The organism is Lactobacillus sp. 23-2 (genome assembly GCF_044902225.1).
GTDB lineage: Bacteria > Bacillota > Bacilli > Lactobacillales > Lactobacillaceae > Lactobacillus > Lactobacillus absianus.
The window spans coordinates 1-115343 of the sequence record NZ_JAOQBX010000003.1; the positions used below are offsets into that span (position 1 = coordinate 1).

At 51.7% G+C, this 115343-nt stretch carries 96 protein-coding genes, 4 tRNA genes, 1 other RNA gene, 1 pseudogene and 1 other annotated feature (1 of these 103 running past the window's edge); of the genes and pseudogenes, 64 read left to right on the forward strand and 38 right to left on the reverse strand.

The features are described from left to right. The first annotated feature begins 58 nt into the window (after positions 1–58). From OCH80_RS01710 to OCH80_RS01735, 6 genes are all read left to right on the forward strand, one after another. Positions 59–129: transfer RNA gene (locus OCH80_RS01710), tRNA-Trp, on the forward strand. 14 nt (positions 130–143) lie between these two features. After that, a tRNA-His gene (locus OCH80_RS01715) sits at positions 144–216 on the forward strand. Positions 217–248: 32 nt separating this feature from the next. Beyond that, positions 249–319: transfer RNA gene (locus OCH80_RS01720), tRNA-Cys, on the forward strand. A gap of 37 nt (positions 320–356) precedes the next feature. Beyond that, positions 357–441, forward strand: a tRNA-Leu gene (locus tag OCH80_RS01725). 357 nt (positions 442–798) lie between these two features. Continuing rightward, positions 799–2418 carry a peptide ABC transporter substrate-binding protein gene (locus OCH80_RS01730; RefSeq protein ID WP_404537400.1) on the forward strand — a complete coding sequence of 540 codons (1620 nt, stop codon included), beginning with the start codon at positions 799–801 and terminating at the stop codon, positions 2416–2418. Between the two features lie 90 nt (positions 2419–2508). Further along, on the forward strand, positions 2509–2751 hold the full coding sequence (locus OCH80_RS01735; protein ID WP_404537402.1) for a hypothetical protein: 243 nt from the start codon (positions 2509–2511) through the stop codon (positions 2749–2751). A 50-nt stretch (positions 2752–2801) separates the two neighbouring features. Here the strand turns inward: OCH80_RS01735 and OCH80_RS01740 are convergent, their stop codons facing one another. Continuing rightward, on the reverse strand, positions 2802–4763 hold the full coding sequence (locus OCH80_RS01740; RefSeq protein ID WP_404537404.1) for an EAL domain-containing protein: 1962 nt from the start codon (positions 4761–4763) through the stop codon (positions 2802–2804). Positions 4764–5033: 270 nt separating this feature from the next. Between OCH80_RS01740 and OCH80_RS01745 the strand changes: the two genes are divergently transcribed. From OCH80_RS01745 to OCH80_RS01775, 7 genes are all read left to right on the forward strand, one after another. Continuing rightward, positions 5034–5918: a phosphate ABC transporter substrate-binding protein gene (locus OCH80_RS01745; RefSeq protein WP_404537406.1), complete on the forward strand. Its 885-nt coding sequence runs from the start codon at positions 5034–5036 to the stop codon at positions 5916–5918. 19 nt (positions 5919–5937) lie between these two features. Beyond that, complete coding sequence (gene pstC, locus OCH80_RS01750; protein WP_404537408.1) at positions 5938–6846, forward strand: phosphate ABC transporter permease subunit PstC; 909 nt, start codon at positions 5938–5940, stop codon at positions 6844–6846. Between the two features lie 2 nt (positions 6847–6848). Next, the gene (gene pstA / locus OCH80_RS01755; RefSeq protein WP_404537410.1) at positions 6849–7724 is read left to right on the forward strand and encodes a phosphate ABC transporter permease PstA; all 876 of its coding nucleotides are present in this window, start codon (positions 6849–6851) and stop codon (positions 7722–7724) included. Positions 7725–7727: 3 nt separating this feature from the next. Beyond that, complete coding sequence (gene pstB, locus OCH80_RS01760; protein WP_404537412.1) at positions 7728–8495, forward strand: phosphate ABC transporter ATP-binding protein PstB; 768 nt, start codon at positions 7728–7730, stop codon at positions 8493–8495. Continuing rightward, positions 8495–9133, forward strand: coding sequence for a phosphate signaling complex protein PhoU (gene phoU, locus OCH80_RS01765; protein ID WP_404537414.1), 639 nt, complete (start codon positions 8495–8497; stop codon positions 9131–9133). The genes pstB and phoU overlap by 1 nt, the downstream gene beginning before the upstream one ends. A 121-nt stretch (positions 9134–9254) precedes the next feature. Continuing rightward, entirely contained in the window at positions 9255–9935 is a 681-nt protein-coding gene (locus OCH80_RS01770; RefSeq protein ID WP_302188142.1) for a response regulator transcription factor, read from the forward strand. Then, a complete protein-coding gene (locus tag OCH80_RS01775) occupies positions 9935–11572 on the forward strand; it encodes an ATP-binding protein (protein ID WP_404537417.1) in 1638 nt (545 codons plus the stop codon). The genes OCH80_RS01770 and OCH80_RS01775 overlap by 1 nt, the downstream gene beginning before the upstream one ends. Positions 11573–11726: 154 nt before the next feature. Here the strand turns inward: OCH80_RS01775 and bsh are convergent, their stop codons facing one another. Further along, positions 11727–12701 carry a choloylglycine hydrolase gene (bsh, locus tag OCH80_RS01780; protein WP_404537419.1) on the reverse strand — a complete coding sequence of 325 codons (975 nt, stop codon included), beginning with the start codon at positions 12699–12701 and terminating at the stop codon, positions 11727–11729. A 387-nt stretch (positions 12702–13088) separates the two neighbouring features. Between bsh and abc-f the strand changes: the two genes are divergently transcribed. The 3 genes from abc-f to OCH80_RS01795 all read left to right on the forward strand — a co-directional run bounded on the left by abc-f (position 13089) and on the right by OCH80_RS01795 (position 18010). Further along, complete coding sequence (abc-f, locus tag OCH80_RS01785) at positions 13089–14597, forward strand: ribosomal protection-like ABC-F family protein (RefSeq protein ID WP_404537421.1); 1509 nt, start codon at positions 13089–13091, stop codon at positions 14595–14597. Positions 14598–14692: 95 nt separating this feature from the next. After that, positions 14693–15394 carry an ABC transporter ATP-binding protein gene (locus OCH80_RS01790; RefSeq protein WP_404537423.1) on the forward strand — a complete coding sequence of 234 codons (702 nt, stop codon included), beginning with the start codon at positions 14693–14695 and terminating at the stop codon, positions 15392–15394. 15 nt (positions 15395–15409) lie between these two features. Then, positions 15410–18010, forward strand: a complete 2601-nt coding sequence (locus tag OCH80_RS01795; RefSeq protein ID WP_404537425.1) for an ABC transporter permease — start codon at positions 15410–15412, stop codon at positions 18008–18010. Positions 18011–18289: 279 nt separating this feature from the next. After that, positions 18290–18527 (forward strand) — a binding site (T-box leader). A 419-nt stretch (positions 18528–18946) separates the two neighbouring features. Here the strand turns inward: OCH80_RS01795 and OCH80_RS01800 are convergent. Beyond that, on the reverse strand, positions 18947–19606 hold the full coding sequence (locus OCH80_RS01800) for an NUDIX domain-containing protein (RefSeq protein ID WP_404537427.1): 660 nt from the start codon (positions 19604–19606) through the stop codon (positions 18947–18949). A gap of 180 nt (positions 19607–19786) precedes the next feature. Here OCH80_RS01800 and OCH80_RS01805 point away from each other — a divergent pair, with 180 nt between their 5' ends. From OCH80_RS01805 to OCH80_RS01815, 3 genes are all read left to right on the forward strand, one after another. Next, the gene (locus OCH80_RS01805) at positions 19787–20842 is read left to right on the forward strand and encodes a hypothetical protein (protein WP_404537429.1); all 1056 of its coding nucleotides are present in this window, start codon (positions 19787–19789) and stop codon (positions 20840–20842) included. 119 nt (positions 20843–20961) lie between these two features. Beyond that, a complete protein-coding gene (locus OCH80_RS01810; RefSeq protein WP_404537431.1) occupies positions 20962–21588 on the forward strand; it encodes a DsbA family oxidoreductase in 627 nt (208 codons plus the stop codon). Next, on the forward strand, positions 21578–21736 hold the full coding sequence (locus tag OCH80_RS01815; protein WP_404537433.1) for a hypothetical protein: 159 nt from the start codon (positions 21578–21580) through the stop codon (positions 21734–21736). Before OCH80_RS01810 ends, OCH80_RS01815 begins: the two co-directional genes overlap by 11 nt. A 42-nt stretch (positions 21737–21778) precedes the next feature. Here OCH80_RS01815 and OCH80_RS01820 read toward each other — a convergent pair whose 3' ends face one another. Then, positions 21779–22336, reverse strand: a complete 558-nt coding sequence (locus tag OCH80_RS01820; protein WP_404537435.1) for an NUDIX domain-containing protein — start codon at positions 22334–22336, stop codon at positions 21779–21781. Positions 22337–22820: 484 nt separating this feature from the next. Between OCH80_RS01820 and OCH80_RS01825 the strand changes: the two genes are divergently transcribed. Continuing rightward, on the forward strand, positions 22821–23009 hold the full coding sequence (locus tag OCH80_RS01825) for a hypothetical protein (protein ID WP_206988912.1): 189 nt from the start codon (positions 22821–22823) through the stop codon (positions 23007–23009). Positions 23010–23070: 61 nt separating this feature from the next. Here OCH80_RS01825 and OCH80_RS01830 read toward each other — a convergent pair whose 3' ends face one another. From OCH80_RS01830 to OCH80_RS01850, 5 genes are all read right to left on the reverse strand, one after another. Beyond that, entirely contained in the window at positions 23071–24615 is a 1545-nt protein-coding gene (locus OCH80_RS01830; RefSeq protein WP_404537437.1) for a YfcC family protein, read from the reverse strand. Between the two features lie 217 nt (positions 24616–24832). Further along, positions 24833–25618: an energy-coupling factor ABC transporter ATP-binding protein gene (locus OCH80_RS01835; RefSeq protein WP_404537439.1), complete on the reverse strand. Its 786-nt coding sequence runs from the start codon at positions 25616–25618 to the stop codon at positions 24833–24835. Beyond that, positions 25615–26442, reverse strand: a complete 828-nt coding sequence (locus OCH80_RS01840) for an energy-coupling factor ABC transporter ATP-binding protein (protein ID WP_404537441.1) — start codon at positions 26440–26442, stop codon at positions 25615–25617. Before OCH80_RS01840 ends, OCH80_RS01835 begins: the two co-directional genes overlap by 4 nt. Further along, complete coding sequence (locus OCH80_RS01845; RefSeq protein WP_404537443.1) at positions 26424–27194, reverse strand: energy-coupling factor transporter transmembrane component T; 771 nt, start codon at positions 27192–27194, stop codon at positions 26424–26426. Before OCH80_RS01845 ends, OCH80_RS01840 begins: the two co-directional genes overlap by 19 nt. Continuing rightward, complete coding sequence (locus OCH80_RS01850; protein WP_206988914.1) at positions 27194–27796, reverse strand: ECF transporter S component; 603 nt, start codon at positions 27794–27796, stop codon at positions 27194–27196. The genes OCH80_RS01845 and OCH80_RS01850 overlap by 1 nt, the downstream gene beginning before the upstream one ends. 407 nt (positions 27797–28203) lie before the next feature. On the opposite strand from OCH80_RS01850, the gene OCH80_RS01855 reads away from it, so the two are divergent. The 5 genes from OCH80_RS01855 (at position 28204) to OCH80_RS01875 (ending at position 34490) form a co-directional block, all read left to right on the forward strand. After that, positions 28204–29928 carry an ABC transporter ATP-binding protein gene (locus tag OCH80_RS01855; RefSeq protein WP_404537445.1) on the forward strand — a complete coding sequence of 575 codons (1725 nt, stop codon included), beginning with the start codon at positions 28204–28206 and terminating at the stop codon, positions 29926–29928. Continuing rightward, a complete protein-coding gene (locus OCH80_RS01860; protein WP_404537447.1) occupies positions 29918–31561 on the forward strand; it encodes an ABC transporter ATP-binding protein in 1644 nt (547 codons plus the stop codon). The genes OCH80_RS01855 and OCH80_RS01860 overlap by 11 nt, the downstream gene beginning before the upstream one ends. A gap of 147 nt (positions 31562–31708) precedes the next feature. Further along, positions 31709–32884 (forward strand): GGDEF domain-containing protein, encoded by a 1176-nt coding sequence (locus OCH80_RS01865; RefSeq protein WP_404537449.1) that lies wholly within the window; start codon positions 31709–31711, stop codon positions 32882–32884. Between the two features lie 22 nt (positions 32885–32906). Next, the gene (locus OCH80_RS01870; RefSeq protein WP_154548714.1) at positions 32907–33515 is read left to right on the forward strand and encodes a hypothetical protein; all 609 of its coding nucleotides are present in this window, start codon (positions 32907–32909) and stop codon (positions 33513–33515) included. Between the two features lie 165 nt (positions 33516–33680). Beyond that, complete coding sequence (locus tag OCH80_RS01875; RefSeq protein ID WP_404537451.1) at positions 33681–34490, forward strand: HAD family hydrolase; 810 nt, start codon at positions 33681–33683, stop codon at positions 34488–34490. 210 nt (positions 34491–34700) lie between these two features. Here the strand turns inward: OCH80_RS01875 and OCH80_RS01880 are convergent, their stop codons facing one another. The 5 genes from OCH80_RS01880 to OCH80_RS01900 all read right to left on the reverse strand — a co-directional run bounded on the left by OCH80_RS01880 (position 34701) and on the right by OCH80_RS01900 (position 38134). After that, on the reverse strand, positions 34701–36257 hold the full coding sequence (locus tag OCH80_RS01880) for a family 43 glycosylhydrolase (protein ID WP_404537453.1): 1557 nt from the start codon (positions 36255–36257) through the stop codon (positions 34701–34703). A 200-nt stretch (positions 36258–36457) separates the two neighbouring features. Next, positions 36458–36673, reverse strand: coding sequence for a hypothetical protein (locus OCH80_RS01885; RefSeq protein ID WP_404537588.1), 216 nt, complete (start codon positions 36671–36673; stop codon positions 36458–36460). Between the two features lie 40 nt (positions 36674–36713). Continuing rightward, the gene (locus OCH80_RS01890; protein WP_404537455.1) at positions 36714–36866 is read right to left on the reverse strand and encodes a hypothetical protein; all 153 of its coding nucleotides are present in this window, start codon (positions 36864–36866) and stop codon (positions 36714–36716) included. Beyond that, positions 36866–38002 (reverse strand): alpha-L-rhamnosidase C-terminal domain-containing protein, encoded by a 1137-nt coding sequence (locus OCH80_RS01895; protein ID WP_404537590.1) that lies wholly within the window; start codon positions 38000–38002, stop codon positions 36866–36868. Before OCH80_RS01895 ends, OCH80_RS01890 begins: the two co-directional genes overlap by 1 nt. Next, positions 38003–38134: a hypothetical protein gene (locus OCH80_RS01900; RefSeq protein ID WP_404537457.1), complete on the reverse strand. Its 132-nt coding sequence runs from the start codon at positions 38132–38134 to the stop codon at positions 38003–38005. It abuts the gene before it with no gap. Here OCH80_RS01900 and OCH80_RS01905 point away from each other — a divergent pair. Then, positions 38103–38189 (forward strand): annotated as a pseudogene (locus OCH80_RS01905) (lipid A export ATP-binding/permease MsbA); the annotation flags it as partial. The gene OCH80_RS01900 and the pseudogene OCH80_RS01905 overlap by 32 nt on opposite strands. Before the next feature lie 164 nt (positions 38190–38353). Here the strand turns inward: OCH80_RS01905 and plsY are convergent. Continuing rightward, complete coding sequence (plsY, locus tag OCH80_RS01910) at positions 38354–38998, reverse strand: glycerol-3-phosphate 1-O-acyltransferase PlsY (protein WP_404537459.1); 645 nt, start codon at positions 38996–38998, stop codon at positions 38354–38356. A gap of 93 nt (positions 38999–39091) precedes the next feature. On the opposite strand from plsY, the gene parE reads away from it, so the two are divergent. The 3 genes from parE (at position 39092) to OCH80_RS01925 (ending at position 44571) form a co-directional block, all read left to right on the forward strand. Further along, a complete protein-coding gene (gene parE / locus OCH80_RS01915) occupies positions 39092–41026 on the forward strand; it encodes a DNA topoisomerase IV subunit B (protein WP_302187573.1) in 1935 nt (644 codons plus the stop codon). Positions 41027–41044: 18 nt separating this feature from the next. Further along, positions 41045–43528, forward strand: coding sequence for a DNA topoisomerase IV subunit A (gene parC / locus OCH80_RS01920; RefSeq protein ID WP_302187558.1), 2484 nt, complete (start codon positions 41045–41047; stop codon positions 43526–43528). Between the two features lie 107 nt (positions 43529–43635). Then, entirely contained in the window at positions 43636–44571 is a 936-nt protein-coding gene (locus OCH80_RS01925) for a manganese-dependent inorganic pyrophosphatase (protein ID WP_154548701.1), read from the forward strand. A gap of 201 nt (positions 44572–44772) precedes the next feature. On the opposite strand, the gene fni is transcribed toward OCH80_RS01925, so the two are convergent. The 4 genes from fni to mvk form a co-directional block, all read right to left on the reverse strand. Next, a complete protein-coding gene (gene fni / locus OCH80_RS01930; RefSeq protein ID WP_302187556.1) occupies positions 44773–45792 on the reverse strand; it encodes a type 2 isopentenyl-diphosphate Delta-isomerase in 1020 nt (339 codons plus the stop codon). 10 nt (positions 45793–45802) lie between these two features. Next, positions 45803–46885 (reverse strand): phosphomevalonate kinase, encoded by a 1083-nt coding sequence (locus OCH80_RS01935; RefSeq protein ID WP_302187555.1) that lies wholly within the window; start codon positions 46883–46885, stop codon positions 45803–45805. A 35-nt stretch (positions 46886–46920) separates the two neighbouring features. Next, positions 46921–47880 (reverse strand): diphosphomevalonate decarboxylase, encoded by a 960-nt coding sequence (mvaD, locus tag OCH80_RS01940; RefSeq protein ID WP_302187554.1) that lies wholly within the window; start codon positions 47878–47880, stop codon positions 46921–46923. 144 nt (positions 47881–48024) lie between these two features. After that, positions 48025–48936 (reverse strand): mevalonate kinase, encoded by a 912-nt coding sequence (mvk, locus tag OCH80_RS01945; protein WP_404537463.1) that lies wholly within the window; start codon positions 48934–48936, stop codon positions 48025–48027. A gap of 125 nt (positions 48937–49061) precedes the next feature. Here mvk and OCH80_RS01950 point away from each other — a divergent pair, with 125 nt between their 5' ends. From OCH80_RS01950 to nth, 7 genes are all read left to right on the forward strand, one after another. Further along, complete coding sequence (locus OCH80_RS01950) at positions 49062–52715, forward strand: PD-(D/E)XK nuclease family protein (RefSeq protein WP_404537464.1); 3654 nt, start codon at positions 49062–49064, stop codon at positions 52713–52715. A 1-nt stretch (position 52716) separates the two neighbouring features. After that, positions 52717–56448, forward strand: coding sequence for a helicase-exonuclease AddAB subunit AddA (addA, locus tag OCH80_RS01955; protein ID WP_404537466.1), 3732 nt, complete (start codon positions 52717–52719; stop codon positions 56446–56448). A 69-nt stretch (positions 56449–56517) separates the two neighbouring features. Then, positions 56518–59304, forward strand: coding sequence for a helicase C-terminal domain-containing protein (locus tag OCH80_RS01960; protein WP_404537468.1), 2787 nt, complete (start codon positions 56518–56520; stop codon positions 59302–59304). A 9-nt stretch (positions 59305–59313) separates the two neighbouring features. Then, a complete protein-coding gene (locus OCH80_RS01965; protein WP_302187549.1) occupies positions 59314–59808 on the forward strand; it encodes a hypothetical protein in 495 nt (164 codons plus the stop codon). 54 nt (positions 59809–59862) lie between these two features. Next, a complete protein-coding gene (gene asnS, locus OCH80_RS01970; protein WP_404537470.1) occupies positions 59863–61161 on the forward strand; it encodes an asparagine--tRNA ligase in 1299 nt (432 codons plus the stop codon). An 87-nt stretch (positions 61162–61248) separates the two neighbouring features. Beyond that, positions 61249–61896 carry a DnaD domain protein gene (locus OCH80_RS01975; protein ID WP_404537472.1) on the forward strand — a complete coding sequence of 216 codons (648 nt, stop codon included), beginning with the start codon at positions 61249–61251 and terminating at the stop codon, positions 61894–61896. Position 61897: 1 nt separating this feature from the next. Then, a complete protein-coding gene (nth, locus tag OCH80_RS01980) occupies positions 61898–62542 on the forward strand; it encodes an endonuclease III (protein ID WP_404537474.1) in 645 nt (214 codons plus the stop codon). Positions 62543–62616: 74 nt separating this feature from the next. On the opposite strand, the gene OCH80_RS01985 is transcribed toward nth, so the two are convergent. The 3 genes from OCH80_RS01985 to recU form a co-directional block, all read right to left on the reverse strand. Continuing rightward, complete coding sequence (locus tag OCH80_RS01985) at positions 62617–63618, reverse strand: D-2-hydroxyacid dehydrogenase (protein ID WP_404537476.1); 1002 nt, start codon at positions 63616–63618, stop codon at positions 62617–62619. Between the two features lie 165 nt (positions 63619–63783). After that, a complete protein-coding gene (locus OCH80_RS01990) occupies positions 63784–66099 on the reverse strand; it encodes a transglycosylase domain-containing protein (protein WP_404537478.1) in 2316 nt (771 codons plus the stop codon). Then, positions 66099–66728, reverse strand: a complete 630-nt coding sequence (gene recU / locus OCH80_RS01995) for a Holliday junction resolvase RecU (RefSeq protein ID WP_206988939.1) — start codon at positions 66726–66728, stop codon at positions 66099–66101. The genes OCH80_RS01990 and recU overlap by 1 nt, the downstream gene beginning before the upstream one ends. A 191-nt stretch (positions 66729–66919) precedes the next feature. Here recU and OCH80_RS02000 point away from each other — a divergent pair, with 191 nt between their 5' ends. The 13 genes from OCH80_RS02000 (at position 66920) to OCH80_RS02060 (ending at position 80638) form a co-directional block, all read left to right on the forward strand. Further along, positions 66920–67483, forward strand: coding sequence for a DUF1273 domain-containing protein (locus OCH80_RS02000; protein WP_404537480.1), 564 nt, complete (start codon positions 66920–66922; stop codon positions 67481–67483). Positions 67484–67568: 85 nt separating this feature from the next. Beyond that, on the forward strand, positions 67569–68075 hold the full coding sequence (locus OCH80_RS02005) for a DivIVA domain-containing protein (protein ID WP_154548673.1): 507 nt from the start codon (positions 67569–67571) through the stop codon (positions 68073–68075). A gap of 28 nt (positions 68076–68103) precedes the next feature. After that, an RNA gene (gene rnpB, locus OCH80_RS02010) (RNase P RNA component class B) lies at positions 68104–68471 on the forward strand. Positions 68472–68676: 205 nt separating this feature from the next. Beyond that, on the forward strand, positions 68677–69804 hold the full coding sequence (locus OCH80_RS02015; protein WP_302187541.1) for a class I SAM-dependent RNA methyltransferase: 1128 nt from the start codon (positions 68677–68679) through the stop codon (positions 69802–69804). Between the two features lie 13 nt (positions 69805–69817). After that, positions 69818–71071, forward strand: coding sequence for a metallophosphoesterase (locus tag OCH80_RS02020; protein WP_404537482.1), 1254 nt, complete (start codon positions 69818–69820; stop codon positions 71069–71071). Positions 71072–71240: 169 nt separating this feature from the next. Next, positions 71241–71594, forward strand: coding sequence for a hypothetical protein (locus tag OCH80_RS02025; RefSeq protein WP_404537484.1), 354 nt, complete (start codon positions 71241–71243; stop codon positions 71592–71594). After that, the gene (locus tag OCH80_RS02030; protein ID WP_404537592.1) at positions 71591–73276 is read left to right on the forward strand and encodes a formate--tetrahydrofolate ligase; all 1686 of its coding nucleotides are present in this window, start codon (positions 71591–71593) and stop codon (positions 73274–73276) included. The genes OCH80_RS02025 and OCH80_RS02030 overlap by 4 nt, the downstream gene beginning before the upstream one ends. A gap of 12 nt (positions 73277–73288) precedes the next feature. Further along, the gene (lspA, locus tag OCH80_RS02035; RefSeq protein WP_154548665.1) at positions 73289–73744 is read left to right on the forward strand and encodes a signal peptidase II; all 456 of its coding nucleotides are present in this window, start codon (positions 73289–73291) and stop codon (positions 73742–73744) included. Further along, on the forward strand, positions 73744–74664 hold the full coding sequence (locus tag OCH80_RS02040; RefSeq protein WP_404537485.1) for an RluA family pseudouridine synthase: 921 nt from the start codon (positions 73744–73746) through the stop codon (positions 74662–74664). The genes lspA and OCH80_RS02040 overlap by 1 nt, the downstream gene beginning before the upstream one ends. Continuing rightward, positions 74661–75716: a carbamoyl phosphate synthase small subunit gene (locus OCH80_RS02045; protein ID WP_206988945.1), complete on the forward strand. Its 1056-nt coding sequence runs from the start codon at positions 74661–74663 to the stop codon at positions 75714–75716. The genes OCH80_RS02040 and OCH80_RS02045 overlap by 4 nt, the downstream gene beginning before the upstream one ends. Continuing rightward, positions 75716–78907 (forward strand): carbamoyl phosphate synthase large subunit, encoded by a 3192-nt coding sequence (locus OCH80_RS02050; protein WP_404537487.1) that lies wholly within the window; start codon positions 75716–75718, stop codon positions 78905–78907. The genes OCH80_RS02045 and OCH80_RS02050 overlap by 1 nt, the downstream gene beginning before the upstream one ends. Before the next feature lie 106 nt (positions 78908–79013). Continuing rightward, the gene (locus OCH80_RS02055; protein WP_154548657.1) at positions 79014–79295 is read left to right on the forward strand and encodes an ACT domain-containing protein; all 282 of its coding nucleotides are present in this window, start codon (positions 79014–79016) and stop codon (positions 79293–79295) included. Next, positions 79295–80638, forward strand: coding sequence for a PFL family protein (locus OCH80_RS02060; RefSeq protein WP_154548655.1), 1344 nt, complete (start codon positions 79295–79297; stop codon positions 80636–80638). The genes OCH80_RS02055 and OCH80_RS02060 overlap by 1 nt, the downstream gene beginning before the upstream one ends. A gap of 83 nt (positions 80639–80721) precedes the next feature. Here the strand turns inward: OCH80_RS02060 and OCH80_RS02065 are convergent, their stop codons facing one another. Further along, positions 80722–82416 carry an NFACT family protein gene (locus tag OCH80_RS02065; RefSeq protein WP_404537490.1) on the reverse strand — a complete coding sequence of 565 codons (1695 nt, stop codon included), beginning with the start codon at positions 82414–82416 and terminating at the stop codon, positions 80722–80724. 275 nt (positions 82417–82691) lie between these two features. On the opposite strand from OCH80_RS02065, the gene OCH80_RS02070 reads away from it, so the two are divergent. Continuing rightward, entirely contained in the window at positions 82692–83573 is an 882-nt protein-coding gene (locus OCH80_RS02070; protein ID WP_404537492.1) for a DegV family protein, read from the forward strand. A gap of 78 nt (positions 83574–83651) precedes the next feature. Here the strand turns inward: OCH80_RS02070 and OCH80_RS02075 are convergent, their stop codons facing one another. Both OCH80_RS02075 and serC read right to left on the reverse strand, forming a co-directional pair. Continuing rightward, on the reverse strand, positions 83652–84827 hold the full coding sequence (locus tag OCH80_RS02075; RefSeq protein WP_404537494.1) for a phosphoglycerate dehydrogenase: 1176 nt from the start codon (positions 84825–84827) through the stop codon (positions 83652–83654). Between the two features lie 52 nt (positions 84828–84879). After that, positions 84880–85965 carry a 3-phosphoserine/phosphohydroxythreonine transaminase gene (gene serC / locus OCH80_RS02080; RefSeq protein WP_404537496.1) on the reverse strand — a complete coding sequence of 362 codons (1086 nt, stop codon included), beginning with the start codon at positions 85963–85965 and terminating at the stop codon, positions 84880–84882. A gap of 402 nt (positions 85966–86367) precedes the next feature. On the opposite strand from serC, the gene OCH80_RS02085 reads away from it, so the two are divergent. Then, the gene (locus OCH80_RS02085; RefSeq protein WP_404537498.1) at positions 86368–86994 is read left to right on the forward strand and encodes a histidine phosphatase family protein; all 627 of its coding nucleotides are present in this window, start codon (positions 86368–86370) and stop codon (positions 86992–86994) included. A gap of 79 nt (positions 86995–87073) precedes the next feature. Here OCH80_RS02085 and OCH80_RS02090 read toward each other — a convergent pair whose 3' ends face one another. The 4 genes from OCH80_RS02090 to OCH80_RS02105 form a co-directional block, all read right to left on the reverse strand. Further along, a complete protein-coding gene (locus OCH80_RS02090) occupies positions 87074–87667 on the reverse strand; it encodes an ATP-binding cassette domain-containing protein (protein ID WP_404537500.1) in 594 nt (197 codons plus the stop codon). A 20-nt stretch (positions 87668–87687) separates the two neighbouring features. After that, on the reverse strand, positions 87688–88281 hold the full coding sequence (locus OCH80_RS02095) for a hypothetical protein (RefSeq protein ID WP_404537502.1): 594 nt from the start codon (positions 88279–88281) through the stop codon (positions 87688–87690). Beyond that, positions 88274–89089 carry a hypothetical protein gene (locus OCH80_RS02100; RefSeq protein ID WP_404537504.1) on the reverse strand — a complete coding sequence of 272 codons (816 nt, stop codon included), beginning with the start codon at positions 89087–89089 and terminating at the stop codon, positions 88274–88276. Before OCH80_RS02100 ends, OCH80_RS02095 begins: the two co-directional genes overlap by 8 nt. Positions 89090–89479: 390 nt before the next feature. Then, entirely contained in the window at positions 89480–90001 is a 522-nt protein-coding gene (locus tag OCH80_RS02105) for a nitroreductase family protein (RefSeq protein ID WP_404537506.1), read from the reverse strand. A gap of 427 nt (positions 90002–90428) precedes the next feature. Between OCH80_RS02105 and OCH80_RS02110 the strand changes: the two genes are divergently transcribed. Next, positions 90429–91436 carry an aspartate carbamoyltransferase catalytic subunit gene (locus OCH80_RS02110; RefSeq protein ID WP_404537508.1) on the forward strand — a complete coding sequence of 336 codons (1008 nt, stop codon included), beginning with the start codon at positions 90429–90431 and terminating at the stop codon, positions 91434–91436. Continuing rightward, positions 91436–92722 carry a dihydroorotase gene (locus OCH80_RS02115; protein ID WP_404537510.1) on the forward strand — a complete coding sequence of 429 codons (1287 nt, stop codon included), beginning with the start codon at positions 91436–91438 and terminating at the stop codon, positions 92720–92722. Before OCH80_RS02110 ends, OCH80_RS02115 begins: the two co-directional genes overlap by 1 nt. 53 nt (positions 92723–92775) lie before the next feature. Here OCH80_RS02115 and xerS read toward each other — a convergent pair whose 3' ends face one another. Further along, complete coding sequence (gene xerS / locus OCH80_RS02120) at positions 92776–93855, reverse strand: tyrosine recombinase XerS (RefSeq protein ID WP_404537512.1); 1080 nt, start codon at positions 93853–93855, stop codon at positions 92776–92778. A 157-nt stretch (positions 93856–94012) separates the two neighbouring features. On the opposite strand from xerS, the gene OCH80_RS02125 reads away from it, so the two are divergent. Continuing rightward, positions 94013–94729: a hypothetical protein gene (locus OCH80_RS02125; protein WP_404537515.1), complete on the forward strand. Its 717-nt coding sequence runs from the start codon at positions 94013–94015 to the stop codon at positions 94727–94729. Positions 94730–94783: 54 nt separating this feature from the next. On the opposite strand, the gene OCH80_RS02130 is transcribed toward OCH80_RS02125, so the two are convergent. Next, positions 94784–95824, reverse strand: coding sequence for a CdaR family transcriptional regulator (locus OCH80_RS02130; RefSeq protein ID WP_404537517.1), 1041 nt, complete (start codon positions 95822–95824; stop codon positions 94784–94786). Positions 95825–96030: 206 nt separating this feature from the next. Between OCH80_RS02130 and OCH80_RS02135 the strand changes: the two genes are divergently transcribed. Both OCH80_RS02135 and OCH80_RS02140 read left to right on the forward strand, forming a co-directional pair. Next, positions 96031–97173 carry a glycerate kinase gene (locus tag OCH80_RS02135; protein WP_404537519.1) on the forward strand — a complete coding sequence of 381 codons (1143 nt, stop codon included), beginning with the start codon at positions 96031–96033 and terminating at the stop codon, positions 97171–97173. A 707-nt stretch (positions 97174–97880) separates the two neighbouring features. Beyond that, positions 97881–99065 carry a GGDEF domain-containing protein gene (locus OCH80_RS02140; RefSeq protein ID WP_404537521.1) on the forward strand — a complete coding sequence of 395 codons (1185 nt, stop codon included), beginning with the start codon at positions 97881–97883 and terminating at the stop codon, positions 99063–99065. A 61-nt stretch (positions 99066–99126) separates the two neighbouring features. Here the strand turns inward: OCH80_RS02140 and OCH80_RS02145 are convergent, their stop codons facing one another. Both OCH80_RS02145 and OCH80_RS02150 read right to left on the reverse strand, forming a co-directional pair. Continuing rightward, entirely contained in the window at positions 99127–101925 is a 2799-nt protein-coding gene (locus tag OCH80_RS02145) for a family 78 glycoside hydrolase catalytic domain (RefSeq protein ID WP_404537523.1), read from the reverse strand. A gap of 30 nt (positions 101926–101955) precedes the next feature. After that, positions 101956–103659, reverse strand: coding sequence for a glycoside hydrolase family 3 protein (locus OCH80_RS02150; protein ID WP_404537525.1), 1704 nt, complete (start codon positions 103657–103659; stop codon positions 101956–101958). 130 nt (positions 103660–103789) lie between these two features. Between OCH80_RS02150 and OCH80_RS02155 the strand changes: the two genes are divergently transcribed. The 6 genes from OCH80_RS02155 (at position 103790) to OCH80_RS02180 (ending at position 111219) form a co-directional block, all read left to right on the forward strand. Beyond that, complete coding sequence (locus OCH80_RS02155) at positions 103790–104788, forward strand: AraC family transcriptional regulator (RefSeq protein WP_404537527.1); 999 nt, start codon at positions 103790–103792, stop codon at positions 104786–104788. Between the two features lie 440 nt (positions 104789–105228). Then, positions 105229–106431 carry an MFS transporter gene (locus tag OCH80_RS02160; RefSeq protein ID WP_404537529.1) on the forward strand — a complete coding sequence of 401 codons (1203 nt, stop codon included), beginning with the start codon at positions 105229–105231 and terminating at the stop codon, positions 106429–106431. 278 nt (positions 106432–106709) lie between these two features. Next, positions 106710–108062: a DUF2325 domain-containing protein gene (locus OCH80_RS02165; protein ID WP_404537531.1), complete on the forward strand. Its 1353-nt coding sequence runs from the start codon at positions 106710–106712 to the stop codon at positions 108060–108062. Between the two features lie 76 nt (positions 108063–108138). After that, on the forward strand, positions 108139–109446 hold the full coding sequence (locus OCH80_RS02170; protein ID WP_404537533.1) for a hypothetical protein: 1308 nt from the start codon (positions 108139–108141) through the stop codon (positions 109444–109446). A 229-nt stretch (positions 109447–109675) separates the two neighbouring features. Further along, a complete protein-coding gene (locus OCH80_RS02175; protein ID WP_206988969.1) occupies positions 109676–110353 on the forward strand; it encodes a tyrosine-type recombinase/integrase in 678 nt (225 codons plus the stop codon). Positions 110354–110586: 233 nt separating this feature from the next. Then, positions 110587–111219 carry an SLAP domain-containing protein gene (locus tag OCH80_RS02180; RefSeq protein WP_404537535.1) on the forward strand — a complete coding sequence of 211 codons (633 nt, stop codon included), beginning with the start codon at positions 110587–110589 and terminating at the stop codon, positions 111217–111219. A gap of 121 nt (positions 111220–111340) precedes the next feature. Here OCH80_RS02180 and OCH80_RS02185 read toward each other — a convergent pair whose 3' ends face one another. Beyond that, positions 111341–111685 (reverse strand): carboxymuconolactone decarboxylase family protein, encoded by a 345-nt coding sequence (locus tag OCH80_RS02185; protein ID WP_206988973.1) that lies wholly within the window; start codon positions 111683–111685, stop codon positions 111341–111343. 293 nt (positions 111686–111978) lie between these two features. Here OCH80_RS02185 and OCH80_RS02190 point away from each other — a divergent pair, with 293 nt between their 5' ends. Then, the gene (locus tag OCH80_RS02190; RefSeq protein ID WP_404537537.1) at positions 111979–112713 is read left to right on the forward strand and encodes a MerR family transcriptional regulator; all 735 of its coding nucleotides are present in this window, start codon (positions 111979–111981) and stop codon (positions 112711–112713) included. A 526-nt stretch (positions 112714–113239) separates the two neighbouring features. Here OCH80_RS02190 and OCH80_RS02195 read toward each other — a convergent pair. Then, entirely contained in the window at positions 113240–113794 is a 555-nt protein-coding gene (locus OCH80_RS02195) for a GNAT family N-acetyltransferase (RefSeq protein WP_404537539.1), read from the reverse strand. 193 nt (positions 113795–113987) lie between these two features. Here OCH80_RS02195 and OCH80_RS02200 point away from each other — a divergent pair, with 193 nt between their 5' ends. Beyond that, the gene (locus OCH80_RS02200; RefSeq protein WP_404537541.1) at positions 113988–114275 is read left to right on the forward strand and encodes a hypothetical protein; all 288 of its coding nucleotides are present in this window, start codon (positions 113988–113990) and stop codon (positions 114273–114275) included. 94 nt (positions 114276–114369) lie between these two features. Here the strand turns inward: OCH80_RS02200 and OCH80_RS02205 are convergent, their stop codons facing one another. The 3 genes in view from OCH80_RS02205 to OCH80_RS02215 are tightly spaced (at most 12 nt apart) and all read right to left on the reverse strand, a layout consistent with a single transcriptional unit that may run on beyond the window. Next, entirely contained in the window at positions 114370–114768 is a 399-nt protein-coding gene (locus tag OCH80_RS02205) for a DUF3021 family protein (RefSeq protein WP_404537543.1), read from the reverse strand. After that, the gene (locus OCH80_RS02210; RefSeq protein WP_404537545.1) at positions 114765–115217 is read right to left on the reverse strand and encodes a LytTR family DNA-binding domain-containing protein; all 453 of its coding nucleotides are present in this window, start codon (positions 115215–115217) and stop codon (positions 114765–114767) included. Before OCH80_RS02210 ends, OCH80_RS02205 begins: the two co-directional genes overlap by 4 nt. Before the next feature lie 12 nt (positions 115218–115229). Next, positions 115230–115343, reverse strand: the final stretch of a protein-coding gene (locus tag OCH80_RS02215) for an ABC transporter permease (RefSeq protein ID WP_404537547.1). It continues 753 nt past the right edge of the window; the window shows 114 of its 867 coding nt (coding positions 754–867); the start codon falls outside the window, past its right edge; its stop codon occupies positions 115230–115232.

The window sequence follows — 115343 nt, forward strand, 5'->3', positions numbered from 1 at the left end:
CGGTCTGTAAAACCGCTCTCTCTGAGTTCGGTGGTTCGAATCCACTTTCCTCCATAATAGGGATATAGTATAAAGGTAGTACATCGGTCTCCAAAACCGCTAGTGTGGGTTCAATTCCTACTATCCCTGTTAAACTGAATATGGCGGAATTGGTGAAGTGGTTAACACACTGGTTTGTGGATCCAGCATACGTGGGTTCGATTCCCACATTCCGCCCTAGTGCATCAGCACAACAAAAGAATATTCGTGGCGGTGTAGCCAAGTGGTAAGGCAGAGGTCTGCAAAACCTTAATCGTCGGTTCGACTCCGATCCCCGCCTTGAGCTTGGTAAGCCAAGCGAGCTGAAAAGTAAATATGGCGGTGTGGCGGAATTGGCAGACGCGTCAGACTCAAAATCTGGTGTCCATTACGGACGTATCGGTTCGACCCCGATCACCGCTATAATTTAGAGCGACTCTGAGGAGCCGCTCTTTTTTTGCGTTCATTTGCAGAAAAGTAATGAAAAAAGCCTCTTTTTATCCTCTTTTTGTCCAAAAGGCTTGCATAAAAGTGAAAGCGTGCTAGTATAGTAAGCATATTAGGAAGAACGATTTAATTAGAAAGGAGCAAGAGCATGACTCAAGCTAGAGTAAATACTTGCAGGCTTGGCGGTGTCGTTGGTAAGGCGAGCCGATATTTGTCATGCTTTTGCTCTTAAGCAAAATTCTTGAATAATCTGTAAGCAGCACGGCTGTAAGATTTTTCTGTTCGCGCCAATGGCATCGTTAACTGGAAACTGTTAATTGTTTATGCGAGGTATTGGAATTGAACAAGGGAAAATCTTTATTGGCTGGTGCTGCTGTTTTGTTTTCTGGGGCACTTTTGACGGCTTGCGGGCAAAGCAAGGGGGCAAGTGAGAAGCAGGTATTGAACTGGATGACATCGGCAGAAATCATCACTATGGATCCGTCGAAGGCGACGGACGCGACTTCTTTCACCCAGATGGAAAACACCATGGAAGGCCTGTATCAATTAGACAAGGACAACCAGGCCAAGGAATCCCTGGCGACTAAGGCTGCCCAAAGCAAGGACGGTCTGACCTGGACTTTTGATTTACGGAAAGACGGCAAGTGGTCCAACGGGCAGGCAGTTACTGCTAAAGACTTCGTCTACTCCTGGCAGCGGACGGTTAATCCCAAGACCGCGTCTCAATACAGCTATATCTTCTCCGGCATTAAGAACGCGGACGCGATCGTGGCAGGCAAAAAAGCCCCGGCCAGCCTGGGCGTCAAAGCTCTTGGTAAGTACAAGCTGCAGGTTAAATTAGACCACAAGCTGCCTTATTTCAAGCTCTTGCTGGCCTTCCCGGTCTTTTTCCCGGAAAATCAAACTGTAGTTGAAAAATATGGCAGCAAGTACGGTACTTCTTCTAAGACCACGGTCTTTAACGGCCCCTTTGTCCAAAAAGGCTGGACCGGAGCCAACCTGTCCTGGAAGATGGTCAAGAACAAGAACTACTGGAACAAATCAGCCGTCAAACTCTCCCAGATTAACTTCATGGTTGAAAAGTCACCGTCAACGGCCTACAACCTTTACCAGGACGGCAAGCTGGATACGGCAATTTTGAGCGCCCAGGCAGCCAAGAACCTGCAAAAGCAGGCCGGCTACGTGATCAGAAAGAACAACGGCACGACTTACATGCAGTTCAACACCAAGCTGGCTAAATTTAAGAGTACTAAGCTTCGTCAAGCAGTTTCCATGGCTTTGGACCGGAAGGCCCTGGCCAAGACTCTGGGCGGCGGCTTTACCGGCGCGACGACCTTTACCGCGGCTGATATGACCAAGGTGGACGGGCAGGACTTCACCCAGCTGGCCCAGGACAAGACGACCAAACAAATCACCAGCTACCACAAGAAATTGGCTCAGAAGACCTTTAAGGAGGCCCTCAAGGACTTGCAGCTGAAGAAATTATCCTTTACTTTGCTGACGGCTGATGACGACAGCTCAAAGGCGATTGGTGAATACATCCAGAGTGCCTTGGAAACAGCTTTTGGCAAGCAAGTCTCCGTCAAGGTGCAGAGCCTGCCGACCAAGTCCCAGTTTGCCAAGATGGACAGCAGCAATTTTGAAGCCTGCGTCAGCGGCTGGAATGCTGACTTCGCTGACCCGATTTCATTCTTAGACTGCATGACCTCAACTAACGGCTACAACTCCGGTAAGTGGTCAAACAAGCAGTATGACCAGCTGATCGCCAAATCTAAGACCGTTACTTCATCTAGCCAGCGGATGCAGCTTTTGGCCAAGGCAGAAAACATCTTGATGACCGACCAGGGGGTAACGCCGCTGGTTCAGTCCGGCAGTGCCTGGATGCTGAACGCAAAGGTCAAGGGCTTGATCTACAACGGCAGCTACTACTTCGAATATGCCTACTTACAGTAAAAGAACAAGTAGAACGATTGTCAAAAGGGTTCGCTTTTGCTAAACTGAAGGCAGATTTAAGAGCTTTTTGCAAAGAGGGGGGAGCAAAAAATGAAGGACTCAAATTCTTTTGTCTACAATGTCTGGCTGATCATTCTGCTGGTTGCTGCCTACATTTGGCCAATCTTCGGTCTGGTGCCGGCAATTTACCTTTTTATCAAGCGAAAAGATGAACAGTTAGAGAAGATGCAAGGCTGGATTACCCTGGCCCTGATCTGGCAGATCGTGCTCTGGCTCCTAATGATCATTGCCTTAATCTGCTTTGTAGCGATTGCTGGCTCGGCTGGCAAGTAAAAATTGACAAACTAAAACCGCTAGTCACGCGACTAGCGGTTTTCTTCTGCCTATAAATATGGCGCCATTTTTTTGTAAAGGTCAGCTAAAGGAACAGGCGGGCTGAAGAGGAAGCCCTGGGCCAGGTTGCAGCCGGCTTCTTTGAGGAAGTCAAACTGTTCTTGAGTCTCAACCCCTTCACAGACGGTTCTGATCCCTAATTCCTTGGCCATCTGGCAGATATTGCGGACAATCGTCTTGGACCGGTCATCAAATCTTCTGAGGAAGACCATGTCAATCTTGATCACGTCGAAGTGATAGTCCTTCAAAACATTCAAGCTGGAATAGCCACTGCCAAAGTCGTCCATCCAAACCTGGTAGCCCAGGTCATGGAAGTGCTGAACGGCTTCAACCATAGCCTGGCTGCTGTCATTAAGGGCACTTTCGGTAATTTCGATGTGTACTTGATCGCGGCTGAGCCCGTAACGAGCAACTGTGTCTTCGATCTTTTGGTAAATATTGCAGGCTTCCAGGTCTGTTCTGGAAATGTTGAAGCTGATGGGGAAGATTTCTTTTCCCTTTTCCCGTAAAAACTCAGCGTCTTGCCCATAGCCCTCTAAAACGTGGCAGTCAACCTTGTAGACTTCCCGGTTGGCCTCCAGGGCAGGGATAAACTTGTCTGGAGACAGGAAGCCGTATTTGGGGTCAATCCAGCGCGACAGGGCCTCACATTCAGCCAGCTTCATGTTTTGGATGTCGATCAAGGGCTGGTAGTAGATCTTGAGCCAGTTGTCGCGGCAGGCCTGGTCGATCTCGCTCAGAACATGGACCCGGATTTCATCCGCCTTGGCCAGCTGGTCATCATAGTAGCCGATAGAGGCATTTTTCAGCTTGATTGAGTGAAGGGCGCTGGCTGCCTGGTCGAGTCCATGCAGCAGCTCAGTATTGCGCTGGCGGCGCAAAAGATGCCGGCTGGGCTTGAAGGGAGCTAAGCCAACCTTGAAGAGTAAAGTTTCGCCAGTGCTGCGGGCCGCAACTGCTTTAATGATCTTGGAAAAATTGTCTTCGTCTTGCTTTTCAATAATGCCGATGAAGTGGGCGCCATTGCGGGAAATTATTGACTTCGGAAACTGCTCTTGCAGCTGCTGGCAGATAAATTTTAAGAGATTGCTGCCGTCCTGGTAACCGTTAGTTAAGTTGTAGTCATGCAGGTTGACCAGGGAGCTGTAAAAAATGGTCAGCTCCTGTTTTTGGTCAAACTGCTTGAGGCTTTCCTCGTAATGCTCCATGAAATAGTGGAGGCTTTTGGCCCCAGTCAGCTGATCATCATCATATTTCTTCAAGTAGCTTTCATAGCGGGTAACGCTGAAGATGTTGAATTTCATGAAGACAACATACATGATGCAGGAAATAATCGCTAAAAAGCTGACCACGTAGGCGATTGGCGTTGGGACCGCCGAGTTGCTGCCATTAAGGAACATGCGGGGAAATTCCGCCTGGGCGACGACCAGGATTATGCAGAGGACAGTGGACCAGAAGAAGCGGCTGTCTTCCGTGATGACGGTCTGCTCCTGGCTGATGTAGCGGATTTCTTTTTTAAAAAGAAAGTAGAGACAGAGAGTTAAGATAATGGTGAAAAAGTCCCATTGCCAGTTTTGATTGGCCAAGAGGGATGAAATTTCAGCGGCGATGACAAATTGACAGTAAGTGAAGACAGCTATGGACAGTTTCTTGTTAATTAGCCGCTGATAAAGGAAAATGACTGGGATCAGGGTCAAGAGGATCAATCCAGTTGCCAGAAGAAAGTCGCTTAAGGCATTAAGGCTGAGCAGGGGGCTTAGCTTCTGGTAAAGGAAGACGGTCATGATCATGGATGTGTTTAAAGAGAGCAGGAAGGCTCCCAGGCTTTTGACAATCCGTTTGGGGATGCTTTCCTCTTTAAAGAATAACTGATCAGTAATTAATGCGATAAAAAATGCCTGCAGGAGAAAAGTGTGGTTGCGGGCATAAAAGGTTGTAAACCAGGCTAGCATGTGTCCATCCTAGGAATAATATCTTTAATTAATAAAACTGCTTACACATAGATTTTAGCATATATTTCTGGCCATAGCGGATGTTAAATCGGTATTTAAAATAAACTGAAAAAGTAAAGGGGAGCCTTGCGAAAACTTTGTAATTCTGTTAGGAAAGCGGCTTGGCTTAAACAAAATTTAGCATTTTACATTGATTTAACAATCATCACTGAATGCATTTAACTTGCCTCCATTAAGATTGAATCAGTAAGAATTCAAGGAGGAATTAACATGTCACGCAAAAAAAACAAAGTCGCCATCGTTGCGCTTGTTTTGCTGGCAATCGTCACCGGCTGCGTCATCGGCAGCTCCGAAGCCGATACCAAGGGAGTTTCCGGGACAGTTAACATCGCCGGGTCATCTGCCCTTCTGCCTTTAGCGCAGACCGCGGCCAAGACTTTCATGGACAAGAACCCGGACAGTGTCATCAACACTAACGGGGGTGGGTCAGGCCAAGGCCTGCAGCAGGTTTCTGACGGCACCATCGACATCGGGGACTCAGACTTGCTCGCGGAAGAAAAGCTGGACAAGAAGTCAGCCAGCAAGCTGGTTGACCACCAAGTGGCCATTACCGCCATCGCCCCGATCATTAACAAGGATGCCGGGGTCAAGAACCTGACCACTGAACAGTTGATCAAAGTTTTTACCGGCAAGGTGACCAACTGGAAGCAGGTTGGCGGCAATGACTGTCAGATCGTCCTGGTTTCCAGACCATCTTCATCAGGTACCCGGGCAACTTTTGAGCAATACGCTTTGAAGAAGCACGCTAGCCAGTCAAACCAGTCTCTGGAAACTGACGACTCAGGTACTTTGATCCAAATGATCCAAAGTGTTTCCGGCTCAATCGGCTACGTTTCCCTGTCCTACTTGACTGGTGACCCGCAAGTCGGCATCGTGTCAATCAACGGTGTTAAGCCAAGCCTGAAGAATGTCTACAATGGCAAGTATACGGTTTGGAGCTATGAGCACATGTACACTAAAGGCCAGCCAAAGGGTGCGGCCAAGGCATTCTTGCAGCAGATGCTCAGCGAGGAATATGGCAAGAAGATCGAAGCCATGGGTTACGGCGTAGCCTCCAAGCTGACGGCTGCCGCTAAAGCCACCCATACTAAGTAAGAAGGAGAAATAAGGCATTATGGACAAAGTAGTTCAAAAAGCAATTGCCAAAGACAAACGCTGGCGCGCGGTCTACGTCGCCTGCGGCCTCTTGATCGTTGCTTTGACCCTTTTGATGGGGGCCTTCCTGCTCTACCAAGGCAGCCAGACCTTCCTTAAGGCGCACCACAGCGTTTGGGAGTTCCTGTTTACCAGTGACTGGGCACCGCTTGACAAGACCGGCATGTTCGGGGGAAAAGTCGGGGCTGCCATTTACATCGTTGGTTCCCTGGAAACCTGCTTGCTGGGTTTGCTCATCTGCCTGCCGTTCGCGATCGGCTCAGCCGTTTTCATGACGGAAATTTCACCAAAAATCGGTGAAAAGTTCTTCCGGCCGGCAACCGAAATCTACGTCAGCATCCCATCCGTTGTTTACGGCTGGTTTGGCTTGACCAAGCTGGTTCCTTTAATCAGAAACGCCTTCCACCCAAAGATGGGCGGTTTCTCAGTCCTGGCCGCCTCAATTGTTCTGGCCATCATGATTTTCCCAACGATTACCACGGTTTCAGCTGACGCGATCAAGTCCGTGCCTAAGAGCTACCGGGAAGGGGCTTACGGTTTGGGCGCGACGCGCTGGCAAACGATCGGCAAGGTCGTTCTTCCAGCCGCTTCCGGCGGTATCTTGACCGGGGTGGTCTTGGGGCTGGCCCGGGCCATCGGTGAAGCTTTAGCCGTAGCCATGGTTATCGGTAAGACCCGGTCCTTCGCGACCAGTCTCTTGTCACCAACCAGCAACCTGACCAGTGCAATTGCCGCTGACATGGGTAACACGGCCCAGGGCGGGGAATACAACCTGGCTTTGTGGTCAATGGCCCTCTTGCTCTTCATCATCTCAATTGTTTTGATCGTCTTGATTCACAAACTTGGCAATGGAAAGAAGGAAAAATAAATATGAGCCGTGCTAAAAGAAAAGACCGGCTGATGACGGGAATCTTCTACGCCATCGGCTGGATTATGCTGGCCTTCCTGCTCTACTTAACGCTGACCATCATCTTTGACGGCTTGAAAGGCTTCCAGTGGGACTTCTTGGGAGCAGCCGGCAACGGGATTTTCAACCAGTTTTTCAACACTATTTACTTAGTTTTCCTCTCACTGCTGGTCTCAGTGCCAATCGGCATCGGGGCCGGGGTTTACCTGGCCGAATACGCCAAGGAAGGCAAGTTCCTAACGATCTTTGAAATCAGTATCGAATCATTATCATCCCTGCCATCTATCGTTATCGGCTTGTTTGGCTACTTGGCCTTCATCATGTGGACCGGGATGTCCTGGAATATCCTGGCCGGTGCCTTGACGATTTCAATTCTTTCTATTCCTCTGATCACTACTGAAACCAACAACGCCATCCGGGCCTTGCCGGTGGAATACAAGGAAGGTTCCCTGGGCCTGGGCGCGACTAAGTCAGAAACCATCAGAAAAGTGCTGATTCCAGCAGCCATGCCGCAGATCCTGACTGGGGTCATCATGGCCGCCGGGCGTGGCTTTGGTGAAGCCGCTGCTCTGCTGTACACTTCTGGGCAGTCAACTTACGTCAACTGGCAAAACTTCTGGAAGGTTACCTCACCAACTTCACCGCTGAACCCATTCAGAGCTGGTGAAACTCTCTCACTGCACATCTGGGTAATGAGAACCGAAGGGGCCTTGAACAAAGATGCCACGCAAATTGCCAACTTTACTTCAGCAGTCCTGGTTCTGCTCGCCCTGCTCTTTACTTTGGCAACTCGCCACATCTCAGACAAAATGCGCAAGCGCAATAATGGAGGAAACTAAAAAATGGCTGAACAAGAAAAAGACAAGTTTACGATTGAAAAGCTCAATCTTTACTACGGTGACTTTCATGCTTTGCATGACGTCAACATGCACATCAAGAAGAATAAGATTACGGCTTTCATCGGACCTTCAGGGTGTGGTAAGTCAACCTTGCTTCGCTGCTTGAACAGAATGAACGACCTGGTCGAAGGCTGCCGCATTGAAGGCGGGGTCAAGCTTGACGGTGAAGACATCTACAAGGGCAGCATGGACGTGACTGTATTGCGGCAAAGAGTCGGCATGGTCTTCCAGCGGCCAAACCCATTCCCAATGAGCGTCTACGACAATGTCGCTTATGGACCGCGGATTCATGGGATTACCGACAAGAAGGAACTGGATGAAATCGTTGAAACTTCCTTAAAGCAAGCAGCTATTTGGGATGACTTGAAGGACCGGCTGAAGAAGTCAGCCTTGGGTCTGTCAGGCGGTCAGCAGCAAAGACTCTGCATCGCCCGGGCTTTGGCCGTGAAGCCAGAAGTCTTGCTGATGGACGAACCAACCTCAGCCTTAGACCCAATTTCTACCTCTAAGATTGAAGAACTGGCCATGCAGTTGAAGGAAAAGTACACGATTGTCATCGTTACCCACAACATGCAGCAAGCCGTACGTATTTCCGACCAAACCGGCTTCTTCCTTTTAGGGGATCTGGTTGAATTTGGCGACACTGACCAAATCTTCTCTATGCCTAAGGATGAACGCACTGAAAAGTACATTACGGGGAGGTTCGGATAATGAGAACTAGATTTGATGACGAGTTGGATGAATTGCACAAGGCGATGGTCGAAATTGGCCAATTGTGCAAGGACACCATCACGGAAACGACGGATACTTTGTTTACTGGGGATGCCCATGAAGCTAAGGATTCCATTAACTTGTACCACCGGATTCACAAAAATGAGCGGGAGATTGAGGACAGCTGCCTGCGCCTGTTGATGCAGCAGCAGCCAGTCGCGACCGACCTGCGGGTGATTTCCGCTTCATTGAAGGCTGTCTATGACTTGGAAAGAATTGGGGAAATCGCGGCTGACATCTCGGAAATGGTTATTAATGACCACATGTCAGTTGCCAATGACATGATCAACCTCAAGGAAATGTCGCAGATCGCGGCAGAGATGGTCAATGACTCCATTACGTCTTTGGTAAAGACCGACAAGGACTTGGCGGACACGGTCATTCGCCGCGATGACCAGGTTGACGGTCTGTTTGACCAAGCCAAGGAAACGCTGATCAAGAGCTTCAAAGAAGATGGCAATCCAGAATACTTGCTGAATCTCTTGATGGTTGCCAAATACTTTGAAAAGATTGGCGACCACGCGGTCAACATTGCCCGCTGGGCCAAGTTCGTGGAGACTGGCAAGTCTGGCAGATAGATTAGGTCTGAGCCGCCAAATTTAACCTAGATTTTACAAACCTCTTAATTATCCGTCATAGTCAAAGGATAGGGACTAAACTATAATTAAACGTGACAGATAGATTAAGGGGTTTTTATTTATGTTAGAAATTTGGTGTGTCGAAGACGATGAGAGCATCCGTGAAATTGAAATGTATACTCTCCAGACGATGAATTTTAAGACACGGGGCTTTGAGGATGGGGAATCCTTCTTCAAGGCATTGAAAGAAAAGAAGCCGGACTTGGTAATCTTGGACTTGATGCTGCCCGATGAAGACGGCAGCGACATTTTGCGCCGGATCCGCGGCAATTCCGCGACTAAGGAACTGCCAGTGATTATCGCCAGCGCGAAAACGGCGGAATATGACAAGGTCAAGAACCTGGATTCCGGTGCCGACGACTATCTGACCAAGCCTTTCGGGATGATGGAAATGGTCTCACGGGTCAAGGCGGTTCTGAGAAGAACCCAGCGCCGCGAGGAAAAGGACAGAATCGAGAGAGATGGGATCAAGATCCTGCTCAAGCGCCATGAAGTTTTTGTTGATGGCGAGGAAATTGAGCTGACCTTGAAGGAATACGGCTTGCTAAAGCTCTTGATCACCCATCCAGAGACTGTCTTTTCCCGGGAGGAGATCATGGATCAGATCTGGGAAACTGGTTTTTACGGTGAAACCCGCACGGTCGACGTTCACGTAAGAACCTTGAGACAGAAATTGGGTGAGGCTGGCAAGCATATCGAGACGGTGCGGGGTGTCGGTTATCGCTACCATGAAGGGAATTAATGTTTAAAAGAATTTTTCGGGCAATCTTCGCATCAACGACTCTGGTTCTGCTGGTGTCCGTTGCCTTAAGCGTATTATCCTTGAGCATTGATTTTGACAATACTGAGGTTGGCACCTTGACTTCACAGGCTGACCTGGCCGCGGCTGGGGTCAGTGCCGGCGGAGTCAAGTACTTGAAGGAATTGAAGGGAGAAAACTACCGGGTCACGTGGATTGCCAAGGATGGGAAAGTCCTCTTTGATAATGAAGAGAACCCCAAGAAGATGGGCAATCACTCCCATCGCAAGGAAGTGGCGGAGGCCATGAAGAAGGGGAAGGGCGAGAGCGAGCGCTTCAGCACCACGCTGTCGACCGTGACCCATTATTATGCCGAGCGCCTTAAGGATGGCAGCGTCATCCGCGTGGCAATGACGCGGAATACGATGCTGCTGGCCTTGCTGCACCTGATTTCTCCACTCTTGATCATCTTGCTTGGGGCCACGGGCATCTCCTGGCTCTTGGGCAAGAAGATCTCTAAGACGATCGTGGAGCCATTGAACAGCCTGGATCTGGACCACCCGCTGGAAAGCTCCAATTACGAGGAAATCAAGCCTTTGCTCACGCGCCTTGACAGTCAGAACAAGCAGATCTCCGACCAGATGGAGCAGCTCCACCACCGTGAGAAGGAGTTCAAGACGGTCACTGATGCCATGCAGGAAGGGCTGATCCTGATTGACTTGGATGACAAGATTCTGCTGTCAAATCCTGCCGTAATGACCTTGCTGGACTTGGATGACAACTCCAAGCTGCCTGAAGACGTGAAAAAGATCGTCAACAAGAACAACCGGACTGAGCATGCTGAAGGGATTATTAAGCGTCATGGCCGCAGCATCCAGGTCAGCGCCAGTCCAATTACCAGCCGGAAAGTCCTTAAGGGGACTTCAATCCTGGTCGTGGACGTGACTGAAGAATACCATGAAGCTCAGATCCGCCGTGAATTTACGGCGAACGTCTCCCACGAGCTGAAGACGCCGCTGCAGTCAATCATGGGCTCGGCGGAGCTGCTGGAAAATCACCTGGTTAAAGAGGAAGACAAGGACAAGTTCTACCAGAAGATCCATGCTTCATCTTCGCAGCTGCTGACCTTGATTGATGATATCATCCGCTTGTCCCACCTTGATGAAATGCAACAGGTTGAAGAACGGCGGATCGACTTGAAAGGGCCGGCTCAAGAGGCAATTGATGCCTTGCAGAGCTCCTTTGAACGCCACAACGTGACGCTGGTGGCTAAGCTGAATTCGGTTTACGTCACAGCCAACTTCCGCCTGCTGTATGAGATCGCCTATAACCTGATTGACAATGCCATTCGCTACAACAAGCCAGGCGGCCATGTCAAAGTGACGGTTGGCGAGCGGGACGGACACGCGGTTTTAGAGGTTGCGGACAACGGGATTGGCGTGCCCGCCGAAGCCCAGCAGCGGATCTTTGAGCGCTTCTACCGGGTTGACAAGAGCCACAGCCGCAAGACTGGCGGGACCGGTCTGGGCTTGTCGATCGTCAAGCACGCGACTGAGCAGTGCCATGGCTCAATCAAGCTGTTCAGCGAGTTGGGCAAGGGCTCGGTCTTTACGGCCACCTTCCCAATCACGCGCCAGTAGGCATAAGAAAAGCCAAGCAAAATTGTTTTGCTTGGCTTTTTTGTTGCTGATTTTCTGCTGTTATGCCGTTTTCAATAACGCTACTTATATTTGCTCGACTAATCTGCTTGGCTGATCATGATTGTCGTTTGCTACTGAAAGCGGTTCGCGTACATTAGTTGTCGTAGGAGACAGACAGCTTTTTGTTCAACTTATAGATTGACAGCTTGTCGCCATCCAAGTCAACCTTGTGCATGTCGATGGCGTGAATGTCTGAATTGCCGTAGGTCGTGTAGTAGAAGATGCCCTTGTCCTGGTTCATGCAGGATGAGTAGATCGTGTATTCGTACTTGCCTGGGGTGACTTCGCACAAGCCCTTGACTTGCTCGACTGAGCCCAGGATCTTGAAGAACTGGTTGATTGAGCTGAGCTCATCGTCATCGCACATGCTGTTGTACTTAGTAAAGACGGCGCGGACGAAGCGGGACTTGCTGGACAAGTCGCCTGGCAGGCCTAAGCCAGCCATCCCGCGGGAGTACTCGTGCAGGCTGACCCCATTGCCAAACTTGTGCTCAAGCGGGTGGGCTGAGATGGCGTAGTAGTCATTCAAGTCGTACATTTGAATTGGGAATGGCGGGTTGTTGGTCATGACGCCAACCGGGTTGTCGTAGACGTTCAAGCCTTCCTTGGTTGACTCAACGACGATGCTCTTTTCCTTGTCAGCGATGATCCAGTGCAGGGTAGCAGTTGGAAAATCAGCTGAGAAGACTTCAGCGGAAACGCTCATGTTTTCCAAAAGCTTCTTGGCTTCGTCAACGGTCTTGGCTTGCCCCAAGATGTAAGGAATCATCTCAAATGAAGCAATGTTGTTCTTGCCGTCAATGTCGGCGAAGTAGTGGGCGTTGTCTGGGAAGTTCAAGCCAGCCATGCCCAAGCCTGCCTCATTGATGGCGTCATAGTAAAGCGGATAGTCTTCAACGACGGTTGCCATCCCGATCATAGCGTAGTGGCTGCTTAAATCGTCCACCTTGCGCATTGGAAACTTGAAGTTCCGCGGGGTGATGGTCACCGTTTCGTTGTATGAGAAGTCCAGGTCCAAATTGCGGCCAAAATAGTGGTCTTTAGTAGCAAAAGTGATTGCAGTACACATCTTATCAATAACCTCCCTAAAAGTAATACATTTGATGAATTCCTTTTCACTGACTATTGTAGTTCCTCAATATTGACTTGTTAAGCATAGTTTTTCTAAATTTTTCCTACGATCCATAAAAGATAATTAATAATTTCCCAAGGGATTGACGCGGCTGGCGAAAACTGCTACATTGACAGCAGATAAATCAGGAAAGAAGGGGTTCCATTGCGTTTCTAATCTTGCTATTTCATAGTCGTTGCTTGAATTAAATAGGCACTGCCATTTTGACAGAACTGTTTTTTCAAGGGGGTACTATGCACTTATGCAAGATTGGACCTGTGGGACTGTTCCAGCAGAAGTCTGTACTTGGATAAGTGCGGACTTTTTTCTTTGCTGGAGGTTTATATGCCAACAGTTTCAATCAATCAGCTGACTTTTGCATATCCAGACCAAGCTGAAAATCTGTTCGCCGGTTTAACCGTTAATCTTGATACATCCTGGAAGCTGGCCTTAGTTGGCCGCAATGGCCGGGGGAAGACCACCCTGCTGAAAATCATTGCTGGCTGCTTGGGCGATTTGCCGGCGGTCAGGACCAGCGTGGCTTGCAGCTATTATCCATTGACCGTGCGGCATCCGGATGATTTGGCTTGGAATGCCCTGCGGGAGGGGCGGAATCTGACCCAGTGGCGCGTGGAAAAAGAGCTGGGCAAGCTGGGCCTGGATGCCGGCCTGCTCTGGCAGCCATTTGCCAGCTTGAGCGGGGGCGAGCGCAGCAAGCTTTTGCTGGCGGCTTGCTTCAGCGAGCCCGATGCCTTCGTGCTCTTGGATGAGCCCAACAACCACCTGGACCTGGCCAGCCGCCAGCAGGTGGCCCAGTATCTGCGCGCGGCCAAGCAGGGCTACATCGTCGTCAGCCATGACCGTGCCTTTTTGAATCAGGTCAGCGACCACGTGCTGGCCCTTGAGAACCAGCAGGTGCACCTCTACCGGGATGACTTTGCCGGATACGAGCAGACCAAGAAGGACCGGGACGGCTTCAACCAGGCCAAGGACCGCAAGCTGCGCCGGGAGATCAAGGAACTGGACCGCAGCCAAAAGCGGCTGGCAGCCTTTGCCAATCAGGCTGAGCGGGGAGTCAGGGTCAAGAAAGGGGCTACGGCGGCGGAGAAGGCCGAGCTGAGGGACAAGGGCTTTTTGTCCAAGCGGGCGGCCAAAGTCATGAAGCGGTCAAGGAACGTGGCCCGCCGCAAAGAGGACCAGCTGGCGGAAAAACAGGGCCTGCTGGCCAACATTGAAAAGACCCCGGCCTTGGACCTGAATTTCGTGCCGGACTATCATCAAAAGCTGCTGGAGATTGAGCACCTAAGCTTGCGGATCGCGGGCAAGGACCTGTTCACGGATTTGTCCCTGCAGGTCAAAAAGCAGGGGGTCATCGCCCTGGTTGGTCCAAATGGCTCTGGCAAGTCAACCCTGTTCAAGGAAATCCTCGCTGAACAGCCGCTGGTTGACCGGACTGGCCGCCTGGAACTGGCCAGCGGGCTCAAGATCAGCTATTTGAGCCAGGACAGCCTGGACTTTACTGGCAGCTTGCCCGCTTTTGCCAAGAAGATGCATCTGAGCTACTCGGCCCTGTTAAACCAGCTCAGGAAGCTGGGCTTTGCCAGAGAAAGCTTTAATCTGCCCTTGCAAGAGCTGAGCCAAGGGCAAAAAAAGCGGGTGGCCTTGGCCAAGTCACTGGTTGAAGAGGCCAACCTCTACCTGTGGGATGAGCCGGCAAATTACCTGGATTTGTTCAACCAAGACCAGCTGGTCAAGCTATTGCAGGAGCAGCAGCCAGCCATGCTGCTGGTCGACCACGACCAGGCTTTGCTTCAAGCGGTTGCCAGCCAGATCGTGCATTTGCCTGAAGCTTAATCTTTTTGCTGAAAGCGCTTGTATTCTATAATTGAGTTAGCAGACAAAATGCTCGTTTGCTTTTTGGCATAATCTATTCAAAGCAGGTGAGGAAAATGGCATACATCGAAGTCAAGCGGCTCTACAAGCGCTACCGGATGGGAGAAAACGTGATTGAGGCCAACCGGGACATCAATTTTTCCATCAACAAGGGCGAACTGGTCATCATCCTGGGCTCTTCTGGGGCGGGCAAGTCGACTCTGCTCAACGTTCTGGGCGGAATGGACACTTTTGATGAAGGCCAGGTCGTGATCGACGGCACGGATCTGGCAAATTTTAACGACTACCAACGGACCGAATTCCGCCGCCGGGACATTGGCTTCGTCTTTCAGTTCTACAACCTGATTGCCAACCTGACCGCCAGGGAGAACGTGGAGCTGGCCGTGGAAATCAGCGAGCAGCCCTTGGACCCTGGCCAGATTTTGGCTGACGTTGGCTTGAAAGAGCGGATGGACAACTTCCCTGCCCAATTGTCGGGCGGGGAGCAGCAGCGGGTGGCGATTGCCCGGGCAGTGGCCAAGCAGCCCAAGCTCCTCCTGTGCGATGAGCCGACCGGGGCCCTGGATTATGAAACAGGCAAGCAGGTCTTGCAGCTGCTCCAGGACATGTCCCGCAAGAAAGGCGCCACGGTCATCATCGTGACCCACAACGGCGCTTTAGCGCCAATCGCTGACCGGGTCATTCACTTGCGGGACGCGACCGTGGACAAGATCACGGTCAATCCAAAGCCCCAGGACATCAAGACTTTGGAGTACTAAAGGCAGGTGGCAAAGATGCGCAAGAAGAAGTATTGGAAGAACGTTTTCCTGGCTTTTGCCAAGTCGAAGGGCCGCTTCTTGTCGATTGCGTGCCTTTTGATGATCGGCGCCATGGCCTTGGTTGGCCTTAAGGCTACCGCGCCAAACATGGAGCAGGCCGGGCAGGAGTACGTGCGGCAAAGCCGGCTGGCTGACCTGTTCGTGATCAGCGACTATGGCTTTTCCAAAGAAGACGAGGCGGAACTGCGCGCGGTCAAAGGGGCCAAAAGCGAATTTGCCTGTTTTGCCGATGCAGCGATCAAGAACAGCAGCCAGGCGGTGCGCCTGTTTTCCATGCCGGCTGCCAGCAGCCAGTTTCAGCTGGTGCAAGGGAAAAAGCCGCTTAAAAAGAGCGAGCTTGCCCTGTCAAGCAACCTGAAGGGCAAATACCGCCTGGGGCAGACGCTTGAACTGGCAAAGGCGAATGGCAGTCAGCTCAAGCGGACCAAGTTCAAGATCGTGGCCTTTGTCAAGTCTGGGGAGATCTGGAGCCAGGAGACCATGGGCACGGCCAGTTCCGGGACTGGCCAGCTGGAGGCCTATGCTTACGTGGCAAAAAGCAATTTCGCCGGCCCAGCCAACCTGGCCCGCCTGCGCTATTCATCTTTAAGGCAAGACTCTTTTGCCAGCAAGGCTTACGCAAAAGCGGTCAGCCAGAAGCAGGCCGGTTTGACCAAGCTCTTGGCGGACAATGGGGATCAGCGCTTGCAGTCTATGAAGAAGCAGACCGGGCAAAAGCTGGACCGGCAGGAAAGCAGCCTCAAGAAGCAGCAGGCCCAGCTGGCGCTTTACCAGCAGCAGGGCGGACAAGTGACCAAAAAGCAACTGAAGCAGCTGCAGGCCGGCCTGGCCAAGATTCAGGCCGCCAGAAAGCAAATGGCCAAATGGCCCAAGCCCAGCTATCAAGTCTATACCAGAGCCAGCTTGCCAGGCGGGGAAGGGTATCAGAACTTTGTCAGTGAAATCAGCTCCGTCGCGGCCGTCTCCAACGTCTTCCCAGTCGTGCTTTACCTGGTCGCAGCCCTGGTCGTCTTGACCACGATGACCCGCTTTGTCGATGAAGAACGGCAGAATGCCGGCATCTTTCGGGCTCTGGGCTACAACAAGCGCGACGTGATCCAGAAGTTCATCATCTATGGCTTGGTGGCCAGCACCACTGGGTCAGTCCTGGGAATTCTGCTGGGCAACTACTTTATCTCGCCGATCATTTTAAGGATCGTCTGCATGGGCAGCGTCATTGACCAGGTGCCCTTGAAGCTGCACTTGTCCCTCGTGCTCTTTACCTTGGCCGCCGGGCTGGCGACTGCCGTCCTGCCCAGCTTGTGGGTGGCCCGGCGGGAATTGGCCGAGCAGCCGGCCAGCCTGCTTTTGCCAAAAGCACCAGTGGCCGGGTCCAAGATCCTGCTGGAGCGGATTAAGCCGCTCTGGCGCCGCCTGTCCTTTAACGGCAAGGTGACGGCCAGAAACATTTTTCGCTACAAGCAGCGAATGCTGATGACCATCTTTGGCGTGGCCGGATCGGTAGCTCTCTTGTTCACCGGCCTGGGCATCCGCTCGTCGATCTCCGGCATCGCGGACCGCCAGTTTGGCCAATTGCTCCGCTATGACCTGCTGGTGGTGAAGAATCCCCAGGCCAGCCAGAAAGCGCAAAAAGAGCTGAAGGCCAAGCTGGCGTCAAATGATGTTGAGCGCAAGCTCCCGGTTGCTTTTTACCAATTGCAGGAAAAGGTGCAGGGGAGCGATGAAGCGCAGGCAGTCTCCTTGATCGTCAGCCAGGACAAGCAGCTGGGCGGCTTGGTCAAGCTGGATGAGCGGACCAGCGGCAAGCAGCTCCAGCTGACCAAGAACGGCGCCGTTGTTTCTGAGAAGCTGGCCAGCCTGGCCCAAGTCAAGCCAGGCGACGCGATGCGGGTCAAGATCAATGGGCAAGCAGCAAAAATCAAGGTCGCGGCTGTCTGTGAAATGTACGCTGGCCATGCAATCTACATGTCGGCTGATTATTATGAAAAAGCAACTGGGAAGAAGTATCAGAGCAATGCCAGCCTGGTGGATTTGAAGACCAGGTCCGGCCAAAAGATCAGCCAGTTCGCGGCCAGTTGCCTGAAGCTGGCGGCTTGCGGGGCAGTTTTGCAAAACCAGTCCCAAGTCAAGACGCTAAAGCAGGTGGTCAATTCCCTGCAGACGGTGATGATCGTGCTCAGCCTCTTGTCAGTCATGCTGGCGGTCGTCATCTTGTACAACCTGACCAATATCAATGTCGCTGAACGGATCCGGGAATTGTCGACCATCAAGGTCTTGGGCTTCCACAATCACGAGGTGACGATGTACATCTACCGGGAAACGATCGCATTGTCTCTGGCCGGCATCATCGCGGGAATTATCCTGGGCAGGGGGATGCACCGCTTGATCTTGCAGGTCATTGGCTCAAGCCAGATTATGTTCAACCCGCGGGTGGACCTCTTTGTCTACCTGGCCCCAATTGGGGCGATCATCCTGATCCTTTGCCTGCTCTGTCTCTGGGTCGATCGGACTTTGCAGAAGGTGGACATGCTTGAGGCCTTGAAGTCGGTTGACTAGGCAGAACTTTACATTGATTTAATCTGAAGCTTCCTTTGCATTTAACGTGCAAGTCTTAACATAAGAAATGCAATAGGAGGCGGGAAAAATGACGCGAATCAAATTACAAAAGCCTGAAAATCCGGATTTGGTCTACTGGACCATTATCATTGCCATTATTGCCGGGATGATTCTGACTGCTTGGCTGGGCTTGCACTCTTAAAAAAATCTAACTTTTTCTTAATTTAGCCTTGACGTCAGCTGATTTTGCACTAGAATATTAAACATACAGCTGAAGATGACTTAACTTTGAGAAGGAAAGTAGCTTGGGCGAAGGGCCTGCAGAGAGTTCCCGGTTGGTGCGAGGGAATGGCCTGACACAAGTGAAGATCACCTTTGAGTTGAAGCCGCGAGCTTGAGCGGCTTCAGGGACCGCCCTTTACAGCGGCAGCGTATCGCGGGAGCTTGTCCCGCCGCACGCGCAGGCTGGATTTTTTCCAGCGAAAATAGGTGGTACCGCGTTAATGACGCCCTATTGGATCAGTCGATCCAATGGGGCGCTTTTTCTTTTCAGTTAAGGAAGAACGGCTGCAGCTGCGTGAGCAGAATCAGTCTTTTGTAGCAAGAATTTAGTGTGTATGTGATTTAAGGAAAAAGAAAAAGACTTAGCTGGCTTTTGCCTGAAAAAATATCTCTGTCAACCGTTTTGCAACAAATCATGTTGATTGTCCATAATATCTTACCAATCTATTTATCTTTTATACTTTAATTTAATATTCTAACTTTTCATTTCAAATCATTAAGCTTTTACTTTAAGCTTTGTGTCCTTTTATAAAATCTCTTAATCAACTAATTTCGAAACAGATGTCAAGCATCAGTCAATCAACTCCATAATTCAAAAATGCAGCCGCGCCGCGGCTGCATTTCTTGTTTAATATGCTTTAAATTCTTTTGCTCCTATATTTCCTGCCATAAGCCGCTGACGAAGTAGGTCAGGGCAGCCCAAGTGATCAGGGGCAGGTAGTGGCCAGTCTCATCCCGTCCGGCTTTAAGCAAGTCCATGGCTGCTTTTCGGGCGACCAGGCGGAAGTCGCCAAAGACTTCCGTCCCTTCAGCCCCCTTGTGGTTAAGTGAGGACAGGTCATCCAGGTGGATGATGGCTTTGACAAGGGCGTTGCTTTCGTCGCTGAAGCCAGGGGTCGTGAAGACGCAAGGGCTGATGACCTCAACCGTGTCCTTGCTCGTAACCGTAATGCCGGTTTCTTCTTTGATTTCGCGGATCATCGCGCGTTTGACCGGGTCTGGTCCCTGAAAGTCGGCGGGATCGATCAGGCCAGCTGGGACGCCCAGCATGTATGAGCCAGTTGGGTAGCGGAATTCGTAAAAAAGCAGCAGCTTGGGTGCTTCATTGGGCAATTCAATGATCACGAAGGCGCTGGCCGCGTCCGGCGGGGCCGTGGTCAGTTCTGCAGCCGGCTTGTAGGCAAAGAGTTCTTCCGGCCCGCGCCGTGAAGCGTCATAGTAGTGGGTGCCGTCTTGGTATTCCAGATCGTAGAGCTTGATAAACTTGGTATCGGCCAGCAGGCGGCTTTTGTCGCGATTGATTTGTGGTTCCATAATTTCCCTCCTAGTTGATAAGTTAATTGTAGCGCAGGATGGCCGCCCATAGTCTGCCAAATTAAAGTTCGGTTACAGTCTTTCTACTTGCCTTGACCGGTCAAAATTTGGATGATAGCTTAAACTTGTGCGATGAAAATCATAATATAAGAAAAACTAATTCAGGAACGGATGTGAAGCATGAGCAAAGGAATTAAGAAGGCAATTAAAATCGCGGCTGCTAGCCTGGCTTGGCTGACTTTGGCTGGCTGCACCGCCAAGCAGGAGCCAAAGAGCTCAAGCCCAAAGAGCAGCAAGGCAAGCAAGCGGCAGGTAAGCGATAATTCAGCCATGGGCAGACTGAGTCAGGGACGGAAGCTTTTCTACTGGACGGTCTACTGGGACGTAAACGGACCAATCAAGACGATTGAGCAGCACGCGGACAGCGTTGACGGGGTTGGCGATTTTGCCGCGATTTACGACGAGAACAAGAATGACCAGCTCTTTTTGACTGACGGAGCCAAGAAGCTGCTCAAGCAGCTGCGGGCAAATTCCGCCACGAAGCAGACGCCGGTCTACATGACCGTGGTCAACGACACGCGGACTGAGGACAAGTCAACCGATTTGGTATCCGCCCTTTTGTCCAGCAAGGCCCGGGCCAAGCAGCAAGCCAGGGAGATCGTGGCCTTGGCCAAGAAGCACCAGTTTGACGGCGTGGAAATGGACTATGAGCAGATCCGCGGTGATACTGGCCTGTGGAAGAAGTTTGCCGTGTTTGAGAAAGAACTGTGGTCGCTTTGCCAGAAAGAGCAGCTCAAGCTGCGGGTAGTCCTTGAGCCGTCAACGCCAGTCAAGAAGATCAGCCTGGTCAAAGGACCAGAATACGTGGTCATGTGCTACAACCTGTATGGCTTTGGCTCAGCTCCCGGCCCAAAGGCCAATCGGAAGTTCCTGGTCAAGACAGTCAAGAGCTTTGAAAGCCTGGGCAAGGTGTCATATGCCTTGTCCAACGGCGGCTTTGACTTTGGCACAGCGGACGGCACCGACGTAACGTCATTGACGACCAGTGACGTCAAAAAGCTGATCAAGCGAAAAAAGGCCAAGCCCGTCAGGGACAAAGCCAGCGGGGCCATGCACTTCAGCTACGGCAGCCATGAAGTCTGGTATGCCGACGACCAGACCCTGCAGATTTGGGCCAAGACCCTGGACGAGGCTGCTGGCCGCAAGGTCGATCTCAGCATTTGGCGGATGGAATAGCTTTTTTCAAATTCGTGAGCAGATTCTTTGGCAAATGGGGCAGAATCAGCTAAACTAAAGCCGGTTACAAAAAGTAAGTAAAAATAGCCGCTCGCGGCTGCTAGAAAGCGTGAAATTAAATGGAAATAATGTACTGGTCTGATATTGCCTGCCCCTTCTGCTATATCGGGGCCAACCGGATGAAGCAGGCGCTTGCCGAAGTTGGGATTGCGGATGAGACGCCAATGGAATTTCTGGCCTATGAGCTGGACCCAGAAGCCCCAAAGACGAGCTCAGAAAAGGGGGAAAAGGCCTTGGGCCAACGCGCCCGTGCGATTGAAGACATGGCTCGCGGGGATGGACTGGCAATCAACCTGTCCCAGGTCAAGCATGTCTCAACGATGGATGCCCACCGCCTGATCAAGCTGGCTAAGGATAAGTATGGGCAAGCCGCCGCTAATCGCCTGGTCAATGACTTTTACAAGCTCTATTTTGTCAAAGGTGCTGAAATCGCGGATCATGACGTCCTGAAGGAGGCAGCCGCCGCGGCTGGTCTTGACCCAGCAGCCGTTGAGGCAGTCTTGAATTCTGACGCTTATGAACAAGAAGTGCGCAACGATGAAGCAGCTGCCATGCAATCCGGCGTTTCCGGCGTACCGTTCTTTGTGATCAACGGCAAGTACGCCATCAATGGCGCTCAGCCAAAAGAACTGTTCGTCAGCGCCTTGCGGCAGGTCTTGGCTATGGAAGGAGCAAATGATGACTAAGCAAAAGGAAGAAAACAAGCAAAGGCAAGCAGTCTTTCAAAATTTGCCTGGCTTAGGCGAAGCTGGCGGCATGGCTTGCGGGCCTGATGGCTGCAGCCTGGCTGACCACCAGAAAATGCTGGCTGCCCCGAAAAACGATAAGGGCTAATGCAAAAAAGCGGCCGTCTCAACACATGAGACGGCCGCTTTTTTATTTTGCCTGCTTTTGCAGGTAGGCGCGCAGCAGCTTCAGGCCGCCAACTGGCGTGCAAAAGCGGGAGTCCTGGCTAATCGCCTTCTCCCAGACTTCATCCAGGTCAAACCAGCGAACGGCGGAAACCTCTTCTTTTTGCAGGTGCAGGTCCTGGATGTCCACCGGCTTTTGGTAGACATGGACAAAGGAGACCTCGTTGTTCTTGAAGACGGCGCCGTGAAAGACTTTTGTGTAGCAGTTGTGAAAGGTGCCAATAAAAACGAAGTCCGCGGGCTTGGCGTGGATGCCCAGCTCTTCGCCCAATTCTCTGATGATCGTGTCCAGTGGCGCGTCCCCGGCATCGATGTGGCCCGCGGAAGAGGTGTCATAGCAGCCAGGATAAGAATCCTTGGTCAGGGTCCGCTTTTGCAGCAGGACTTGCCACTTGCCAGCACTCCTTTTCACGATCCAGACGGACGCGCAGCGGTGCCAGGCGCCGATCCGGTGGGCTTCATTTCGTTCAATCATTTTGCCGACGGGGATGCCGGCTTGGTCAACTATGTCCAGAATTTCCATCTTATGCCTCCGATTGCTCATTAGTTTAGCACCATCTGCTGAAAAAGCCTAATTTTCGACCGCCGCGTGAAACAAAAGCCGGCAGTTAACCGGTTACATCAGTAGCGCAAATAATGGCTAAAAGTCAAGTTTTCTGCTAGGCTGACCAGCTTGTTGAAAATTTGTGCACCAAGGCTGCGCTTTTTTGCAAAAATGCTTTAAAGCTAGAGAAGACAAGGAGTTTGGCAGGCTGAAAAGGCGACTTTCGTCAATCTGCCAACTTGTGGAACATGAATTGGCCAAAAGACAAAAGTTGCGATCTGTTTAAAATGCTCTGGAAAAGGCCATGCAGCTTAATTCATTTGCTATAATCTACTTTGAAGACAGGACTGATTGTGCTGGCTTTAGGCAAGAATGATCGTTTATTGTTTGTGCTGGTTATTTTATCTTTCTTTTTTCGTTTTTCGCGAAAATTATTGTAATTTAACTTATGGAGGTAAACGTCATGTTTTATCACAAGAGAAATGAACGGGTTTTGTGGAGAAGCTCCATTGGTAACGACAAAGTCATTACTATTTCCAAGAAATTGCCTAGAGATGGATCAGAACCGGTCCACCATCACCACCATCTTAAGCGCGAGTGCCTCTTGGCATTAGGGGCGGCAGCGCTGTTGATCCACCATCTGAAAGAGTAGTCCTGCTTCAAGCCAAAAGACCTGCCGGCATTGCCGGCAGGCCTTTTTTGCATATAGATTGTTAGTAGACCAGTAATCCGATGCCCAGGAAGAGCAGACAGACGAAGAACTCGAGCAGCAGCAGCTTCCAGACGAACTTCCACCATTTGTCAAAGCCGATGTTGACCATGGCCAGGGACATCAAGATCAGGCCAACCGGGGCAATCAGGCTGATATAGCCCTGACCCCAGTTGTAGGCATCAATGACACTGGCGCGGTCAACGCCCACGACGTTGGCCAATGGGGCCATGATTGGCATGGACAGGACGGCCAGGCCGGAAGAAGACTGGATGAAGAAGCCTAAGACGATGTAGATCAGGAAGAGGACCCAGACAAAGGCCAGCTTGTTCATCCCCGTAATCTGCTTGCTGAAGAAGTACATGATCGTGTCGCTGGTGTGGCTTTCATCCATGACGATGGAAACCGCTCTGGCCAAGCCAACGGTCAGGGCTACGCCAAGCAGGTCAGCGGCCCCGCTGACGAAGCTGGCCATAAACTTGTGCTCAGACAAGCCAGAGACGACGAACAGCAAGTAGGAGACGGCCAGGAAGACGACAGCAATTTCCGTAAAGTACCAGCCCTTGCTCTGCACGCCCCAGATCATGACCAGGAAGCCGGCCACGAAGGTGAGCAGGGTCAGCTTTTGACGCAGGGTGAACCTGCTCTTTTGTTTGTCGTTGTCAAAGGCCAGGTATTTTTGCTTGTTTTCTTCATATTGGTCATAGACCAATGACTTGGCAGGATCCTTGCGCACTTTTTCAGCATAGATGATGGTGTAGATCATGCCGACGAGGACGGTGACCAGCAGCATGCCGATTCTTAGCGGCAGGGCTCTGGCGAAGTTGACCCCGGCAGTGTTGGAGGCAATCACCGTTGAGAAGGGGTTGATCGTCGATGCCAGCGTCCCCAGGCTGGTGCCTAAGAAGATGGTGGCAACCACGGTCATCGTATCGTAGCCCGCGGCCAAGAAGACTGGAATCAGCATGGGGTAGAAGGCCATCGTTTCTTCAGCCAGACCAAAAGTCGTCCCGCCTAAAGCAATCAAGCCCATCACGATGACGATCAACAGCACCTGCTTGCCCTTAATGTGCTCAGACAAGGCCTGCATCCCTGAATTGATGGCCCCGTTGGCGTAAACCACCCCGATGATCCCGCCCAGGATCAGGATAAAGGTAATTATGTCGATTGAATCAGCAATCCCGTTGACCTGCGCGGTCAAAAACTGCTTGACGGCGCCCCAGAGGCTTGGCTTCTTGACTTTGATCCGCCGGTAGGAATCCGGGATAGCAACCGGCTTGTAGATGGTCCCGTCGACCAGCTTGCCGGCATCGATCTTGACCTTGTACTTGTCCAAGGTCTGCTGGCTGGCCGGCTCATGGGTGACCTTGCCAGTCGGTGAAGTGATCGCGAAGTCCTTGCTGGATGAGTCGTAGGCCACGGTCGCGTAGTTGCCGGCTGGGATGAAGAAGGTCAGTATCTGGACCAGGACCAAGACGATGATGATCACGGAATAGGCGGTCGGAAATTCATGTTTTTTCTTTTTTACTTGTTGCTTAACGGTACTCATGATTTTCACTCCCTTAACATTCATTTGCATCACAATTGCTCTACCTGTATTGTAGGAGTAAATCTGCCAGCAAAGCAAGCGCTTTCATAAAAGCCTAAGGCTAGTTTACTAAAAAACTCACTTTGCATTAAAAAAAGCCCTGCAGTCAAGGAATGATTGCAGGGCAGGGTAACTGATCTAGATTAGTTTGAGAGTGAAATAAGAAAGCTGTTGGAGCTTATCGATCTTCAGCCTGCTTTAAGGACAGGAAGGGCGGATCGATTCCCAGCATCTGGGAAAGGGAGTAGACCCGGGGCGGGAGGACGCCGATTTTTTCAACCAGATCCGGCTGGGCAAACAGGTCGCTGACCGCGCCGGAGAATATCAAGCAGCCATGGTTCATGACGTTGACCCGCTCGCACTGGCTGGCCAGCCAGTCCATGTCGTGGGTGATCACGATCAATTGCCGGCCGCGGGCCTCCAGCTGCTTGAAAATCCGGGTGACCCGCTGGCGGCTTGGATAGTCCAGGGACATCATTGGCTCATCAAAGAGGTAGATTTCCGGATCGATTGCCAGGACGGTCGCGATGGTCAAGAGCTTCTTTTCAGACAAGGACAGGTCGTAGGGATTCTTTTCCTGGCTGCCTTCCAGGCCAACCGCCTTTAAGGCTTGATCAGTCTGGTCTTTGACTGCTGCTTCAGGCAGGCCCAGCTTTTTCAGGCCCCAGGACACTTCTTTGGCAACGGTTGCGTTGAAGATCTGGTCATTGGGGTCCTGGAAGGTGTAGCCAACCTTCTTGATCCGGTCTTGGGCAAGATACTGCCCCAAATCCTCGCCGTCTACGGTGACTTGGCCCTCTTGCAGGTCCAAGAGCCCGCTCAGCAGCTTGAGCAGGGTGGACTTGCCGGCCCCATTTTGGCCAATGAAGGCCGTGAGGCTGTCGGCCAGGACCAGGTGGTCCAGCTTTAGGTCAAAGCCGGCTTCGGGATAGGAAAATTCCAGCTTGTTGATTTCAATCGTCATTTTCCAGCTGCCTCCTTCAATTCACTGGCAGTTACGGGGTATGAGCCGTCTGGGCGCTTAATTTCCAGGCGTTTGGCCAGCTCCAAGGGAGTTGGCTTGGCAACCAGGGGGTCATCCTTCAGCTGGTTGAAGACGGCTTGCGGGGTCCCGGAAGCAGCCAGCCGGCCTGCTTCCAGCACCCAGATCTGGTCGCAGACCTCGGCCAGGTCGTCGACTTCGCCTGAAGCGATGAAGACGGTCTGGTCCTTTTGCTGCTTGAGCCAGGAGAAGAAATGCTGGCGGCCAACCGGGTCCATCTGGCTGGTTGGATCGTCCAGGAGCAAAAATTGCGGGTTAAGTGCCAGGGCACTGGCAATGGCCAGCCGCTGCATCTGACCGCCGGAGAGGTCCGTGGGGGCTTGCTCCAAGTAGTCTTCTAGATCAAACTGGCTGGCCACGGCGGCGACCCGGTCTTGAATGGTGAGGGGGGCCAAGCCGCGGTTGACCAGGGCAAAGGCGAGCTCGTCATAGACTGAGTCCGCCAAGCCGCTGAGCTGGCTGGCGCTGTCTTGCAAGACAACCCCCGTGGTCTTCCTGAGGTCTGGAGCCAGGTCGCGATAGTCATTGTCCCCCAGGGTCATTTTCCCCTTGATCTTGGCGGGAATGATCTTGGGGATGATTCCGGCAAAAAGGTTGAGCAGGGTTGACCGGCCACCCTTGCTAGGGCCAACCAAGCCGATTTTTGCCCCTACTGGGGCAGAAACCGTAATCTCCTTTAACACCCAGTCTTCAAAGCCCAGATACTGGACTGACAGATTCTTTAAGGCTATTTGACGAGAAGCCATGCTTTTCCTCCAATCAAGAACAGGCAGATTAAGGACAAGGCCAAGTGGGCCTTATGGCCCAGCCAGTATTCTTGCTTAAGCTCCGGCTTGCGGCGCTCCGGGCTGTCGTAGCCGCGCAGCTGCAGGGAGATGGACCGGTTGATGGCCATCTGGAAGGTCTTGATGATCAAGGGCACCAGCACGGGCACGATCATCTCCACTCTGGACCAGACTGACTTGGCGGGCACGATTCCCCGCGCTCTTTGGGCCAGCTGGATCTTCTGCAGGTTCTGCTTCATTTCCGGCAGGATGTAGCAGACCGACATCAAGACGTAGACCTGCTTGTAAGAGAGACCGGCTGCTTCCAGATACTTGGCGTTTTCGGAAATAGTGGTCGTTTCAATAAAGAAGCAGGTGGAAAAAATAATGACCAGAATCCGGCAGCCCAGAAGCAGGGCGTGGGTCAGGCCTTCCTGGTAGAAGAGCAGGATGCCGGCCTTCAAAGCCAGGGTGTGGTTGCCTGGCCAGAAGAGCCCCTGGATCAAGAGCATGGTCATGATCAAGAAAAGACTGAAGGCAGTCATTGCCCACAGTCCCTTCGTCTTGCGTGAAAACATGATCAAAAGCGCCGTGGCTGCCAAAAGCGGCAGCTCCAATAGCGGCTGGCTGATCACGAAGCTGGCCAAAGTGAAGACAGCAATCAATAAAAGCTTGCTGATGGGGTCGACCTTGGCATACCACTTGCTTTGGTCGATCGCGGCTTGTCCAATCATTAGTTTTCGTTCCCCTTAAAGAAGTAGATCATCCGCTTTGGCATCTGCTTGTAGATCAAGAAGGCCAGGTAGGCAACAACGACCTTGTCCAGCAGGTCCAAGACGAATTCGTCAACGAATGATGCGATCCAAATGCTGACGTGCTTGGCAATCATGCTGGCAAACAAGGCATCTCCCCAGGCAATCCCGGTTTGCCCGCCCCAGAAGATGACGTTGAGCGGGGTCGAGATGATGGCTGAGACCAAGGCAATGATGATGGCCGCTGGCAAAACCTTCTTGGCGCTGGCAAACCAGCCGCGGGCATGCAGAATCCCCACGGCAATGCCGATGCCAATGCTGGTCAGGGCGTAGACGGTTGAAATTGGCGACAAGGTCAGCCCGTAGATAATGTTGTTGATGAAGCCGCTGATGGCGCCGGCAATTGGGCCGGCCAGCATGCTGGCCAGGAAAGTCCCCAAAGACCCCAGCCAAAGGGGCAGCTTCAAGCCTTCGGCAAAGGCCTTGGCCACGTAGTTGATCCCGACGGCCGCGGGAATCAGGGTCACCGTGGCGGCAGACAGCTTAAACTTCCAGACGTTTTGTAAACTATTCTTCTTCTCCATGATTGATAATTCTCCTTAGATTTCGCTAGTTAAAAGTAAAGGTAACCTTTACTTTTATATGGATGAATTACGTTGATTCTAGCACTGAAAGGGGACGGGGACAAGTGATTTTTTGCACGAAAAACCGAAAAATTTCCTGGTCCCCTCTAACTTTCGGCAGGCGAAAAAAGGAAAACAAGCGCTGGCAGATCAAGTTAAAGTATCCGCTACCTTAACCGAAAAAACAGAATAATCTTTTCACAAAGTACTTAGAGTTAGTTGCAATTTGCAGGTACAACTTTTCTGACTAAAACGGCTATTGCACTGGCTGTTTGCGGGTGATATTTTTGAGATGAACAAAATTAATATGCTGATTAAGCAGAAGAAATTATCTTTTGGCAAAGCAAACGAAAGGAAAAGTGAGTGGAATGGCAAAAGACGTGAAGCGCGATCCGGCCAAGGTCAGCTCCTACTTTATCGCCCAGTGGCCCGCTTTGGCGGTCGTCACCGTCTCCGGCATCATCTACAATGTCGGCATGGCGGCCGGACCTTGGTTTGAAGGTCAGCTGGCCCAGTGCCTGGTCAATATCCTGCAGCAAAAGGCCCGGCCTAGTGCCATGGTCAAATTGAGTCTTGGCTACGTGCTGGCCATCTTCATCGTGCAGTTCATGCGCTATTTGAAGCGGCTTTACGTTCGCAAGTTCGCCAACCAGACGATCCTGTCCATGCGCAGCAGCCTGTACCAGACCCTGCTGACCAAGACCAGCCTGGACGATATCGGGACCATCATGACCAAGGCCATTTCTGATGCGGATGACTGCGCGGAGGGGATGCGGAAGTTTACGACGGAAATTTTTGACACGGGCGTGGTGATGATCGTCTACATCGTGATGCTGATGTGCTATGACTGGCGCTTATCCCTGATCGCCTTGCTTTTTCCGCCTTTGGCCTATGTCTTGGCCGGACAGCTGAAGAAAGTGGTCACGGGCGCCGTCGCCAAGGCCAAAGAGGCGGCTGGCGACTTGAATGCCGCGACCTTGGACCGGGCCGGCAACAGCCTGACCTACCGGATCTATGGGGTCGAAAGAATTCGCGACGGCATTTACGAAAAGTTTCTGCAAAACTACGAGAAGCGCCAGATCAAGGCCGGCGTCTTGATGAGCGCGGCTGAGCCGATCTACTACATTATCTCGTCCATCAGCGTCATCTTTATCATCTGGCTGGGCGGGCGCAACGTTTGCGGCATGGGCTGGCAGAGCTGGAACATCGCGGCTTTTTCCACTTATTTGGCCTGCTTTGGCAAGCTGTCCGTGAAGTCTTCCCACGCCGCCAATCTCTTTAATGCCGTGCAGAAAGCGGAAGTCTCCTGGAAGCGGATCAAGCCGCTCTTAACAAACGACGTGTCGGCAAGAAAGCAGCTGGCCCCATTTGGCCCAGTCAAAGTCAAGCAGCTGACTTTCAGCTGGAAGGACGACCAGCCCTTGCTGGAAAATATTTCCCTGACGGCCAAGCCAGGCGAGATTGTTGGGGTTACCGGTCCTGTTGCCAGCGGCAAGTCGACCTTTGGCCAGGCCTTTTTGGGCCAGCTGCCATATTCGGGGACGATCGAGCTGAACGGGCAAGACTTGTGCCAGCTCCAGCAGGCCGGCTATTTGACCACGGCCTACCTGGGCCATGATCCCCAGCTCTTGGCCGCATCAATCAAGGACAACATTGCCTTAGGGCAGGAAAAGGCGGTTTCCGCCGTCTTAAGCGACGCCGATTTAGTCCAGGACTTGGAGCAGATGCCGGATAAAGCGGCAACCCAAGTCGGGGAAGGCGGGACCAGGCTGTCTGGCGGGCAGGCCGCGCGGGTTGCCCTGGCCCGTGCCCTCTACCATGAGCGGCCGATCTTGATCTTGGACGATCCCTTTGCCAGCGTTGACCAGAAGACGGAAATGAAGATCTTGCAGAATCTGCGCCAGCACTACCATGACCGAGTCATCTTCTTGATCTCGCACCGGCTGGAATTCTTCGCCAGCCTGGACCAAATACTGTACATTGACGGCAAAAAGACGGCTTGCGGCAAGCACGCGGACTTGTTGAAGAAATCGCCGGGCTATGCCAAGCTCTATTGCCACCAAGTGAAAGGAGGCAGCAGCGATGAAAAATAAGCTCACGCCCTTGAAGATCTTTAACAAAGCCATTGCACCCCACCGGGCATTGACCGCCGCGCTTTTGGCCTTAATCGCGGTCAATGTCGCCGTCTCTTTGCTCCCGCCGCTCATTCTGGGCGTGATCGTCGACCAGCTGACCGGCCAGCACCCGTCAAGGAGCCTGCTGGGTGCTGGCCTGGTCTATTTTGCCGCGCTTTTGGCCAGCAAGCTGCTGGAGGCAGTCCGGGAAAGCATGATCACGGTCTGGGGCGAGAAGGTGACCCACGGGATCCGGACAGAGATGGCGCGAAAGCTCAGCCGCTTGCCGGCAAGCTACTTCAGCCATAATTCCAGCGGGACTTTGGTCTCCCGCTTCGTCAATGACGTCGATACCCTGGAAGACTTGTTTTCATCCGGCATCATCAGCATGATTGCCAACCTGGCTTCGATTATCGGCATTTTGGCGGTCGTCTTTGTCAAAAGCCTGGGGCTGGGCTTGCTCCTGCTTTTGTCGCTGCCCATTTTATGGTGGTTCACCGTGCTGATCCAGCGCGCCTCCTACAAAGCGCAGCTTGACAACCGGCAGGCGATCGCGGCCTGTGACCAGGTATTGCCTGAAACCTTGCGCAGCCTGCTGATGATCCGCCTCTACCAGGCAGAGGAATTCATGCGGGACCACTATCAGAAAATTCTCCGGCAAAGCTTCGCGGCCATGGAGCGGTCCAACTTCTGCGACGCGGTCTACTCGCCGGTCATTATTTTCGCGCAGGCGCTCTTGACCGCGGTCATGATGGTCTGCGCCAGTCTTGGCGGGGGCTTTCGCGGCTTCTTTGGCATCAGCGCGGGGACCGCGGTGACGGTGATTGCCTATGTTGGCCAGGTTTTTACGCCCTTGGCCGACATTGGGATGGAAATTCAAAATGTGCAAGCCGCAATGGCTGGGACCAAGCGGATCGAGAACTTCATGAATGAAGCCGAGCGCCCGGCCAGTCAAAAGCAGGTCCTGGTCCAAACGCCGGCGATTGCCATCAAGGACTTGTCCTTTGCCTATGAGCCAGGTCGGCCGATTTTTGACCATTTCAACCTGACGGTCAATGCTGGCGAAATCGTGACCTTGAAGGGCCGGACGGGTGCTGGCAAGAGCACCTTGTTTAAGCTGATCTTAGGCCTTTACCAGCCGCAAGCCGGGCAGATCAAGATCTTTGGCAAGGACGTGGCTGTCCTGCCAGAAGCGGAAAAGCGCCAGCTCTATGGCTGCGTTGAACAGAATTTCAAGCCAGTCGCGGGCTGCCTGCTGGAGCAGATTAGCCTGGGTGACCCTGGAATTGGTGAAGACCAGGTCTGGCAGGCTCTTGAAACCGTGGGCCTGGCTGAGCGCGTTCGCAAATTGCCTGATGGACTTGACAGCAGGCTGTCAAGCGCCGCGCTCTCCAACGGCCAGCTGCAGCTGCTCTCCATTGCCCGGGCCATCGTCTGCCAGCCTAAGCTGCTTTTGTTTGACGAGATTACGGCCAACCTGGACGTCGTGACGGAAGACAAGCTGCTGTCAGCCTTGAAAAGGGCAGCGCGGGGCAATACGCTTTTGTCCATTTCCCACCGGACTGAGCTCCTGCGTGGCGGGAAGATCATCACTATTGGTAAAGACCAATAGCCGATAAATAGCAAATCAGCCATATTATTGGCAAATAATCTGTAAAAATTACTGTAGTTATATTAAAATAAAAGTTAATGGCTAATTATGCAGGTAAGCGAATGCTAGGCATAATAGTTAGCATGATTATTAAGAGTTTGCTATAACATGATTGAATATAATAAGAATACGCAAGTGCCTGAGCACAATAAAGAAAAAACGACGAATATCGCATTTTATCAATCAGATGAATTGCTGAAGCGGGCCGCGAAGAACAATCTCAGTGCTGGCTTCGCCATTTCGGGCATGATTGCCGGCATCGGCTTGATTGGGCTGATTGGCGTGAACAGCAGCGTGGCGACAAAGGGCGTCTTGCCTCAGATTGACAACATGTTCGTTTATGTCCTGCTCTTGCTGGTCAACTGCCTGCACTTGAACGTTTTGCTGATCACCAGGCGCATGAAGAAGCTGACTGCCAAGACTAAGCTGAATATCTGCTACAGCAACTTTCTGGTAAATGCCTTTTTGTCAGGGATGTCGCTTTATAGCACCCAGGTAGGCAGCAGCTATTTCTTTGAACTGGTCTTGATCATGACTGTGATCTCGCTTCTGCCTTACTACAGCTTCGGCAGAGGGATGCTGGTAGTTGCACTCAGCGCCTTGACGACATGGGTGATCGTTGACGGCAACCGGCTGCACGTGGCCTGGCAGGATTTCTATGACCTGCTGATCTTTTATGGAATTTGCATCGCCAGCATCTTTTTAAGGCGCTACTGGTTTAAGGAATCGTCGGCTCTTAATGAGCGTCTGCAGCTGGCCAACAGCCGGCTCGCCGTCCGCAGCCGAACTGACGATCTGACCGGCCTGCTCAATCGGACCGCCCTGCGGGAAGACTTTAACGACTACCAGCATGAGCAAGTCGGCATGGCCATGATCGACCTGGATGACTTCAAGCAGTTCAATGACCAGTATGGCCACCCATATGGCGACCGGATTCTGGCGCAGATTGGCCAATATATGCTGGATGAGCTGGATTCCCCGCGCATTTCCTGCTACCGCTATGGCGGCGACGAGTTTTTGGTGATCGGCATTGACATGGATCCGGAAATGTTTAAAGCCAATCTGCGCAAGTTCCAGGAAAATTACGCTTTCATCAGTGAAGGGCAAAAGACGCCGGCAACCTTGAGCATTGGCTGCTGCGCCGGCTTCCTGGACTCAAAGCATGACCTGCGCTCTTGCCTGCGTCTTGCCGACAGCTGCCTGTATGATGCCAAGAAACGGGGTAAAAACGCGCTGGTTGCCAGGCGCTACAGTTCCTTCTCGGGCAATACTGACAATCATTAAAAGAATAAGAGGATAAAGAAATATGTATGCTTATGCTGCAAAAGACGAAATCAAGATCTACCGCTACTTGTCCATGGACTGCCTTAAAGAAGCCATGGCCAACCTGCGGGCTGACTGCCAGATTATAGTCGAAGCTGAAGGGGTAGTCGGCACGGCTGGCAACTTCGTGACCCGCAACGACAAAGTCTACGACCTGGACTATGCGATCGTGCTTCTTAAGGCGCCAAGCGAGTATGCGGCTAATCCTGATTTGCTGCACCAGCTGATTGAAAAGGAATTTGACGCGGCCTTGGCTGACAAATTTGACAAAGTGCCGGGGATGCCACTGGCTCTGCGCTACGTCCACCATGCCAAAAAGAGCGGCCTGGTCAATTTCCAGCTGGACTTGACGATCGTCAAGCGGGATGAGGGCGATGAAGAACGCTTATATGAAGCCGATGGCCATTACCGCTGGAGCGAGCCCTTCAACCGCCGCTTCTTGCGCATTCAAGAAGAAACCATCAAGGACTGGGACCAGTGGCAGGACTTGCGGGATGAATACCTGCGCTTGAAGAACGCCTCGCTTGACCAGGAAGGGCAGCAGCTGTCTGTTGACCTTTACCGGCAGGCCGTCGCCAACATTTATGGCTAAAAACTTAAAAATAAGCAAGCCTGACTTTCATGGAATTGAAAGCCGGGCTTTTTTTATTGACAGATTTTTTGAAATTATGAAGCAAGAATGGAATAATAAGAAGCAGGTGAAGTTAAGCGGTTTTGTGAGAGTTATCGATTTTTTAATGAGGATGAATTTTCAAATATGAAATTAAAGGACCAGATTAAATTAATTGCGACTGACATGGATGGGACCTTGGTCAACGATGCCAAGGAAGTGCCAGCCAGCTTTGACCAGTGGGTCTTGGACCACCCGCAGGTGCAGATGGTAATTGCCAGCGGCCGGCCTTACTACACGAATGAAAAGCTGTTCGGCAAGATTGCCGACCACCTGATTTTTATCGGGGACAACGGCGGCGTCATCTACCAAAACGGCAAGTTCCTGTATGAGCAGGCCTTGACAGCTGATGAAGCCTTGTTTTGCCTTAAGCTCTTTGAGGACAATCCATCAGCCAGTCCAATTCTTTGCGGGGCAAGTCAAGCGATCTGCTACGACCCAAAGGGAGACGAAGAATTGACCAGGCAGCTTGATACTTACTACATTAAGCGCAGATACGTCAAGCAGCTGAAAGCAGAAGTTGCCAGCGACAAGATTATTAAATTCACGGTCTACTTCAAGAACCAGGGGGCAGAAGAGGCCTACCGAAAGCTGCCGCCAATGCCGGAAAACCTGACGGCCGTTTTGGCAGGGGCAGACTGGATTGACATTGTGAATAAGCAGGTCAGCAAGGGGGCGGCCTTGCGGCAGATTGAAAGACTCAAGGGGCTGAAGCGGGAGGAAACCCTGGCATTCGGCGACTACCTGAATGACTATACTATGCTGCAAGAAGCCGGACACAGCTATGCAATGGTCAACGGGCACCCCGACTTGAAGGCAATTGCCGACCACATCGCGCCAAGCAACAACGATGAAGGGGTCATGCAGGTCCTGAGAGCAATTTTTGACCAAGATTAAGACATTTTTTGATTAGCGCTCATCTAATTTCCAAGGGGGTTTTTCGTTTACCCAAAAGTTTTAAAATTGCATTTTTGCGGGAAAAAGAAGGGATACTTCTATCCCTTTTTTATCAAAATGGCTATTTTAAACAGAAAAATCAACTGATTATTAGCAAAAAAGGCGCCATATCCAGCTTTGTGGTTGGATACAGCGCTTTTTTGCATTTGTTTAGTTTTTAGTTGTTGGACAAGGCTTGCGGACTGCCTTGGTGACCGTAACCTGAGCATCATCTTCAGCATACAGCCCTTGAATATCCCCGGTGTTTAGTGCCGCCAGGGCTTCGTTGGATAAGTTGATAGCTGCCGCGGTAAAGGAGACGGTTTGCTTTCCGCTAGTCGCCGTATAAATCTTCTGTGAATCGGTACTGTGCACCGACAGCTGATCCGGCTGCTTGTCCAAGTGCCCGACCACTTCATTGACCTGGATATCAGCAACTTGCTGATAGTGGACAACGTCATATCCGCCGGCTTGATTTGCTTGAATCATGATCCCGGCAAAGTGGTCAACGTTGATAACCGTTACCAGACCATAGCGACCGCTGGACAAATTTGACTGATCCGCGTCCAGTTTAAGCGTCAGCATTTCATTATGCTCAGCTTGCCGCAAGCCCAAGAAGGCTGGCGTTCCTAATTCTGACAGCCGCTTGTCCCGGCCGCGCAGGGTCAGCTGGCCAGCTTTTACAAGCAGGTCCTGGCCCAAAGAGTCCCGCAAGGTCAGCCAGTCATTGCCTAAGCCGTTTTGGAAATCATCAATCAAGGATGAGTTCGGCTGCTCATTTGGCAAGGAGGCCGCGTGTTTTGGAAAAGCCGTCAGATCAACGTTTTCCTCTGGCACGCCAGTGTAAATCTTAGGCCAGGTACCAGTCCAGTCGACCGGGTAAAGCATCGTCTCCCGGCCGATATTGGTGATCTGGCTGAAACCGACTGCCGCTGGCCGCGTGCCTAAACAGGTCAGCCACCAGTTGCCTTGCGGGTCGGTAAACAGGTCTGCGTGACCAATGTTCTGCAGTGGCTCCTCCGCCCGGTCCCGGTTGGTGAAAAGCGGGTTGACACCGACCTCATCCGTGTAAGGTCCCCAAAGCTGCTCGCTCTTAAACATGGTGATCATATGCCCCTGGCCCGTGCCGCCTTCAGCCGTGAGCAGGTAATAAGTTCCGTCTTTCTTCAAAATGTGCGGACCCTCAATGTCCCGGCCACCGGTGCCATAAGTCAAAATCTTTGGCCCGTCCAGGATCTTCCCGGTTTCTAAGTCAATCTCAACCTGGCGGATCGCCTTCGTGCCCTGGTCGTCTACATAACCGGTAAACTGCACGTAAGTCCGGCCGGCTTCAAAAAACAGGTCCGGATCAATTCCCGGTACGTCGACTTCAATCCGGTTTTCGTCCCAGACAATCGCTGACCGGTCCTCGTTAAAGCGGCCCTTGATGATGAAAGTCTTGAATTCCGCGAAATTAGTCGTGATCACGTAAAAAACACCTTCATGATAACGAATGCAGACGGCAAAAATGCCTTCGTTGGATTTGGAAGTTCTTAGATCCGCCTGTTCTGGCCGCTTCGCGATCCCTGGCATCTGTTCCCAGGTCAAGAGGTCGGTGCTTTTAGCCAGGGCAATTCCCGGATAGTATTCAAAGGTGCTGTTGACCATGTAGTAAGTGTCGTTAACCCGCACGATGCTTGGGTCCGGGTACATGCCGCGCCGGATCGGATTTTGGTATTTAGTCGTCATAATTCATCATTCCTTAAATATGTATTTATGTAAAAAAATAAGCAATAGAAGTGAAAGCACTGCTTTTGACACATCTAATGGTACGCTAGCTGGCTAAGGGTCAGCCAGATTCAAAAGTTAGTTGTTATATGTCGGATTACCATCTACTTATAAAAACACCAGAAGCTGCCTAAATGCTTCTGGCGTCTTTATTCTCTATCTTAGTGCAGGCAAGTAATGAAAGTGATCAGCCCAAACACGATGCCTGGCGGGTTGGCGATGAACACCGGCCAGTCCTTGTACGTCTGCAAAATCGCGTACGCGCACCAAAAGGCGCTGTTGATGCAGGCAACCAGCGGCTGAACCGGGGTGCCGTATTGCCCGTGTAGGTTGTTAACGATCTGCGGGATGTAAGAAACATACATGGCAATGGACATGATGCTGGCCAAGCGGCCGACTAACCGGGCGGCTTTAGAATTATTCAATGCGAATTTCTCCTTTTTCTGTTTGCTGAAAACTAGGCCCGCCTGGCTTTGCTCCAGGCAGCGCCGATCTTTGCCAGGTGTCCAGGTGGTAGACTGTCGTGTCGGCGATGACCCCTTCCAAATCAAAAAGGGCTGCTTGAAACATTATGCTTTCCTTTCGCTTAACAGCGGGGGCGTAGTCAGAATCTGGTTAATCTTGGCCATTTCTTCAGCGGAAATGTTGATGAATGGTAGGATGGAGTTGACCTTGGCCAGGGACATCTCGCCAAAATGCTGCTGGTTACCAGGATCTCTGAAGAAGTTGATCGTGTCTGTCACCTGGCTCAGTCTTTCAACCAGTTCGCCGTCAGCCATGATCTCATTGATCGGTGAATCAGTCCGGTAGTGGCCGATAAAGTCATGGTCCGGCTGGTAGCTGATCTCGTAAGTGCCACTGGTCAAAGTGAAGCTGGCGCCCTTTTCCTGGCCGTTGACCATAACCGGGTGCTGGCTGGCCGCCTGCAGGGTGACATGGACCTGCTGTCCGAACGGAATTGCCAGCTGGATCTTGATCGTGTGTTGGTCGTCGGTTTCAATCTGGTAGCTGACCCGCAAGTCGCCGTAGTTGGACTGGTAGTGGCCGCTGACCTGCTTGAAGCGGTAGTCAAACAGCGGCTTGAAGCTGACTTCCTGGAAGCCCGGCGTGTGGTCGTGTAGGCCCAGCAGGTAGCGGTAGCCCCATTCCATGACCGCGCCCAAAGAGTAGTGGTTCAAAGAGTTCATGCCTTCTGAGCTGAACGTCCCGTCATCAAGCACTGAGTTCCACCTCTCCCAAACCGTGGTGGCCCCGTGCTTGACCGCGTACAGCCAGGACGGGTAGTCCTCGTTCAAGAATAGCTTGACCGCCAAATCATGCGCCCCGTGCTCTGACAGGGCCTGGCAGATAAACGGCGTGCCCACGAAGCCGGTCTTCAAGTGGTCCTTGTCCTTGCCCAGGCGTTTGATCAAGTCGCTGATGACATGACCTTCCTGGCTTGGATCGGCCAAGGAGAAGTAGAGGGTGAGGGCGTAGGCCGTCTGCGTGTCTATAGCCAAGCGGCCGTTGGCCGTCAGGTATTCATCCTGGATTGCTTTGCGGATGGCGTCAGCCTGCTTTTGGTATAAGACTGCGTCTTCTTGGTAACCCAAAAGGCCGGCTGTCTGGGCCAAAATCTTGGAAGAGTAGTGGTAGTAAACCGAAGCGACGAAGTCTTCATCAGTCTTGCCAGTCGGCAGGCCCGGGTTTTCTCCATCCAGGGCCAGTCAGTCGCCGAACTGGAAGCAGCCGGTCCACAGGTTTGGCGTAGTCGTGTGCCGGCTGATCCAGTCCACCCAGCTCTTCATGGCCGGGTAGTTCTGCCGCGAGACCGGGAACCACCAAAGTCTGATGGCCAAGAAGGGCTTCTACGCTAATCTTTACAACAGCCAGTTCCTGGGCAAACCAATCTGATTGACATAACATTTGATATGAAAAATAAAAAGATCTGCCTGAGCCAAGCTCAAGCAGATCTTTCATTTTGCCCTTTGACATTTTGAACACATGTTCTGTATAATAATTTTGTCGAGAAATTGCTTTTTATTTAAAAGACCCTCAGCTTGGCTGAAGGTCCGGAATTACTTGTCTTTCTTGTCTTGCTGCTTCTTTTGCTTGACCCAATAGACGATCCCGAAGGGAACCAGGTTTTCATCGCCGGCCAGGATGCGCTTGATGTTTGACCGGTGGCTCCACCAGATCAAGCAGACCAAGAGTCCGGACATGACGGTCAGGAAGCAGTCATGGTAGAAGAAGCTGGAAATGAAGATCAGCACTACGGAAATCAGGCTCGTGGCTGAGACCATGCTGGTGATGAAGAGCAGGGGGATGAAGTAGCAGGCGCACAGCAGGAAGAAGTGGACGTTGTAGCCCAGCAGAAAACCCGCGGTCGTTGCCACGGCCTTGCCGCCCTTGAACTTCAAGAAAATTGAGAAGGCATGGCCAAAGATGGCGGCTGCCCCAAAGACCAGGCACAGGTCGTGGCGGCCCAGCTGAAAGATCATCGGCAGGCAGGTCGCCAGGGTGCCTTTGAAGAAATCGACCAGGAAGACGATGGTCCCAGCCTTCGGGCCCAGCACCCGGAAAGTGTTGGTGGTTCCAATATTATGCGAGCCGTAATCCCTGATGTCCTTGTGGTAGAAGATTTTGCCAACCAGCACGCCGGTAGGAAAAGACCCGATCAAATATGCTAAAATTAAAAGCAATGCAAATTTTATTGCAAACATTCATATCAACTCCGTTTAATCTTGTTTTCTATTTTAACAAAGATTAGTATGAATTGATACGCAGTTTGCGATTCGAAAGTTTGGAGGAAAGCTATTTTGCCAAAAAACACCTATGATGATTCTTCAATTCAGATTCTGCACGGGCTTGAGGCTGTAAGAAAGCGGCCCGGCATGTACATCGGCTCCACGGATATCCATGGCCTGAACCAATTGGTCTACGAAATCGTCGACAATTCTGTCGATGAAGCCATGGCCGGCTTCGGCAAGGAGATCAACGTCACCATTCATGAGGACAATTCCGTGACCGTGCAGGACTTTGGCCGGGGGATGCCAACGGGGATGCACGCCTCAGGCCGCCCGACCATTGAGGTCATCTTGACCGTTCTGCACGCGGGGGGCAAGTTCACCGAGCAGAACTACAAGACTTCCGGCGGTCTGCACGGGGTCGGCTCGTCTGTCGTGAATGCCCTCTCCAGCTACATGAAGGTTCATGTGGTCAGAGACGGCAAGGCCTACGAGGAAGAGTTCCACAACGGCGGCCAGCCAATCGGTACCCTGAAGTGCCTGGGGGCGACCAAGGAAAAGACGGGGACGACCATTACTTTCAAGCCAGACCCGATGATTTTTTCTACGACCAAGTACAATTACGAAACCATCCAAGAGCGCATCCGCGAGTCGGCCTTCCTGCTCAAAGGCGTCAAGTTCACCTTGACCGATGAAAGAAAGCCGGAGCATCACGACGTTTTCGACTATGAAGACGGGATCCAGAGCTTCGTTGACTACCTCAACGAAGGCAAGACGGCGATTGGCAAGGTCTTCTACTTTGAAGGCGAGCAAGACGGGATGGAGATCGAGTTTGCCGGCCAGTACAGCGATTCTTACTCAGAAAACTTCGTCTCCTTCGTCAACAATGTCCGCACCGCTGATGGCGGCTCCCACGAAGTTGGGGCCAGAAGCGGCTTTACCCGGGCCTTCAACGATTACGCCAAGAAGCAGGGGCTGCTCGGCAAGAAGGACAAGAACCTGGAAGGGTCCGACTACCGGGAAGGCCTGAGCGCGGTCTTGTCCGTCAAGATCCCGGAAGAGATGCTGGAATTTGAAGGGCAGACCAAGGGCAAGCTGGGGACGCCGCAGGCCAGAAGCGCGGTCGACGCGGTCGTCTATGAGAAGATGTCCTACTACCTGATGGAAAACGGTGAATGGGCCCAAGACCTGGTCAAGAAGGCCCAAAGGGCCAGAGATGCCAGAGAAGCGGCCAAGAAGGCCCGGGATGAATCCAGAAACGGCAAGAAGCGCCGCAAGAAGGAAATTCTGTCCGGGAAGCTGACTCCGGCCCAATCCCGCAACCCCAAGAAGAACGAGCTCTTCCTGGTCGAAGGTGACTCCGCCGGCGGCAGCGCCAAGCAAGGGCGCGACCGGCACTTCCAGGCCATCCTGCCTTTGCGGGGCAAGGTCTTGAACACCCAGAGAGCCAAGCTGGCCGACATCTTCAAGAACGAAGAGATCAATACCATGATCCATACCATCGGCGCGGGCGTGGGCACGGAGTTCAAGCTGGAAGATTCCAACTACGACAAAGTCATCATCATGACTGACGCGGACGACGACGGGGCCCACATTCAGATCCTGCTTTTGACCTTCTTCTACCGCTACATGCGGCCAATGGTCGAAGCCGGCAAGGTCTACATCGCTCTGCCGCCGCTTTACCGCATCAGCAAGAAGGGCCAGGACCTCTATGCCTGGACCGACGAAGAGCGCGACGAGGATGAAAAGAAGGCCGGCAAGGGCTATGCCCTCCAGCGCTTCAAGGGGCTGGGCGAAATGAACGCCGACCAGCTGTGGGAAACCACGATGAATCCGGAAACGCGGATGCTGATCCGGGTCAGAATCGACGATGCCCAGCTGGCTGAGCGCCGGGTCACCACTTTGATGGGGGACCAGGCCTCAGCCCGCAGAAAGTGGATCGAGGAAAACGTCAAGTTCCGCATGGGCGAGGAAGAATCAATTTTGGACAAGGTAAACGATTAGGAAAGGTGATTTTGCTTTATGCCAGAAACTCACGAAAGAATTCGTGAAATGCCGCTTGAGCAGGTCATGGGCGAACGCTTTGGCCGCTACTCCAAGTACATCATTCAAGAGCGGGCCCTGCCTGACATCAGAGACGGGCTCAAGCCAGTGCAGCGGCGGATTCTGTACGCCATGTACCGTGACGGCAATACTTACGACAAGCCATTCAAGAAGGCGGCCAAGGCCGTCGGTAACATCATGGGTAACTACCACCCCCATGGCGACAGCTCCATCTATGGGGCTCTGGTCTTCTTGTCACAAGACTGGAAGATGCGCGAACCCCTGATTGAAATGCACGGGAACAACGGGTCCATGGACGGGGACAGCCCGGCTGCCATGCGTTATACCGAATCACGCCTGGCCAAGATTTCTAACGTCTTGCTGGAAGACATCGACAAAGAAACGGTGCCGATGGTGCTCAACTTTGATGACACCGAATATGAGCCGACCGTGCTGCCGGCCCGCTTCCCCAATCTGCTGGTCAATGGCTCGACCGGGATTTCTGCCGGCTATGCTACGGAAATCCCGCCGCACAACCTCAGCGAGGTGCTGGATGCCTCCATCCACCTGCTCAAGCACCCAGACGCTACTCTGGCCGATTTGATGCAGTTCGTGAAGGGCCCGGACTTCCCGACTGGGGGGATCGTCATGGGTACCAAGGGGATCGTGGACGCCTACAGAAGCGGCAAGGGGCGGATTCAGGTCCGCGCCAAGACCAGCATCCAGGAGATTCGTGGCCACCGGGAAGAGATCGTGGTTACGGAGATTCCCTACCTGGTCAACAAGGCCCAGCTGGTCAAGAAGATCGATGAGATCCGCGTGGCCCGGGAGCTTGATGGGATTTCGGAAGTCCGCGACGAAACTGACCGCCACGGCTTGTCGATTGTCATCGAACTGAAGAAGGATGCCGATGCCCAGAACATCCTGAACTACCTGCTCAAGAACACCGACCTGCAGGTATCCTACAACTTCAACATGGTGGCGATCGACCACATGACTCCTGTACAGGTAGGCCTTAAGCGGATTTTGCAGGCCTACCTGGAACATGAAGAAGAGGTCGTGATCAAGCGGACCAAGTTTGACCTCGGCAAGGCAGAAGGGCGCTTGGAGATCATCAACGGCTTGATCAAGGCCATGAGTATTCTGGACCAGGTCATCAAGACCATCCGTGCTTCCAAGAACAAGGCTGACGCCAAGAAGAATCTGGTCGCGGAATTTGCCTTCAGTCAAAGGCAGGCGGAAGCCATCGTCTCCTTGCAGCTGTACCGTTTGACCAATACTGACGTCGTTGCCCTGCAGAAGGAGAAACAGGAATTGGAAAGCAAGATTGCTGCCTTCAATGAGCTCTTGTCCAACAAGAGCGCCCTGCAAAAGCAGATCATCAAGGAATTGCGGGCAGTCAAGCATGACTTTGGCAATGACCGGCGGACCGAAATCAGCGATGAGACCGCCAAGGTTGAAGTCGATGAGAAGGCCTTGATCGCTGACGAAGACGTCCGGGTGCTGATTTCCCGGGATGGCTACATCAAGCGGTCATCCTTGCGGTCCTTCCAGTCGACTGATTCAACTGAAAACGGCCTGCCGGAAACTGATGAGGTCGTGTTTGAGCAGACCTTGTCGACTTTGACCAACCTCTACCTGTTCACCAATCACGGCAACTTGATCTACCGGCCAGTGCACGAGCTGGTGGAGACCAAGTGGAAGGATATCGGCCAGCACTTGTCTCAGGAATTGGGACTGGCGCATGACGAGGCGATCATCAAGGTCTTTGCCCTGAAGAGCCTGGACGATGAAAACGCGGTCTTCCTCTTGGCCACTAATGACGGCTTTATCAAGCAGGTTGCCTTGTCCAGCCTGCAGCCGACCCGGACCTACAAGTCTCGGGCCATCATGGCCATGAAGATGAAGACGGCTGATTCCCGGGTCATTGCCGTGGACATGCTGGACAAGCGGGCTGAGTACGAGACAACTTTGTTTACCAACCAGGCCTTTGCCCTCAAGTATGCCGTCTCCGAGGTGCCAGAAACTGGGGCCAAGGCAGCCGGGGTCAAGTCGATCAACCTGAAGGAGGATGACTTTGTCGTTGGGCTCTTGGTAAATGAGGTCAAGTACGATGGCCTCTACAAGGTCGGAATCATCACCCAAAGAGGGGCCTTCAAGCAGCTTAAGCTGGACCTGATTCCAGTGACCAGCCGGGCCAAGCGGGGCGTTTTGGTCTTGCGGACTTTGAAGCAGCAGCCGCACCGGATTGCCGGCCTGGCCTTCTACGCGCAAAACCATGAGCTGCTGCTGACCACCTCAAGCCTGCGCCAGCAGACGATTCTGACGACGGATCACCCGTTGGGCGACCGGCAGACCAACGGCTCATTCGTGGTCGATGTCAAGACTGATGGGGAGCCGCGCAGCCTGAAGCTGGGCCGGCCGGTTTCCGACCAGCCCCGGGACGTCTCCAGCCTCTTTTAGCGCAAGCAAAAGAAAAAAAGAATTTAGGCAAAAAGATTGAACAAAAGCCGCTTTTTTTAGTAGACTTAAAGAGGATTAAATTTTGAATTAGAGAAGGGACAATTCAAATGGAAAAAGAACTTGTTTTTGGTCACAGAAACCCAGATACTGACGCAATTGGCACCGCCATTGCCTACTCATACTTCCAGAACCAGCACGGCTACAACACTGAAGCCGTAGCCTTGGGCGAAGCAAACGATGAAACTGCCTTTGCCTTGAAGAAGTTTGGCTTTGAAGCACCTCGCGTTGTCAAGACCGTTTCAAACGAAGTCAACGCCATTATGCTGGTTGACCACAACGAACCTCAACAAAGCGTTGAAGACCGCGACAAGGTCAAGGTAACCCACGTGATCGACCACCACCGGATCAGCAACTTCGCGACGATCGACCCATTGTTCTACCGGGCTGAACCAGTTGGCTGCACCTCAACCGTTTTGTGGGAAATGTTCCAAGAACAAAACATGGAAATCCCAGCCAACATTGCTGGGATCATGCTGAGTGCCATCATTTCCGACACCTTGCTCTTGAAGTCACCAACCACGACCGACACTGACAAGAAGGCCGTTGAATCACTGGCCAAGATTGCTGGCGTCGACTACCAGGAATACGGTCTGGAACTGCTGAAGGCCGGCACCAACATCGCTGCCAAGAGCGTTGAAGAATTGATCGACCTTGACGCCAAGAGCTTTGAACTGGCAGGCAAGACGGCTCGCATCGCCCAAGTCAACGTCGTTGACGTTCCAGAAGCCCTGGAACGCAAGGAAGGCTTCCTGAAGGCCATGAAGGATGCCTCAGCAAAGAACGGCTACGACTTGTTCATGCTGGTGATCACCAACGTGCTTGACTCTGACTCCGAAGTGCTCTTCGTTGGCGACGACGAAAGCCAAAAGGTCTTTGCCAAGGCCTTCGGCAAGGAACTGAAGGACTCAGAAGCCCACTTGCCAGGCGTCGTATCACGCAAGAAGCAAATCGTGCCACCATTGACCCGTGCTTTTGAAGGCTAAGAAGCCCGATCAGCAAGGTGAATTTATAGACCAATTAAGCGCTAGCCTGACGGCTGGCGCTTTTTTGCCACCAATGAAACAAAGCCTATCCGTTACTACAATTATTATTAAAAACAAAAAAGCGCGGCTTCGCCGCGCGATAAAAAACAAAGTAAACAGTCTAGCTCAATTGCAGGAAAAAGCAAGGACTAGACTGTTTTTTTACAGCTGTTTCAGCTGCTCATAGTCGTTCTTGAGGTCTGAAGCAAGATAGACCGGGACTTGCACATGCTCAATGTCAGTCTGCCCATACAAGGCCATCAGCGCTGCCAGCTGGTCTTTCCAAGATTCGATTTCCAGGTACAGCTCTTCTTGGCCATGCTGCAAAAGAAAGTGCAGGAAGCAATTGGCCACGCCAACGAATTTTCCGCCCAAGGCCAAGCCTTTAAAGACGTCTAACGCGTTTCTGACGCCGCCAGAGACAATCAGCTTGTCAGTTAATGGATGAGCCAGAAGGGCGGCCAGAGCGGTCGGCAGACCTAAGTCATTCAAGTAGGGGATTGGGCTTTGCCGGCGGGAATTTTCAATTTGGGAGAAGTTGGTCCCGCCAGCACCGCCGATGTCGAACCATTCAAAGCCAGCTGCCTGCAGCTGGCGGATGGAGATTGGGTCAAGGCCGGAGCCGACTTCCTTGATCACGATCGGGACGCTGACGGCCTCGCGGATCTCTTTCAGCCGCTCCAGCCAGCGGAAGTCCCGGTCGCCTTCGGGCATGGCAATTTCCTGGGCGACGTTCAAGTGGATCTGCAAGGCGTCCGCCTCCAGCTCTTTGACGATCTCTTTGACGCTTGCGGCTGGGGTCAAGGGGTTGACATTGGCGAAAAGCAGACCATCGGGATTGGCTTCCCGGGCCACGTAGAAGGATTCAAGCTGGCTGGCTTCTTTGGTCAAGATGCTGGCGGAGCCTAAGGCCATGGCCAGCTTGGCCTTGGCCGCGACATAGCCCAAAGACTGGTTGATCTGCTTGGACTTCTCTGATCCGCCAGTCATCGCGTTGATGAAGAAGGGGGCAGACAGCTGCTTGCCAAACCAGTTGACAGCCAGGAGCTCCCGGTCAACGACAGTTTCCGGCAGGGCGGGACGCAGGAGGCGGACCTGGTCAAAAGAATTGGAATTTTCGGCATTAAAAAACATCTGAGTCAAAGCCAGATGTTCTTCTTTTCTTGTTGATCTTTGAGACATCGAAAACCTCTTAGTAAGTTAATTCAGATTGGTGAATGTGAAAGGCCAAAGGCAAGATCTTGTTCTTGAGCCATTCCTTTCTGAGTCGGTCGACATCAGTATTTTCATCGGTGATCACGATCCCGCAGTCGCCGTTGCCGGCACCACTGGTCTTGGCCGCGCCGCCGAACTTGTTGGCAATTTCGATCAGCTCAGTCAAGCGGGGGATTTCGATCGCGATGTTGTTCATCGCGGCAAAGTGCTGCAAAAGGCGCCGGTTGACGGAAATTTGGTGCTTAATGAGGTCAATCTTGCCTTCTTCAAAGCCCTTGATCATCTTGAGCACGCACTTGCGTGAATCTTCAAGGAACTTCATGTATTCCGTCTTCAGGACTTGCTTGTTGGCATTGGTCTTGTCAACAAGGCGGGAGGTTGAGGCTGGCTGCTGGCTCCAGCCAATGAGGAGCTCCATGCCTTTAGGCGGAAGCAGGGTTTGGATCTTCAAGCCTGGCCAAGCTTCGCCCACGACGTCTGACAAGGACTTGGAAGCCAGCTGCTCTTTCAGCCAGACCTTGTCGAAAGTCTGGTAGGCAATCCAGCCGCCGTAAACGCTGGCGGCAATATCGCCGGCACTCCCGTTGCCTTGAACTGAGTAGTGGGAAATGGTGGACAGCTTGTAGATCAGATCCTTGCTTGCCTTGACCCCGTAGAAGTGCAGAATGGCCTTGACCGTAGCGACCGTTACTGCCGCTGAGGAGCCTAAGCCGTACTTCTTGCCGTCAGCTGAGTCTAAATCAGAGTTGACGCGCAGGTCGTAGACGCCCATCTTGACTTTTTGTTCCAAGCAGTATCTTTCCGTGAAGGAAATGGCTGAAAGAATGTATTCAAAGGGGTTGTCCCGGTTGTCGATCACCATCTTGGAACCGCGGCGGACCCAGTGAATTGAGTCTTGTGAGTATTGCTTGGAGTGAATCAAACCAGTATCGCCCTTGCTTGGGGTGATGGAAACTTTAACGTATTGGTCAAGCGCGACCAAAATTGCAGGACAATCCTGCTCCAATACGGCGTATTCGCCGGCAATATAAAGTTTGCCTGGTGCTTTTTCAGTAATCAAAAAAACTCTTCCTCTGTTCTATCTTGAATATAACCTTAATCCTGATACGAAATGCCTGGACCAAAGCCAGCTTCAATAATCTTAACACGTTCAAAAGCCGTCTCAAAATTATTTATGATTTTTTTACAATTTTGCGACTGGCACAGAATCTTAACATTCGGACCCGCGTCAATCGTGTAATAGCATTCTACACCTTTTTCCCGTAAATTGCCGACAAGCTTGATCGCTTTGATCGTATCCGGCTCAAAATAAGTGAAGCCTGGCTGGGCGGTCAAGGTCAGTGAATGCATCTCGCTGGCATTGAGCTCGGCCAAAGAACCCAGCTTGGTGAAGTCGCCTGTCTTGATCGCGTCCTCCATGTCTGCCAGCTCCTGGTCGTTTCTGTCCAGCCAAGTCTGGTAGAAGGGGGAAGTCTTGCTGGCTTCCATGCCTTTAGTGGATGAAATCTTCTTTGGCTGATCATTGAGCTCAACCGCCAGCAATTTTAAATCCATCTTCGGGCTTTCAACAAGCGGGTAAGCAAAAGAATCAGCGTCGCTGCTCCCTTTCTGCCAGACGGCAAAGCCGCCGTAGATTGACCGGGAGGCGGAGCCAGATCCCATCCGGGCCATCCGGGAGAGCTCTTGCCGGTCAACATCCAGCTGGTAGTGGTCGGCAAAAGCCGCCGCCAGAGCCGCAAAAGCGGAACTGGATGAGGCCAGGCCGGCCGCGGTCGGAACGTGGTTGGTGGATTCAACGGCCAGAGAGCCGGAGACGCCAAAGCGCTCCTGCATCAGCTTGAGATAGTTGAACACGCGGCTGGCGGCCGGACCCTCTTGCTTGACTCCGTTTAAAGAAAAGGACATCTCGCTGGCGTCAGTCAGCTTGGTTTCACTATAAAAGGCGTCCAGGGTCATGGACAGACTTGACATGAGCGGCAGGCGCAGCTTGGCGTCCTTCTTGCCCCAGTATTTGATCAGGGCGATATTGGTATGCGCGCGGGCAGTTCTACTCATTTGTTCTCCAACTTTCTTTTATTTTTGTTTATTGTTTTATCGTCATCATTTGGTGGTGTATTTTTCTTACAGTCTCTATTTTATAGTACAAATCGGGACAAAAGAAAAAATCTAGAAAAATTTCTAGATTTTTTCTATTTTTAGCTAGATTTCTTCAATCCAGTGGTGAGCGATCAAATCATGGCAGTCAGCCGCGATCTTCCGGGCACTGGCCCCATCCTTGCACAGGGCAATCACGATGCCGCCGAGCCCCCCGCCGGAGAGCTTGCAGCCAAGTGCCCCGTCTTTTGCGGCAATTTGGCACATCTGGTCGATTTTTGGGGTTGAAAGGCCAAAAGAAGCCAGAATGGTCTGAGCTTCATTGAAGCAGGTCCCAACGGCGGCTGGATCCTGTTTGACCCAGGCATCTTCAACTTGGTCAGCCAGGCTGCCTAAGCGCTGCATGTCCGCTTTCGCCGCCGGCGACTTTTCCAGGAGCCGGGCGACCATGGTGACGGCTTCCCGGGTATTGCCCAAGTCCCCGGTATCCATAATCAGCAGGGTTGCTCCCAGAGTTCCTTCCAGCGCCTGCGGGCCGGCTTGCTTGTTGAAAAAGACCAGGCTTTCGGAATTGACCGTTGCCGCGTCCAGGCCGGAAGCCTTGCCGTGGTTGATAGTTTCGGCATGGTTGGTGATGTCCATGACGTCTTGCTCAGTCAGCTTAAGGCCGAGGAACTGGCTCAAGGCCTTGGTCGTCCCTAAGGCCACGGTGGCGGAAGAACCTAAGCCGCGCTCAATTGGAATTTCGCCGGTGTAGGTCAGCTTGACCGGGATTTCTTTCCCGGCCCGCTTGCATAATTCACGTACGACGTATTTGAGGCCGTTATAGTCATCTGGGGCCTCAAAAAATGGGCCATGGTAAAGGGCAGTATCCATCCAGGCCGTCCCAGCCGTTTCCTCAACGCTGGTCGTGATATGGAGGGCCTTGATTGGCATTGCCAGGGCATCATAGCCATAAACAACTGAATGTTCGCCAATCAAGATTACTTTGCCATGAGCCGTACAAGAAGTTTGCACTAATTAATCACCTCAATCGATATTTGTCTGCTTCTGTATTTGAACTAGAAAAATTTCCAAAAAACTGTCTTGCTTGCTAAAATTTAATTATTGAGTCATTCGCTGATAAGCAAGGAGTGAAAACCGTGATCAAGATTTTAACTGGACGTCAATACGATCCGTTGCAAGACGAGCTTCTCAGCCGCGCCGCCAAGTGCTACCTGGCCGACCGGCAAAAAGAAACTTTTGTTATCGTTCCAAACCATATCAAGTTTAACACAGAAGTGGCGACGATAGAAAAGGTCGCGCAAATTCAAGGGCAGGATGAAACCAGCGTCAAGAATCTGCACGTCCTGTCTTTCTCGCGTCTGGCTTGGTATTTGTTCAAAAAAGCGGACATCAGCCTGCCGGAAAGCCTGGATGACGCGGCCGCGGTCATGATCCTGGAGAAAATCGTCAACCAGGAGCAGGAGAAGCTGCGGCTTTTTCAAAATACCCACGCCAACCAGGGGATGATCAAGCAGCTCTACAATACGATCCTGCAAATTCATACCGGCCGTCTGGATTTGGCCGGCCTGCTTGACGACGCGGCCAATCCCGCGGTCGCTGGCGACCTGGACACGGAAACGGCTGACAAGCTGCACGACCTGAACATCATCTATGACCGCTTCTTGGCCACCATTCTCCAGAAGCATTTCGCGACAAAGGATGAGCTGAACATTGAGCTCAACGATGTTCTGCAAAACAACCCCCAGCTTTTGGCTGGCAGCTCCTTCTTCTTCACGGACTTCAGCCACTTCAGCATTCAGGAAAAGACAACCGTGCAGCTGCTGGCCGTTTACGCGGAGAACCTGACCCTGGCCTTCAAGACAGCTGACGGCAAGATCGCCGGCGGGGTTCTGCCAGGCGACTATGACTATGTCGTGCAAAAGACCATCCGCGACCTGCTGGGCTATTTTAGAGAACACCAGCTGCCTTTTCAAACTGAAGCCGGCAATTTCTTAGGCCACAAAGGGGCAGGCAGTCCCGGCCAGGCCGACTTGAACCAGCTGTGGCTGCAAGGCAGCCAAGCTAGGGCCAGCCTGCAGAACCTGACCCTGGTCAAGGCCGACTCCCGCTACGCCGAAGCCTATTTTGTGGCGCGGACGATTTACCAGCAGGTGGTGACTGGCGGAGCCAGCTATAACGACTTTTTGGTGCTTGCCCCCAACCTGCAGGAGTATGAAACCTATCTGTTGCCCATTTTGCGCCAGAACCGGATTCCCTTTTTTGACGACCTGCAGCAGCAGATGAAGTACCACCCCCTGGCCATCTTTTTGGAAGACTTGGCCAAACTGTACGCGGAGCCGGGGCAAACCGGGGCCATCTTGGGGATTATGAAGACCCGGCTGCTGATTCCGCGCGGCTACTTTATCAAGGCAGCCCAAAAGCACGGGCTTGACTGGTATGCTCCTGAAAGCCAAAAGGACCGGGCCGTCTGCCAGGAGGCTGAGCGGGCCTACTTGCGCGACGTCGACCGCTTGGAGACCTTCGTTCTCTCCCACGGGATCACCCACTCCTTGTGGAACAAGTCTTTTAAAGACTTTGCCAAGGCCCAGATCACTTATCTGGACCTTGACGACAAGCTGATCAAACGCCTGGACAGCCTGCGCGAGTATTTTGTCAGCCGCCTGGCTAAGCTTGCCGGTCAGCTGAAGCAGGAAACAGACAGCCAGACCGCGGTCACGGACTTCTTTACCTTTTTGACTGGCGAAGGGGTCAGCGACCAGCTGGACCGCTGGCGCGGCAGTGCCAATGACGCGGGCGACTTGCAGCAGGCCCAGTGGCCGGAGCAGGTTTGGAACTTGCTGCTGCAGCTGCTGAAGGACTATTTGCTGATCAATCCTGAGCAATTTAATGCCCAGTCCTTCTTCAAGATGCTCCAAGCTGCCTTCAGCGAAGCCGAATTTGCTACGATTCCTTCGACATTGGACGCGGTTACCCTGTCTGAATTGGGGATGGTGCAAAAGGCCAGGTACAAGCAGGTCTTTATTATTGGCGCCAGCAGCGGCAACCTGCCTAAGATTGAGAACAAGCCGGCCTTTTTGACCAGCGAGAACCTGGCCCAGCTGGACCAGTTCTTTGACGAGGACTCCTACCTGGAAGACCGGCAGGACTTGAACAACCTGGACCAGGAGTACCAATTTGGCGGTGCGCTGGCTTTGGCTTCTGAGCGGGTATATGTTTCCTATCCAGTCATCAATTCCAATAACGACCCCCTGGAGCCGTCGCCGTACTATGAGCGGCTGCTGAATCTGGCTGGCGGGCGTGAATATGCCCAGCATGACCTGCCAAAGATCGAAGCAGGGGACCAGGAGCTGGCCAAGCAGCTGCTCTTGTTCATGACTACCCCACAGGCCAGCGTGGGCTACTTGACCTATGCCAACCTGCTGGCCAAGGGGCAAAGCCGCTTTTTGACCAAGCTGCTGGAGCTGACTGAGCGCTATATTCCAGACCGTCTGGCCGCCATCAAACAGGGGATGGCTTTTGACAACAACCCTGAAAATATCTCCCTGGAGCTGGCTGAGCGCCTTTATGGCAAAAACATGTCCTCTTCTGTCTCGCAGCTGGAGAGTTACTACAAGAACTCGTATGAGTACTTCCTAAACTATGGCCTGCGCTTGAGAAGACGGGCAGAAAACGAGCTGGACGTCATTCAAGCCGGCAACTACTTCCACCGGACCTTTGAGCTGCTGGTCAAAGAGCTCAAGGCGCAAGGGAAGAACATCGCGGAGATGGACAACCTGGAACTAGAGCAGTTTTTGGCTGAAATCCGCCGCAAGATTGCTCAAGAGCCAATCTACCAGCAGCTGCTTAACGATCCTTTCAACCAATACCTGTTCCATGCCTTCGACAAGACCACCAGCAAGGTGGCCAGGGCATACAGGGATGAGCAGCAAATGACGCGGATGCATGCCGTCTTCGCTGAGCTGCCTTTTGGGCCAACGGAAAAGATCGCGGGTCTGGAGCTTCCGCTCAAAAAGTTCGCTGGCAAGCGCAAGGTCAATATCCGCGGGAAAATCGACCGGGTTGACCTCTTCCAGGGCGAAAAGCACGTTTTGGGCCAATTGATTGACTATAAGTCGTCCGAGCACCAGTTTAAGCTGGCTCCATTTGCCAACGGGATTGACCTGCAGATGATCACTTACTTGGACGTGCTGCAGAAGAATGCCCACCTGCTGGCCGCTGAAAAGCAGCTGGACCTGCTAGGAGCTTTCTACCAGTACGTGACCAGGAAGCTGAACTCCATCAACGCCACTGGCAGCAATGCCGTCCTTGATGCCAAGCTTCTGCCAAAGGCAGACAAGCTGGGCGGGGAGAACTGGCTGGCCCTTAAGGGGGTCTATGTCGGCAATCCGGACTGGTTCGCGGAAGTCGACGACGTCATCAAAGAGGGACTGGACCAGGAAGCAGCCGGCTACAAGTCGCGGATCTACAGCCGGGTCGTGACCAAGAAGGGCGGTGGCTTGCGGCAGACGCCGACGGAATTTACGGAAGACGAGCTGCAGCTGCTGCTGGAATATGCCGAGTACTTGATCGAGCAGGCGGCAGATGAGATCTTCAGCGGACAGATCAAGCTGAATCCATACCGGATGGGGGCGGAAAACGGTCTGCGCTACAGCGACTTCAAGGATATCTTCTTCTTTGATGAGCAGCTGCCGGAAAACCACTACCACGAGATTCAAAGCATGAACAAGGATGAGCTGCTGGCAGCCGCCAGACAAGCTTTAGGCAAGGAAGAAACGGAGGACGCGGAATAATATGTCAAGCAAAGTCAAATATACGCCAGCCCAAGAGGCCGCGATCAATACCAGAAACAGCGACATCCTGATCTCTGCCTCGGCGGGCTCTGGCAAGACCAGCGTCTTGGTTGAGCGGGTGATCAAGGAGGTCATTGCCGATCAGATGCCGGTTGACCAGCTGCTGGTCATCACTTTTACCAATGCCGCGGCTGAAGAAATGAAAAAGCGGATCAAGCAGCGGCTTGAAGAAGAGAGCCGCAAGCCGGGCCTGTCCAAAGAGGAGCGCAATTTCCTGACTCGGCAGCTGACCAGTCTGGAGACGGCCAACATCTCCACGATCGACTCTTTTTGCTTGGACGTGGTTCGCCGCTTCTATTACACGATTGATTTGGATCCAGACTTCTCAATCCTGACGGATGAGACCCAGCAGAGCCTGCTCAAAGATCGGGCCTTGCGGGAGGTCGAGCACGACTATCTGGAAAGCCCGGACCCAGTCCAGAAGCAGAAGTTTGAGACTTTCTATGATGCCTTTTTGGGCGATCGCAATGCCGATGCCTCGAGAGACCTGCTCAACGCCCTTTACAACTACGCGATGGCCAAGCCCGACTATGAGGACTGGCTGAGCGATTTATGCCGGCCATACCAAGTGCCGACCAGCGACCTCGTGGACAGTCCCCTTTGGCAAAAGCAGATCAAGCCTTACCTTTTGGCCGCTTTTGGCGACCTGCGGGAGAAGGTCGCGGAAGTTTTAGCGCTGGCGGACATGGAGCAGGCAGCCATGGACAAGATCCGCAAGCTCTATGAGCTTGAAGCGGCCCATCTGGACCAATATCTGGATAGCCTGAACACTGATGACCCATACGACGTGCAGCTGGCCAAGGCCCGGGACTGCATTTTTGAGGGGACCTTAAGAAAGGTCAAGGCCTGCCCGGAAGCCAGCCTGGAAGCGGCAGAAGTCCGCAATGAGGTCAAAGACCGGGTCAGCAGCCTCTTTTTGGCCTTTTACGCGGTTGACAACCAGCAGCAAAAGGAGCTGATGGACAAGGGCTATGAGGTCAGCCAGATCATCGCGGAAGTCGAACTGGCCTTCATCGAGCGCTTTGCCAAGATCAAGCGCGGCGAACGGGTTCTGGACTTCAGCGACATGGAGCAGTTTGCCTACAAAATCCTGACCAAGCAGGATGAAGGCGGCGATCTGGCCCGTTCCTTCTACCAAAACAAGTTCAAGGAAATCATGGTCGATGAATACCAGGATACCAACGCCCTGCAGGATGGCCTGATTCAAAGCCTCAAGCAGGAGGGAAAGAACAACGTCTTCATGGTCGGCGACGTCAAGCAGTCCATTTACGGCTTCCGCCAGGCTGAGCCCAGTCTTTTCATCGCCAAGTATGACGACTTTGGCCAGGCCGGCCCAGAGAGCGGCAAAAAGCGGATCATTTTCCCGGAAAACTTCCGCTCCAGCCAGCCAGTGGTCGACAACGTCAACATGATTTTTGACCCGGTCCTGACCAAGGACTTCGGCGGCATTGACTACAAGAGCGAAGGGCAGCTGAAGTACGCCGCCGGCTATAACAAGGACTTGAACCTTTCCGCCGCAACAGAAGTGCTTTTCCATGAAAATCTGTCCGTGAAAGCAGCCGAAAGCGACGCCGACGATGACGGCGAGGCAATGGATCCAACTGACGTGCAGATGATCATCAGCCGGATTCAGCAAATGGTCAAGAGCCAGATGCAGATCTATGATCCCAAGACTAAGACCAAGCGGGCGATCAAATACGGCGACATTGCCATCTTGACCAGAGCCAAGTCCAACAACCTGGCCATCAAGCAGACCTTTGACAGATACGAGATTCCCCTCTTTGTCATGGACGTTGAAAACTACTTCCAGACCTTTGAGCTGACGGTAGTCATGTCCTTCTTGAAGGTCATCGACAATCCTGACCAGGACATCCCTCTGGTCGCCGTCCTGCGCTCACCGATCTTCAACTTCACTTCCAGCGACTTTGCCAACATCCGCCTGGCCCAGCGGTCAGTCAGCTTCTTTACGGCTATGGAAAGCTATGCCCGCCGCCATGATGATGAGCTGGCCGGAAGAATCCAGGGCTTTTTTGACCTGCTGGATGACTTGCGCGACTTTGCCAACAGCCACCGGATTTCCGAGCTGCTGTGGACCATCTACCAGAAGACTGGCTTTTTGGAAATGGTCACGGCCATGGCCAATGGCGAGCAGCGGCGGCTGAACCTGACGGCCTTGTATGAAAGAGCGACGGCTTATGAGAGCTCGGGCTTCCGTGACCTGTACCAGTTCATCAATTTTATTGCCCGCATGCGCAAGAACCAAAAGGATCTCTCACAGCCAATTTCCAGCGAAAGCGCTGAAGACGCGGTTAAACTGATGACGATTCACGCTTCAAAGGGGCTGGAGTATCCAGTCGTCTTCCTGGTCGGCCTCCAAAAGCGCTACCTGATCAGCTCCGATCTGTCCGGCAGCTGGGTCTTGGACGCGGAAGGGCTGGGGATGGCCTTCCCGTCCCCTGTCAAAGCACCGGAGGTCATGGCAGATACCTTGTTCAAGTCCTGGCTGAAGATCATCAAGAAGCAGAAGCTGCTGGAAGAAGAAGCCCGCTTGCTGTACGTCGCCTTGACCCGGGCCAAGCAGAAGCTGGTCTTAGTCGCCGATATCCCCGTGTCAGCCAAGACGCCTCTTGCCAGCAAGGAAGCGGCCTGGAGCCGGCAGATCAAGGGCGGTCAGGTCTCCCTGATCGATAAGATGAACGTCAACAAGCCCCTTGACTTCCTGGCGCCATCCTTGGCCAAGTATAAAGAGCAAGAGCATGCCAGCGACTTGCACGTCAAGGACTTGGCTGACGGCGATGACGGCCGGCTCCGGTTCGTTCACTACACTGATGCGCAAGATGAGCCAATCTTGCCAGAAGAAAGTGAAAAGCCGGCAGCAGAAGCCACTTTGTCCAAAATTGAGCTGGAAGCGGTCAATTGGACCAAGAAGTTTTTTGACTTCGAATATCCTAATCAAGCCGCTACGACCACGACGGCCTACCAGACCGTATCGGAAATCAAGAAGGCGGTTGGGGACCCCGACGACAAGGAACTGGAGAATTCCCACACGCCGGAATTGGCCGCCACCAACCGCTACCTGCAGCCAATTGACACAGAGCCGGACTTCTTGTTCAAGAAGGGGGCTTCAGCGGCGGAAATCGGGACGGCCACCCACCTGGTCCTGCAGTATTATGACTATTCGCAAGAACCCAGCCGGCAGAATCTGGATGAGCAGATCGACCAGCTGGTCAAAAGCGACAAATTGACCCAAGCCCTGGCCGAGCAGATCAACCGCGACCACCTTCAGTGGTTCATCTCCAGCACTTTTGCCAGCCGTTTCCGTGAACATCCTGAGCGTCTCTACCGGGAGCAGAACTTCTCGATCATCCTCAATCCAGGCCGTCTGTTTGCCAGTTTGCGCGATTTTCCGGGCAAAATTTTGGTCCATGGGACAATCGATGGCTATTATGCCGGTGAAAATGGTATTATTTTATTTGACTACAAGACTGACCACGTTGACCGGGCAAACTTGGAGGCTTCAATCGCGGAATTGCAGGAAAAATACCGCGGGCAGCTGAAGCTCTATGAGAAGGCACTGAATGAGATCAGCGACCCCGGCCAAAGCAAGCGAAAAGTGGCTCATAAGTACCTGATTCTGCTGGACTGCCAGCAGATCGTGGAAGTCACCGGATGAGGAAGCAGAAGCAATTAACAATATTTACAACAATTAACAGCAATATCACGAATGGAAAGGAGTGGACGCATGGGACAATTTTTTGACGATGAGACTTTTGCCGTCGTCGACTTGGAAACGACTGGAACCCGGAAAGAAGAGGGACACCGGATCATTCAGTTCGGCTGCGCGATTGTCAAGAAGCGCCAGGTCGTCAAGACCTATTCTTTGATGATCAATCCGCATGCCGAGATACCGCTAGCGGTCACCAACCTGACCGGCATCAGCAATGAGATGGTTGCCAGTCAGCCGGACTTTGCCCACTACGCGGCCAAGATCCGCAAGATCCTGACGGGCACGGTCTTTGTGGCCCATAACGTCAATTTTGATTTTCCCTTTTTAAACTATGAGCTGGAGCAGGCCGGGCTTGACCCCTTGGACATCAAGGCCGTGGATACGGTTGAATTGGCCAAGATCGCCTTTCCAACCCAGCCGTCTTACAAGCTGCGGGATTTGACCGCCAGCCTGCAAATTTCCCACAAGAATCCCCACAAGGCCGATTCTGATGCCTATGGAACCGCGATTCTGCTGGTCAAGATCATCGAGAAGCTGGAGCGGTTGCCGCAGGCAACTTTGAACTTGCTCGGGACGATGGCGCCCAAACTGATCCGCGACACGGGCTGGATCATCAAGACGATTGCCGACGGCTCGCGCAAGAAGCGGCGCAAGCTGCCCAAAGATAAGATCCAGGTCCAGAATCTGGTCTTGCACAAGCAGGAGCTGCCAGTCGTCCAAGAAGGGCGGCAGGCGGAATTTCCAGTAAGCAATGAGGCCAAAAAGAAGCTCTTCAAAAATCAGATCAACTACCGCCAGCCCCAGGTCGACCTGATTGACTACATGCATGAGTTCGTCAATGATGACCGCCAGCGGATTTTGCTGGTGGAAGCACCCAACGGAACTGGGAAGACTTTTGCCTACTTGTTTGCCTATGCCTACCAGCTCTATTCTGGCCGCAAGCTGGTCATCGCCACGCCGACCAAGGTTTTGCAAGAGCAGCTTCTGAACCAGGAGATTCCCCAATTGCTCAAGGTGACTGGCCTGGGGCTGAACGCGGAAATGGTCAAAGCTTCCAGCCACTACCTGGATCTGGACGGCTTTGCCTCAACCCTGCGTCAGCCTGCTCCCAACAAGACGACCTTGATCCTGCAGATGGGCATCCTGGTCTGGCTGACGGAAACGACGACCGGGGATTTGGATGAGCTGCAGCTGACTGCTGAGCAGCTGCCAATTTTCACCCAAATCAAGCATCCTGGGGATGCCCGGGTCGGCACCCGCTTTGCCAGCGTTGACTTTTGGAATCTGGCCAGAAGAAAGCAGGAGCAGGCCAATATCCTGGTCACCAACCACGCCTACCTGGTCAACCACTATATGGACTCCATCTGGGGACAGAATCCCTACCTGGTTGTCGATGAGGCTCACCGCTTTGCCGAGAGCCTGGTTTCCTCCAGAACCGATTCGCTGCGGTTTGAATCCATCTGGGGGATGGTCAGCCACTTGCGCAACCTCTTGTACTTTACCGACAACAACCTGGCAAAAGAGAGCGAGGAGAACGTCCAGCTCAAGCTCCTGCTTGAATTGCTGGACGAAGAAAGCCTAGACCTGATCCGGACTTTGAACCGGATGCAGAAGCTGGTCTATAGCCGGAAAGACAAGGCTTTAGGGCAAAGAACCCTGCCGAACAAGAGCATTCAGTTCACGATTGAAGGAACTGACCTCTTCCCGGACGACTCCCCCTTCAGAAGCTTGTTGAAGGAATTTCAACAAAAGCTAGAGCAGGTCCGGATCCACACCAACCAGATCATTGACCTGCTCTACCGGGAGCGCGACCGCTATTTGACCGATGAGCAGTCCTTGATGGATGAACTGGCCGAGCAGGTTGACCATATCGACTATTACGCGGAAAAGAGCTATCAGCTGGCCGATCTGCTAAGCCAGAAGGAGAATCTTAATCATTTGGGCTTTATCGTCCACGTGACCAACCCTGGGGACTCACTGAGCAGCAACCTGCACTGGATGACCCTGGACAGTTCTGAAGAATTGCATAAAATTTATGACCGCTTTGACCATTTGTCCTTCGTTAGTGCGACAATGTCCAATGACGGCAAATTTGATTACGCCAAACACGAACTGGCCTTAAACGGCCTGGCGGTCGATTCCTTTAAGGGCAAGTCGACTTTTGACATGAACCAGCACCTGAAGATTCTCGCGGTCGACGAGCACCAGCCAGAGCCGGACAGCCCTGAATACCAGCAGCTGATTGAAAAGATCCTGACCAAGGACTTGAATGGGCAAAAGCACGTCCTGGTCTTGTTTACCAGCTTGGATTTGATCAAGAAGGTCTATCTGGACCTGTTGAATGACCCAAGAGTCAAGGACTATGAGCTTCTGGCCCAAGGCTTGACCGGGTCCAACGAACGCCTGGCTAAGCGCTTCGTGATCGCGGAAAGGTCAATTCTGCTAGGGGCTGATTCCTTCTGGGAGGGGATCGACTTCCATAACTGCGGGATTGACCTGGTCATCGCGACTCGCCTGCCATTTGAGTCGCCGGACCTGCCGGAAGTCCGCCTCAAGCAGCATTATCTGGCCCAGCAGGGCATCGACGTCTTCAACCAGGAGTCTCTGCCCAAGGCCGCTTTGCGCCTGCGTCAGGGATGCGGCCGCCTGATCCGGGGGGAAGAGGACCATGGGACCTTCTTGATCCTCGATCCCCGCATTTGGACCAAGCAATACGGAGCCTATTTCCGGGCCAGCCTGCCGGCCAGGGTTGAAAAGGTGGCAATCAAAGAGCTGAAAGCAAAATTAAAGATGGCGAGGTAGCATGCAAGCATGTTAGATGAAAGAGTACAAAACGTTCTGCAGTATTTGGCCTGGCTGATCCTGTTCCTGTTCTTAGCCTACGCGGGCACGGTAGCCCTTGTATATCAAGCATCCAAGCCCTATAGTAAGTATGAGGCCAAGGTCGACAAGCTGGTCAAGCAAACGGCGATCACCCAGGTGGATGAGCACTACCACCTGGACCGGGGCGTCGTTTCCTATTCAGCCAGCGGGACGACCAAGAAGGGCAAGCAAGCCTACTTCATTTACTTGCCAAAGTCCAGCAAGGCCTACTATTACACGGCCAGTGACGGGGTGAGCGAAAGCAGCGTCAAGGATAAATTTGCCAAGACCTATCCCAAGAAGCAGATCAGAGCCATAAACTTGGGCTGGAAGGACCAGCAGGCCGTCTGGGAAGTCGCCGCGACCAACGCGGATGGCAGCTACTGCTACGCGGTTTACAAGTTTAAAGACGGAAATCTGCTTTCTCTGGTCGATAATTTATAAAATTTCTGCTATGATTGAAGGAGTTAAACAAATTTTTAAGGTGGATATTATAGAATGACAAAATTGATTTCAATTAGAGAGTCAGCCCAACACGTTGGCGAAGAAGTTCAGATGCATGTCTGGCTGACCGACAAGCGTTCAAGCGGCAAGATCGTCTTCTTGCAGCTCCGTGACGGTTCAGCCTTTTTCCAAGGCGTTGTCCGCAAGAACAATGTCAGCGAAGAAGTCTTTGAAGCAGCCAAGGGGCTGCGCCAAGAAGCCAGCTTCTACATCACTGGCACGATTTCAGAAGATGCCCGGTCACACTTTGGCTACGAGATCCAAATTACTGATCTGAAGGTTGTCTGCAACAATGAAGGCTACCCAATCGGCAACAAGGAACACGGGATCGACTTCCTGCTTGACCACCGGCACCTGTGGCTGAGAAGCCGCCGGCCATTTGCCATCATGCAGATCAGAAACCGCATCTTCAAGGCAACGGTCGACTTCTTTGAAAACGAAGGCTTCGTTAAGTTCGATGCGCCGCTGCTGATGCACTCAGCTCCCGAAGGCACGACTGAGCTCTTCCACATCGACTACTTCGACCACGATGCCTACCTGTCACAATCAGGCCAGCTGTACGGTGAAGTTGGGGCTGAAGCCTTTGGCAAGATCTTCACCTTTGGCCCAACCTTCCGGGCTGAAGAATCCAAGACCCGCCGCCACCTGACTGAATTCTGGATGATGGAGCCGGAAATGGCCTGGATGCACCAGGACGAGTCACTTGACTTGCAAGAGCGCTTCTTGTCATACGTTGTCGGCCAAGTTCTGGAACACTGCGAATACGAATTGGAAATCCTTGGCCGGGACATCGACAAGCTCAAGCCTGCTGCTAAAGGCCACTACACCCGCCTGTCATACGACGACGCGGTCAAGATGCTGCAAGAAGGCGGCCGCGACTTCAAGTGGGGCGATGACTTCGGGGCTCCAGACGAAGCCTTCCTGTCAGAGAAATTTGACCGTCCATTCTTCATCGTCAACTACCCAACGGCAATCAAGCCATTCTACATGAAGAAGAACCCAGAAAACCCAATGACCTACCTGTGTGCCGACGTCGAAGCACCAGAAGGCTATGGGGAAATCATGGGTGGTTCAGAACGTGAAGCCGACTACGACACCTTGAAGGCACAAATCGAAGAAGCCGGTCTCAACCTGGACGACTACAGCTGGTACCTTGACCTGCGCAAGTACGGCAGCGTGCCGCACTCCGGCTTCGGGATGGGCTTTGAACGCGTTATTGCTTGGATCTGCAAGCTGGACCACGTTCGTGAGGCAATTCCATTCCCAAGAATGATCAACAGAATGCAGCCTTAATCCTTGCTAAGACTGATGTTAAAATAAAAGGGTGAGTCAGCTCACCCTTTTATTTTTTATTGCGACTTTTTGAAAGGGAGATTTGCCATGACCGACATCAATTTTTACCGCCGCTTGGGCACGACCAGCCTGGGCAACGGCTTGATTGCCTACTATGCCCAGCTCGGACTTTCTGAGGCGGAACTGGTCCTGGTCATCCAGCTGGAAGCTTTTTTTCAAAGAAACAACTGCTTCCCAAGCAATGAGAAGATTGCCGCCAATACCAATTTCTCAAGCAGCGACGTGGCTGTCTTAGTGCAAAGCCTGATTGACAAGGGGGACTTGGAAATCCAGCAGCTGACTGACGATGAAGGCCGCATTTCCAGCTGCTACAGCCTTGATCCCTTGTACAGCAAGCTGGACCAGTATTTGGATGAGCACGTACAGATCAAGAATGATCAGGGGAAGACGATTGAGAATCGCGCGAGCGACCTGGACAATGATCCGCTCAACCGCCTCTGCCGGGAGTTTGAAATTGAATTTGGCCGCTATCTGACGCCAATTGAGCGGGAAGAAATCAGCGACTGGCTGACGATTGACCACTACGAGCCAGAGATTATCAAGCTGGCCCTTAGAGAAGCCGTCTTGAGCCGGGCCTTGAGCTTTAAGTACGTTGACCGGGTCCTGCTCAACTGGCAGCGGATGAACTTGAAGACGCCGGCAGAAGTACAGAATTTTTTAGAAAGGAACCGTTAAGATGGCTAAAAAAGCAGGCAAGGCAGATGCAGAATTGTTGTCCGACGATGAGGCCAGAGAGGTCCTGCGCCGCATCGACGCCATGTATCCAGACGCGAAAGGGGAGCTGCACTGGGAAAACAAGTTTCAGCTGCTGTGCGCCGTCTTGATGAGCGCCCAGACGACTGACAAGATGGTCAACCGGGTAACGCCTCGTCTTTTCAGCGATTTCCCTAGTCCGGAAAAGCTGGCTCAAGCGCCAGTCACGGCTATTGAAGCTGATATCTCCCAGCTTGGCCTGTATCATTCCAAGGCCAAGCACCTTAAAGAAATGGCCCAGATGCTGGTTGATGATTACGGCGGCGAGGTTCCCGGCAATAAGGCCGATCTGCTCCGCCTGCCAGGCGTTGGCAACAAAACGGCCAATGTCGTTTTGGCCGAAGGCTGGGGCGTACCCGCGATTGCGGTGGACACGCACGTGGCGCGGATTTCCAAAAAGTTCAAGATCGTGCCGGAGGACGCCAAGCCACTGGCAATCGAGCACCGGCTGGAGGAGCTGCTCCCAGAAGAAGAGTGGATTCACACCCACCATGCGATGATTCTCTTTGGCCGCTACACAATGCCCGCCCGGGCCAAGAATCCGGATCCATATGCCTATCTGAAGTGAAAACAGATTACTAATAACGATAAAAGACCGTTAGAAGCTGCTTCTAACGGTCTTTTTGGCATTATAGCTAAATTTTACTGCTTGACGATGGTTCTTGGCCGGCCGCCCTTGGCAATGGTCAATTGGTCGTTCAGGCAGATCTGCACCATGTTGCGGATGGAAGTCTTGGTGTAGAAGGCTGAGTGCGGGGTGATCACGACGTTTGGCATCTTAGCTAGGGTCTTGTAGTCTTCTGGAATGTCGTCTTCGCTGAGGTTCTTGTGGCCGAAGTAGCTGCTTTCCTTGGCCAGGGTGTCCAGGCCAGCCCCCGCGATCTCGCCTGCTTTTAAGGCCTTGATCAAGGCCTTGGTATCAATCAGTTCGCCGCGGGCACAGTTGATCAAGTAGGCTGACTTTTTCATTTCCTTAAGCTGCTTTTCACCGATCATGTTCTCCGTTGACGGGAAGAGGGGCGTGTGCAGGGAAACGATGTCAGCTTCCTTTAAGACCGTGTCAAAGTCAGTGTAGGTCAAAAATGGCTCAAACTCAGGGTTGTAGGCCACGTCATAGGCAATCACTTTGGCGCCCATGGCGGAGAAGATCTGGGCAACGGCGCTGCCGATATGGCCCACCCCGATCAGGCCGACGGTCAGGTTGTAGATTTCATTGCTGATCAAGTCGCCTGACCAGGTAAAGTCGTGGTCATGGTCCATCCGGTAGCGGAAGACGCCGATCTTGCGCAAGAGGTACATGGCCTGGGTGACCGTCATTTCAGCGATTGCCCGCGGGGAGTAGACCGGCACGTTGGTTACCAGCAGGTCGTATTTCTTGGTGAAGTCGAAGTTGATGGTGTTGAAGCCAACGATGCGCAGGCCAATGCACTTGACCCCGAATTCATGCAGCTTCTGGTAGACGATTTCTTCCGCGATTGGGCCCAGCGGCTTCAGGGAAATGCTGCTGCAGCCTGCGGCCAGGTCAACGTTTTCGCTGGTCAGCGGCTTGTCGGTCGTCTTGACTTCCACGTCGTTCTTCTTGGCCCAGTCGTCGATATATGGCACTTCGACCGGACTGACGTTATACATGGCAATTTTGGTCATAAAAATAGCTCCTTTTGCTTTCGTAAATGACTATGTTCTGAATGTGTTTCAGTTCACTTTCTATTTTAACGCAAACGCGGCAGAAAGCGGTTGGATATCATTACTATTTCTCAAAATATAAAGAAAAAGCCTGGCCGGCCTTTCGGCCTGCCAGGCAGCAGGGCGCTAATTGTCCTGCTTATTGTCAGCTTGCTTGTTATTGTCGTTGTTGCCTTCATCTTGTTTTGACGATTCAGTCTTTGATGACTGGCTGCTTTGACTGGGTGAGGAAGCCTTGCTTGAACTGGCTGCACTCGATGAGCTAGACGAGGATGCCTTGGCCCTTGAAGCAGAGCTCGAGCTGGCTTTAGCAGAGCTTGAGCTGCCCTTGACGCTGGAAACCGCTGACGATGAAGTTCCAGAAGTGGTGCCAGTTGAGCGGGCATATTCTTCATCAGCCGGCGCGTAGCCTTTGACGAAGAGCTCCCAAGTGTAGGACTGACCAGACTTGGCTACCGTGTCCTCGCTGTTCTTGACGATACGGCGCTTAAGGACCGTTGACGGCTTGTCCCAGTCAGTTGAAGTGGTATTGCGCATCAAGTAGGCCATCAAGTACTTGTACAGGATCTGGGCGGAATATTGGCCAACTCCAGAGATCGTCCCGTCCTTCAGGTTGTCATAGCCAGTCCAGATGCTGATGGCGTATTCCTTGGTGTAGCCGTTGAACCAGGCGTCCTTTGGCGTTGAGCTGTAAGACGGGTATTTGACCAGCTCATCGTCGGAATACTTGACCGTCCCGGTCTTTCCGGCTTCATAGAGGCCAGAAACCTTGGCTTCGGTGCCAGTCCCGGAAGTGAACACGCCCTTAAGCATGTCGGTGATCATGTAGGCAGTTGACTTCTTCATGACCCGGACGCCCTTAGAGTTGTAGTTCCGGGTCTGCCCGTCAGCCGTTTCGATCTTTGAAACGAAGCGCGGCTTGCGGTAGATCCCTTCCGTAGCAAAGGCAGCGTAAGCACCGGCCATCTGCAAGGAGGAGGCATCTGCCCCGATCGCCGTGGACAAGCCGGCGCTGGAGCTGATGTTGACGCCAAGCTTGCGGGCAAACAATTTAGCCCGGTTGATGCCGACTTCATCCAAAGTCCGGACGGCTGGAACGTTTCTTGACTGAACCAAGGCATAGCGCATGCTCATGGCCCCTTGGTAGGAGTTGTCCCAGTCGTACAGCTGGATGCTGGTCCCAGGGTAGACGTACTTGGTATCTTGCACGATGTGGCTGGTAGGCCAGTTCAGATATTCGATCGCCGGCGCGTAGTCCAAGACCGGCTTGATGGTGGACCCGGTAGAGCGGCCCGTTTGCACTGCCCGGTCCAGGCCCAGCTGCACGGCTGGCATGTGCCGGCCCCCAAGGATGGCCACGACGTGCCCGTTCTTAGGGTTGACCACGGTCGCCCCGACCTGCATCTTCTTGCTGGTGAATGGGACGCTGCCACCGTTAGCCAGAGAATAAAGCTTGTTTTGGGCCTTTTGGTCGATGTTCAGGGTAATCTTCAGGTTGTCGTTGTACGGGTCGAAGCCATCGGCCTGAACTTCAGCAATTGCTTCTTTGATATAGGCATCGTCAACCTGGCGCAGTTTGGACTCGCTCGTTGAAGAGTGCTTCTTCAAGCCAGTCTGGACGTTTTCCTTCTTGGCGGCGGTCAGCTGCTTCTTGGTGATCTTCTTGTTCTCGTACATGGCCTGCAGGACCAGGTCTCTTCTGTACTTGGCCTTGGCCGGGTACAGGTAAGGATTGTAGGCGACTGGAGCGTTTGGCATCCCCGCCAGCAGGGCCAGCTGGGCCAAGTCAAGCTGCTTGAGCTTCTTGCCATAGTAATAGTTGGCCGCGGTAGCCATCCCGTAGGTCCCGTAATTCATGAAGACCTTGTTGATGTAGAATTCCAGGATCTGATCCTTGGAATACTCCCGTTCGACCTTCATGGCCAGCCAGGCTTCCTGGGCCTTTCTGGACAGGGTCCGCTGGGAGGTAGCCGTTGAAAAGCAGGTCAGCTTGACCAGCTGCTGGGTGATGGTTGAGCCGCCGGCCGCGATGCCCTGGCTCTTGACGTTGGTCAAGAGGGAACTCACGATTCTGATTGGGTCCAGGCCGACCTTTTCTTCATAGAAGCGCTTATCTTCAATCGAGACGACTGCATCTTTGAGCGTCTGCGGGATGTCTTTGCTCTTGGCATAGACCCGCGTCTGCGACCCGATTGACATCAAGAACTTGCCATTAGTGGTATAAAAGCTGGAGGTACCACCGCTTTGCAGCTTTTCCGTGCTGATGCTTGGCGCGTCCTTGGCGTAGAAGGCAAAAACGCCGACGCCGGACACGACCGCCAGGAGGACGATCAGGAGAAGCCATTTCAGGACCTGCAGAACAGGATTGCGCTTCTTCTTGGATTCGCCCTTGTGAAAGCGAGCCATCCGGGTGTTTTCTTGGTTTGAATTATTTGTTGCCATTACTGTTTGTTCCTATCTGCTATGATTTGGTCAACCGCGTCGATGTAGGGCAGGGCTGGCCGAAATCCGCTTTTAATTTCAATGGAATTGGCTTCGATCTCCTCCAGGCTCATTGAGCTCTTGCCATTTTTCTGCCAATCATTCCAGCATTTGATCAAAAAAGTGGCCGGAGTCACAAAATAGCGCTCAAGGGTCATAAAGCCGATAATTGCAAAACAAATTCCATCCTGTTGTAAACATTGGTGCAAGTGAACGATCTGGTGCTCATGGAAGTTCTTCAAAGGAAAGGAAGTCTTGTTCTGGGTTTCCTTGGCTTCAAAGTCCAGATAGTAGCCCCGGTAGACGCCGTTGTAGTCGGTCGTGGAAGCCTGGCGGAAGTAGGCTTCGCGAATCACCGCCTTGGAGCGCTTGGGATAGTCGACTTTCACGATCTGGATCGGGGTCGGCTTCTTGTGGACGACGGCGACAGCCTCGTTCAGGTAGTATTGATTCGATTCATTGATCTGCTGCTCCAAGGTCATCCCGCGGTCAGAAAAACTGGCCCGCTTGCCGGCTTTCTTCCAAAAGCCCCGATCTTTTGGCGCGGATGCCCGGTAGGGAACGGCAGAACCGGTTGGGTACTTTACCATTGCAATTCACTCCTGCAAGATATTATAACAATAAAAAGTTGAGAAAACTAATCGACCTCCCGCCGCTAGTTCCCATCATGTTACAATAGATGATAATAATATTGTACAAGAAAGCCGTGGCAAAAACGGACCAGACGCCCTGGAAAAATAAGCAACGGGCAAGAAGCGTCAGCAAGAGGAGGGGGCAGAGCATGCAGCGGATTTGGGTGACCGGCTATCGGAATTATGAGCTGGGGACCTTTGGGGACAAGGATCCGAAAATCACCGTGATCAAATATGCCATCAAGAACTATTTAAGGCAGCTGCTGGAAGACGGGCAGCTTGACTGGGTGATCACCGGCGGGCAGCTGGGCGTTGAACAGTGGACGGTTGAAACTGCTCTGGAGCTGCGGGCGGAATACGACCTGCGCGTGGCAATGATGGTGCCTTATATGAATTTTTCCTCCCGCTGGAGCGAGGGCAATCAGCTGAAATTCCAGGAACTTAGAGACCAGGTTGATTTTTTTGCCCCAACTTCCCGCGAGGACTACCGGAATGGCGGGCAGCTGCGGGCCTACCAGCATTTCATGTTTGACCATACCGACCGAGCGATGATGGTCTATGACCCGGAGCATCCAGGCAAGACCCGCTTTGACTATGACATGGTCAAGCAATACGAGGATGCCGGCAACGATGACTATCCTTTGGACCTGATTGACATGTATGATCTGGAGGATGCGGCAAACGAATATGAAGAAAGCCACCGTAAATGGTAAAAAAGAGGTAAAATTTAACATTTTTGTCCTTTTTTACATAGCCCCTTTTTGATAGAATTGTTTGTGTATAAAGGAGTCAATTTTAATGGCAGATTTAAATGATGTTAAGCTGTCCGCACAGGACATTCTCAAGAAGCAATTCAGAAGCAAGGTCAAGGGCTACGATCCAGACGAAGTCGATTCATACCTGGACCAGATCATTGCTGACTACGAAACCTTCCAGAGCATCATCGAAGACCTTTATGGGCAGATCGGTGAGCTGCAGGGCAAGGTAATCGAAGCACAGAAGCAGGCCAAGTCAGAGGTCGCCTTGGCCAACCAAAAGGCCAGCCAAGCCATCGCCAGCCGGGCCAAGGTGCCAGCGAGCGCGACGACTGAGAACCTGGATTCGCAGGTCGGTGAAGAAGAAGTCAAGACCTACACGCCAACTTCACAGCGCGGCGGCTTTGGCAGCAGCTTCAACAGCGTGGCTGCGACGGGCAATGGTGAAATTTCAACCAATATGGCAATTATTCAGCGCCTGTCCACTTTGGAACGCAAGGTTTACAACCTGGAACAAAGAGTTTATGGAATTCAGGACTTACAAAAGTAAGAATTTTTGCTATAATTAAAACGTTGCAGATTTTGAGCAGTCGCGGCCGGCCTTGAGCCGGCTGAGGAAAGTCCACGCACGCACGAGCTGCGATGCTCGTAGTGATCGTATTCAGCCCAATAAGCTGGAGGAAGTCAATTGACTTCACGGCGGAAAAAGCGCTAAAGCCGCAAGGCCACGCGTGACTATCCTGGAAAGTGCCACAGTGACGGAGCAAGTCGGGAAACCGGCTTGGTGGAACGAGGTAAACCCTGCGAGCGTGTAACCCAAAATTTTTGGTAGGGGCGTCTCAGCTTAGGTAACTGAACTAAAAGCTGGACTACTACGGTAGAGATAGATGGCTGCTGAAGGCAACTAATGCCAAATGGTTGCTGGAACAAAACGTGGCTTATAGAAATTTGCAAGGCAGAGTTGGGCTTCTTCGGAAGTCCAACTTTTTTTATGGGCAAAAAGCATTTTAGACAGATTGTTTTATTTTTGCTAAGAGTCGGTCGTCAGCTTTCTCTTTTGCCCTAAAGTTCGTTATACTAAAGAACAGATGGAAACGTTTTTGGCATTTTGCCAAGCATTAGCGCTGATAAAAGAACAGGAAAGATCATACATGGAAGAATACACATTATACGCCACGATGGGGGCGGGTTTTGAAAGCGTCGTTGCCAAGGAGTTGCAGAGCCTGGGCTATGAGACGCGGTCTGAAAACGGCCGGGTCTTTTTCAAAGGCAGCCAGGCCGACATCGTCCGCTGCAACCTTTGGCTGAGAACGGCCGACCGGGTCAAGATCCTCTTGAAGGAATTCCCGGCCAAGGACTTCGAGACCCTGTACAATGAAACTTATGCCTTCGACTGGGCCCAGTTGCTTCCAGTCGATGCCGAATTTCCGGTCAAGGGGCGGGCAGTTCGCTCCAAGCTGCACTCAGAGCCTGACGTGCAGGCAATCGTCAAGAAGGCGATCGTAGACAAGATGAGTGCCCAGTACCGTCGGCGGGGGATGCTGCCGGAAAATGGCAGCCGCTTCCCGCTGGACGTTCACATCTATAAGGATGTTGCCCGCCTTTCCCTGGACACGACCGGTGAAAGTCTCTTTAAGCGCGGCTACCGGATTGAGCACGGCGGGGCGCCATTAAAGGAAAACTTTGCCGCTTCCCTGATCAAGCTCACCCCGTTCAATGGGACCCATCCCTTCATTGATCCAATGTGCGGGTCCGGCACCTTGCCAATTGAAGCGGCCATGATTGCCAAGAACATTGCCCCGGGCACCTGGCGCCAGTTTGCTTTTGACGGCTTTGACTGGTTTGACCAGAAGCTGCACCCGGAAATGGTAGAGGAGGCCAAGAGTCTGGTCAAGCCATGCGAAACCGCCATTCAAGCCAGCGACATCGACCAGTCCATCCTGGAAGTGGCCAAGCTCAACGCCCACAATGCCGGGGTATTGCAGGACATCCGCTTCAAGCAGGTTGCCGTAAAGGACTTTACGACTGAGCTTGAAAACGGGGTAATCGTTTCCAACCCTCCATACGGCAAGCGGCTCAAGGACAAGGAGGGAGCTGAGAAGCTCTATGCCCAGATGGGCGAAGTGCTGCGCCCGCTTGACTCTTTCAGCCAATACTACTTGACGGCTGATCCGGACTTTGAAAAGTTCTTTGGCAAGAAGGCGACCAAGAAGCGCAAGCTCTACAACGGCAATCTGCGCGTCGACTTCTACCAGTTCTGGGCCAACCGGAAGCATTAGGGATTTGTGATTGATGATGAAAGTCATTACTGCTAGCAAAACTCCGACTTTCTGGCTCATTTCCGATCCGCACTTGATCGCCGATGACCTGCATGATGCTGGTGCCCGCTTTCAGCAGATGCAAGCCACAAGCGCGGGCAAGGACCTCTATTATCAAGAGCCGGCTTTAAAGGCTTTCGTCAGGAAGCTGGTCAAGAGCAAGCAGGAGAGCGGGCAGCCTGATGCCTTGATCGTGACGGGCGACCTGACCTTTAATGGGGCCCGGGCATCGGCAGTTCGCTTCGCGGAGATTTTTGCTCCTCTAGAGGAAGCCGGAATTGCCTTGCTGCCAGTAGCCGGCAACCATGACATCTATGATGGCTGGGCCAGAAAATTCGCGGGCGAAAAAGAAATCCGGGTTGACCAAATCAGTCCCCAGGACTGGAAGCAGATTTTCAAGAGCAGCTATGACTTGGCGATTGCCCAAGATCCAAGCTCCCTTGCCTACAGCGTGAATTTAAATGAGCATTGGCGCCTGATTCTGGCTGATTCCAATCTTTATGGAAACGAATTTTCGTATTCTCATCCAGTTACCCGCGGCGAGATTCCAGCCAAAGAGCTGGCGTGGATCGAAAGCCAGCTCAAGGAGGCGCGAAAGGCGGGCCAGGAAGTGCTTTTCTTTATGCACCACAACCTCTATCACCATAATTCGGTTGTTTTTCATGGCTTTACTTTGACCAATGCCAAGGAGCTGCAGGAATTGCTGACCAAGTATGGGGCAAGGTGCGCTTTTTCAGGCCATATCCATGCCCAGCACGTCTTGTCGGGCTGGATTCCGGTGCCAGAAGTGGTCTCATCCTGCTTCGCGGAAGCTGATGAAGGTTACGGAATCGTCTCTTTGACTGCTTCTGAGCTGCATTACCGGCGGCAAAGCTTCGATATTGAGAACTATCTGAGCCAGGCGGAAAAGCAGGAAGCAGACTTGGCTGACTTCCACAAGTACCTGAAAAAAGTCTTTTTTGACGCCAACCGCCAGCTCATCAAAATGCAGGCCGGGAGAAAATTCCGCCAGGGCGACCTGGAAATGATTGAAAAGCTGGTCTTTCAGATGCACTGGGACTTTTTTACCGGCCAATCCTACAAGAGCGACGAATACCGGGCCCAGATCGCGGAAAGCGCACCGTATCGGGAACTGTGCCTGAAAGTGCCCGGACTGGTCAAATACTTGAACTCGCTATATGAGTCGACCCAGCCCAGCGACCGGCTTGATTTAGAGTGGAGCGATTGAAAAGTCAGCTGTTAATTGCGACCGTTTCTCCCACCTGTTGAAGGAATTGTTCATAAATTTCTTTACTTTCTGAAGAAATCACCATATTTCCAATTACAATTTCACTAAATCCTTAACAAACCGACTTTTTTTGTTATAATCAAACTTATCTAGCGACAAGGAGTATTTCATGAAGAAGCACATTATTTTCCTTGGCAACATGGGGGTCATCTACTACAGCTGGCTGCTTTGCGTTTTGTTTCTGGCAATCATTTTCTGCCTGGAAGGAACGACCTTTGTCAACCCGCCGATGGTCTTGACCTTCGCGATCTTTGCCCTTTTGCTTGTCTACACTTGGAACTGCTCCTACATCGCCTTGGAAGAACCGGCGCGCCTGCGCCTGCCCTACCAGAAGACGGTCGTCCTGGATCGCAAGCCAGTTTTGCTAGCTCGTTGGAAGTCGTTTCGTGTCTACCGGGCCCAAGTCTCCAAGCACCAAACGATTGATTATGTTGTTTTTCATAGAAAGCGTGGATCAAAATAATGAAGTCAGATATTGAAATCGCACAAGCAGCTGAAGCCAATGAATTGCCAATTAAGGATGTTGCCGCCAAGCTTGGCTTGACTGAAGCCGACCTGCAGCAATACGGCAGCGACAAGGCCAAGATCAACTGGCCAGCCATCCAAAAGTTCGAAAAGAACGGTCACTTGGGCAAGCTGATCCTGGTCACCTCAATTTCACCAACTCCAGCCGGCGAAGGCAAGTCAACCATGACCATTGGCTTGGGGGATGCCATCAACAACCAGCTTCACAAGAAGGCCTTCATTGCCTTGCGTGAGCCATCAATGGGTCCAGTCTTCGGGATGAAGGGCGGCGCCGCTGGTGGTGGCTATGCTCAAGTCATTCCAATGGAAGACATCAACCTGCACTTCACTGGTGACATGCACGCTTTGACTTCCGCGATCGACAACCTGGCCGCCCTGGTTGACAACTACATCTACCAAGGCAATGAAATCGGCCTTGACCCGGAAAAGATCGTCATCAAGCGTGGCTTGGACGTCAACGACCGGACCCTGCGCAAGATTACCATCGGCCAAGGCTCCAAGTTCAACGGCGTTGAGCGCCCAGCCAGCTTCCAGCTGACCGTTGGCCACGAATTGATGGCCATCTTGTGCCTGTCCAAGGACATTGCTGACTTGAAGCACAGAATCGGCGAAATTCTGGTTGGCTACACGACTGAAGACAAGCCAGTCTTCGTCAAGGACCTTGGCTTCCAAGGGGCAATTGCCGCCTTGCTGTCAACTGCCTTGAAGCCAAACCTGGTTCAAACTCTGGAACGCACGCCAGCCTTCGTACACGGCGGTCCATTTGCCAATATTGCCCACGGCAACAACTCCATCATCTCAACCAACCTGGCCTTGCACCTGAGCGACTACGTTCTTTCAGAAGCCGGCTTTGGTTCCGACCTTGGCGGACAAAAGTTCCTGGACTTCGTATCAACCAAGCTGGAAAAGAAGCCAGATGCCGCCGTCATGGTCGCTACGGTTCGGGCCTTGAAGTACCAAGCTGAAAAGTCAACCGACCACTTGAAGGAAGAAAACCTGGACTCACTTAAGGAAGGCTTTGCCAACCTGCAGCGGCACATGGCCAACGTTGCTTCATACGGGATTCCTTTGCTGGTGGTCATCAACAAGTTCCCAACCGACACGCCAGCCGAGCTCGACCTGCTCAAGAAGCTGATCAATGATGAAGGGCACCCATGCGAAGTCGTTACTGCCCATGACGAAGGCTCAAAGGGCGCGGTCAAGGCTGCGGAAACTCTGGTTAAATTGGCTGATGCTAGTGATTATGACCTGGTTCCAAGCTATAATGAAGATGATGATTTAAAGACCAAAGTAGAAAAAGTTGCCAAGCGGATCTACCACGCTGGGCAAGTTGAATATACCGAAAAGGCCGAAAAGCAGCTGGCCCGCTTGCAAAAGATGGGCAAGGACAAGCTCCCGGTCATTATCGCCAAGACTCAATACAGCTTTAGCGACAATGCCAAGGAACTTGGTGCTCCAACTGACTTTACCCTGCACGTCAAGAGCATCAGCCTGCGCAATGGCGCCGGCTTCGTAGTCGTATCTACGGGCCACATCCTGGACATGCCAGGTCTGCCAAAGCACCCAGCTGCCTTGGATATTGACGTTGACGACAACGGCAAGATCAGCGGCCTCTTCTAGAAATGAGGATTAATGCAAGTAATCGGATTAATTGTGGCAGCTTTGATCGCTGCTGGTGACCAATGGCTGAAGTACTACATCGTGACCAACTACCAAGTTGGCGAAAGCCATGACGTTTTGCCAGGCCTATTTTCCTTTACCTACGTCAGGAACAATGGGGCGGCATGGAACGTTCTGTCCGGGCAGATGTGGTTCTTCTATCTGGTCAGCATCGCCGCGATCGGCGTCGTTTTGTACTTCTACTTCAATAAGAAATATGACCACTGGCTCTTTAAGTCCGGCCTGGTCTTTGTTCTGGGAGGGATCATTGGCAACCTGATTGACCGCCTCCACTTGAAGTACGTCATTGACATGATCGACTTGGACTTTGTCCGCTTCAACATCTTCAACCTGGCTGACTCAGCCATTACCGTTGGAGTGATCATGATTTTCTGTTACTTGCTGTTTTTTGAAAGAGAGGACGACTAATGACTGCCCATTATGATTTGACGGCAGCCAAGGGCGGCGTCCGTCTCGACAAATATGTCGCCGAGCAGGTGACTGAGCTCTCCAGGACCAGAATCAAGGAATTGGTTCAGGCTGGGAAGATTTTGGTCAATGGCAAGCAGGCCAAAGTGGCTTACAAGGTGGAAGCAGGGGATCAAATCTCCGTTGACGTGCCGCCGTTGGAAGCCCTGCAGGTAGAAGCCGAAAACATCCCCCTGGACATCGTTTATGAGGATGAAGACGTGATCGTGGTCAACAAGCCGCAAGGCATGGTTGTCCACCCCGCCGCTGGCCATCCGGACCACACCTTAGTCAATGCCCTGCTCTACCATACCAAGGACTTAGCGGCCAGTCCCGAGGGCTTTCGTCCTGGGATCGTCCACCGGATTGACAAAGACACGTCAGGGCTGTTGATGGTTGCCAAGAATGCCAAGGCGCGCGAATCCTTGGAGGCCCAGCTGGCCGCCAAGAGCAACAAACGACTCTATTTGGCGATCGTTCATGGCAATTTCAGCGAGGAAGCCGGAACGATTGACGCGCCAATCGGGCGCAATCCCCGCGACCGCAAGCAAATGGCGGTTGTCGAAAACGGCAAGCCTGCCGTGACCCACTTCAAGGTCTTGGAGCAGTATCTAGGCTACAGCCTGATCCAATGCCAGCTGGAGACGGGCCGGACCCACCAGATCAGAGTCCACATGGACTACATCGGTCACCCCTTAGCGGGTGACCCTTTGTATGGTCCAAGAAAAACGCTGCCTGGGGCAGGGCAGTTCCTGCATGCCGCCGTCCTGGGCTTTAAGCAGCCTACAAGTGGCAAGTGGCTGGAATTTTCCGTTGAGCCGCCGAAGCTCTTCCAAGACACGGTGGCCGAGCTTAGAAAGAAGCGAGTAAAGCAAGCATGAAACGCTATCTGATTCTTGAAGACGGCACTTCCTATGTTGGCGATGGGATAGGCGCGCCAATTACGGCTACGGGCGAATTGGCGATCCAAACCAGCAACTTTGGCTACCAGGAAGTCTTGACCGATCCGGCCAATGCCGGCAAGATTCTGGTGTTCACGACGCCAATGATCGGCAGCAACGGCATCAACGCCGTCGACTACGAAAGCATTCAGCCCAGCGTGCGCGGAGTGATTGCCAATGACGTGGCCTTGAATATCACCGACAACGACACTTTTCAGTCTTTGGGCGACTTTCTGAAAGAGAAGGGTGTCCCGGCAATTTTTAACGTCGATACCCGGGCCCTGGTGCGCAAGCTGCGCTCCAATGCCAAGCTCAAGGCCTCGATCATGGATACCAATGACGAGCACGCCTTTGACCAGATCAGGGCTTTGGTGTTGCCTAAGAACAAGACGACCCTGGTCTCCACCAAAAATGCCTATGCCGCGCCAAACGTAGGCAAGACTTTGGCCATTATCGACCTGGGGCTCAAGCACTCCATGCTGCGGGAATTGTCCCTGCGGCAAGTCAACGCCAACGTTCTGCCATACAATGCCAAGGTCCGCGACATCAAGAGCCTGCGGCCTGACGGGATCGTGATCTCCAATGGCCCCAGCCTGGCCAAGGAGGTGCTCCCATACTTGCAGCCAATCCTGGACGAATACCTGGGCCAGCTCCCAATCTTGGGCATCGGCCTGGGCTTTTTGGCTATTTCCGCCTACCTGGATCTGAACCTGGTTGATCTGCCGCGCTACCAGAATGGCAGCAATTTCCCGGTGATCAGCCAGAAGGAGCCCAGAATCTGGCAAACGTCTATGAACATCGGCCAGCTGGTGCTCCCTGACGATTCCGACGTGCAGGTGGATGAAGAATTCTATGACCTGCATTCTGACCTGCTGGCCGGCTTTATCTCTGAAAAAAGCAAGCTGGTGGCGGTGGCCTTCAACCCTGAAGGCGCACCGGGAACGAGCGATGGCCATGCCATTTTTGATGAATTTCTGAAGCTGGTGAAATAATGCCCCGTGAAAATGAATTAAACAAGATTTTGATCATCGGCGCAGGCTCAGCCCTTGCGGGCAACGTGGCCAACACTGACCTGCTGACCAGGTCGGCCATTCAGGCCCTGCTTGAGGATGACATCCAGGTAGTTCTGGTCAATCCAAACCCGGCCAGCGTCTCAACTGACTCCATGCCAGGCCTCACGGTCTATTTGGAGCCGATGACCCTGGACTTCTTAAAGCGCATCCTGCGCATGGAAGAGCCAGACGCCATCATGACCGCCTATGGTTCCCTGACGGCTTTGGACGTCACCAAGAAGCTCTTGGCCGATGGGATCTTGAGCCGGATGCAGATCCGGGTCTTGACCATCAATGAAAAAGGAATTGCCATGAACAACCCGCAAAAGCGGGCCAAGTTCCTTGAAGCCAACCATCTGCCGATAGGCCAGTCTTGGTTTTTGGACTCCCTTGGCTTGAAGAACGATGAGCACCTGGCTGAGCAGCTGGAGAACAAGCTGGACTTTCCAATTCTTCTGACTAAGAAGTACTTCTATGAGCATGACCAGCACATCAGCTTCAAGAGCAGTCAAGACTTGGCCAAGTACCTTTGGCAGGAGAGCCGGGACAAGGACTTTAAGACCACCAGCTACCGGATGACGGAAGACTTGTCCAACTGGGAAGAAGTCATCGTTGACCTGCTGCGCGATGAGGACGGCAACTTCTGCTTCGTCGGGGCGACTGGGTCGCTTGAGCCGGTTGGCATCGATTCTGGCGACAGCGTCCTGGTCAAGCCGCTGTTGACTTTGAACAATGACCAGGTGCAGCTGCTCCGGGCAGATGCCCAGAAAATCGCCAATTCCTTGAAGCTGGTCGGTTTTTTGAGCGTGCACTTTGCCGTTGCCCACCATGGGACGGAAATGACCCGCAAGGTCCTGGCTGTCAAGCCGCGCTTGACCCGAACGGCTGTTTTTGACCAGAAGAGCAGCCTCTACAGCATTGGCTACGTCCTGGCTAAGATTGCCATCGGCTACCGCTTGAACGAAATTACCGATCCGGCAACCGATCTCTGCGCGGCAATTGAGCCGGTCTGGGACGCGGTCAGCATCAAGGTGCCATTCTGGTCTTTTGCCAAGACCGGCTACAACCACTACCAATTGGGCAAGCGGATGCAGTCAACGGGGGAAGCCGTGGGGATTGGCCGCAACTTTGAAAGTGCCTTTTTCAAGGCCTTGATTTCTTCAAATGACCTGGAATTGATGTGGTCGGTTTTTGTCAGCGAAAGTCAAAAGAGCGAAGACAAGATTCTCAGCGACTTGACCCACCCGACCGAAATGCACGTCATCCAGCTGCTGGTGGCCCTTTATAAGGACATCAGCTACCAAAAGCTGTCGAATGCCCTGAATATCCACCCCGTCTATTACCAGAAGCTGAAGTACTTGATCAAGATTGGGCGGGACATCAAGCATGCTAAGGAGCTGGACCATGACCTCCTGCTGAAGGCCAAGATCCGGGGCTTTTCAAGCGACCTGTTGGCCAAATTGACGGGCATGGACGTCCATGACGTCTACCCGCTCTTGAAAGAGAAGGGGGTTGAGCCGGCCTTCTCCGCCATTGACGACAGCGCTGGGGTCTACCAGCCGAAAGTGAAAGTCTACTACCAGACCTACGGGGTGGAAAGCGAGCTTGACTTCAAGCACGAGGAGCAAGGCAAGCCGAAGGTCTTGGTGTTGGGGATGCTGCCATTTCAGGTTTCCGTCACCAGCGAGTTTGACTACATGCTCTTCCATGCCCTGAAGGCCTTAAAGGCGGCTGGCTATGAGACGGTTCTCTTGTCCAACAATGACGAGGCGGCCTCAATGGACTACAGCTTGGCTGACCGGGTCTACTTTGAGCCGATCAACATGGACAGCATCATCACTATCTGCGAGGAAGAGGGGATCACTGACGTGGTCAGCCAGTTCTCCGGCAAGCAGGTTTCCGCCCTGCGTCCCGCCTTGCAGAACCACGGCTTCAAGCTGTTTGGCCAGCATGATATTGAAAAGATCATGCCTTTAAGCAGGTTCTTGGAAAAGCAGGAAGACGTCAACACCGTGCCGCACCTGGCTACGGACCAGTACCAGGCAGTCCTGGACTTTGTCCAGCAGACTGGCTATCCGGTCCTGGTCGGGGGCTTTCACGACAAGAGCAAGCAAAAGTCGGCTGTCGTCTATGACCTGCCAGCCTTGGAGAAGTACTTTGCCGAAAACCAGGTTGACCAGTTTACGGTTTCCCAGTTTATTTCCGGCAAAAAGTATGAAATCACGGCCATCACGGATGGCGAATCCGTCACGATCCCGGGGATCGTTGAGCACTTGGAGCAGTCAGGCTCGCACGCGTCTGATTCCATCGCGGTCTTTGGCCCCCAGTATCTGTCCAAAGAAGAAGCCGAAAAGCTGAAGCAAGAGACGATCAAGGTGGTCAGCCGCTTTAAGCTGCGGGGAATTTTCAACCTCCACTACCTGGTGACCAGCAACAAGACCTACCTGCTTCAAGTCAAGACTTACGCCGGCCACAACTTGGCCTTTTTGTCCAAGTCCATGAACAAGGACCTGGTCGAATATGCCGTCAAGGTCTTGTCTGGATGCAAGATCAGCGAGCTGGGCTATCCAAACGAAGTCTGGCCCGTGGATGAGTTCATCCACGTCAAGATGCCGGTCTTCTCCTACCTCAACTACAGTTCAGACAATACTTTTGACTCAAGGATGAAGTCGTCTGATGCTGTCATGGGCCGGGACACCCAATTGGCCAAGGCGCTCTATAAGGGCTATGAGGCCAGTGAGCTCCACATTCCCAGCTATGGGACCATCTTCTTCTCCGTCAGCGATGAAGAGAAGCAGGAGGTGGCCAGCCTGGCCAAGCGCTTTGCCCGCCTGGGCTTCAAGATTACGGCCACGGAAGGGACGGCCAATATTTTAGCGGAAGCCGGGATCACGACGGGGGTGATCGCCAAAATCCAGGAAGGGTCGCGGAATCTGCTGGAAAGAATTCGCAGCCACCGGATCGTGATGGTGGTCAACGTGGTCAACCTGTCGGACTCGGCCGTTGAAGACTCGATCAAGATCAAAGACCAGGCCTTAAAGACCCACATTCCGGTTTTCTCCAGTCTGGAGACGGTGCAGCTGATTCTTGACGTTCTGGAGTCTCTGGCCTTGACGACCCAGCCAATTTAATCGTATGATAATATGTAAATAAAAATATTAGATTATTTTAATCATACTGCTTGATTTCGTTATTACCGTTTATATTTTTCTTGATGATTCAGGAGGACATTGGCTCATGAGAGCAATTTTGACTACCGTTGGACAAGACAAGACCGGGATTATCGCCGGCGTCAGCACCTTTTTGGCAGAAAGAGGGATCAATATCCTGGACCTGTCACAGACGATCATGAAAGGCTACTTCACGATGATGATGGTTGTCGATGTTGACGACAGCGCTGACTTCTCAGCCTTAAGCAGCGACTTGACCGGCCTGGGCAAGAAGATGGGCGTTGAAATCAACATCCGCAACGAAAAGATGTACGCTGCCATGCATGAATTGAGTGGAGGTCTGGACTAATGGACATTCGCCGCATTATGGAAACGGTCAATATGATCGACAATGAAAACCTCGACTTGCGGACGACCACGATGGGGATTTCCTTGCTTGACTGTATTGACAGCGACAGCGACCGCGCCTGCCAAAAGATTTATGACAAGATTACGACCAAGGCGGAGAACCTGGTCAAGGTAGCCAAGGATCTGGAAACCGAATACGGGATCCCGATCGCCAACAAGCGGATCACGGTCACGCCGATTGCCTTGATTGCCGCGGCTTCAGGCGACAAGGACTACGTCAAGTATGCCATTACCTTGGACAAGGCGGCCAAGGCCGTTGGCGTGGACCTGATCGGCGGCTTTTCCGCCTTGGTGCACAAGGGCTACCAAAGCGGGGACCGGGTCTTGATCGAATCCATTCCCCAAGCCTTAGCTGAGACTGAGCGCGTCTGTGCCAGCGTCAACGTCGGCTCTACCAGAAGCGGGATCAACATGGATGCCGTTGCCCAAATGGGCGACATCGTCATTCAAAATGAAAAGATCAACCCTCTGCAAAACGGCAACCTGGTCATCTTCTGCAACGCCGTTGAAGACAACCCGTTCATGGCCGGTGGCTTCCACGGGGTAGGGGAAGCAGACGTGGCCTTGAACGTCGGCGTCTCCGGCCCTGGCGTGGTCAAGACCGCCCTGGAAAAGGTCCGCGGGGAATCAATGGACGTGGTGGCCGAGACTATCAAGCAGACTGCCTTCAAGGTGACCAGAATGGGGCAATTGGTGGGCCAGGAAGCTTCCAAGCGCCTGGGCGTTGACTTTGGGATCGTGGACTTGTCACTGGCGCCAACGCCAGCGCAAGGCGACTCAGTTGCCAACATCCTGGAAGAGATTGGCTTGGAATCAGTTGGGACCCATGGCACCACGGCGGCTTTGGCCATGCTGAACGACGCCGTCAAGAAAGGCGGCATCATGGCCTGCTCCCACGTCGGCGGCCTGTCCGGCGCCTTCATTCCAGAATCAGAAGACGCCGGCATGATCGCGGCGGCTGAAAAGGGCATCCTGACGGTTGACAAGCTGGAAGCAATGACGGCCGTCTGCTCTGTTGGCCTGGACATGATTGCCGTGCCAGGGGACACCCCAAGCGAGACGATCAGTGCCATGATTGCCGATGAGGCAGCGATCGGGATGATCAACAACAAGACCACTGCCGTCCGGGTCATTCCAGTTCCGGGCAAGGACGTGGGCGACTCCATCGAATTTGGCGGCCTCTTTGGCTACGCGCCAATCATGCCGGTGCACAAGGAATCAAGCGCCAAGATGATCCACCGCGGCGGCCGGATTCCTGCCCCAGTTCACAGCTTCAAGAACTAGGAGCGCTAACCGCTAGCTAAAGAATGAACAAAAAACGTCACTGAGCTTTGCTCAGTGACGTTTTTGCATGCAATGCTTTTGTTTTAGTCTTTGGCTTTCTTAGCCAGGATCGCTTCTTCATCGGGCGTGACTTCAATTGAGTTCTGTCCGGTGTAGATGACGAAGCCAGGCTTGGCGCCATTTGGCTTCTTGATCCGCTTGACCTGAATATAGTCGACTTGGACGTGGGAGCCATGTCTGGCCTTGGAGAAGTAAGCGGCGATTTCGGCTGCTTCCTTGATGTCCTGGTCAGTCGGCTGGCTGTCTTGCAGGATCACGTGGGAGCCAGGGATGTTCTTGACGTGGAACCAGTAGTCGCGCTTGTCGGCCTTCTTTAAAGTCAGCCAGTCGTTTTGCAGGTTGTTCTTGCCCACCAGCAGCTGCTTGCCATCTGACAGGGTGAACTTGGCCAAATTTTTTTCGCTGATCTTGCGCCGGCGCTGCTTTCTTTGTGTTTGTTTGAGATAGCCTTGGGCGACCAGCTCATCCTTGATCTGGTCAATGTCCTGGGGATCGGCGTTGTCGATTTCCGTCTGTACGGAATCCAGATAGCGCAGGCTGTCTTCAGAAATGGCGATCTGCTCTTGCACGTGCTTGATGGAGTCACGCATCTTCTTGTAGCGTTTGAAGTATTTCTGGGCGTTCTTTTGCGGCGGCAAGGCAGGATCAAGCTTGATCGTCATTGGCGAGTTGTTTTCATAATAGTTTGGCAGGTCGATCTTGGTCATCCCCGGCTTGACTTGGTTCAAGTAGGCCGTCAGCAGCTCCCCGCTGATTCTGAGATTTTCCGAATTTTCAGCGGCGGCCAGCTGCTTGTTGAGCTTGCCAATCTTTTTGCTCAGCTTCTTGCGCTCGTTGCTGACGACGCGCTCAATTTGCTGGGAGCGCTGCTTGACCCAGTCCCGGTTGGCCTGGTAGGCGTAGAAGTCATCCAGAGCCTCGTTGAGCTGGCTGGCAGAGCTCTCCTTGGTCATTTCCAGGTGGTAGGGGAGGTAGGGGTAGATGCGGCGCTTGTGACGTGGAGTAAGGAGGACGAAAGCCCGGGGAGATTCAAACTGCTGGTAGAAGATCTTCAAGGAGTTATAGGAAAAGTCATCTTCCAGGTAACCGGTCAGTTCCTTGCGGTCATCGCCGTCCAGTCCATCCATCTGCTTGGCAAAGTCGGCTGGGTCCGGGTACTTTTGCTTGAGCTGCTTAAAAGCAGCTTCGCTAAGCTGAAAGCCATTGATGCCAGGATTGAGCGGCGGCAGCTCATACTTGGCCTTGGGCAGAAGGAGGCGGACCCGGTTTTCGTCAGGGTTGATCCGCTTGAGCAGGTCGATGATCTTGCCATCCTGCTTGTTGTAAAGAATGACGTTTGAGTGGCGGCCCATCAGCTCAACTGACAGGACCAGCTGCATCTCATCCCCCAGCTCATTGCGGCCAGAGAAGGAGAAGTTGATGATCCGGCTTAAGCCGACCTGCTCGATGCCTTGCAGGACTGACCCTTCCAGGTACTTGCGCAGGACCATGACAAAGAGGGGAGCCACATCGGGGTTGGAGAAGGCTTCCTTAGTCAGGTAGACGCGTGGATACTCAGGGTTAGCAGAGATCAAGAGCTGGCGGTTCTTGCGGTCTTTTCTGAAGACCAGAACCACATCGTTGTTGAAGGGCTGGTAAATCTTGGACAGGCGTCCGTCAATAATCTGGGGCGTCAGTTCTTTGAGCAGACTGTGGATAAATAAGCCATCAAAAGCCATCAAATCACCTCATAATAATTCATAAACATGCTTGAGTTGCCAATTTGCTGAGAAAAAGCAGTTTAAAGCGCATTTTTTGCAATCAAATATTAATTTTAGCAAAAGGGGACTTTTAAGTCCACTTTCGCGCCCCTTGATGCCTGCGGCTAGCAGCCATATCATAGCTGCGGCCACAATAACTGTAAAAAGCAGGCTATAGATACATATCGCGTGTGTTGCTGGACAATTTTTTATGCTATAATCATCTTACGAAACTATGTATGGAAGGATTAGCAATGAAAATCGCATTAGTCACTGACAGCACCGCAAACTTGACCAAAGAAGAGGCCGCGGAAAACAATATTAAGGTAATTCCAATTCCAATCTACATCGACGGCAAGGAATACCTGGAAGGCGTTGACATTACGCCGGAACAGCTTTTTGAATCGCAAAGAAACGGTGCTGGCTTCCCATCAACTTCACAGCCAAAGATGGGGGATTTGATCAGCACTTTTGACCAGCTGCATGCTGAAGGCTATGAAGCGATCATCTACATCTGCCTGTCCAGCGGGATTTCCGGCTCATACAGCACTTTGATGGGAATCAAGCAAAGCAACCCTGAATACAACCTGTACCCTGTTGACTCACAGATCACTATCCGCCTGCAAGGCTATCAGGTCTTGGCAGCTGCCAAGATGATCGCGAAGGGGACCTACACCCCAGAGGAGATCGTGGCCAAATTGGCGGAAATCCGTTCAACGATCGATGAGCTCTTCATCGTCGACGACTTGAACAACTTAAGCCGGGGCGGACGCTTGAGCAACGCCAGTGCCTTCATTGGCTCCTTGCTCAACATCAAGCCGTTGCTGACCTTCAACGATGAAGCCAAGATCGTGGCTTATGACAAGGTGCGGTCAATGAAGCGGGCGGTCAAGAAGATCGAACAGGAAGCCTTGACCAAGATCAAGGCCCTGGACATTCCAGAAGACAAGCTGCGGATCTTGATCATCCAATCCAACGACGCCGCGCAAGCCCAGGAGGTCACCGACTTCTTCAAGGCCGAAGTGCCAAACGCCGTCTTTGAAACTGATGAATTCAGCCCGGTAATCGCGACCTACTTGGGTGAAAAGTCAATCGGGATCACTTGGATGATCGACGTTGACCAGCTGGAATTCTAGTTCAAGTCAGCTTATGCAAAAACAAAAAGCCTCAGATTCTTAGTGAATCTGAGGCTTTTTGCTTGATGCTGAATTTGCTTACTTTTCGCGGGTCAAGAAACGGACGCGGGTTACGGCTGGAATGGCGCTCAAGGTTTCCACGATGCTGTCGCGGGTCTTCTTGTCGACCTCGTCAATGTCGATCATCGTGTAGGCGTACTTGCCCTTGGCCTTGTTGACCAGGTTTTCGATGTTGATGCCGCGGCCAGCCAGGTTGGTTGAGATCTGCCCGATCATGTTGGGGATGTTCTTGTGGATCAGGGTGATCCGGTGGTCGCTTTCAAACGGCGCTGATACGTCAGGCAGGTTGACTGAGTTCTTGATGTTCCCTGTCTCCAAGAATTCGGTCGTCTCCCGGGCTGCCATCCGGGCACAGTTGATCTCGGCTTCAATGGTTGAGCCGCCAATGTGCGGCATGATGACGATGTTGTTGTGGTGCAGGATGGTTGCATCGCTGAAGTCAGTGTAGTACTTGCCCAGGCGGCCTTCATTCAAGGCTTCGACGACCGCCTTGTTGTCAACGATTCCCAGACGGGAGAAGTTGAGCAAGATGGTAGTTGGCTTCATCTGCGCGATCTTGGCGTCAGCAATCAAGCCAGTGGTTTCATCGTTCTTTGGCACGTGGACGGTGACAAAGTCAGCGTCAGTCACCGCGTCAGCAATGCTGCTTGCCCGCTTGATGCGGTCTGACAAGCGCCATGCGGCATCAACGGTCAGGTATGGGTCATAGCCGACAACCTTCATCCCCAGGTCAAGGCAGGCGTTGGCCACCAATGAGCCGACGTGACCCAAGCCGATTACGGCCACGGTCTTGCCCAGCAGCTCAGTCCCGTTGAAGTTGGTCTTCTCCTTTTCAGTCCGCAGAGTGATGTCGGCGCCAGGCTTGGCGTTGGCTGACCAGTTGGCAGCGGCCACGATGTTCCGGCTGGCAATGATCATTGAAGCCAGAACCAGTTCCTTGACCGCATTGGCATTGCCGCCTGGCGTGTTGAAGACGGCCGTCCCGTTTTCCAGGGCCTTGTCCAGGGGGATGTTGTTAAAGCCGGCCCCGCAGCGGGCGATCGCCTTCAAACTCTTTGGAAAGACGTGATCGTGCAGGTCGACTGACCGGATCATGTAGGCGTCGGCATCATCAGTCTGGTTGATGCGGTAGTTGTCGCCGAACTCGGCTAAACCTTCCTTGGCGATGGCATTGTAAGTCTTAATCTGGTACATGGTTAGCTCCTTTGAAAATTTCCTAATAATCTAGCTGTTTGTCTGCTATGCTTTACTTGTGCTGGTCTTCAAATTCTTGGATGAAGTCACACAAAGCCTGAACGCCCGCAAGCGGCATCGCGTTGTAGATGCTTGCGCGCATCCCCCCAACCAAGCGGTGCCCCTTGAGGTTGAGCAGGTGGTGGGCAGCGGCTGCTTTGACGAATTCCTGGTCCAGTTCCTTGTCGCCAGTGACGAATGGCACGTTCATCAAGGACCGGCTGGCCGGGTCAACCTTGCTTGCAAACAAGTCGCTGGCTTCCAGGCAGTCATACAAGGTCTTGGCCTTTTCCTGGTTCAAGGCTTCAATGCCCTTTAAGCCGCCCTTGCTCTTGATCCACTTCAAGACTAGGCCCGCCACGTAGACTTGGAAGACTGGCGGCGTGTTCAAGGCTGACTTCTTCTTGGCTTCGGTCGCGTAGTCGAACAGTCCTGCCAAATCATCATTCTTGTGGACCCAGTCCTTCTTGAAGACGACGACCGTCAAGCCGGCAGGGGCCAGGTTCTTCTGGGCGCCCGCGTAGATCAGGTCAAACTTGCTGAAGTCATACTGCTCGCCCAGGAAGTTTGATGACATGTCGGCAACCAAAGGCAGGTCCAGCTTAGGCACGGCGGCGTCCCGGTAGGCCGTCCCCATGATCGTGTTGTTAGTCGTGATATGGAGGTAGTCGTAGTCATGAGCGAATTCAACGGGGATCTTTGGCACGGCAGTGTAGTTGTTGTCCTTGGCTGTTGCTACCGTGTCCACGCTCATGCCAGGAACCTTGCTGGCGTCTTCAGCGGCTCTTTGGGCCCAGTGGCCGCTGTCAACGACCGCGATGCGGTGGAACTTTCTGGCTTGATTCAACGGCACCAGGGTGAATTGCTGGGTTGCCCCGCCTTGCAGGAAGAGGACGTCATACTTTTCCGGGTCAAGGCCCATGATTTCAAGCATGTCAGCCTTGGTTTCCTCATAAAGGTCCATGTAGAGAGGAGACCGATGTGAGATCTCCATTACGCTCATTCCGCTGCCCTTGTAGTCAGGCAAGTCAGCTTTAATCTGGGCAATTACCTCTACGGGAAGCATGGCTGGTCCCGCCGCGAAGTTATAGGTCGTCATGATAACAAATCCTTTCTCAAAAAAGTCAATTCAATAATTTTCCAAAATCAAGCAAATAAGAACAACAGAAACAAAAAACAGAAGGCACTCAGCTTGCGTGAGCACCCTCTGTCTTACAAATGTTATGTTGGAGTTGTTACAGGCCTCACTGTTTACTGTTGATGCTTAAGTAGTGAAAGGCCATCACAAATTGCAGCCTTCTACTTGGGGGAAGAAGACTGGGAGGAGGAACGATATTGTAGATGTTTGTGTAAGTTCAGTAACATAATCAATTCTCCCTTCAATGTGATTGCTTCTATTATAAAATACAAATTAGAAAAGTCAACATCTTTTTAATTTTGGTATAATATTTTTGTACGAAAAGAAGAAAATCATTCTGCAAGCTACCCAAGGAGGAGCAATATGACTACTTTTTACATCGTCCGTCATGGACAAACTTCCGCCAACAAGGCGGGCCTCAAGCAAGGGACGATCAACAGTCCGCAAACCTACCTGACCAGTCTGGGCAAGGAGCAAGCCGCCAATCTGGCGGCACATTTCGATATCAGTGGCTTTGACCGCATCTATGTCTCCCCCCTGGTCCGCACCCAGGAGACGGCCAAGATCCTCAATGAAAAGGCCCAGCTGCCCCTTGAGCTGGATGAGCGGCTCCTGGAGATCTCTTATGGCTCATGGGATGGCCAGGTCAACGCTGAATTAATGGCGCAATATCCGCAGTACTTCTCCAGTCTGGTCAACGATGTCGTTGAAGATTACGTCCATGGGGCAAGAGGGGCTGAGAGCTTCAAGCACGTTGAAAGGCGGGTCGCTGACTTTACGGCCGAAATTTCCCGCGAGCACCCTGATGAAAAGATCGTGGTCGTGACTCATGGCTTCACGGTCCGCTCTTTTGCCATCAACGCCACCAATGGCAGCGGCTTGGAGATCCTTGAGCCCGACAACTGCTCGGTAACCAAAATCATGGTCGACCCGCTCACGCAAAAGCAGCACTTGGTCTACTACAACCGAATTGCGGCAAGCGTGTTCTAAATTTCTTTCCAAAGACCTGCTTAAACTAAAAACCAGCTCAAGCTGTCGCTTGGGCTGGTTTCATTTTTTCATAATGGAATTATTTCAGTACCCCGTTTTCCAGGGTCAAGGTCCGGTCATAGACCAAGCCAGGAATGTCATCATGGCTGGCAACGACTACTGCCTTGCCTTCGGCTTTCAGCCGTTCAAGCAAGTCGACAAACTGCTTGACGCCTTTCTTGTCGATGCCCCGGGTTGGCTCATCCAAAAGAATAATGTTTTGGTCTTCCATGATGGCTTGGACGATGCCGACTTTCTGCCGCATGCCGATGGAGTATTTGCCAATAGCTTGCTGGCTGTTCGGATCCAGATCAAAATCAGTGAGCAGCTTCTTGACCTTGTCGGCTTGGAATTTGTGGTGGACATTAGCCAAGAAGCGCAGGTTGGCCCAGGCGGTTTCATATTCCAGAAAGCCGGGGTTCTCGATCAAGGCGCCGATCACGTCGCCAGAGTCCAGGCTGACCGTGCCACTGTCGGCCTTAAGCAGGCCGGTGATGATCTTGAACAAAGTTGACTTGCCTGACCCATTGATCCCAACAATGTGGATCAATTCACCAGGCTTGACGGTTAATGAGACGTCTTTCAGGACATCGGCGTCTTTGAATTTTTTGCTGACATGAGTAACCTGTAACATTTTTCCTCCAAAAGCAAAAATCAGAAGTAGATATAGTGGGTGGCCCGGTATAAGGGGTCAAAGAGAATACTGTACTTGGACAAAAGGGTGGACTGCTCCAGATTGTAGTGATAGAGCATGATCACGGCAATGGCGATGATGAAGATCAGCCAGGGGTGGCTGACACGTAAGCTCAAAATCATGAAGAAAGCACACAGGGCAAAGCAGAGCAGGTGCAAGAAGAGTAGCAGACTGCCCAGGGCCGGACTGCCCCATCTGAAGTAGTGGCGAACGCTGAGCAGGTAGGGAATAGCCAAGCCAACCGTCATGACCAGGATGTCCAGCAGTATTACCTGGAGCAGCTTCTTTACCAGTCCAGTTTCAGCCTGGCGGATGCCAAGAAAGACAGCGATGGGGCGGACTTTGAGAATCTGCCCGAAAATGATCAAGAGGACAAAGGTCTGCAGATACAGGGAAAGTAGGTTGTTGTACAAGAAGAAATAGACAATGTCTCTTTCCTTTATGGCGTACAGTGGATAGATGCAGGCACCGATGGACAGGATGAAGATCAAGGCCAGGCTAAGTCCGCGGAAGCGTTTGGTTTGGGGCAGAAGCTCGAGGTTAATATCAGCCATTTTGCACCTTCTTCAGATACCAGAATCTGATTAGGCCGGCAGCTACCAACAGGTAAGTGGCCAGGGTCAAGAAGTAAAGGCCGTAGACATTGAATGGCTGATGAGCATTTACGAACGATAACAGGCCTGGAGACATGATGTTTGGCAGGAAAAACATATCTGATAAGATCAATAAGGGACCACTGTTGGCAATTATAAGTGTAGGAGTTAAGATGCAGATCAACATAATAATAGTACCGCTTACCAAGTACAGGCTGTTTTTCTTGATCCAAAGGCCAACTGCAAGGATAAGTAAGGAAAAACTGCCCCAGCCGATGGCAGACATTAAAACATACAGAATTAAAGCTACCAAGCTATTCTGTGAAAGAGAAACGCCACCGGAATTGTCCCAAAGGAAAAAACTGGGATTTTGGTAGACAAAAGGACTGTAAAAGAGGCTGATAATAATCATTTGATAGATATTGATCAGCACAGCCAGACCAAAGCCGGTGCCAAAAGCTCTTAAGCAGGCTGTTTTAAGATAGCCTTGATAGCCCGACCGCTGCTGGTAGTTTGAAAATGAATTGTTGTTTTTGATAAAGACGGCGAGCGCTGATCCTATTACAGGTATCAGCGAAAATTCAAATAAGTATAAAGAGAATGCATCGTCTAACACGCCACCAAACTGAATACCGAAAAACATATACAAGAAGTTATCAGGATCAAAACGGACGATCTTATTTTGACTGATTTCATAAAAAATCTGCCAGGTTACCAATATTAGATAAAGGCAAACCAGAAAGATGGCGATTTTCCTTGAACGACTCAATTTATTGCTCCTTCAAAAACAAAAGAGAGGCTGACCGCCTCTCTTACTTTATTTATAGTCCGTGCTGAAGTGCAGCTTTACTCTGGTCGAGAGGCAGAAGTGAGAATAGCACCTAACACACAGACTGCAACTAAAGAAATTAACGCTTTGAGTAAAAGCTTACTTAGTCTGGACATCTTCTTTCTTAAAGCTTGTTCTTCTTCAAATCAGTTCAATGATAGCATGGGTGAATATTTTTGGCAAAATTCAATAAATCAGGCAAATAGCCGCATATCAGGCATGTCTAAAAAAAGAGACACTCATCTAATTTAGATGAGCGTCTCAAAGCCTTGGCTTAACTTGCTGACATTGAGCCAGCATCCAGGCTTTTAGTGTTAATATTCGTTATTTTTACTCGGCTTCAGTAATCCCAACGCGCTTCTTGTCAATGTCGCGCTTTTCCAGCTCTTCTTCCGTTTCACCGACGCCAACCCCGCAAAGCGGCGTGAAGCCGTCTGGCAGGTCCAGGTCAGCAATGGTTTCTGGGTGGTTGCGCAGGGCAGCGACTGCCCCGTAAATGTAGCATGCGCCATAGCCCTTGTCTTCCGCAGCCAAGACCATGTTGTGGCCCATAATGCCGGCAGTGGCCCAAGCCATTTCATCGACCTTCTTGGCTGAGACCAGAATCAGGGTTGGCACCCCATAAAGAGGGTGGGAGTGGAGATCGCCAAACATCATGGCAGCTTCTTGATCAATCGCCTTCAAAAGCTTCTTGTCAGTGACTACTGTAAACAGATAGTTTTCGTATTTGCCCATGGCTGCTGGCGCGTATTCCCCAGCTTCCAGTATCTTCTGCAGATCTTTCTTGTCGGCTGCCTTGCCCGTGTAGGTTCGGACAGTCTTGCGACTCTTAAGCAATTTCTTGAATTTCATATAGAATTTACCTCCTATCGCGATCACAAAGTTCCTTCTGCTTAAAATTATACAACAGCTTTAATTGAAAACGCATTAAGAAGCTTTAAGCCTTTGCTAAAGAAATAATAAGTTATTTTAAATCACGTTGCCTTTTGGAAAAATCCCGCGAAAGTGCTTGACTAAAATCAGCAAAAATCATATAGTTAAGAAAACGCAAAATGACCTTTAAAATTAGCCCCGTGAGACTAAGAAGGTTGCTCATTCAGCAGACAAAGGCAGCACCAATTTCGGCAATTGTCCGGATTATTGTCAGCGTCAGCTGCTATTTCCGCCAGCATCAGCCAGTGGCGCGGACGGAATTGAGGAAGACCATCTTGCACCCACGCGGGGCAGGATGGTCTTTTTGCTTGTGCCAGCTCAATTAGCTCGAAAGGAAGTTGCAAAATTGTTATCAGTTACCAAGGACCAAAATGCTACTAATGCCGGCAAGGACGACAAGCTGCTTCGCCTGCCATACTTCGTCAGTGTAGAACAATTGGATGTCGAGGACGTCTTCAACCTGATCCACCGGGCTCAGTACTTCAAGAAAGGCGGAGCCGTGCCGAAGCTTAGCCGGCCGGTCTTCTGCGTCAACATGTTTTTTGAAAACTCCACCAGAACCCACACGAGCTTTGAAGTTGCTGAACGCCGCCTGGGCTTGACCGCTATTCCATTCGATCCAGCGCACTCTTCAGTCAAAAAGGGTGAAAGCCTCTACGACACCGAGCTGACCATGGCATCGCTTGGCATTGAGCTCAGCGTCATCCGCCACTCAAAGAACGCCTACTACGATGAGATCATTCATCCAAAGGCCGGTCAGCACCTTCAGATGGGCTTGGTCAATGCCGGTGACGGTTCCGGCCAGCACCCTTCACAAAGCATGCTGGACATGATGACCATCTACAACGAATTTGGCCACTTTGACGGCTTAAAGGTCATGATCGTCGGCGACCTGACCAACTCCCGCGTTGCCCGCTCAAACATGGAAATCCTGAACAAGCTGGGGGCCAAGGTCTACTTCTCCGGTCCAGAATACTGGTATGACCCAAAGGAATTTGGCGACTACGGCACCTATGTCAAGAACATTGATGACGAAATTGCCGACGTGGACGTCTTGATGCTCCTGCGGGTGCAGCACGAACGCCACACCAGCGACAGCGACAACACGGAAGAGCTGTTTGACCCGGCTGCCTACAACGAACAATACGGCCTGAATCAAAGAAGATACGACTTGCTGAAGGACAGCGCGATCATCATGCACCCAGGTCCAATCAACCGCGGCGTTGAATGGGACGGGAACCTGGTTGAGGCGCCTAAGTCGCGCTACGCCGTCCAGATGCAAAACGGGGTCTTCGTCAGAATGGCCATGATTGAAGCCGTCCTGCGCGGACGGAAGATTGGGGGACTTGAATAATGTCAACTCTTTTGAAAAACGGCTTGGTCTACATCGATGGCGAGCTCCACAAGGAAGATTTGCTGATTGCCGGAACTAAGATCAAAGCGATCGGCTTTGGCTTAGAAGCTGACCAGCCAGACGAAATCATTGACCTCAAGGGCAAGCTGGTTGCCCCAGGTCTGGTAGACATTCACGAACACTACAGAGAGCCTGGCTTCACTTATAAGGAAACGATCAAGACTGGGTCTGCCGGTGCTGCCAGAGGCGGCTTTACAACGGTCTGCACCATGCCAAACGTTGACCCGGTTCCAGACGACGTGGAGACCTTCAAGAAGCAGGTTGAGCTGAACCAGAAAAGCAGCCTGGTCCACTTGTACCAATACGCGGCAATCACCAAGGACCTGACCAGTGATGAAGTCGTCGACATGGAAGGGCTCAAGGAAGCTGGTGCTTTTGCCTTCAGCAATGATGGCAAGGGGATCCAGCAGGCCGGGACCATGTATGATGCCATGAAGCTGGCCGCCAAGGTTGGCCTGCCGATCTGCGAGCACGTGCAAGACGACTCTCTCTACCACAAGGGGGTCATGAATGCCGGCAAGCGGGCTGAAGAGCTTGGCCTGCCAGGGATCCTGGGCGTGAGTGAATCAGCCCAGGTAGCCCGCGACCTGATCCTGGCCCAGGAAACTGGCGTCCACTACCACGTCTGCCACGTGTCAACCAAGGAAAGCGTTGAGCTGGTCCGCCTGGCTAAGGAATACGGGATCAACGTTACTGCTGAAGCCGCGCCGCACCACCTGCTGCTCAGCGAAGAAGACATCAATGGCAACAACGGCTACTACAAGATGAATCCGCCTTTGAGAAGCGTGGAAGACCAGGCTGCCCTGATCGATGGCCTGCTTGATGGCACGATTGACCTGATCGCCACCGACCACGCGCCGCACAGCCTGGAAGAAAAGGCCGGAGACATGCGCAAGGCAGCTTTTGGCATTATCGGCAATGAAACGGCCTTTGCCTGCCTTTACACCAAGTTCGTCAAGAGCGGGGCGATGGACCTGGAGCTGCTCTTGGACCTGATGAGCTACCAGCCTGCCAAGCTCTTTGGCCTTGACGCGGGCGTGCTGGCTCCAGGAAAGGAAGCCGACATCGCGGTCTTTGACCTGGACCACGCGGAGACCATCAACGAAGACGAATATCTGTCAAAGGGGAGAAATACCCCATTTACTGGCGAAGAAGTCTACGGCATGACGGCGCTGACCTTCGTCAGCGGCAAGCTGGTCTACAAGAACAGGCACTTGGCCGACTAGCAAATAAATACAGAAAAGCGCATCCCTTGCTTAGGGGGATGCGCTTTTCTGTATTATTGTCGCGGTTTGTTTTGGTCCTGATCAGCGATAGCGTTCAAAGCCCGGCGCTGCTCGGTCTGGTCGACGTGGGTATAGAGGTCGGTCGCGGTCGTGCCCTTTTGACCCAGCTGTTGGGCTACCATGACCTGGTCCTTTGTTACCTGGTAAAGCTCGGAAGCCACGGTATGGCGCAGCTTATGCGGGGTCAGGGGATGGCCGAAGGCGGCTGAGTATTTGCCAACCATCTTTTCAATGGCGTTGGTGGTCATTCGCCGGCACTGGCCGTGATAGTTGGTCAAGAAGAAGGCCCGGTTGTCCTTTTCCGGGCGGTAGCGGCGTTCCCGCAAGGCTGCATATGCTTTGAGATAAGGCAGGGTCCAGGAGGCAATTGGGACGCTGTCCCGCTGGCCGCCCTTCCGGGTCACGTCTAATGTGGCTTCTTTCAGGTTGAGGTCTTTCAGGTCAATCCCAGCACATTCCGAAACTCTGATGCCCGTTCCCAGAATCAGGGCCACGATCGCCATGTCCCGCTCCTTGTTCTGGCGAAAGGCTGAAAGGGCTCTGGCCTTGCACAGACCCTCATATTTCTTGTCTAAGAAGTCCAAAAACTGATACTTCAAGTCTCCCGTGTACATATGGGCTTCAAGGGCATGGGCCCGGTAGTTCAGGGTCTTGGTGTAGGCCAGGGACTTGACTTTGAGCATCACGTTGTGGTCAAAATAAGGCTTGCCGTTGTTGTCTTCTGAAGTAATGGTCAGGAATTTAAAGAGCGAGCGCAGGGCATTGATGGAGCGGTTGACCGTGGTCGGCGAATTAAGGTGTCCCTGCTGGTTCTTGGTATGGCTTAAGCGATCCAGGTAGAGCATCATGTCGCTCCGGCGCAGCCGCTCCAAGTCAGAAGGGACGATTTCCTGATTGCATGTGGCTTTAGCCAGGCCTTCAGTCCGCAGCCAGTCAAAGAAGCGGCGGATTTCAGTCAGATATTGGTAGCTGGTGGTCAAAGAATGCCGGTTTTGCAACTGGTAGTCGCGCACGAAGTCGGGCATCTTGGCCAGCTCTTGGTCAATCAGCGACAAATATTTCTTGGTTTCCATACTCGCCTCACTAATCTTCTTTTTGACACAAACATTTGATCGTCGTTCTCTATGTCAAAGGATACTAGAAAACCGAGGCGAATGCAAGTTCGGGCAATTCAGGCAGCCATTTTTGCCCAGCGCGCTATAATAGACTGCAGAAGGAAGGTAGCAAAAATTGAAGGCAACGAAGATTATTTTAGAGGCCGGCCCAACTTACCAAGAAGGGGCTAACAACTGGTTTGAGCGCTTGACCTTGGAGAGCGGTTTTTTGCAAGAAGAATTGGGGCACCAAGAAGACGGCAAGGCCTTGCTCACCTGGTCGTACAAGACCGACAGCCAGAAGTTCGCGGCCTGCTTCGCGCAAGCCGGCCAGTTGCTGGAAAAGATCACGCACGAAATCCGCGACTACCGGGATGCGGCGGATGACTACTTGAAAGTGCAATTGTTTGAAAATTCCAGCAAGACCATGAACACGATTACCGAATTTTCGCCCCTGCAGCCGGACATGCAGGAATTGCTGCGGGTTTTGAACCAGATGGTGCCGGCCTGTGAAGACCGCCTGCTTTTGTTCAATCCGGTTGAGGATGACTTGGCCTACCCGGTCAAGAGCACGCCGGAATGGGATGCCAAAGCGGAAAAATGGCTTAATCAGGAGGTCATTTTTGGCGGGACGGTCTTGGAGAACAAGACCAGCTTGGGCGAAAGCCAGGTCACGCTTAGAATGGATGATGGCGGGACCGTCCTGGTCAAGTATTTCGACCGCGACAGCGACCGGCTGCTCGAGTACGGGAACGGGATCACGGTTGGCGGACGCTTGATGGTTCGCGGCGCCTTCGTTGGCAAAGACGCGGATACCTTTGTCGTCGTGCCGGATACGATCTACGACCGTTAGTCAATTAAATAAAGCAATAAATGCAAGGGATCAGAGCCCTTGCATTTTTCGTTGCTATTCGCGTTCTTCTTGCCGCAGCTTGAGCAGGATTGCATAAATTTTAAACAGCTGGCGGGTGTTTAGCGGGTCAAGACCGGTAAGTTCTTTGAACCGGTTCAAGCGGTACTTGAGCGTATTGCGGTGAATGTGCAGCTCATCCGCGGCCTGACTGACGTGACAATTGTTTTTGATATAGGTCAGCAAAGTGGCCGTCAGCTCATCTTGCTGGCCCTTTAAGCGGTCAATGACAGCTTGCTCCTGGCTGAGGGGATTGCTGAGCAGGTTCAGGTCAAACTGGAGCTCATCGTAGACATCAATTGCCAATTCTGGAATGAACTTGTGAAAATTGATCACCTGCTTGGCCTCCGCAATTGACTGGCCAAGCTTGCGGCTGGCAGACCCGATGCCCAAGGGGATGGCGTGTTTTTTCGCCCAGCCGCGCAGTTTCTGGATTGCCTGCTCATCCCTGACAAAAAAGAGCTGCTGGGCGTGAGCATAGTTCAAGAAATAATCATCCGGGTCAAGGCTAAAGTGGGGCAGGTCTGTTTTCGCGCAGATCAAGACCACCGCCCGCCGGGGCTTCATTAAATCGATGCCCAGCCGTTCGGCGGCATTCATCAGATCATAATTGGTCTCGAGTTCCCCTCGCGCCTCGCTCCACTGAAACAAGAAGCGCTCCAGGCGCCGGTCGTATTCCTTGCGCACCCGTGCAAGCTCTTGTTGCTCCAGCAGCAGCTCAGTGCTGGTTTTGAGCAGCCTCGCCAGGGGCTTGACTGCAGTTGGATCGCCAGTAATCCCAACAACGCCAACTAGGTGCTGATTGACGATAATTGGCATGTTGACGCCAGGCTGGCCAGCCTCTCCAAGAGCTTGGCTCATCACCTCAATCTGCTGGCTCTTTAAGATGCGGCCAGCACCGACGTGTCTTTGACCAATTCTGTCAGCCTCACCGCTGGCGATGATTACCCCGTTTTCATCCATTACGTTGATGTTATAGGGAATTTCTTGCATCATGCGCGTGACGATCTTTTGCGCTAACTCTTGATCCAGCTTCATGTAACGCTCTCCCTTCTTCCTTAAGAGATGGCCAAGCTGGCAATTTGTAGCTATTGCTAAATAACGCCAGCTTTTGTCCAATAATTTACCATAGATTTTGGACAAATGCACAAAAAACTGCTTGCTGGCAGGTGCTAAAATAAAGGAAGTGAAAAGAAACAATAAGCATAACGATTCAAGAAAAGCAACAGACAAAGGAGCAAAAAATGGCACTGAAATTCGTACTAGCACCGGACTCATTTAAAGAGAGCATGACGGCCAAGGAGGTCTGCCACGCCATGGCCCAAGGAATCAAAAAAGTCTTTCCAGACGCAGAGATCGTTGAAGTGCCCATGGCCGACGGAGGCGAAGGGACAGTAGATGCCTTAGTCGCCGCCAACCATGGCGAAAAGCGGAGCGTGAGCGTGCTTGGACCTGACGGCAAGAACGAAACGGCTGCTCAATACGGCCTGATCAATGATGGCACCTGCGCGGTAATTGAAATGGCGCAGGCTTCAGGATTGGAGCTCCTGCCGCCGGAGAAAAGAAATCCCCTGGTGACCACGACTTATGGTACTGGCCAGCTGATCAAAGATGCCCTGGACCGCGGGGTCAAGAAGCTGATCATTGGCCTTGGCGGCAGCGCGACCAATGATGGCGGGGCAGGAATGGCCCAAGCTTTAGGGGTCAAGCTGCTTGATCAAGAAGGACAAGCGCTGCCTTTTGGCGGCGGCGCCTTGGGAAGGCTGGCCAAGCTGGATGCCAGTGAGATTGACCCGCGCTTGCGGACGGCTGAAGTGCTGTTAGCCAGTGACGTAACCAACCCATTGACTGGCGAAAATGGGGCTTCACGCGTTTTTGGCCGGCAAAAAGGGGCCACGCCAGAGATGATCGCGCGGCTGGATCAGAACCTGGCCCACTATGCAGCCGTTATCCGTGAATCTATCGGCAGAGACGTTGAACATGAGCCAGGTGCTGGGGCAGCAGGCGGTCTAGGGGCCGGGCTCATGGCCTTTACCAATTGCCAGACTCAACCTGGGGCACAGATCGTCATTGCCGAGAATCACTTAGAAGAGCAGCTGGCAGATGCCGATTTCGTCTTCACCGGCGAAGGCGGCACCGATTTCCAGACCAAGTTCGGCAAAACGCCATATGCCGTAGCTCAAGTTGCCCGCAAGCGGGGCATCCCCGTGTACACGGTCGCCGGCAGCCTGGGCGAGGGGATCGACAGCCTTTACGATGCTGGCTTCGACGCTATTTTTGGCATCCTGGACACGGTCTGCTCTTTGCCTGACGCGCTCAAGCATGGTCCGGCAAACGTCACGCGGACCTGCGAGAACATTGCCAGAGTCATCAAATCAGTCAAATAAAGACAGAGCCGCATTCCTAAGCAGGGATGCGGCTCTTTTACGGCTAAAATATTTTTATATTTATTTTTGGACTGGTCATAAACTAAAAAGCAAAGCTTTTGCCCAATCGCTGCTTAAAATAGTTTCTCATCTTAGGCATTTTTGGCTTGTTTATCGAAGCATCTTCTCAAAAGCAGCAAGCGCTTACGCTTGTATTATGAAAGAAATGTGATAAGATTAAAGTACAAAAAAGAAAGGAGGACACTCCACCAGAAACTTAAGCATCTTAATCGCCAGAACTTACTTAGTTCGAAAAGGAGATGGGTCCGATGGGCAGTAATGGTAGGATAGCAAATTCTAATAAATGATAGAAGGGACTGTTACCACCATAAAATTTAAGTTTAATCATCAGGGCTGATTTGCAAATCAAGGTTGGTTCCGATGTACCGCTGTTGGAAAATGTAAGTCTCACATCTGATTTGAAAGAGGTGTTACCACCATCATAATGAGAAAAACTGAATACGACGTAACTGTTACTCGTTCCTGAATAGCAAGCTGAATTCAATGCACAGCTGCTTTTCAGGAATTTTTTGTTTTTCAGCTAGGGTGATTGACCGGCATACGATTATCTATATAAGACAATACTTGTTTTGTTTTGCAAGAAAAAGAAATATTAAAGCCTGTAGAAGTATATAATTAAAGTAGCTAAGCATAAAGGAATGATAAATATGAGCAACCCGAACTTGCTGTTCTACTTTGACATGCCGGCCGCGATTCTGTCGGCGATACTTTTTGCAGCATTGACAATCTACTACAAGCACAAGACAAAAACCTACTACGTGATCATGGTAATGTCCCTGCTGATCTCTTGCTACTCACTGATTAAGACGGCAGGCACTGTCCTGCGCAATGAGCCAATGGAGCATGATTTCAACTTTGTCAGCATAACCAACCTGACAGCCCACTTGCTCCATGTGATCATCATTTTTGAGCTCTTCTACATGTTTTTGACCCTCAAGAACGATGGCCAAAAATATTCCCTTTGGCAGCAGCTGCTGTTCATGGCACCAGCGCTCGTGGTCTTGACCTTCTTGCTGCTTCCGGAGCTGCAGCCAATGCTGTATGTGATCAAGCCGACTGGCGAATACGTTCACGGACCCTTGCATATTTTGTTCAATATCGAGCTTGAGACCTATGTCGTAATGACGATTGCCGTCATCCTCCGGCACAAAAAGCTGCTTGGGCGGGAATTCAAGATCGCCCTCTGGAGCACGATTGCCTATGGACTGACCTATCTTGTCGACAATCTGCTTCAGATTAGAATCTCCAACTTTGTCATGGTCGTCGGCTTAAGCAATCTTACGATCGTGCTGACTCAAGACGAAAAGGAGCTTTGGCGCAAAAACAGCCTGCGCGATCAGCTGACTGGCTTGAAGAACCGCTTTGCACTGCAAGAAGACATCAACAGCTATTTGAACCACCAAACCTGCGTAGCCTTATTGGACGTAGACGACTTCAAGCACGTCAATGACACTTTTGGCCATGCTTGCGGGGATGAGGCCATTCACCGCTGCGGCCAGCTGATCAGCCTGTACTTTCCAAACCAGGGCTACCGCTACGGCGGGGATGAATTCTTAATCATCAGCCGCTTGCCTGAGCCTGACTTCCGCAAAGCCTTGATTTCGCTGCAAACCGAGATCATGAGTCAGAAATTTGCCGGAGTTGCCGGTCGGGTCACCGTGACCGTGGGCTTTTGCAGCGGCAAGCCACTGACTGATCTTGACTTGACCGACATGTTCAAAAAGGCTGACCGGATGATGTATTCTGGCAAAAGAAGTCATCGCTATGACACGACGGACAATGGTCAAGACGGTACTTTGTCAGGCATTGAGGCCAAACAACATAATCAATAAAAAATCAGTATTGCCAGCAATCATCTCGATTGCAGCGATACTGATTTTTTGTCTTAATTCTCTATTTTGTTCTTTCAGCCAGAATAGGGGTCGCGGTCAGGATTGCGGAAATCTGCTTCATCGTCGCGGCATCGATGTTGATAAATGGCAGCACGTTGGCAACTTGCGGCAGGGACATCTTGCCAAAATTCTCCCGGTTGCCAGGATCTCTGAAGAAGTTGATCACCTCAGCAACCTGGGCAAGCTTGCTGACAACCGCTTCATCCTGCATGATTTCGCCAATTGGACTCTCCAGACTGTAGCGCTCAATATAGTCTTCATCTGGCTGGTAGGTCAGCTCGTAGTGGCCAGCGCTGAGCTTGAAGTTGCCATTAGAACGAAGCTCGCCGTTGACCAAAACGCCGTTCTTTGCCGCGCGGGGAAGGCGAACTTCAACGGTCTGACCAAATGGCACGTCAAGGCTGAGCTTGATGGTATGCTCGTCATCGCTTTCAATCTGGTAAGCCACGCTGAATTTGCCATAGCTTGATTCATAGCTGCCGCTTACTCGCTTGAGGCGGTAGTCAAACTGCGGGGCGAAGACCAGCTTCTGGTATCCAGGGGCGTGGTCACTGATGCCCAGCAGGTAGCGGTAGCCCCATTCCATGATGGCCCCGATTGAGTAGTGATTTAAGGAATTCATTCCTTGCGGGTTAATTGAGCCGTCTGGCAGGACCGAGTTCCACCGCTCCCAAACCGTGGTTGCACCAAGATTGACGGCATAAAGCCAGCTTGGGTAGTCCTCATTCATGAACAGCTTCATTGCCAGCTTATGGCGGCCATACTTGGAAAGGACTTGGCAAATGAACGGCGTGCCGACAAAACCAGTCTGCAAGTGATCGTCATCCTTGGCCAAACGCTTGACCAAGTCATTGACTACGCGGCCGAGCTTGTCTTCAGGGACCAATTTGAAGTACAGAGTGAGGGCATACGCGGTTTGGGTATCAATTGCCACGCGTCCGTTTTGAGTAATGTATTCTGCTTGGATGGCCTGCTTGATTGCTTGAGCTTGCTCGCCATACTTTTCCGCATCTGCTGGATGCCCCAGCAGGGCAGCAGTTTGACTCATGATCCAGCTTGAGTAGTAATAGTAGACCGAAGCAACGAAGTCCTCTTCAGTCTTGCCTGTCGGCATGGCGGGATTTTCGCCATCAAGAGCCAGCCAGTCCCCAAACTGGAAGCAGCCAGTCCAGAGATGCTTGCTTTTAGTCTGACGGCCGACCCATGCAAGCCAGGACTTCATGGCTGAATAATTCTGCCGCAAAATCGCCTTGTCGCCATAAGCCTGGTACATGTTCCAAGGCACGATCGTGGCCGCGTCGCCCCAAACGGCCGCGCCGCCTGAGTGGTCGCCCATGTCAGGGGCATACATCGTCAGCATTCCGTCATGCATATCCTGCTCAACAGCCATGTCCCGGGCATACTTCTTGAAGAATTCAAAAACATTCATGTTCAAGGCAGCCGTATTGGAGAAGATGTCCGCATCCCCGGTCCACCCAAGGCGCTCATCGCGTTGCGGACAGTCAGTCGGCACGTCAAAGAAGTTGGATTTTTGCCCCCACTGGACGTTTTGGAAGAGGCGGTTGACCTTGGAGTTGCTTGTCTTGATTTGGCCAGTTTGGTCCATCTTGGAGAAGATGACAGCCGCGCGGAAGTCATCCTGGCTGACTTTCCTGGTCAAGCCGCTCACGCGCAGGTAGCGGTAGCCAAAATAGGTAAAGTGCGGGCGAACCCAGCCTTCTTGACCATCCGAGACATAGACAAAGGCAGCCCGGGCTTGACGCAGGTTGTCCCGGTAGAAGCAGCCTTTTTGCAAAATTTCGCCGGCTTCAAACTTGATGACCGTCCCTTTTGGCTCGCGGTTGTAGAATTCCATCCAGCCTGCTTGATTTTGACCAAAATCAAGGACTGTTTCTGCAGCTGGCGTGGCAATTACTTCCTTAACCGGCAGATATTCCGAAACCGTCAAAGGCAAGCTCAAGCGGTCACAAAGCAGGTCAACTGGATAATCGAGCAGGGCAGCTGCTTGCCAGTCCTTGACTTCCTTGGTCGCGTCAAAATCTTCACCATAGTAGATCGCGGACTTGGTGATTTGTCCCTCGGCAGTCAGCCAACTGGCATCTGACGCGATGACTTCCTCGCTGCCGTCTGCATAAGCCAGCCGGAGTTCACAAATCATGCGCTGCTGGTCGCCGTAAATCTCCTCCCGGCCCCCGTCAAAGCCCATGTTGCCCTTGTACCAGCCGTCACCCAAGGAGAAAAGGAGGGTGAAGCGGCCTGGCTGCTTAAGCGCGCTCGTCACGTCATAAGTTTGGACCTGAATCCATTTGGTATAGTCAGTGCAGCCTGGCGCCAAGTATTCATCGCCGATTTTTTCACCGTTGAGGTAGGCTTCATAGAGGCCCAGCCCAGTCGCGTAAAGACGGGCACTGGCAACCGTCTTTTTCAGGGTAAAGTCCTTTTTGAGCAAAGTGTTTTGCAGCTTTTTGTCCTTATTGCCAATCCATTGGCCAATAAAAGGCTCATCCTGCTTGCCAGTCTCAAAATAACTGCTGCCCGATGCTTCTGCTGATCCGCTCTTGACTGAAACGGTCACTTCATAGCGGGTGCGCGGTGCTAAAGCCAACTCAGGCTCAAAGACGTTGTTGTCGTATTCCAGCCAGCCGCTGTCATAGACGCTTTGGCCAGCGGCGGCAATGACCAGGTGCTTCTTGGCTTGACCAGCTTTGGCATCCGCCACGGCAAATTCAATCCGCAGGTCTTTTAATTCAAAGCCAACCGGCTCATGCATGTGGTTGACCAGGATATTGCTGATTTTCATTGATTGATCTCTTTCTAGAATTACTGCTGATTACAAGCGGGTATCAAAACGGCCACAGAATGGGTCGACCGGACTCTTGCCAACAAAGGCTTCCTGACCAGTCAGCTTGCGCATGATCGCGTCAATCGTTGCGCGGTTGCCAGTATAGCCGTTGATGAAAGTAGATACGTTCGGAATATCGAAGAGGTGGTAGGGGTTAGCCGTTGAAACAAAAACAGTCGGAATTGACTTCATAAACCAAGGAGCATCGGCGGCCATCAGGTGGATCCAGTCCAAGCGCGTGGTGGTTTGGTTGCTGGCAGTTTCCACGTTGGCCACGTAGAAGGCCAGGTCAAACTTCTTCTTGACGTCTTCAACGCCTTCTTCGAAAGTTTCATGGAAGTCCAGGTGCTGACGATCATAAAGCGTGACTTCAAAGCCGGCTGCTTCCAGCCGTTTCTTGAATTCATCAGTGACGCGGCCGCCTTCCTTGAAGCCGCCGTCATCATTGTCTCCCAGGACATATAAGCGGATGCGCGGGTATTTTTCCGGGGTTAAAGGCAGCAGATGATCCCGGTCCTTAACCAAGGTAACGGCTTTAGCCGCGATTTCGTCAGCAATTTTTTCATGTTCTGCCCGCTTAAGATCCAGAATTTCTGGGGCAGGGGAGGCCAGCTGGCCATCAAGGTTCATGACCTTTTGTGCCAGCTTGGTCCCAAGGATACGGGTAACGGCTTCATCAATTCTTGCCATGGAGATGGTGCCATTAGCTACGGCTTCACGAACGAATTCATAGTCTTCGTCAATGTTCTTGTTGAAGAGAATCATGTCGATGCCCGCGTTAATCGTTGCCGGCAAGAGCTCTTTACGCGGCAGGGCGGCATTGTAGCCGATCATTGGGGTCGCGTCAGTAATCGCTAAACCATTGAAGTGCAAGACATTGCGGAGCAAGCCATCGATTAAGAGCTTGGAGCTGGAAGCTGGACGCAGGTCTTTGTCTTCGATTCCCGGCTGCAGCTTTCTTTCCCAAGCTGGCTGCATGATGTGGGCAATCATCACGCTGGGGATGCCGCCTTCGATCAGATGGTGGTAAATTTGACCATATGAATTCATCCATTCGTCGGCAGACAAGGAGTTGACCGAGCTGACCAAGTGCTGGTCACGTTCATCCACCCCGTCGCCTGGGAAGTGCTTGATGACGGGAATGATCTGATTTTCGCCCAGTCCCTTGACTTGGGCATCGGACATCTTGATGACGCGGTTCTTATCGCTGCCAAAAGTACGGACGTTCATGATCGGGTTGCGGAAGTTATTGTCAATATCCACGATTGGCGCAAAAGACATGTTGCAGCCGACTTGGTGGGCTTCATAGCCTGCGACCGCGCCAAGCTGATAGGCAGCCTCTGGATCGTCCGTGGCCGCCATTTCCATTGGCATCCCCAGTCGGGTGCCTTCATTCACGATCCCATTGCCGCCGGCTTCCAAATTAGCCGCCACGAACATTGGGATCTTGCTGAACTTCTGCATGGCTGCAATCTCGCGCTTGATCTTTTCGGCTGCGTCAGGCCGGTACATAATGCCGCCTGGACGGTACTTTTTGATGAAGTCTTCAAGATTGACCAGATCCTCGTCTTGACCGATCACGAAAAAGAGCTGACCAATCTTGTCTTCGACCGACATTTCACTGACTTGCTTTACAACGAAACTGACTTGTTCATCGCTTAAGCAATAAGGTTTCTTGCGTAAATCTACCATGTTAAAAAATTGCCTCCCAAAAAAATTATCTTGATTACGCTTTCAGTCTAAGCTAATATATCTGGTTGGACCATAGTTAAAGTCAACCAGACTTGTGTTCATTTCACAGATTTTGCAGGAGGATCAGCCTATGGATTTGAAAATACTGGAATCATTGCGGGCCAAGAGCAGCCCTAGGGATTGGGAAGAGCTAAAGGACAATTTTAACGCCGACATCTGCGGCTATGTGGGCCAAAAGCCAATTTACCGCTTCTATTCGACTTTAGATGACAGCCTGGAAGAAAATCCGCATTCGATTAGTCTTTCGGTCCAGCCGCACCATTCCTACATACCCTTTCACCAGCACAATTATGTCGAAATGACGACTCCGCTGCTGGGAAGCTGCACTTTAGTGATTAATGGCAAAGAGGTCAAAGTCGACCAGGAGAACGTGATCATGGTCGGCAAGGGAGTGACTCACCGGGTTAAGGATATTGATTCCGGCTCAATCGTCGTCAACATTGCGTTGAAGAATACGGCTTTTTCACTTAACGACTTGAACTTCATGCTGCACTCGGGAACGTCCAACTCAATTTCCAGCATGCTTTTTTCACTCTTGAGCAGCAATGACAATCATGAAAGCCGCTATTGCCTGTTTGAAATCAATCACGACCGCAAGATTGCTGAAACTATCTATGACATTATTGAGGAGTACTACGCCAACCAAGTGCAATCCAACCAAATCATTCGCTTTGACCTGCTTAGCTTGTTCTCGCGCCTGATCAGAGCTGCCTATCTGCAGGATATCAGCATCTCGACTGGCGAGAAGCAGGAAAGCGATTTGCTGAACCTGCTGCTTTATATTGAAAAGCACTACTCAGCTATCACCTTGGAAGAGATGGCTAAGAACTTTGGCTTTAATCCCAATTACCTGTCTTCATATCTTAAAAAGAATACTGGCTTGACTTTCATTAAGCTGGTTCACCTGCAGCGCGTCAATGTCGCTGCCGAATACCTAGCCAATACGAGCGCATCGATTGAAAAGATCGCTGAGAAGGTTGGCTACGAAAACCCATCCTACTTCTATAAAATCTTCAAGAAGACCCTCGGCCTGTCGCCAAAAGAATACCGGGAGAAAATGCTGAAATAGCAGGGAAATCTACATAGAAGACCAATGACTTGCTGATCGGCTGTTCGAATCGAATGGCGGCTGCTATCCTTGTTTTAGAAAAAATGACATAGTTTTAAAAAAGCTTTATGTAAAAATGAAGGGCACTCAGTCAAGCTGGGTGCCTTTTTGCTCTTTACAGAGTCCATAATCAACAAAAATAGCAACAAATTTTGGAAAGAGACTTAAGCCTGCTTGTTAAGCAGGGCAATAGATAACTCCTTACAAGCATTGAGAAATCAGCGGCTTTGCTGATTTTTTCTGATCTGGTCCAAAGCGTGATCCGCTAAAGTCTTTCAACGCAATCTGTGAAATGGAGATAAACGATCTGATTTTTGCGTATGGTGAAAGCGGTTTGCTTTCAATAGAATTTAAGCATGAAAGATATCGAAAAGCTTTGAGCAAGAAAGGATTCAGAAAAAATGGATAAAACGAAAATCAAAATTGGCGTCGTCTCGATGGCAACCTTGGCAATGTCAGGGTCAGTTGCGGGTTCAGCGATCGCGGCGATCTCTAAGTCATTTCCGACTACACCAATCTCAACGATTCAGCTGCTGTCAACTCTGCCAGGTCTCGGCTCTTTGATCATTTCCCTGATTGCCGGGCAGATGGCCATGCACATTTCCAAAAAGCAGCTGGTTCTGCTTGGGGTTGCGCTGGTAACCCTTGGTGGCTTGCTTCCAGCCTTTTGGAACAGCTCAATCGTTGGCTTGTTGATTTGCTCAATCATATTGGGCATGGGAGTCGGCTTTGTCTCGACCATCAACCCGATGCTGCTGTCCCAGTACTTTGAAGGTGAAGAAAGATCAACGATGATGGGGGTCAACACAGGCTTTACCTCCCTGGGCTCAATGGTCCTGACTGGAGTGGGGGGCTTTCTTGGCGGCTCAAACTGGCGCCATCTCTACTGGATCTTCGCGGTTGGGATCATCGTTTTCCTGCTGGTGCTCTTCTGCTTGCCAAATGACAAGGTTGAGGCCTCTTCCACCGATGGCAAGACAAGCAAGCCAAAGGCTTCTACTTGGGCAGTCATTAAGAGCCTGAGCCCCTCAGTCTACCTGATCTACTTGGTAGTCTTCCTCCTCGGTATTGCCTTTACTGCTTATATGGCCAACTTGTCAATCGTTGTTGCCCAGAAGCACATGGGAGGCACGGCCATGACCGGGATGATCAATGCGGTTGGTACCATGGGCGGAATTATTGCTGGCCTTGGCTTCAAGTACCTGCGCAAGGTCACTAAGCCAAACACTTTGGCAGCCGGCTTTGTCTTCTTGATCATTACCTTGGCCGTAACATACTACTTCAACAATACGATTGCGCTGATGATTGCGGCTATCTTCGCCTCAGTAGCGATGGTTACCGTTATGTCAACCGCTCCATTCATGCTCTCTATGGTTTCAGCTCCTCAGCAGATTCCAGTCGTCATGTCCGTCTTCGCTTTTGTCAACGGCTTAAGCTCTGCCATTGCCCCAAAGCTGATCAGCTGGTGCCACGTTCCTGCAGGCGCTCCATCATTCGTCTTTGCCGGCATCATCTCAGCGGTCGTCGTTGTTGTCTTAGTCGCAACCCGGTTTGAAAAGAAGGTCGAAAGCGGCCAGCTCCTGGCAGATGCTCCTGCTAAGTAAAGCAAAGAACAAATTTCTCTCCTCATAATCAACTTCAAATCTAAACAATAATCGCAAAAGACGCTGATCGTTTTCACGGTCAGCGCCTTTTACCATATCTATAATTATGTTAAGTTTATGAACTCTTTTACGCTTTTCCCTTGATTGATAAGAAAAAATGCTTTTTTTGGCCCTTCCGGGAAATATCCAATTGAAAGCCCTTTTATTTCTTTAAGAGTTTTGCATAATAGAAATAGAACCGTTATTGAAACTGAAAGGATAGCAAGGGGTGGCAAATAATGAGTGAATTATTTTTAGACTATCGCGAACAAGTACAGAAAATTCTGGATGAGCTTGACGACACGCAGACTTCCCTCAGATTGGGGGCAGTGGCAATCAAGAGTCTGCTAGAGCTGGCTCAAGTTGAATACGATAGCGATCAGGATGGAGACGATGACGACGATGACGACAGCGACAAAGATGAGGATTCGGATGCGGATCCGGATGAAGATGACAGTACCGACACAGATGCTGATGACGCTAACGAAACAGCTGACAATCTGAGCACCGAAGGCAGCCAGACAGATTTTGCTGATCCTGCAGAGACCGAAGCGTCTGCCAGCGGGGATGCACTCACCCGTCAAGTCAAGATCATCAGTCCGGCCTCTGAAAACGCGCCAGTCCTAAGAGTCAATCAGGATTTTGCCTTTGACGTGCCGACCGGGCATGAAGTCTGCAAGTTTATCCGCTGCCGGACGGGTGGATCTTTGATTGATGTCCGCCGGGCCTTTGCCGGCAAAATCAGCGAAGCGACCGTCCGGAATCTTGGCTTGGCCAATGGAAATATCGTTGAAGCCAAGCCCGAAAAGAACGACAAGGTCACCATTATCCGCGTGCTCAATACCGCGGAAACGCCTGACAATCTTTCTTCTTTTGATTATGGCATCGTTGAAGAAGAGCTAGATGGCAGCTTGTTCGTCGATCATAATGCCTCTGGTGAAAGACTAAGCGATTTCTTGCACGAGGAGCGCTATAAAATTCCTGATGGAATCAATGCTTCTAAGAGTGCAAAGGGTTATGTCAAAGCAGGAGACATTGTCAATCTGGCTTGGTACAAGAATGAGCCGAGCTCAACTTTGGTCCGCTGGGTAATCCGGGACGGAGGTGGCAGTTTCCTTGCAAGCAAGCCGGCAGCGGCAAAAAGAAAGGTACAGGAGGACAATAATGATAATAAGGAAGAAAAGAATAAGAGCATTGAAGCCAAGCCAGATGTCAGCACATTGGCGTTTGACCTGAAGGGCAGAAAGATTGGCGTGGTAATTGGCAACGAGCTGCGGCGCAACGAGATCCAGCACATGGTCAAGGAGCATAATGGGGCATGCAGAATCATCAATGCTTTCAAGTTTGGCGAGCCTGAATCTTTCTATAAGCATGAGCTCAAACATGTCGATATTGCAGTCTTAGTCCAGAACATCAACAAGCACTCAACCAGCAAGCTGGTCAGAAAGTATGCCAAGCGCTTCGCGATCGCGGACAGTGCGGGCTTGTCAGCAATCGAGCGGGCAATCTACAGGGCCATGTATGGCTTGCCGGCCTATGAAACATCAACTCAGCCAATTGCTTATCCAGTCAAGGATGCCGCAAATGCTTAAGAATTAGCTATTGACTATTGTAAGCACTTGCACAATAATGAAAGGAACAACGGAATTACTGAAAGGACTGGTAAAGATGGCTGAGCAATACAAACTAACGGAAAACAGCAGCATTGAGCAAGCACTTGCTCAGGCAAAATCTGGCGACACGCTGCTATTGGAGCCTGGCGACTACGTCGCTGAGAAACTTAATCTGACCCAAATCAACATTATTGGGCAAGGACAAAGCCCAGACGACGTCACCCTCGATGCCCTGCATGTCGATTTTGGCGAGAGCGTCGCCCTGACTAACCTGACGATTTACGGCGAGTTGGAATTGCCAGGCTTGGAGCTGGAAAACGATAAGGAAAACAGCATTGCTTCCTACCAGAACGGCACTCTGTCGCTGACAAACTGCAAAATCCTGACTCGCGGCGTGCACCACTTGAAAGCAGGCGGAGACTTCTTCAAGACTAACGCACAGGAATTGAGCAATATCACTGCCGGGGATGTGCTGCTGTTTGAAAAGGGCGAATACGACCTGGATGCCATTAAGTTCAGCAACAGTCTGACTTTAACCAGTGAGAGCGGCAACGCCGCAGACGTCATCATCAACGGTCAGCTGCAAATCGACAGTCCAGTCTTCGTGCTCAACTCCCTGACCTTCACCGGGACCAATTCGGACAAGTCATGGCGGGGGACAGCGGTCATGAATGGCAACCGGCCAGTCGAGCTGACGGTCAATGGCTGCATCTTTGAGGACAATGAGCAGCCAGACCAGCCGGCCTTGGTGGTTCAGCAGCCGCAGTCCGAGACCACGCTGATGAATTGCCAGATCGCGCCAAGCGTTGACCTGCGCCAAGGCTCTGAAGTCATGAACTTCGATATTTCCGGTGACTTGGTGGCCTACCAGTGCCAGTTTGATTCAGTAGCCCTTTTCCATGGCGGAAGACAGACTATCAGACAGAGCCGCTTTAGCAGACCCCTGTCGCTTAGGGCAGGTTCTGAATTTGTCGCCAAGAACTGTGAATTCAACTACCAGATCGAACTGGAAGAGAATTCCTCAATGGACATCAATGACTGCCTGTTGGAAAACTCAGCCACCCATGTCTTCGTCATTTACGGAGATTCACCAGAGCCAATCAACGTCAGAAGCAGCAGCTTTGCCCCAGATTGCGCCGTGTTGTGGATCGATGTGAAATCACGGCCTGACCTCAACATTGACGTGGAAAATGCTGACGAAAGCGAAGCGGTCGTCTATGCAGCCAGCGATGAGCGGGGACAAATTGGCAAGCTGAACGTCAGCCCGACGACAAAACTGATCGGCATCAACGCCAAGGACTACGACGTGCAAGCTGCCTACCAGCAACTGGTAGACCAGCTCAAGCAAGCGCCGGACGAATAAGCAGCATTTTACAGTTGGAGCAATCCAGCTGTTTTATTTTGCTCTTTTTCAGCATTAACATATTCTTTGTTATGTTAAGTGCAAATCAGCACGATTGCATTAGTAAATAACAAAGCTATAATTGCATTTATGTAAACAGGGAGGATAATATAATTATCCTCCCTGTTTACGTCAAAGCCTATTCTAATAGGGGCTGATTTTTGTGTTAAAATTAAGTGGGAGGATAATCATGAATAACGCAAAAATCAACCCTAATGCTAAGAAACGCCGCTCTAGAGCCATTCCTGGCCATAAAGACGTGCGCCCGATTTCCAGCAACTACGACCTGGCCAACCTGCTCGACAGTCTGCAGCATGACTTCCGCCTGGGGCAGCGCAACTACACGATTTTTCAAGTCGGCAAGGCAACCCTGCTCCGGGTCAGTGACGTCATGCGCTTGAGAAAGGCTGACGTCTATACTGAGGATGGCCGGGTGAAGCGCAATGCCTTTATCAAAGACAAGAAGACCGGCAAGCAGAACACGCTCTATCTCAAGCCGGTTAGAGATGATCTGCTTGACTATTGGCAATGGCTGCAAGATTTTCAGGAATCGCATCCCTACAACCGGATTTTTGACAGTGAATGGCTTTTCCCCTCATATACCAGGCCAGACCGGCATATCACGGAGAATCAATACTACAAGATCATCAAGCGGGCTGGGAAATTGGCCGGCGTTGCCCACGTGGGTACCCACTCCATGCGCAAGACTGGCGCTCTAATCGTCTACGAGCAGTCCAACCACAATATCGGCTTAGTGATGAAGCTGCTCAATCACTCAAGTGAAGCAGTCACCCTGGACTACCTGGGTCTGTCCCAAGAGCGCCGGGAAAACATTCTGGACACCATCGATTTCGACCGTTTTCGCTGATTTTTGTGCCATGCTGACACGATGATTCTACGGGCCTTAAATGGGTAGTTAATCATCAAAAAGAATTTAAAAGCCATAGAATCACTATCTCAGCAACAGACTTTTTGACTCACCAATGTAACATTTGTGTTTTGACTTTTTTACAAAATGATAAAGAGCATTTATCTTTGAACCCTTTTGTCATACAATGAAGGCAGATAGATATATATCGCAAATGGCATATGGAGGGATACATGATGAAAAAGGCTATTTTGTATCGAACAGTCAAAGCTAGTGTCGTAGTCGGCCTGATCGCCGCTGGTGCAGGAGCAGTTGCCCTTTCGCGACTGACGTCAAAGCCAGTCAGTGCCACGAGAAGCGGCAAGAAGACCGCTAAGTCCCACAAGAAGGGGACCAAGCTGGTCGCGAGAGACAAAAAAGAGATCAAAGGCAAAAAGTACTACAACGTTGGCAAGCGTGGCAAGGATGAATACGTCAGATCCAGCGACACCAAATCGGCCTACAAGCTGACGGTTCAAAAAAAGCGGCTGACTAGAACCATCAAATTCAAGCTGCCAAAGGGCAAAAGGGCCGAAGTGATCAAGCAGACCGTCACGCTTAAGCGGCGGGTTAAAATTGACCCAAAGACCAAACAGAAGACTTATGGCAAATGGACTGTCGGCACCTGGAAGGCTGTCAAAGCTAGAAAGGCAGCCGGCTATCAACCATCAGTTGCCAAAATCCCAGCCCTTCACGTTAACAGCCAGACAGGGAATGTCACGGTTGTGGTAACTTACCAGAAGAAGCCGCGGCCAGGTGCGGAAATCCGCAAGCATCAAAGACGAGTTGAGAAATGGCGCAAGCACCAAGGTTCATTGGATAATTAGATGAAAATTGCATGAAATGCATGTAAATAAAAGAATTGCATATAAAAAGGCGAAGCATTTGCTTCGCCTTTTTATATGCTCTGTCCTTGTTTTTGGCAAGAGGGTGTGCAGGGATGTCTGCCTACTCTTGCTCCAGGAATTGATCAGCGCAATCCAGTGCTTTAGCACCATAGATAGTTGCCGGACCGCCGCCCATTGCAACGGCAACGCCAACGGCTTCCGCAATCTCTTCGCGGGTGGCGCTGGCGGCGACAGCCGCCTTGACATGAATGACCATGCTTTCTTCACAGCGCTGAGCAACAGCAATTGCCAAGGCAATCAATTCCTTTTCTTTCCGAGTCAATTCATCGGCTCTAACGGCGGATTGGTACATTTGCAAAAAATCCTTGCCAGTTTCGCCAATGCTTTGATACAATTTTTGACTTTCAGCCATCAGTTTTTCTGAATCTGCCTGATAGTCTGTCATAGTTTAAACCTCCTAGTGAATAATCACTTACTTGTTTGACACATATTATAACCGTTAAAGCCGGGAATGAATACAATTTTACATTGATTCAATTCACAATTTACATTTCTTTTGCTAGTATTGGCTTAGGTGGCCCATGAACTTGGTCAATAGTTAATAAAGTACGTTCAATTTTCTTCCTTTTATTATGCTTTGGACAATAATCAGTCTTCGTACTAATTTCCTTTTATACTGGAGACGACATTTTTTCGCAAAAATTATTCTTTAGGCTAAAAAGGCTTTTTGGAGGCAATATGGATTATTTTACCAGTGGACGCTTTGCTAAGATCTGCAGCGTCACTAAGAAGGCTCTTTATCATTATGAAAAAAAGGGCTTGCTCAAGCCCGCGCTAATCAGAGAAAATGGCTACCGCTATTATACTCTGGAACAGGCAGATAGGGTTGCAACGATTCGCCTGCTTGAGGGCTTAGGAAGCAGCCTGGATGAAATCCGGGCCTTTTTTGCCCTGACCAGCTTAGCTGAAAAAGACGCTTACCTGCACGAACAGCAAGCCCGGGTAAAGGAGAAGCTGGAACTTTTTCAAAAAATGGCTGAAAATTTGCATTTCCTGGATCAAAAGCTCCATGACTACCAGAAGCTAGGGGAGGGGGAGGCAGGGCATGAGCAATTGCCTGCAGAATACTATTATGTTACGGCTTTTCAGCATAACGTCATTCTCAATCCAATGACTTCAGGGATCAAATATGGGGCACTTGTTGATGACTTTGCAAAGCCGGACAAGATCAGCCGTTTTTTTAAAGCTGCAGATCCTGAGTCCAGCAACTATGTTAAGCCTGCCGGACATTATGTCTATTTCTACCAGACTTTGACCAATGATGAGATTCCAGCTTATGGCGCCAAAGCCCTCACAATCTTGCAGCAACAGGCAAAAATCGTGCCGCCAATCTATCAGGAAGACTTTAGCAGCGCCGTCTTAAATCAAGATGACCTGATCATCATGAAATTCTCTGCCTTGGTTGCTGATTAAGTGGTCCCCTTTTGCCATAAAAGAAAGGTGAGAGAGGAGGAAAGAGCTGATAAAGAGGCGAATTCCCAGTTAATTGCCGAGATATCCAAATTTTGCGGACATCCAAGGCAGAAATAGAGCAGATTTCCAGCATCTCAAGTCATGATCAGAAGCAGGGCAATCACGATTTGTGACAAGCGATTGCAAATTGCCGGCAACAAAGCAATAATAGCCTTTCAATTTGGTCATAAATTTGGTCATGATTGGTTTTGACAGTCAAACTGTCAGCAAAACAGAGAAGAGTAACAAGAAACGCAACAAATAAGGAAAATCTGACCGACAAAATCCAAGCAAAAATCCAGTGATTTCGGGGCACTTATTGACTTTAGTCATTAAAATTATTGTTTTAATGACACAAAAGTCCAGCATCTGCTTCCAGTTCTTCTCACTGATCAGTCTGAACCGCAAGGAGAGAGCAGACAAAACGCAGCCACTTCCGTGACTGCGTTTTAGTTTATTATTTCATACTGTACTGTTTTAAATTCGTTTAGTTGCTCCGCATTGCTTTCCATTCATCATGCAAGAGCGCGTATTCATTCTGGTCATGGTAGCCATCGGCAAGCTTCAGGCACTTTCTCTGCGTTCCTTCAAGGAACATGCCCGTCCGTTTGGCCACGCCATTGCTGCCAACATTGTCAGTCGCACAGCGGACGACGATTCGGTGGAGATCATACTCTTCAAAGCCAATTTCAAACATCTTTTCCAGCGACCTGGTCATCAAGCCCTGACCGCGGAAAGCTTCAGTCAGCCAATAGCCAACGTCTGCTTCCTTATTTAAGTGGTCGAATCCATTAAATGAGATCTTCCCGGCAAGCTGGCCTTGATACCAGATCAGCAAATCCAGGCCTTCATCAGCAGCAAATCTTTGGCGATCATGCTGAATGCTGGCAATCTCATCTTCTGCTTGCTTAACATGATCAACCCACGGCAGATACCGGCGCAAGCTCTCCCGGCTGCCAGCAATTGCGTCATATAGTGCCTCCGCGTCCTTAATCCGGGGGATTGCCAGTTCTAAGTCTTCATCTATACGATAACTTAACATATACTCTCCTAAATTTCCGATCGTTACGGTATAATTGATAGTGTGAAAGCCTTTTCTTTTGGCTCAAATTCTGCTTTTCCAGGACTTTTTTGCCAATATTGTAGCAGATGAATCCGACAAAGGCTACTTATTTCACGAAAAGTCGTAAGCTATCAGCTATAAGCTAAATGCAATGTTAGAAAGAGGAAGCGACATGAGAAACTCACTCAATAGAATCCTCAGCAACAAGTTGACGCAATGTGCCGTAACGTTTATTTTTATCTTTTTCAGCGGCAGCTTGGCATTCGCCGCCATTGCTGACGTCAAGCTGCTTGACCGGTCGCCGTGGACAGACATCTTGTGGGCAGCCGCGGCTTTTTTGATCGGGGTCGTCAACATGTCATTGCTGATTCATACGGTTGAAGAAGATGCTAGAAAGTCAGCATCAACCGCTAAAATGTCTGCAGGCAAACGCCGGCAAGCCGTAGCACGCGAAAACTAAATAATAATAGCACCAAAAAGCGGCAATCTTGGATTCACCTGGTTGCCGCTTTTTTCTAGCAGTTAACTTTACATAATATATATTATACGCTCATTCATTTTCTGTTATTTTTGGTCAGCTTGTCGTTCACCCGCTTCACCTCGCCTAGCTGCATCAGCCAGATGACTGCCCAGACTGCCGCGTAAACCACAAGGATGTCCAGCGGCAAAACTTTTAGCAAGTACTCTCGACTCATGATACCAAACAGCCAGGTCACCGTTTCCACCACTGCCAAGATCAGCACCATATGCAGTAGCAATTGCAGTGCCAGATTCATTTTCTGGTTCAGCCAAATCGTCGATGCCAGTCCGCACAGACTGCCCAGCGTAACCGCGTAAGCAAAGACGTGCATGTCAACCCGTCCTTGGTCCAGCGACCAAAAAAACAAGGCAAAAAATGTGCCGAAGCCAATCCCGCTGATCATGTATTTCATTGCTTTAATTAAGTATCTCATAGCTCGAAGACTCTTTCTTTGACGCCTTTCCAGTATTTGCGGCTGATGCTGATCCTGGTCTGATCTGCCAGCAAAGCCGTTTTGTTGCCTGACATGCTTGGCTCAACTTGCCGTAGATAATCCAAATTAATTACCATATTGCGGGATACCTGCACGAAAGTTCGCGGAAGCTTATCCAATAATTCCTTAAGGGTCTTCCTGATCGTCAGCGGATCTTTTCCAATTGAATGAATGTCCAAATAGTCGCCGAACACTTCAAAGTACTCGATCTCGTCAACAGCCAGCCGCTTCAGCCGGCCATTGGCCATGAAGCTCAGTTCGTTTTGATCCAAGTGGCTGATCTTCTTGGCTAAGTTTGTGATTTCTTCACTTAATTCAGAAGCCCGCAGGTCAATCCAGATCTCATTCTCTGGAACCGCGGGCTCCCTTTTAAAGCTGATTTTAAACATTTTTACCTATCATTATCCCTTCTTGCCTGACAGTGATGCTCGCATTAGACGCTTGCTGAGCAAAAGCAAAATCAAGCACAAGACTGCCAGCGATCCCAGGAGGATCAGGAAGTCCAGTTGAACATT

Coding starts and splice junctions, on each gene's coding strand:
- OCH80_RS01735 (WP_404537402.1), top strand. CDS start 2,509: ATGAAGGACTCAAATTCTTTTGTCTACAATGTCTGGCTGATCATTCTG.
- OCH80_RS01740 (WP_404537404.1), bottom strand. CDS start 4,763: ATGCTAGCCTGGTTTACAACCTTTTATGCCCGCAACCACACTTTTCTC.
- OCH80_RS01745 (WP_404537406.1), top strand. CDS start 5,034: ATGTCACGCAAAAAAAACAAAGTCGCCATCGTTGCGCTTGTTTTGCTG.
- pstC (WP_404537408.1), top strand. CDS start 5,938: ATGGACAAAGTAGTTCAAAAAGCAATTGCCAAAGACAAACGCTGGCGC.
- pstA (WP_404537410.1), top strand. CDS start 6,849: ATGAGCCGTGCTAAAAGAAAAGACCGGCTGATGACGGGAATCTTCTAC.
- pstB (WP_404537412.1), top strand. CDS start 7,728: ATGGCTGAACAAGAAAAAGACAAGTTTACGATTGAAAAGCTCAATCTT.
- phoU (WP_404537414.1), top strand. CDS start 8,495: ATGAGAACTAGATTTGATGACGAGTTGGATGAATTGCACAAGGCGATG.
- OCH80_RS01770 (WP_302188142.1), top strand. CDS start 9,255: ATGTTAGAAATTTGGTGTGTCGAAGACGATGAGAGCATCCGTGAAATT.
- OCH80_RS01775 (WP_404537417.1), top strand. CDS start 9,935: ATGTTTAAAAGAATTTTTCGGGCAATCTTCGCATCAACGACTCTGGTT.
- bsh (WP_404537419.1), bottom strand. CDS start 12,701: ATGTGTACTGCAATCACTTTTGCTACTAAAGACCACTATTTTGGCCGC.
- abc-f (WP_404537421.1), top strand. CDS start 13,089: ATGCCAACAGTTTCAATCAATCAGCTGACTTTTGCATATCCAGACCAA.
- OCH80_RS01790 (WP_404537423.1), top strand. CDS start 14,693: ATGGCATACATCGAAGTCAAGCGGCTCTACAAGCGCTACCGGATGGGA.
- OCH80_RS01795 (WP_404537425.1), top strand. CDS start 15,410: ATGCGCAAGAAGAAGTATTGGAAGAACGTTTTCCTGGCTTTTGCCAAG.
- OCH80_RS01800 (WP_404537427.1), bottom strand. CDS start 19,606: ATGGAACCACAAATCAATCGCGACAAAAGCCGCCTGCTGGCCGATACC.
- OCH80_RS01805 (WP_404537429.1), top strand. CDS start 19,787: ATGAGCAAAGGAATTAAGAAGGCAATTAAAATCGCGGCTGCTAGCCTG.
- OCH80_RS01810 (WP_404537431.1), top strand. CDS start 20,962: ATGGAAATAATGTACTGGTCTGATATTGCCTGCCCCTTCTGCTATATC.
- OCH80_RS01815 (WP_404537433.1), top strand. CDS start 21,578: ATGATGACTAAGCAAAAGGAAGAAAACAAGCAAAGGCAAGCAGTCTTT.
- OCH80_RS01820 (WP_404537435.1), bottom strand. CDS start 22,336: ATGGAAATTCTGGACATAGTTGACCAAGCCGGCATCCCCGTCGGCAAA.
- OCH80_RS01825 (WP_206988912.1), top strand. CDS start 22,821: ATGTTTTATCACAAGAGAAATGAACGGGTTTTGTGGAGAAGCTCCATT.
- OCH80_RS01830 (WP_404537437.1), bottom strand. CDS start 24,615: ATGAGTACCGTTAAGCAACAAGTAAAAAAGAAAAAACATGAATTTCCG.
- OCH80_RS01835 (WP_404537439.1), bottom strand. CDS start 25,618: ATGACGATTGAAATCAACAAGCTGGAATTTTCCTATCCCGAAGCCGGC.
- OCH80_RS01840 (WP_404537441.1), bottom strand. CDS start 26,442: ATGGCTTCTCGTCAAATAGCCTTAAAGAATCTGTCAGTCCAGTATCTG.
- OCH80_RS01845 (WP_404537443.1), bottom strand. CDS start 27,194: ATGATTGGACAAGCCGCGATCGACCAAAGCAAGTGGTATGCCAAGGTC.
- OCH80_RS01850 (WP_206988914.1), bottom strand. CDS start 27,796: ATGGAGAAGAAGAATAGTTTACAAAACGTCTGGAAGTTTAAGCTGTCT.
- OCH80_RS01855 (WP_404537445.1), top strand. CDS start 28,204: ATGGCAAAAGACGTGAAGCGCGATCCGGCCAAGGTCAGCTCCTACTTT.
- OCH80_RS01860 (WP_404537447.1), top strand. CDS start 29,918: ATGAAAAATAAGCTCACGCCCTTGAAGATCTTTAACAAAGCCATTGCA.
- OCH80_RS01865 (WP_404537449.1), top strand. CDS start 31,709: ATGATTGAATATAATAAGAATACGCAAGTGCCTGAGCACAATAAAGAA.
- OCH80_RS01870 (WP_154548714.1), top strand. CDS start 32,907: ATGTATGCTTATGCTGCAAAAGACGAAATCAAGATCTACCGCTACTTG.
- OCH80_RS01875 (WP_404537451.1), top strand. CDS start 33,681: ATGAAATTAAAGGACCAGATTAAATTAATTGCGACTGACATGGATGGG.
- OCH80_RS01880 (WP_404537453.1), bottom strand. CDS start 36,257: ATGACGACTAAATACCAAAATCCGATCCGGCGCGGCATGTACCCGGAC.
- OCH80_RS01885 (WP_404537588.1), bottom strand. CDS start 36,673: ATGTCCATTGCCATGTATGTTTCTTACATCCCGCAGATCGTTAACAAC.
- OCH80_RS01890 (WP_404537455.1), bottom strand. CDS start 36,866: ATGTTTCAAGCAGCCCTTTTTGATTTGGAAGGGGTCATCGCCGACACG.
- plsY (WP_404537459.1), bottom strand. CDS start 38,998: ATGTTTGCAATAAAATTTGCATTGCTTTTAATTTTAGCATATTTGATC.
- parC (WP_302187558.1), top strand. CDS start 41,045: ATGCCAGAAACTCACGAAAGAATTCGTGAAATGCCGCTTGAGCAGGTC.
- OCH80_RS01925 (WP_154548701.1), top strand. CDS start 43,636: ATGGAAAAAGAACTTGTTTTTGGTCACAGAAACCCAGATACTGACGCA.
- fni (WP_302187556.1), bottom strand. CDS start 45,792: ATGTCTCAAAGATCAACAAGAAAAGAAGAACATCTGGCTTTGACTCAG.
- mvaD (WP_302187554.1), bottom strand. CDS start 47,880: ATGAGTAGAACTGCCCGCGCGCATACCAATATCGCCCTGATCAAATAC.
- addA (WP_404537466.1), top strand. CDS start 52,717: ATGTCAAGCAAAGTCAAATATACGCCAGCCCAAGAGGCCGCGATCAAT.
- OCH80_RS01960 (WP_404537468.1), top strand. CDS start 56,518: ATGGGACAATTTTTTGACGATGAGACTTTTGCCGTCGTCGACTTGGAA.
- OCH80_RS01965 (WP_302187549.1), top strand. CDS start 59,314: ATGTTAGATGAAAGAGTACAAAACGTTCTGCAGTATTTGGCCTGGCTG.
- asnS (WP_404537470.1), top strand. CDS start 59,863: ATGACAAAATTGATTTCAATTAGAGAGTCAGCCCAACACGTTGGCGAA.
- OCH80_RS01975 (WP_404537472.1), top strand. CDS start 61,249: ATGACCGACATCAATTTTTACCGCCGCTTGGGCACGACCAGCCTGGGC.
- nth (WP_404537474.1), top strand. CDS start 61,898: ATGGCTAAAAAAGCAGGCAAGGCAGATGCAGAATTGTTGTCCGACGAT.
- OCH80_RS01985 (WP_404537476.1), bottom strand. CDS start 63,618: ATGACCAAAATTGCCATGTATAACGTCAGTCCGGTCGAAGTGCCATAT.
- OCH80_RS01990 (WP_404537478.1), bottom strand. CDS start 66,099: ATGGCAACAAATAATTCAAACCAAGAAAACACCCGGATGGCTCGCTTT.
- recU (WP_206988939.1), bottom strand. CDS start 66,728: ATGGTAAAGTACCCAACCGGTTCTGCCGTTCCCTACCGGGCATCCGCG.
- OCH80_RS02000 (WP_404537480.1), top strand. CDS start 66,920: ATGCAGCGGATTTGGGTGACCGGCTATCGGAATTATGAGCTGGGGACC.
- OCH80_RS02005 (WP_154548673.1), top strand. CDS start 67,569: ATGGCAGATTTAAATGATGTTAAGCTGTCCGCACAGGACATTCTCAAG.
- OCH80_RS02015 (WP_302187541.1), top strand. CDS start 68,677: ATGGAAGAATACACATTATACGCCACGATGGGGGCGGGTTTTGAAAGC.
- OCH80_RS02020 (WP_404537482.1), top strand. CDS start 69,818: ATGATGAAAGTCATTACTGCTAGCAAAACTCCGACTTTCTGGCTCATT.
- OCH80_RS02025 (WP_404537484.1), top strand. CDS start 71,241: ATGAAGAAGCACATTATTTTCCTTGGCAACATGGGGGTCATCTACTAC.
- lspA (WP_154548665.1), top strand. CDS start 73,289: ATGCAAGTAATCGGATTAATTGTGGCAGCTTTGATCGCTGCTGGTGAC.
- OCH80_RS02040 (WP_404537485.1), top strand. CDS start 73,744: ATGACTGCCCATTATGATTTGACGGCAGCCAAGGGCGGCGTCCGTCTC.
- OCH80_RS02045 (WP_206988945.1), top strand. CDS start 74,661: ATGAAACGCTATCTGATTCTTGAAGACGGCACTTCCTATGTTGGCGAT.
- OCH80_RS02050 (WP_404537487.1), top strand. CDS start 75,716: ATGCCCCGTGAAAATGAATTAAACAAGATTTTGATCATCGGCGCAGGC.
- OCH80_RS02055 (WP_154548657.1), top strand. CDS start 79,014: ATGAGAGCAATTTTGACTACCGTTGGACAAGACAAGACCGGGATTATC.
- OCH80_RS02060 (WP_154548655.1), top strand. CDS start 79,295: ATGGACATTCGCCGCATTATGGAAACGGTCAATATGATCGACAATGAA.
- OCH80_RS02065 (WP_404537490.1), bottom strand. CDS start 82,416: ATGGCTTTTGATGGCTTATTTATCCACAGTCTGCTCAAAGAACTGACG.
- OCH80_RS02070 (WP_404537492.1), top strand. CDS start 82,692: ATGAAAATCGCATTAGTCACTGACAGCACCGCAAACTTGACCAAAGAA.
- OCH80_RS02075 (WP_404537494.1), bottom strand. CDS start 84,827: ATGTACCAGATTAAGACTTACAATGCCATCGCCAAGGAAGGTTTAGCC.
- serC (WP_404537496.1), bottom strand. CDS start 85,965: ATGACGACCTATAACTTCGCGGCGGGACCAGCCATGCTTCCCGTAGAG.
- OCH80_RS02085 (WP_404537498.1), top strand. CDS start 86,368: ATGACTACTTTTTACATCGTCCGTCATGGACAAACTTCCGCCAACAAG.
- OCH80_RS02090 (WP_404537500.1), bottom strand. CDS start 87,667: ATGTTACAGGTTACTCATGTCAGCAAAAAATTCAAAGACGCCGATGTC.
- OCH80_RS02095 (WP_404537502.1), bottom strand. CDS start 88,281: ATGGCTGATATTAACCTCGAGCTTCTGCCCCAAACCAAACGCTTCCGC.
- OCH80_RS02105 (WP_404537506.1), bottom strand. CDS start 90,001: ATGAAATTCAAGAAATTGCTTAAGAGTCGCAAGACTGTCCGAACCTAC.
- OCH80_RS02115 (WP_404537510.1), top strand. CDS start 91,436: ATGTCAACTCTTTTGAAAAACGGCTTGGTCTACATCGATGGCGAGCTC.
- xerS (WP_404537512.1), bottom strand. CDS start 93,855: ATGGAAACCAAGAAATATTTGTCGCTGATTGACCAAGAGCTGGCCAAG.
- OCH80_RS02130 (WP_404537517.1), bottom strand. CDS start 95,824: ATGAAGCTGGATCAAGAGTTAGCGCAAAAGATCGTCACGCGCATGATG.
- OCH80_RS02135 (WP_404537519.1), top strand. CDS start 96,031: ATGGCACTGAAATTCGTACTAGCACCGGACTCATTTAAAGAGAGCATG.
- OCH80_RS02140 (WP_404537521.1), top strand. CDS start 97,881: ATGAGCAACCCGAACTTGCTGTTCTACTTTGACATGCCGGCCGCGATT.
- OCH80_RS02145 (WP_404537523.1), bottom strand. CDS start 101,925: ATGAAAATCAGCAATATCCTGGTCAACCACATGCATGAGCCGGTTGGC.
- OCH80_RS02150 (WP_404537525.1), bottom strand. CDS start 103,659: ATGGTAGATTTACGCAAGAAACCTTATTGCTTAAGCGATGAACAAGTC.
- OCH80_RS02155 (WP_404537527.1), top strand. CDS start 103,790: ATGGATTTGAAAATACTGGAATCATTGCGGGCCAAGAGCAGCCCTAGG.
- OCH80_RS02160 (WP_404537529.1), top strand. CDS start 105,229: ATGGATAAAACGAAAATCAAAATTGGCGTCGTCTCGATGGCAACCTTG.
- OCH80_RS02165 (WP_404537531.1), top strand. CDS start 106,710: ATGAGTGAATTATTTTTAGACTATCGCGAACAAGTACAGAAAATTCTG.
- OCH80_RS02170 (WP_404537533.1), top strand. CDS start 108,139: ATGGCTGAGCAATACAAACTAACGGAAAACAGCAGCATTGAGCAAGCA.
- OCH80_RS02175 (WP_206988969.1), top strand. CDS start 109,676: ATGAATAACGCAAAAATCAACCCTAATGCTAAGAAACGCCGCTCTAGA.
- OCH80_RS02180 (WP_404537535.1), top strand. CDS start 110,587: ATGATGAAAAAGGCTATTTTGTATCGAACAGTCAAAGCTAGTGTCGTA.
- OCH80_RS02185 (WP_206988973.1), bottom strand. CDS start 111,685: ATGACAGACTATCAGGCAGATTCAGAAAAACTGATGGCTGAAAGTCAA.
- OCH80_RS02190 (WP_404537537.1), top strand. CDS start 111,979: ATGGATTATTTTACCAGTGGACGCTTTGCTAAGATCTGCAGCGTCACT.
- OCH80_RS02195 (WP_404537539.1), bottom strand. CDS start 113,794: ATGTTAAGTTATCGTATAGATGAAGACTTAGAACTGGCAATCCCCCGG.
- OCH80_RS02200 (WP_404537541.1), top strand. CDS start 113,988: ATGAGAAACTCACTCAATAGAATCCTCAGCAACAAGTTGACGCAATGT.
- OCH80_RS02205 (WP_404537543.1), bottom strand. CDS start 114,768: ATGAGATACTTAATTAAAGCAATGAAATACATGATCAGCGGGATTGGC.
- OCH80_RS02210 (WP_404537545.1), bottom strand. CDS start 115,217: ATGTTTAAAATCAGCTTTAAAAGGGAGCCCGCGGTTCCAGAGAATGAG.